This window comes from Marinobacter pelagius, from assembly GCF_900114925.1.
GTDB lineage: Bacteria > Pseudomonadota > Gammaproteobacteria > Pseudomonadales > Oleiphilaceae > Marinobacter > Marinobacter pelagius.
Genome location: NZ_FOUR01000004.1, coordinates 1 through 115343 on the forward strand (window position 1 = coordinate 1; position 115343 = coordinate 115343).

At 59.5% G+C, this 115343-nt stretch carries 102 protein-coding genes, 4 tRNA genes and 1 riboswitch (1 of these 107 running past the window's edge); of the genes, 32 read left to right on the top strand and 74 right to left on the bottom strand.

Translation table 11 applies throughout. The features are described 5' to 3' along the window. The 6 genes from BM254_RS09435 to BM254_RS09460 all read right to left on the bottom strand — a co-directional run. Positions 1–425, bottom strand: a 425-nt coding sequence (locus tag BM254_RS09435; protein ID WP_139227055.1) for a cytochrome d ubiquinol oxidase subunit II, incomplete at its 3' end; no start/stop codon positions are given. A gap of 2 nt (positions 426–427) precedes the next feature. Beyond that, positions 428–1858, bottom strand: coding sequence for a cytochrome ubiquinol oxidase subunit I (locus BM254_RS09440; protein ID WP_092002271.1), 1431 nt, complete (start codon positions 1856–1858; stop codon positions 428–430). A 20-nt stretch (positions 1859–1878) separates the two neighbouring features. Then, positions 1879–3618, bottom strand: a complete 1740-nt coding sequence (locus tag BM254_RS09445; RefSeq protein ID WP_092002274.1) for a SulP family inorganic anion transporter — start codon at positions 3616–3618, stop codon at positions 1879–1881. Between the two features lie 5 nt (positions 3619–3623). Further along, positions 3624–4898, bottom strand: coding sequence for an NAD(P)/FAD-dependent oxidoreductase (locus tag BM254_RS09450; protein ID WP_092002277.1), 1275 nt, complete (start codon positions 4896–4898; stop codon positions 3624–3626). A gap of 61 nt (positions 4899–4959) precedes the next feature. Continuing rightward, positions 4960–5376 carry a protein tyrosine phosphatase family protein gene (locus BM254_RS09455; protein ID WP_092002278.1) on the bottom strand — a complete coding sequence of 139 codons (417 nt, stop codon included), beginning with the start codon at positions 5374–5376 and terminating at the stop codon, positions 4960–4962. 13 nt (positions 5377–5389) lie between these two features. Beyond that, positions 5390–6256, bottom strand: a complete 867-nt coding sequence (locus BM254_RS09460; protein ID WP_092002281.1) for an MBL fold metallo-hydrolase — start codon at positions 6254–6256, stop codon at positions 5390–5392. 153 nt (positions 6257–6409) lie between these two features. Beyond that, positions 6410–6514, top strand: a riboswitch (TPP riboswitch). Between the two features lie 49 nt (positions 6515–6563). Between BM254_RS09460 and thiB the strand changes: the two genes are divergently transcribed. Genes thiB through BM254_RS09495 form a run of 7 tightly spaced genes read left to right on the top strand, consistent with a single transcriptional unit; the run spans position 6564 to position 13451 of the window. Then, entirely contained in the window at positions 6564–7562 is a 999-nt protein-coding gene (gene thiB, locus BM254_RS09465) for a thiamine ABC transporter substrate binding subunit (protein ID WP_092002284.1), read from the top strand. Further along, on the top strand, positions 7562–9244 hold the full coding sequence (gene thiP, locus BM254_RS09470) for a thiamine/thiamine pyrophosphate ABC transporter permease (protein ID WP_092002287.1): 1683 nt from the start codon (positions 7562–7564) through the stop codon (positions 9242–9244). The genes thiB and thiP overlap by 1 nt, the downstream gene beginning before the upstream one ends. After that, positions 9237–9851, top strand: coding sequence for a thiamine ABC transporter ATP-binding protein (locus BM254_RS09475; protein WP_092002290.1), 615 nt, complete (start codon positions 9237–9239; stop codon positions 9849–9851). The genes thiP and BM254_RS09475 overlap by 8 nt, the downstream gene beginning before the upstream one ends. Before the next feature lie 53 nt (positions 9852–9904). Further along, entirely contained in the window at positions 9905–11068 is a 1164-nt protein-coding gene (locus BM254_RS09480) for an ABC transporter permease (RefSeq protein ID WP_092002293.1), read from the top strand. Positions 11069–11071: 3 nt separating this feature from the next. Continuing rightward, positions 11072–11908, top strand: a complete 837-nt coding sequence (locus BM254_RS09485) for an ABC transporter ATP-binding protein (protein WP_092002296.1) — start codon at positions 11072–11074, stop codon at positions 11906–11908. After that, positions 11908–12846, top strand: a complete 939-nt coding sequence (locus tag BM254_RS09490; RefSeq protein WP_092002299.1) for an MlaD family protein — start codon at positions 11908–11910, stop codon at positions 12844–12846. Before BM254_RS09485 ends, BM254_RS09490 begins: the two co-directional genes overlap by 1 nt. Beyond that, complete coding sequence (locus BM254_RS09495) at positions 12843–13451, top strand: ABC-type transport auxiliary lipoprotein family protein (RefSeq protein WP_092002302.1); 609 nt, start codon at positions 12843–12845, stop codon at positions 13449–13451. Before BM254_RS09490 ends, BM254_RS09495 begins: the two co-directional genes overlap by 4 nt. A 22-nt stretch (positions 13452–13473) precedes the next feature. Here the strand turns inward: BM254_RS09495 and pgsA are convergent, their stop codons facing one another. The 4 genes from pgsA to BM254_RS09515 are packed head-to-tail and all read right to left on the bottom strand — an operon-like array spanning position 13474 to position 16836. Continuing rightward, positions 13474–14025 (bottom strand): CDP-diacylglycerol--glycerol-3-phosphate 3-phosphatidyltransferase, encoded by a 552-nt coding sequence (gene pgsA, locus BM254_RS09500; protein ID WP_092002305.1) that lies wholly within the window; start codon positions 14023–14025, stop codon positions 13474–13476. A gap of 7 nt (positions 14026–14032) precedes the next feature. Then, complete coding sequence (uvrC, locus tag BM254_RS09505) at positions 14033–15895, bottom strand: excinuclease ABC subunit UvrC (protein WP_092002308.1); 1863 nt, start codon at positions 15893–15895, stop codon at positions 14033–14035. Then, positions 15879–16538: a UvrY/SirA/GacA family response regulator transcription factor gene (gene uvrY, locus BM254_RS09510; RefSeq protein WP_092002311.1), complete on the bottom strand. Its 660-nt coding sequence runs from the start codon at positions 16536–16538 to the stop codon at positions 15879–15881. The genes uvrC and uvrY overlap by 17 nt, the downstream gene beginning before the upstream one ends. A 46-nt stretch (positions 16539–16584) precedes the next feature. Continuing rightward, positions 16585–16836, bottom strand: a complete 252-nt coding sequence (locus BM254_RS09515; protein ID WP_092002314.1) for a hypothetical protein — start codon at positions 16834–16836, stop codon at positions 16585–16587. Between the two features lie 128 nt (positions 16837–16964). Here BM254_RS09515 and BM254_RS09520 point away from each other — a divergent pair, with 128 nt between their 5' ends. The 4 genes from BM254_RS09520 (at position 16965) to BM254_RS09535 (ending at position 20866) form a co-directional block, all read left to right on the top strand. Then, positions 16965–17669 carry an AzlC family ABC transporter permease gene (locus BM254_RS09520; RefSeq protein WP_092002317.1) on the top strand — a complete coding sequence of 235 codons (705 nt, stop codon included), beginning with the start codon at positions 16965–16967 and terminating at the stop codon, positions 17667–17669. Then, a complete protein-coding gene (locus BM254_RS09525) occupies positions 17662–18003 on the top strand; it encodes a branched-chain amino acid transporter permease (RefSeq protein ID WP_092002320.1) in 342 nt (113 codons plus the stop codon). The genes BM254_RS09520 and BM254_RS09525 overlap by 8 nt, the downstream gene beginning before the upstream one ends. A 71-nt stretch (positions 18004–18074) precedes the next feature. After that, positions 18075–18536, top strand: a complete 462-nt coding sequence (locus BM254_RS09530; protein ID WP_092002322.1) for a (2Fe-2S)-binding protein — start codon at positions 18075–18077, stop codon at positions 18534–18536. After that, on the top strand, positions 18533–20866 hold the full coding sequence (locus BM254_RS09535) for a xanthine dehydrogenase family protein molybdopterin-binding subunit (protein ID WP_092002325.1): 2334 nt from the start codon (positions 18533–18535) through the stop codon (positions 20864–20866). The genes BM254_RS09530 and BM254_RS09535 overlap by 4 nt, the downstream gene beginning before the upstream one ends. An 18-nt stretch (positions 20867–20884) precedes the next feature. Here the strand turns inward: BM254_RS09535 and BM254_RS09540 are convergent, their stop codons facing one another. After that, positions 20885–22942, bottom strand: a complete 2058-nt coding sequence (locus BM254_RS09540) for a sensor domain-containing diguanylate cyclase (RefSeq protein WP_092002327.1) — start codon at positions 22940–22942, stop codon at positions 20885–20887. Between the two features lie 88 nt (positions 22943–23030). Between BM254_RS09540 and BM254_RS09545 the strand changes: the two genes are divergently transcribed. Beyond that, positions 23031–23978, top strand: coding sequence for an AEC family transporter (locus tag BM254_RS09545; protein ID WP_092002330.1), 948 nt, complete (start codon positions 23031–23033; stop codon positions 23976–23978). Here BM254_RS09545 and BM254_RS09550 read toward each other — a convergent pair. Next, the gene (locus tag BM254_RS09550; RefSeq protein ID WP_092002333.1) at positions 23963–24730 is read right to left on the bottom strand and encodes a fructosamine kinase family protein; all 768 of its coding nucleotides are present in this window, start codon (positions 24728–24730) and stop codon (positions 23963–23965) included. The two genes, BM254_RS09545 and BM254_RS09550, sit on opposite strands and share 16 nt — an antisense overlap. An 82-nt stretch (positions 24731–24812) precedes the next feature. Here BM254_RS09550 and BM254_RS09555 point away from each other — a divergent pair, with 82 nt between their 5' ends. Beyond that, entirely contained in the window at positions 24813–25091 is a 279-nt protein-coding gene (locus BM254_RS09555; protein ID WP_092002336.1) for an acylphosphatase, read from the top strand. 74 nt (positions 25092–25165) lie between these two features. Here the strand turns inward: BM254_RS09555 and BM254_RS09560 are convergent, their stop codons facing one another. Next, positions 25166–27877: a cytochrome c peroxidase gene (locus BM254_RS09560; protein WP_092002339.1), complete on the bottom strand. Its 2712-nt coding sequence runs from the start codon at positions 27875–27877 to the stop codon at positions 25166–25168. A 251-nt stretch (positions 27878–28128) separates the two neighbouring features. Between BM254_RS09560 and BM254_RS09565 the strand changes: the two genes are divergently transcribed. After that, positions 28129–28812 carry a response regulator transcription factor gene (locus BM254_RS09565; protein WP_175497245.1) on the top strand — a complete coding sequence of 228 codons (684 nt, stop codon included), beginning with the start codon at positions 28129–28131 and terminating at the stop codon, positions 28810–28812. On the opposite strand, the gene BM254_RS09570 is transcribed toward BM254_RS09565, so the two are convergent. The 6 genes from BM254_RS09570 to BM254_RS09590 all read right to left on the bottom strand — a co-directional run bounded on the left by BM254_RS09570 (position 28809) and on the right by BM254_RS09590 (position 31744). Then, the gene (locus BM254_RS09570) at positions 28809–29486 is read right to left on the bottom strand and encodes a DUF6969 family protein (RefSeq protein WP_092002346.1); all 678 of its coding nucleotides are present in this window, start codon (positions 29484–29486) and stop codon (positions 28809–28811) included. The two genes, BM254_RS09565 and BM254_RS09570, sit on opposite strands and share 4 nt — an antisense overlap. Next, positions 29486–29914 (bottom strand): protein tyrosine phosphatase family protein, encoded by a 429-nt coding sequence (locus BM254_RS09575; protein ID WP_175497246.1) that lies wholly within the window; start codon positions 29912–29914, stop codon positions 29486–29488. The genes BM254_RS09570 and BM254_RS09575 overlap by 1 nt, the downstream gene beginning before the upstream one ends. A 58-nt stretch (positions 29915–29972) precedes the next feature. Beyond that, positions 29973–30221, bottom strand: coding sequence for a hypothetical protein (locus tag BM254_RS17775; RefSeq protein ID WP_175497247.1), 249 nt, complete (start codon positions 30219–30221; stop codon positions 29973–29975). A gap of 86 nt (positions 30222–30307) precedes the next feature. Then, on the bottom strand, positions 30308–30919 hold the full coding sequence (locus tag BM254_RS09580; RefSeq protein WP_092002353.1) for a DUF6691 family protein: 612 nt from the start codon (positions 30917–30919) through the stop codon (positions 30308–30310). Then, the gene (locus tag BM254_RS09585) at positions 30916–31422 is read right to left on the bottom strand and encodes a YeeE/YedE thiosulfate transporter family protein (RefSeq protein WP_092002356.1); all 507 of its coding nucleotides are present in this window, start codon (positions 31420–31422) and stop codon (positions 30916–30918) included. The genes BM254_RS09580 and BM254_RS09585 overlap by 4 nt, the downstream gene beginning before the upstream one ends. 231 nt (positions 31423–31653) lie before the next feature. Further along, a tRNA-Ser gene (locus BM254_RS09590) sits at positions 31654–31744 on the bottom strand. Positions 31745–31951: 207 nt separating this feature from the next. Between BM254_RS09590 and BM254_RS09595 the strand changes: the two genes are divergently transcribed. Beyond that, positions 31952–32482: an isochorismatase family protein gene (locus tag BM254_RS09595; protein WP_092002359.1), complete on the top strand. Its 531-nt coding sequence runs from the start codon at positions 31952–31954 to the stop codon at positions 32480–32482. A gap of 71 nt (positions 32483–32553) precedes the next feature. Further along, the gene (locus tag BM254_RS09600) at positions 32554–33213 is read left to right on the top strand and encodes a cupin domain-containing protein (protein ID WP_092002362.1); all 660 of its coding nucleotides are present in this window, start codon (positions 32554–32556) and stop codon (positions 33211–33213) included. 37 nt (positions 33214–33250) lie between these two features. Here the strand turns inward: BM254_RS09600 and BM254_RS09605 are convergent, their stop codons facing one another. From BM254_RS09605 to BM254_RS09625, 5 genes are all read right to left on the bottom strand, one after another. Continuing rightward, entirely contained in the window at positions 33251–33622 is a 372-nt protein-coding gene (locus BM254_RS09605) for a DUF7352 domain-containing protein (protein ID WP_092002365.1), read from the bottom strand. Between the two features lie 104 nt (positions 33623–33726). Then, positions 33727–34644, bottom strand: coding sequence for a LysR family transcriptional regulator (locus BM254_RS09610; RefSeq protein ID WP_092002368.1), 918 nt, complete (start codon positions 34642–34644; stop codon positions 33727–33729). A 22-nt stretch (positions 34645–34666) separates the two neighbouring features. Next, on the bottom strand, positions 34667–35284 hold the full coding sequence (locus BM254_RS09615; RefSeq protein ID WP_092002371.1) for a flavin reductase family protein: 618 nt from the start codon (positions 35282–35284) through the stop codon (positions 34667–34669). Further along, positions 35274–36479: an MFS transporter gene (locus BM254_RS09620; RefSeq protein WP_092002374.1), complete on the bottom strand. Its 1206-nt coding sequence runs from the start codon at positions 36477–36479 to the stop codon at positions 35274–35276. Before BM254_RS09620 ends, BM254_RS09615 begins: the two co-directional genes overlap by 11 nt. Before the next feature lie 3 nt (positions 36480–36482). Further along, positions 36483–37307, bottom strand: coding sequence for a CheR family methyltransferase (locus BM254_RS09625; RefSeq protein ID WP_092002377.1), 825 nt, complete (start codon positions 37305–37307; stop codon positions 36483–36485). Between the two features lie 156 nt (positions 37308–37463). Here BM254_RS09625 and BM254_RS09630 point away from each other — a divergent pair, with 156 nt between their 5' ends. Further along, positions 37464–38081, top strand: coding sequence for a peptidylprolyl isomerase (locus BM254_RS09630; RefSeq protein WP_245777418.1), 618 nt, complete (start codon positions 37464–37466; stop codon positions 38079–38081). A gap of 3 nt (positions 38082–38084) precedes the next feature. After that, positions 38085–39962, top strand: coding sequence for a bifunctional tRNA (5-methylaminomethyl-2-thiouridine)(34)-methyltransferase MnmC2/FAD-dependent 5-carboxymethylaminomethyl-2-thiouridine(34) oxidoreductase MnmC1 (gene mnmC, locus BM254_RS09635; RefSeq protein ID WP_092002380.1), 1878 nt, complete (start codon positions 38085–38087; stop codon positions 39960–39962). 4 nt (positions 39963–39966) lie between these two features. On the opposite strand, the gene BM254_RS09640 is transcribed toward mnmC, so the two are convergent. The 18 genes from BM254_RS09640 to sdhC all read right to left on the bottom strand — a co-directional run bounded on the left by BM254_RS09640 (position 39967) and on the right by sdhC (position 65627). After that, positions 39967–42750: a hypothetical protein gene (locus BM254_RS09640; protein WP_092002383.1), complete on the bottom strand. Its 2784-nt coding sequence runs from the start codon at positions 42748–42750 to the stop codon at positions 39967–39969. Positions 42751–42935: 185 nt separating this feature from the next. Next, entirely contained in the window at positions 42936–44969 is a 2034-nt protein-coding gene (gene ligA / locus BM254_RS09645; protein WP_092002386.1) for an NAD-dependent DNA ligase LigA, read from the bottom strand. Positions 44970–45041: 72 nt separating this feature from the next. Beyond that, positions 45042–46109 (bottom strand): cell division protein ZipA, encoded by a 1068-nt coding sequence (gene zipA / locus BM254_RS09650; RefSeq protein WP_092002389.1) that lies wholly within the window; start codon positions 46107–46109, stop codon positions 45042–45044. A gap of 128 nt (positions 46110–46237) precedes the next feature. After that, on the bottom strand, positions 46238–49732 hold the full coding sequence (smc, locus tag BM254_RS09655) for a chromosome segregation protein SMC (RefSeq protein ID WP_092002392.1): 3495 nt from the start codon (positions 49730–49732) through the stop codon (positions 46238–46240). A gap of 1 nt (position 49733) precedes the next feature. Next, positions 49734–50393, bottom strand: a complete 660-nt coding sequence (locus tag BM254_RS09660) for a GntR family transcriptional regulator (RefSeq protein WP_245777419.1) — start codon at positions 50391–50393, stop codon at positions 49734–49736. 158 nt (positions 50394–50551) lie between these two features. Beyond that, on the bottom strand, positions 50552–51514 hold the full coding sequence (gene rluB / locus BM254_RS09665) for a 23S rRNA pseudouridine(2605) synthase RluB (protein ID WP_092002399.1): 963 nt from the start codon (positions 51512–51514) through the stop codon (positions 50552–50554). Positions 51515–51549: 35 nt separating this feature from the next. Next, complete coding sequence (scpB, locus tag BM254_RS09670) at positions 51550–52170, bottom strand: SMC-Scp complex subunit ScpB (RefSeq protein WP_092002402.1); 621 nt, start codon at positions 52168–52170, stop codon at positions 51550–51552. Between the two features lie 42 nt (positions 52171–52212). Further along, a complete protein-coding gene (locus tag BM254_RS09675) occupies positions 52213–53043 on the bottom strand; it encodes a segregation and condensation protein A (RefSeq protein ID WP_092002405.1) in 831 nt (276 codons plus the stop codon). A gap of 48 nt (positions 53044–53091) precedes the next feature. Next, a complete protein-coding gene (locus BM254_RS09680; protein ID WP_092002407.1) occupies positions 53092–54306 on the bottom strand; it encodes a tryptophan--tRNA ligase in 1215 nt (404 codons plus the stop codon). Positions 54307–54464: 158 nt separating this feature from the next. Beyond that, positions 54465–55337: a succinate--CoA ligase subunit alpha gene (sucD, locus tag BM254_RS09685; RefSeq protein ID WP_092002410.1), complete on the bottom strand. Its 873-nt coding sequence runs from the start codon at positions 55335–55337 to the stop codon at positions 54465–54467. Next, a complete protein-coding gene (gene sucC, locus BM254_RS09690; protein ID WP_092002413.1) occupies positions 55337–56503 on the bottom strand; it encodes an ADP-forming succinate--CoA ligase subunit beta in 1167 nt (388 codons plus the stop codon). Before sucC ends, sucD begins: the two co-directional genes overlap by 1 nt. 36 nt (positions 56504–56539) lie before the next feature. Further along, the gene (gene lpdA / locus BM254_RS09695) at positions 56540–57982 is read right to left on the bottom strand and encodes a dihydrolipoyl dehydrogenase (RefSeq protein ID WP_092002416.1); all 1443 of its coding nucleotides are present in this window, start codon (positions 57980–57982) and stop codon (positions 56540–56542) included. 35 nt (positions 57983–58017) lie between these two features. Then, a complete protein-coding gene (odhB, locus tag BM254_RS09700; protein WP_092002419.1) occupies positions 58018–59244 on the bottom strand; it encodes a 2-oxoglutarate dehydrogenase complex dihydrolipoyllysine-residue succinyltransferase in 1227 nt (408 codons plus the stop codon). Between the two features lie 25 nt (positions 59245–59269). Beyond that, a complete protein-coding gene (locus BM254_RS09705; RefSeq protein WP_092002422.1) occupies positions 59270–62107 on the bottom strand; it encodes a 2-oxoglutarate dehydrogenase E1 component in 2838 nt (945 codons plus the stop codon). Between the two features lie 307 nt (positions 62108–62414). Then, positions 62415–63119, bottom strand: a complete 705-nt coding sequence (locus tag BM254_RS09710; RefSeq protein WP_092002425.1) for a succinate dehydrogenase iron-sulfur subunit — start codon at positions 63117–63119, stop codon at positions 62415–62417. A gap of 16 nt (positions 63120–63135) precedes the next feature. Next, complete coding sequence (gene sdhA / locus BM254_RS09715; protein ID WP_092002429.1) at positions 63136–64908, bottom strand: succinate dehydrogenase flavoprotein subunit; 1773 nt, start codon at positions 64906–64908, stop codon at positions 63136–63138. 3 nt (positions 64909–64911) lie between these two features. Beyond that, complete coding sequence (gene sdhD / locus BM254_RS09720) at positions 64912–65253, bottom strand: succinate dehydrogenase, hydrophobic membrane anchor protein (protein WP_092003117.1); 342 nt, start codon at positions 65251–65253, stop codon at positions 64912–64914. Then, positions 65250–65627, bottom strand: a complete 378-nt coding sequence (gene sdhC / locus BM254_RS09725) for a succinate dehydrogenase, cytochrome b556 subunit (protein ID WP_092002432.1) — start codon at positions 65625–65627, stop codon at positions 65250–65252. Before sdhC ends, sdhD begins: the two co-directional genes overlap by 4 nt. A gap of 477 nt (positions 65628–66104) precedes the next feature. Between sdhC and gltA the strand changes: the two genes are divergently transcribed. After that, entirely contained in the window at positions 66105–67379 is a 1275-nt protein-coding gene (gene gltA, locus BM254_RS09730; protein ID WP_092002435.1) for a citrate synthase, read from the top strand. 79 nt (positions 67380–67458) lie between these two features. Here the strand turns inward: gltA and BM254_RS09735 are convergent, their stop codons facing one another. Continuing rightward, positions 67459–68805, bottom strand: a complete 1347-nt coding sequence (locus BM254_RS09735; RefSeq protein WP_092002439.1) for an erythromycin esterase family protein — start codon at positions 68803–68805, stop codon at positions 67459–67461. A 139-nt stretch (positions 68806–68944) separates the two neighbouring features. Continuing rightward, on the bottom strand, positions 68945–70156 hold the full coding sequence (locus BM254_RS09740; RefSeq protein ID WP_092002442.1) for a pilin: 1212 nt from the start codon (positions 70154–70156) through the stop codon (positions 68945–68947). 336 nt (positions 70157–70492) lie between these two features. Between BM254_RS09740 and BM254_RS09745 the strand changes: the two genes are divergently transcribed. Continuing rightward, positions 70493–70735, top strand: a complete 243-nt coding sequence (locus tag BM254_RS09745; protein ID WP_092002445.1) for a hypothetical protein — start codon at positions 70493–70495, stop codon at positions 70733–70735. A gap of 200 nt (positions 70736–70935) precedes the next feature. Further along, entirely contained in the window at positions 70936–71811 is an 876-nt protein-coding gene (locus BM254_RS09750) for an NAD(P)-dependent oxidoreductase (RefSeq protein WP_092002447.1), read from the top strand. Positions 71812–72023: 212 nt separating this feature from the next. Here the strand turns inward: BM254_RS09750 and topA are convergent, their stop codons facing one another. From topA to fadB, 3 genes are all read right to left on the bottom strand, one after another. Beyond that, on the bottom strand, positions 72024–74663 hold the full coding sequence (gene topA / locus BM254_RS09755; protein ID WP_092002450.1) for a type I DNA topoisomerase: 2640 nt from the start codon (positions 74661–74663) through the stop codon (positions 72024–72026). Positions 74664–74912: 249 nt separating this feature from the next. Continuing rightward, on the bottom strand, positions 74913–76088 hold the full coding sequence (gene fadA, locus BM254_RS09760; protein ID WP_092002453.1) for an acetyl-CoA C-acyltransferase FadA: 1176 nt from the start codon (positions 76086–76088) through the stop codon (positions 74913–74915). Positions 76089–76120: 32 nt separating this feature from the next. Continuing rightward, a complete protein-coding gene (gene fadB, locus BM254_RS09765) occupies positions 76121–78268 on the bottom strand; it encodes a fatty acid oxidation complex subunit alpha FadB (RefSeq protein ID WP_092002456.1) in 2148 nt (715 codons plus the stop codon). A gap of 430 nt (positions 78269–78698) precedes the next feature. On the opposite strand from fadB, the gene BM254_RS09770 reads away from it, so the two are divergent. Together BM254_RS09770 and BM254_RS09775 are read left to right on the top strand one after the other, a co-directional pair. Beyond that, a complete protein-coding gene (locus BM254_RS09770; protein WP_092002459.1) occupies positions 78699–79520 on the top strand; it encodes a hypothetical protein in 822 nt (273 codons plus the stop codon). Positions 79521–79670: 150 nt separating this feature from the next. After that, the gene (locus tag BM254_RS09775; protein WP_092002462.1) at positions 79671–80102 is read left to right on the top strand and encodes a universal stress protein; all 432 of its coding nucleotides are present in this window, start codon (positions 79671–79673) and stop codon (positions 80100–80102) included. A gap of 54 nt (positions 80103–80156) precedes the next feature. On the opposite strand, the gene BM254_RS09780 is transcribed toward BM254_RS09775, so the two are convergent. From BM254_RS09780 to BM254_RS09800, 5 genes are all read right to left on the bottom strand, one after another. Then, positions 80157–82085 carry an ATP-binding cassette domain-containing protein gene (locus tag BM254_RS09780; protein ID WP_092002465.1) on the bottom strand — a complete coding sequence of 643 codons (1929 nt, stop codon included), beginning with the start codon at positions 82083–82085 and terminating at the stop codon, positions 80157–80159. A 2-nt stretch (positions 82086–82087) separates the two neighbouring features. Then, positions 82088–82888: an MOSC domain-containing protein gene (locus BM254_RS09785; protein WP_092002467.1), complete on the bottom strand. Its 801-nt coding sequence runs from the start codon at positions 82886–82888 to the stop codon at positions 82088–82090. 133 nt (positions 82889–83021) lie between these two features. Then, a tRNA-Gly gene (locus BM254_RS09790) sits at positions 83022–83097 on the bottom strand. Positions 83098–83238: 141 nt separating this feature from the next. After that, positions 83239–83961, bottom strand: a complete 723-nt coding sequence (locus BM254_RS09795) for a murein L,D-transpeptidase catalytic domain family protein (protein WP_092003120.1) — start codon at positions 83959–83961, stop codon at positions 83239–83241. 161 nt (positions 83962–84122) lie between these two features. Next, positions 84123–84725, bottom strand: coding sequence for a DUF924 family protein (locus BM254_RS09800; protein WP_092002470.1), 603 nt, complete (start codon positions 84723–84725; stop codon positions 84123–84125). A gap of 91 nt (positions 84726–84816) precedes the next feature. Here BM254_RS09800 and BM254_RS09805 point away from each other — a divergent pair, with 91 nt between their 5' ends. The 3 genes from BM254_RS09805 (at position 84817) to BM254_RS09815 (ending at position 86339) form a co-directional block, all read left to right on the top strand. After that, the gene (locus tag BM254_RS09805) at positions 84817–85203 is read left to right on the top strand and encodes a sirohydrochlorin chelatase (protein WP_092002473.1); all 387 of its coding nucleotides are present in this window, start codon (positions 84817–84819) and stop codon (positions 85201–85203) included. 29 nt (positions 85204–85232) lie between these two features. Continuing rightward, a complete protein-coding gene (locus BM254_RS09810) occupies positions 85233–86141 on the top strand; it encodes a TIGR01777 family oxidoreductase (RefSeq protein WP_092002476.1) in 909 nt (302 codons plus the stop codon). A 122-nt stretch (positions 86142–86263) separates the two neighbouring features. Beyond that, positions 86264–86339 (top strand) — tRNA-Glu (locus tag BM254_RS09815). A gap of 54 nt (positions 86340–86393) precedes the next feature. Here the strand turns inward: BM254_RS09815 and ccoM are convergent. Next, complete coding sequence (gene ccoM / locus BM254_RS18020; protein ID WP_175497248.1) at positions 86394–86549, bottom strand: cytochrome c oxidase subunit CcoM; 156 nt, start codon at positions 86547–86549, stop codon at positions 86394–86396. Between the two features lie 238 nt (positions 86550–86787). Between ccoM and BM254_RS09820 the strand changes: the two genes are divergently transcribed. From BM254_RS09820 to pta, 3 genes are read left to right on the top strand one after another with little or no spacing between them, the layout of a single operon-like run. Then, a complete protein-coding gene (locus BM254_RS09820; RefSeq protein ID WP_092002479.1) occupies positions 86788–89205 on the top strand; it encodes a bifunctional diguanylate cyclase/phosphodiesterase in 2418 nt (805 codons plus the stop codon). A gap of 18 nt (positions 89206–89223) precedes the next feature. Continuing rightward, positions 89224–90435 (top strand): acetate/propionate family kinase, encoded by a 1212-nt coding sequence (locus BM254_RS09825; protein ID WP_092002483.1) that lies wholly within the window; start codon positions 89224–89226, stop codon positions 90433–90435. 5 nt (positions 90436–90440) lie between these two features. After that, a complete protein-coding gene (pta, locus tag BM254_RS09830) occupies positions 90441–92591 on the top strand; it encodes a phosphate acetyltransferase (RefSeq protein WP_092002485.1) in 2151 nt (716 codons plus the stop codon). A 10-nt stretch (positions 92592–92601) separates the two neighbouring features. On the opposite strand, the gene der is transcribed toward pta, so the two are convergent. The 13 genes from der to trmJ form a co-directional block, all read right to left on the bottom strand. Further along, positions 92602–94023 (bottom strand): ribosome biogenesis GTPase Der, encoded by a 1422-nt coding sequence (gene der, locus BM254_RS09835; protein ID WP_092002488.1) that lies wholly within the window; start codon positions 94021–94023, stop codon positions 92602–92604. A gap of 9 nt (positions 94024–94032) precedes the next feature. Next, positions 94033–95205 (bottom strand): outer membrane protein assembly factor BamB, encoded by a 1173-nt coding sequence (gene bamB, locus BM254_RS09840; RefSeq protein ID WP_092002490.1) that lies wholly within the window; start codon positions 95203–95205, stop codon positions 94033–94035. Then, the gene (locus tag BM254_RS09845) at positions 95205–95861 is read right to left on the bottom strand and encodes a YfgM family protein (protein ID WP_092002492.1); all 657 of its coding nucleotides are present in this window, start codon (positions 95859–95861) and stop codon (positions 95205–95207) included. Before BM254_RS09845 ends, bamB begins: the two co-directional genes overlap by 1 nt. A gap of 41 nt (positions 95862–95902) precedes the next feature. Further along, positions 95903–97183: a histidine--tRNA ligase gene (gene hisS, locus BM254_RS09850; protein WP_092002494.1), complete on the bottom strand. Its 1281-nt coding sequence runs from the start codon at positions 97181–97183 to the stop codon at positions 95903–95905. Positions 97184–97232: 49 nt separating this feature from the next. Continuing rightward, entirely contained in the window at positions 97233–98351 is a 1119-nt protein-coding gene (ispG, locus tag BM254_RS09855; RefSeq protein WP_092002497.1) for a flavodoxin-dependent (E)-4-hydroxy-3-methylbut-2-enyl-diphosphate synthase, read from the bottom strand. Positions 98352–98385: 34 nt separating this feature from the next. Next, positions 98386–99381: a RodZ domain-containing protein gene (locus BM254_RS09860; protein ID WP_092002500.1), complete on the bottom strand. Its 996-nt coding sequence runs from the start codon at positions 99379–99381 to the stop codon at positions 98386–98388. Continuing rightward, positions 99371–100132 (bottom strand): type IV pilus biogenesis/stability protein PilW, encoded by a 762-nt coding sequence (gene pilW / locus BM254_RS09865; RefSeq protein WP_175497249.1) that lies wholly within the window; start codon positions 100130–100132, stop codon positions 99371–99373. The genes BM254_RS09860 and pilW overlap by 11 nt, the downstream gene beginning before the upstream one ends. 76 nt (positions 100133–100208) lie before the next feature. Then, positions 100209–101321, bottom strand: a complete 1113-nt coding sequence (rlmN, locus tag BM254_RS09870) for a dual-specificity RNA methyltransferase RlmN (RefSeq protein WP_092002503.1) — start codon at positions 101319–101321, stop codon at positions 100209–100211. 60 nt (positions 101322–101381) lie between these two features. Further along, positions 101382–101810 carry a nucleoside-diphosphate kinase gene (ndk, locus tag BM254_RS09875; RefSeq protein WP_092002506.1) on the bottom strand — a complete coding sequence of 143 codons (429 nt, stop codon included), beginning with the start codon at positions 101808–101810 and terminating at the stop codon, positions 101382–101384. A 69-nt stretch (positions 101811–101879) separates the two neighbouring features. After that, a complete protein-coding gene (locus BM254_RS09880; RefSeq protein WP_092002514.1) occupies positions 101880–103028 on the bottom strand; it encodes an IscS subfamily cysteine desulfurase in 1149 nt (382 codons plus the stop codon). 21 nt (positions 103029–103049) lie between these two features. Beyond that, positions 103050–103547, bottom strand: a complete 498-nt coding sequence (gene iscR / locus BM254_RS09885) for a Fe-S cluster assembly transcriptional regulator IscR (RefSeq protein ID WP_092002540.1) — start codon at positions 103545–103547, stop codon at positions 103050–103052. 77 nt (positions 103548–103624) lie between these two features. After that, positions 103625–104398: a serine O-acetyltransferase gene (gene cysE, locus BM254_RS09890; RefSeq protein ID WP_092002543.1), complete on the bottom strand. Its 774-nt coding sequence runs from the start codon at positions 104396–104398 to the stop codon at positions 103625–103627. Further along, complete coding sequence (gene trmJ / locus BM254_RS09895; RefSeq protein ID WP_092002546.1) at positions 104391–105257, bottom strand: tRNA (cytosine(32)/uridine(32)-2'-O)-methyltransferase TrmJ; 867 nt, start codon at positions 105255–105257, stop codon at positions 104391–104393. The genes cysE and trmJ overlap by 8 nt, the downstream gene beginning before the upstream one ends. A 190-nt stretch (positions 105258–105447) precedes the next feature. Between trmJ and BM254_RS09900 the strand changes: the two genes are divergently transcribed. Beyond that, positions 105448–106248 carry an inositol monophosphatase family protein gene (locus BM254_RS09900; protein WP_092002549.1) on the top strand — a complete coding sequence of 267 codons (801 nt, stop codon included), beginning with the start codon at positions 105448–105450 and terminating at the stop codon, positions 106246–106248. 72 nt (positions 106249–106320) lie between these two features. On the opposite strand, the gene secF is transcribed toward BM254_RS09900, so the two are convergent. The 7 genes from secF to BM254_RS09935 form a co-directional block, all read right to left on the bottom strand. Then, positions 106321–107274: a protein translocase subunit SecF gene (gene secF, locus BM254_RS09905; RefSeq protein ID WP_092002552.1), complete on the bottom strand. Its 954-nt coding sequence runs from the start codon at positions 107272–107274 to the stop codon at positions 106321–106323. After that, on the bottom strand, positions 107267–109144 hold the full coding sequence (secD, locus tag BM254_RS09910; RefSeq protein WP_092002555.1) for a protein translocase subunit SecD: 1878 nt from the start codon (positions 109142–109144) through the stop codon (positions 107267–107269). The genes secF and secD overlap by 8 nt, the downstream gene beginning before the upstream one ends. A 97-nt stretch (positions 109145–109241) precedes the next feature. Beyond that, complete coding sequence (yajC, locus tag BM254_RS09915; protein WP_092002558.1) at positions 109242–109604, bottom strand: preprotein translocase subunit YajC; 363 nt, start codon at positions 109602–109604, stop codon at positions 109242–109244. Positions 109605–109633: 29 nt separating this feature from the next. Continuing rightward, entirely contained in the window at positions 109634–110755 is a 1122-nt protein-coding gene (tgt, locus tag BM254_RS09920; RefSeq protein WP_092003127.1) for a tRNA guanosine(34) transglycosylase Tgt, read from the bottom strand. A gap of 14 nt (positions 110756–110769) precedes the next feature. Continuing rightward, positions 110770–111873, bottom strand: a complete 1104-nt coding sequence (gene queA, locus BM254_RS09925) for a tRNA preQ1(34) S-adenosylmethionine ribosyltransferase-isomerase QueA (RefSeq protein WP_092002561.1) — start codon at positions 111871–111873, stop codon at positions 110770–110772. 35 nt (positions 111874–111908) lie between these two features. Further along, positions 111909–111995 (bottom strand) — tRNA-Leu (locus BM254_RS09930). Positions 111996–112045: 50 nt separating this feature from the next. Beyond that, the gene (locus BM254_RS09935) at positions 112046–112609 is read right to left on the bottom strand and encodes a nitroreductase family protein (RefSeq protein WP_092002563.1); all 564 of its coding nucleotides are present in this window, start codon (positions 112607–112609) and stop codon (positions 112046–112048) included. A 138-nt stretch (positions 112610–112747) separates the two neighbouring features. Between BM254_RS09935 and BM254_RS09940 the strand changes: the two genes are divergently transcribed. Both BM254_RS09940 and BM254_RS09945 read left to right on the top strand, forming a co-directional pair. Continuing rightward, the gene (locus tag BM254_RS09940) at positions 112748–113059 is read left to right on the top strand and encodes an Mpo1-like protein (protein ID WP_092002566.1); all 312 of its coding nucleotides are present in this window, start codon (positions 112748–112750) and stop codon (positions 113057–113059) included. 1 nt (position 113060) lies between these two features. After that, positions 113061–114518, top strand: coding sequence for an adenylate/guanylate cyclase domain-containing protein (locus BM254_RS09945; protein ID WP_092002569.1), 1458 nt, complete (start codon positions 113061–113063; stop codon positions 114516–114518). 15 nt (positions 114519–114533) lie between these two features. On the opposite strand, the gene queF is transcribed toward BM254_RS09945, so the two are convergent. Then, positions 114534–115343, bottom strand: the 3' portion of a protein-coding gene (gene queF, locus BM254_RS09950; protein WP_092002572.1) for an NADPH-dependent 7-cyano-7-deazaguanine reductase QueF. 15 nt of this gene lie beyond the right edge of the window; 810 of the gene's 825 nt are visible here — the last part of the coding sequence; its start codon lies off the right edge, out of view; its stop codon occupies positions 114534–114536.

A 115343-nucleotide genomic window follows, 5' to 3' on the forward strand; every position in this document is an offset into this window, starting at 1 on the left:
TTGAAGCCCTGGATGTAGGCACCGACCACCGCGCCCTGGGCGAAGGAGGCGATGGTGGAGCCACCGGCAAAGGCCCAGTTCCACAGGTAGCGGGAAGTACGGGCCTTGAACCGGAACTCAAAGGCCACGCCCCGGAAGATCAGGCCGGCCAGCAGCAGGAACACGCCGATGTACAACGCCGGCAGGAAGATGGTGTAGACCATCGGGAAGGCGGCCAGCAGGCCGGCACCGCCCAGCACCAGCCAGGTCTCGTTGCCGTCCCACACCGGGGCCACGGAGTTCATCATGGTGTCCCGGTCACCCTCGCTGGGGGCGAACGGAAACAGGATGCCGACCCCCAGGTCGAAGCCGTCCATCAGCACATACATGATGATGCCGAAGCCGATAATAAATGCCCAGATCAGGGGCAGATCGAACAGTTCCATAATCAGTGACCTCCCTGCTTGGCCGGGTTGCGGTGTTTGTCGTCGCCGTATTCGAACGGTACATGAGCCGCGGAGAGCGGCCGGGCCGGACGGTCGGCTTCGTGCTCTTCCTCGTCATGCTGGTCTTCCAGACCCACGTACAGCACCCGCATCAGGTAGTAGACCCCGGCGGAGAACACCGCCGCGTAGACCACGATGTAGCCGATCAGGGTGAACAGCGCCATGCCACCGGTGAGTGACGGGGTCACCGCCGAGGCCTGGTCCATGAGGCCGTACACCAGCCACGGGGCCCGGCCCACTTCGGTGACGAACCAGCCGGTCAACACGGCAATGAACGGGGCAATGCTCATCACCCGCAATACCTGCAGGAACCAGGTGGACTGGAAGTAGCGGCCACCGCGACGCAGCGCCAGGCCGGTCAGGCCCACCAGGATCATCAGGGTACCGATCCCGACCATGATCCGGAACGACCAGAACACGATGGCCACCGGCGGCTGTTCCGCCCGGGGCACGTCCTTCAGACCCGGCACCACCCCGTCCCACTCGTGGGTCAGGATCAGGCTGGCCAGGCTGGGAATGCCGATCTCGAAATGGTTGGTCTGGGCTTCCTGGTCCGGAATGGCGAACAGCAGCAGCGGCACGTTGGGGGAGGTCTCCCAGTTGCCTTCCATCGCCGCCACCTTGGTGGGCTGATGCTCCAGGGTGTTCAGGCCGTGGAAGTCACCCACGATCAGCTGTGCCGGGGCGATGAACAGGATCAGCCACAGACACATGGACAGCGCCTTGCGGTTGGCTTCCACTTCCCGCCCACGGAGGATGTACCAGGCACTGACGCCGGCCACCACGAAGCTGCCGGTCAGGAACGAGGCGAGACCCATGTGCATGAAGCGGTACTGGAAGGAGGGATTGAAGATCGCCTCACTCCAGGAGGTGACGTGGAACACACCGTCAATCAGCTCGAAGCCGGCCGGGGTCTGCATCCAGCTGTTGGCGGAGAGAATCCAGAACGACGAGATGAAGGTGCCGGTGGCCACCATGATGGCGGCGAACAGGTGCACGCCGGCCGGAACCTTGTTGCGGCCGAACAGCAGCACGCCCAGGAACGCGGCCTCCAGGAAGAACGCCGTGATCACCTCATAGCTGAGCACCGGCCCGAGGAAATTGGCGGTGGCCTGGGAGAAGTTGCTCCAGTTGGTCCCGAACTGGAACGACATCACGATGCCCGAGACCACACCCATGCCGAACACCACGGCAAAGACCTTGGTCCAGAAGCCCGAGAGCTTCAGCCACACCGGATTGCCGGTCTTGAAGCCCAGGGCCTCCAGCACCGCAATATAGGAGGCCAAACCGATGGTAAACACCGGAAAGATGGCGTGAAATGACACCACAAACGCGAACTGGATTCGCGATAGCAACAGAGGATCAAGTTCCATGGGAACCTCCAGCAGGAACGTCAGTTAGTTTTAAAAAGGATAGTTGGCTTTTTTGCCAGTGCCTTCCATGCATCGTAAGTACTGAGAAAAATCTGACCCGTCAGCTCCTCACAGAAATGCGTCCGTTGCAGGCGATCCATAACCGGCCCCTTCACTTCGGCCAGGTGCAGACGTATACCCGCATCCTCCAGACGGCTGTTGATCGCTTCCAGGCTTTCAAGGGCAGAGGCATCAATTTCATTGACCGCCTGGCAGGCTAGCACCAGATTCTTCATTTCCGGGTTGTCGGACACCAGCTCAAGAACCGTTTCCTCGAGATAGCGGGCGTTAGCGAAATACAGGCTCTCGTCAACTCGCAGCACAACGGTACTGTCGTCGATTTCCACCTTGTGGCGCTGAACGTTCCGGAAATGTTCCGTCCCTGGAATCCGTCCCACCACGGCGCTGTGAGGCCGGCTGGTACGATACAGGTACAGCCCGATCGACAGGGCAACTCCCACAATAATGCCGGCCTCGACCCCCTGAACCAGGGTCAGGATGATCGTGGCCAACATGGCCGCTCCGTCGGCCTTCGAGTAAGCCAGAGTCCGTTTGATAGCCGGCAGGTCAATCAGCGTGCTCACGGCGATAATGATGGTTGCTGCCAGGGTCGCCTTGGGCAGGAATGCGAGCAGTCCGGTCAGGGTAAGCGTCGCAACGGCGATACCGACCGCAGTCAGAGCACCGGCAATCGGTGTCTGGGCACCGGCCTCGAAGTTGACAACAGATCTTGAGAATCCGCCGGATACCGGCGAACCACCGCTGACGCCTGCGGCCACGTTGGCCAGGCCCAGGGCGATCAGCTCGGAATCAGGATCAATCCGCTGACGCCTCTTGGCCGCAAGGGTCTGCGCAACCGACACAGACTCCACAAACCCGACAAGACTGATCAGGATGGCAGCGGGTATCAGGGTTGTCCAGATATCCGGATCCATGGACGGCAGGCTGATATCCGGAAGACCACTGGGCACTTCTCCCACCAGGTTTACCCCCGCAGTGCCAAGATCGAAATACCAGGCAGCGGCTGTGGTGACGATGACCGCAGTAACCGGTGCGGCCTTGGTGGTCAGGTCCGCCAGCCGCTCGGAAAATCCAATCCCGGTCAGGCCCCGCTTGAGGAATTTGCGAGACAGATAGAGGAAAACCAGGGCTCCACCACCGATCAGCAGGGTCACCGGATTGATCCCGCCCAGCTGCTGCCACAGCCCCTCAACCATTTCCAGCAGGTTGTGGCCGCCGCCCTGGATACCAAGGATATGACCAAGCTGGCTGCCGGCGATCAGGATGCCCGAAGCAGTCACAAACCCGGAAATCACCGGATGACTGAGAAAATTGGCCAGAAAGCCAAGTCGCAACAACCCCATGGCAAACAGCATCAGGCCGGAGAGCGAGGCCAGCACCAGCGCGGCACCGACGTACTCGGGGGTGCCCGCTTCAGCGATACCACCGAGTGCAGACGCCGTCATCAGGGAAGCAACGGCTACAGGCCCGACCGCAAGTGTCGCACTGGTTCCAAGCAGTGCATACGCCACCAGCGGGATCATACTGGCATACAGGCCAACCTCGGGAGGGAGGCCTGCCAGCAAGGCATAAGCAAGCGCCTGGGGCACCAGCATCAGGGTAACAATCACTGCCGCCAGCGCATCGCTGACAAACGTGTCGCCCCTGTAGTCCTTAAGCCAGTTCAGAATGGGCAGGAACCGGGCTAACCGATCCGACATGTTTCTCACTCCCTGATATCAGACTTTCGTGCGGCCGGTGCCGCCATCCATTCCCGACCCTTGAGCATCCCGTTCCAGTAAAGCCAGGGCAACTGCTTCGCCTTCAGAAACCAGGCCATTCGGGTTGCCTTGGTGCCATCATTGATCCAGCTCGGGAAGCTTGGCTGGAGCTTGCCACCATAGCCGAACTCGGCAAGCACGATTCTGCCATGCTCAACTGTCAGCGGGCAGGAACCATAGCCGAGATAGGCGGCAGGCAACTCTTTATCCTGCAGCGACGCAAGGAGATTTGCCGCCACGACCGGTGCCTGCTTTCGTACCGCCGCCATGGTCTTGGCGTTGGGTGTTCCGCTGGCATCGCCTAGCCCGAATATAGTCGGGTATCGGACATGCTGCAGGGTTTCAGGATCAAGATCGATCCAGCCATCCTGATTTGCCAGTCCGGACTTACCAACGAACTCCGGGGCACGTTGGGCGGGAACAACGTGAAGCATGTCGAAAGGCCGGTCGACTATTTCCTGCTGATCTCCGGTACGCCTGACAAAATGAGCTGTCTTACTCGTGCCATCGACTGCAATGAGCCGCTCTTCAAAACACAGCTCGATATCGTAGCGATCGATATATCTCTGTAGCTCGGGTACGTAATCCTCAACACCGAAAAGCACTTGTCCGGCGGAATGGTAAGAAACATCAATGTTCTTCAGTCTGCCCTTACGGAGCCATTCGTCCGCTGACAGGTACATGGCCTTCTGAGGCGCGCCGGCACATTTGATCGGCATCGGAGGCTGCACAAAAAGCGCCTTGCCTTTTTCCAGCTGCTCCACAAGGGACCAGGTATAGGGTGCGAGATCGTAGCGATAGTTTGACGTGACACCGTTCTGGCCCAGGGTTTCTTCAAGTCCTGCCACTGCGCCCCAGTCCAGCACCAATCCAGGAGCCAGAACCAGACGCTGGTAGCCGATACGCCGACGGTCGGTCAGGGTAACCACCTGGGCGTCAGGATCCACCTGTTCTGCTGCCACCCGATACCACTGGCAACCGCGGGGGATAACGGTTTCGGTCTTGCGGCGTGTGCTTTCAGCGGAAAATACGCCGCCACCAACCATGGTCCAGCCCGGCTGGTAGTAATGAATTTCACAGGAATCAATGATTGCGATGTCCAGGTCCTTCTGGCGTTTCAACAGGCTTGCAGCGGTCGCAATTCCGCCAGCCCCGGCCCCGATGATGACCACATCATGGTATTTCAGGGAGGATTGATCGACGTCTTGGTTAGGTTTCATCTGGTCTTCAACTCCGCGATAGCAAGGGACCTCCCTGTCCGTCGAGCTCAATATTCAAACGTTACTTTTCCAGCAGTTCCCGGATGGGCTGAGGATCATGGCCAGCCTCATGGGCCGCCTTGAGGAGCATTGGGATACTGCACTGGGGTTCCCGGGCACGGGCCTGGGCCCACATGTGAACGGCACGACGGCCGGTCCGGCAAAACCCGAGGATGGGCGAAGGCACGCGTTCCAGAGCTTGGCCGAACGCTTCCACGTCGGCGTCGGAATACTCGCCGGATGCCACCGGGACACATACCCACTCGAGGCCCGCGTTGGCGGCAGCCTCTGCGTAGGCCTCCTCACCGGCATAACCCTCTTCCCCCGGGCGCCGGTTACAGATCAGCGTCCGGAAGCCCTTTTCCCGGATTTCCGGGAGATCCTCGATAGCCACGGTATCCGCAACCGCGAACTCCGGTTCAAGATAATGAATCTTCATGGCGTACCCTCTGTCAGAAGCGGTTGATCGGCACTTTCAGGTAAACCTGTCCGTTGTCCTCGGCGGGAGGCATTTCACCTGCCCGCATGTTCACCTGCACTGACGGCAGGATCAGGCGGGGCATGCTGAGCGTGGCATCCCGCTCAGTCCGCAGCCGGACGAAATCGTCCTCGGTCATGCCTTCGCGAACGTGGATATTGTTGGCCCGTTGCTCGGCAACCGTGGTTTCATGCTGGAACTCGTCCCGCCCCGGCGCCTTGTAGTCGTGGCACAGGAAGATCCGGGTCTCACCGGGCAGTGCCAGAACCTTCTGGACCGAGCGATAAAGGGTGTGAGCGTCACCGCCGGGAAAATCACAGCGGGCAGTGCCGGAATCCGGCGCAAACAGGGTGTCGCCGACAAACGCTGCGTCACCAATGACGTAGGTCAGGCACGCAGGCGTGTGGCCGGGAGTATGCAACACCCGCCCTTCGAGGTTGCCAATCTGGAAGGTATCCCCTTCCTCGAACAGCCGATCAAACTGGCTGCCGTCACGGGCAAACTCGGTTCCGGCGTTAAAGGCCTTGCCGAAAATTTCCTGGACATCGACGATCTTCTGGCCGATGCCGGTCTTGCCGCCCAGTTTTTCCTGCAGGTAAGGCGCTGCAGAAAGATGGTCGGCGTGAACGTGGGTTTCGAGTATCCACTCGACCTTCAGGCCGCCATCCTTTACGAAACGGATGATCTCGTCGGCAGAACGGACATCGGTCCGGCCGGCGGCGTAGTCGAAATCCAGCACGGAATCCACGATGGCGCAGGCGTTGCTCTCGGGATCCTTTACTACGTAGCTGAAAGTATTGGTCGGTTCATCAAAGAAATGTGTGACTACAGGCATTTGCATAGTCATTCCTCCGTCGGGAGTGTCTGTCGTTACGTCACACACTTAATCACACTTTTGGTTCTAAGCATAGATCCCATGGCTATATGCGACACAATGACGCTGATAGGCAAACTCGATGACTGCCGGTCGCAAAGGCTAACGTGCTATACTGTCCGCCACTCAACGGGGTGCCCTCCGCACGAAAAACAGAGGGCTGAGACCATACCCGCGGAACCTGATCCGGCTCGTACCGGCGAAGGGATTGAGTATTCACCGTTCCGGTGAAACCGCGGCATGGTTCCCCAGATCGAATCCGAGGACACCAACCATGCTGAGACGCTCCCTGACCCTTTTTGCAGGCCTTGCCCTGGCCGCTGCGGCCCACGGGAACGAGACCCTGACTGTCTACACCCACCCGTCATTCGCCGCCGAATGGGGACCGGGACCGGGCGTAAAGGAAGCATTCGAGCAACAGTGTGACTGCACCCTGGAATATGTTGTGCTCGATAGCGGAGGCGACATACTCCAGCGATTGCGCCTCGAGGGAAATTCCACTGACGCGGACGTGGTTCTCGGACTGGACACCGGCACCATGGAAACCGCCCGGCAGACGGGCCTGCTAGCCCCGCACAGCATCTCTCTCGACTCCCTTGATCTGCCCGTCGACTGGCAGGATTCCCTGTTTGTGCCCTACGACTGGGGTTATTTCGCCTTCGTCTACGACACCGAACAGTTACCCAACCCTCCGAAAAGCCTGGAGGAACTGGTCAACGCACCCGAGGAACTCCAGATCATTATCCAGGACCCCCGGACCAGCACACCGGGTCTTGGCCTGCTGCTCTGGATGAAGGCCGTATACGGCGACCAGGCCGGCGAAAAGTGGCAGGCCCTGAGTGACAACATTCTGACGACTACCAAGAGCTGGAGTGACGGCTACTTCTCGCTGTTCATGAACGGTGAGGCACCGATGATTCTCTCCTACTCCACGTCTCCGGCCTACCACATGGCCATCGACAAGACCGATCGTTACCAGGCAGCCGAGTTCGAGGAGGGTCATTACCTGCAGGTGGAAGTGGCGGCTCTGGTCGAACCCTCGGAACAGAAAGCACTGGCCCGGGACTTCCTGCAGTTCATCCTGACCGCAGATTTCCAGCGCCATATTCCCCTGAAGAACGTGATGTACCCGGCCATCGATCTGGGGGATGAATTACCGGTGGTGTTTGATCGACTGATCCAGCCGGACAACACCCTGTTTATCGACCCGGCCACCGTGGCCGAAAAACGCAAATCCTGGCTGGATGAATGGCTCAACGCCATGATCCCGTAATGCGTCAATCCCCGTTCGGTGCCACCCAGGCGCCATTCAGCCACCCGGGCTGGCAGATCGGCCCGGGCCTGCTCATCGCCGCCAGCCTGCTGGCATTGACCATTGCCGGTGTGGCCGCGCTGCTCTGGCAGGCCCATCTGCCAGAGGTGTCCGAGCTCTGGCAAAACCGCTATCTCAGCAATGTCATTCAGTTCACCGTCTGGCAGGCCACCCTGTCCACTTTGCTCAGCCTGGCTCTGGGGCTGGTCATTGCACTTGCCCTGGTCAGACAGCCCCGGTTCCCGGGCAGGAACCTGCTGTTACGGATGATGGAACTGAGCCTGGTTCTGCCAACAATCGTGGCGGTGTCGGGCCTCGTCGGGGTCTTTGGCCGGCACGGCTGGCTGACCTCGGTGATCGAACACTGGACCACGGTCCGCTGGAATCTCTACGGGCTGAACGGCATCGTGCTGGCCCACGTGTTTTTCAATGCACCGTTGGCCGGCCGTATCCTGCTCCAGGCACTGGAATCGGTCCCCGCGCCCCGTCGACGGGTCGCCAGCCAGCTCGGCCTGACCGGCTGGTGGCTCTGGCGCACCCTTGACTGGCCGGCGGTGCGCCGGGTGTTGCCAGGCATCGCGGCCCTGGTGTTCACTCTCTGCTTTACCAGTTTTGCCATCGTGATGACTCTCGGTGGAGGTCCTGCCTCCACAACCCTTGAAGTAGCCATCTACCAGTCTCTGCGCTTTGAATTCGACTTCGGCCGCGCTGCCCTGCTGGCGATTGTGCAACTGGCGATCTGTGGTGCCATCTGGCTCTTGATGGTTCGTCGAGGTTTGTCTGCTAACCTTTCGGCACAACGCAGCTTTTCGGAATCCATACTCAGGCCAGACAGCCAGGGCATCACGCGGTTTCGGGATATCGTGCTGCTACTGTGCTTTACCCTCTTTCTCCTTCTGCCACTGGCCGCAATCCTGTTCCGGGGCCTGCCGGGGCTTGTCACAGTGGCCGTTGACGGTGGTAACCCGCTCGCGGATCTGGGGCACGCAACGCTGCGAAGCTTCGCCATTGCCCTGCCCGCCGGCGCGTTTTCGGTGCTGTCGGCGCTCCTTGTGCTGGCCCTCGCCGGTCGGGGTGGTTCGCATCTGGCCAGGTTGTCCTCGGTGGCAACCGCGGTGCCCCTGATGGTCCCTCCGATTGTCCTTGGAACGGGCCTGTTTCTGCTCCTCCGGCCGAGCCTGGGGCACTCCTCGCAGGGGCTGGTGCTGGTTGCGCTGATCAATGGTCTGATGGCCCTGCCATTTGTCACCCAGCTCCTCAAGGGGCCGCTCACCGGCCTGGATCAGGCAACGGCACAGCAGGCGGACCAGCTTGGATTATTGGGCTGGTATCGCTGGCGCTGGCTGCACTGGCCCCGGCTCAAGCGTCCCCTCGCCCTGGCCATGGCTTACGGCACCGGGTTGTCACTAGGGGATTTCGGGGTGATCGCGCTGTTCGGCACGCCGGGACAACCCACGGTACCGGTGCTGCTTTACCAGCAACTCGGCAGTTACCGCTTGGAACTCGCCGCCGGCACGGCCCTGTGGCTGGTGACCTTGCTGCTGCTGGTCTTTGCGGCCTTCAACTTGCCCGGCTACAGACGCAAACAGCGCAGACATCAGCCGGATGCATTAAAGACCCTTGCGGAGGCCCGTCATGCTTGAGGTGAAAGACCTGACATTCCGCTACCCGGACACGGAAACCACTTGGCGATTCACGTTTCAGGTCGACCATGGACAGTGTATTGCCTTAAACGGCCCCAGCGGTTCCGGGAAATCCACCCTCCTGAACCTGCTCGCCGGTTTCCTGACGCCGGAATCCGGCAGCATTCACTGGGAAGGGAGATTACTGAATGAGCTTCCACCCTGGGATCGACCGGTAACCAGCCTGTTTCAGGAGCACAACCTGTTCGAACACCTGGACGTACAGACCAACATTGGCCTGGGCATGCATCCCGGGCTCAAGCTGAGTGCGGAGCAGAAACAGGCTATCTCCAGGGGGCTTGCCAGCGTTGGTATAGCCGGCTTTGAAAGTCGCATGCCCGGGGACCTGTCCGGGGGGCAACGTCAGCGTGTAGCCTTGCTGCGGGCGCTACTAAGGGACCAGCCGATCCTGCTGCTGGATGAGCCTCTCACGGGCCTCGATGCGGAGGCACGCACCCAGTTGCGGTCCTTGCTGCTCCGGCACAAGGCCGCCGGCAAGGTTCTGGTCCTTGCCAGTCACGATGCGGAAGATCGAAAGATACTGGCGGATAAGCAGTTGAATCTCTAAGCTGTCATTAGCTTGATATTCAATAACTTCCCGAGGCCCGGACGTATCCAAAGATGGACCCAAGCCCTTCCCAGTCCCAGGCATCTGCCCCGACCGGCTCCCGCCCCGGCAATGCCCGGTTCGAGTCCGGCGGGCTGACCATTACCGGCGACTGGACCCTCTCGGGCTACCACTCGCTGTTGCAGCAACTGGCTGCACTCCCCGCCGGGGCCAAAACTCCCGAGAGACTGGACCTTTCGGCCCTGGAGCACATCGACACAGCTGGCGCCTCGGTACTGGCATCCTTTCTCGGACCGGAAACCCTGGAGCAGCATGTTGCCACACAAGAATCCCTGCCAGAGGAAAAGGCAGCCCTGCTGCAGGCCGTAGCACGGTCGCTGGAAGACTGGCAGGAGCCGGCCCCCCCAAAGGTTTCACCGGTTCGCCTGTTCCTGGGCCACACTGGCCAGCAGGTGGAAGCTCTGGGGCATCTGATCTGGGTGTTACTCGGATTCATCGGCCAGACCCTTGCCACCCTGGCCTGGGTGCTGCCGCGGCCAAAGCGCTGGCGGGTAACGCCGTTCGTCGCCTCGATCCAGGACACCGGCTTGAACGCCCTGCCCATCGTTGCCCTGCTGACCTTTCTGGTCGGTGCCGTTGTCGCCTTTCTCGGTGCCACGGTACTGGAGGACTTCGGTGCCACCATTTATACCGTCAACCTGGTGGCTTTCTCGTTCCTGCGGGAATTCGGAGTGCTGCTCGCCGCCATTCTGCTGGCAGGCCGGACCGCCAGTTCGTTCACAGCCCATATTGGCGCCATGAAGGTCAACGAAGAGCTGGATGCCATTCGCACCCTGGGGCTGAGTCCCATTGAACTGCTGGTTCTGCCCCGGGTTCTGGCCATGATGATCAGCCTTCCCATCCTGACCTTTGTCGGCATGATGGCAGGTATGGTGGGCGGCGCCCTGGTGTGCGTGCTGTCACTGGACATCACCCTCACCCAGTTCCTGGCCATTGTCGAGCGGGATATCGCCCTCCGCCATTTCCTGGTGGGCATCTCCAAGGCGCCTGTCTTTGCCTTCCTGATCGCTGTCATCGGCTGCCTGGAAGGTTTCAAGGTGGGCGGCAGTGCCCAGTCAGTGGGCGAACACACCACGTCCAGTGTGGTCCAGTCCATCTTCATCGTAATACTGCTGGACGCCATCGCTGCGCTATTCTTTATGGAAATGGGGTGGTAACCGATGGCGGCAGTAGCAGGTACCAGGCAGTCACAACATCAGGCAGAACCGGTTATCGAGGTCAGCAACCTCTGTAACCGTTTCGGGGAACACGTTGTCCACGAGGATCTGGACCTGAACCTGTACCGGGGAGAAATCCTCGGCGTGGTGGGCGGCTCAGGCACCGGGAAATCGGTGCTGCTGCGTAGCATCATCGGTCTGCGCAAACCCACCTCCGGCAATATACGGGTCTTTGGCGAAACTCTGGACGCCCTGTCTCCGCGGGCCCGTTCCCGAATGGAGCAGAGGTTTGGTGTCCTGTTCCAGGGCGGTGCGCTGTTTACCTCGCTGAACCTGCAGGAAAACATTGCCGTTCCCCTGATCGAGCATGCCAGGCTCAAGCGCCCGGACGCCGAGCGAGTGGCACGCATGAAGCTTGCCCTGACCGGCCTGCCACCGGATGCCGCCCTCAAGTATCCCGCGGAACTGTCCGGTGGTATGGTCAAGCGTGCGAGCCTGGCGCGGGCCCTGGCCCTGGACCCGGAAATCCTGTTTCTGGATGAGCCCACGGCGGGTCTGGATCCGATTGGCGCGGCGGCTTTCGATGAGCTGATCGTGACCCTCCGCAACGCCCTGGGCCTGACGGTTTTCCTGGTCACCCATGACCTGGACACCCTGTACTCCACCTGTGACCGGGTTGCCGTGTTATCACAAAAACGGGTACTGGTGGCAGACACCCTGGAAACGGTTGCCGCCAACCCGGATGAATGGATACAGGATTACTTCAATGGCCCACGAGGCCGGGCCGCGAGCTATGCGGCGGCGAACCGAACACCGAGGCAACAAGGAGAAAACGTCTGATGGAGCCGCGGGCCCACCACGTCATTATTGGCCTGTTCACTGTCCTGGCGGTCAGCGCTGCGCTTGTGTTCGCGCTGTGGCTGGGCAAATCCTCAGCGGATCGGGAGTGGGCCTATTACCAGATCGGCTTCGATCACCCGATTTCGGGCCTGTCCGAGGGCAATCCGGTGCTTTACAGCGGTGTCCCGGTGGGCGAGGTACTCGAGTTGACACTCGACCCGGCCAATCCGAGCCACGTGCGTGTGCTGGTCCGGGTCGACAAGGAAGTTCCCATTCGCAAGGACACCCACGCGGGCCTGATCCTCGCCAATATCACCGGCAGTATGAGCGTGCAGTTCCGCGGTGGCACCAGTGAAAGCCCTGTGCTTGAAGGCAACCGCAACAACCCGCCCCTGATCACCGCAGATCCTTCGGCCTTCAGCAGCCTGCTCACCAATGGCGAGGCACTGATCGAGAAAACCGAAATTCTGCTGACCAACGCCAATAACCTGTTCTCAGAGAAGAACCTGGAAAACATGGCCAGCATCCTGGAAAACACCCGGAGCGCAACCGATTCATTGCTGGCCCAGCGGGCAGAGCTGCTGGCTCTGATGGAGCAGTTCGACGCCGCCGGTGTGCGGGCGGAAGAAGCGGCAATCAAGGTCTCCAGTGTATCCGACAATGCCAATGCCATCCTGCTGGAAAAGGTCACGCCGGTGCTCAGCTCCATGGACCGGGCACTCTCAACGCTCCAGCCGGCCCTGGCCCGATTGGATAATCTGACCCGGAACAATGAGGGTGCGCTGGATGCCGGTCTGCAGGGACTTGGCGAGCTGACGCCGGCCATCCGGGAACTGCGCAGCGCCCTGCGCAACCTGAACCAGTTTGCCACGCGCCTGGAGGCAAATCCCGCGGGTACCCTCCTGGGAGGTTCAAACATCAAGGAAGTTGAGCAATGAGAAGCTGTTTGCGAGCAATCGCCCCGGTAATCGCGGCCTTTGCCATGACCGCCTGTACGATCTTCCCCACCCCGGAGGCGCCGCGAGTCATGGACCTGGGCTCGGCGGAATCGGCCCAACGCCTGGAACTCCGCCATGCCAGGACCCTGAGGGTGGATACACCCCTGGCGTCCGAGCCGGTGAACGGAACCCGCATCCTGACCAAGCCCACCCCCCATGAATTCCAGATGTACGGCAACGCCCGCTGGCGTGACAGCGCACCGGTACTGGTTCGCGATTACCTGATCGACACCCTGCGCCAGAGTCAGGGGTTTGCCAATGTTGTGACCGACACCAGTGCGGCCAGCACCGACCTGACGCTGATCAGTGAGCTCTCTGCCTTCCAGGCAGAAAAAATCGAAGGGAAAATCCGGGTTGTGATTGAGCTGCACGCGGAAGTGCTGGATAACCGGACACGCAAGAGCCTGTGTGTGCGCAACAGCCGGTTAGCCGAGCCCGCTGCGAGTAGTGAGCTGGACGAAGTGGTCGGAGCTTTCGGCAACACCGCCAGACGGCTGGCGGAGGAAACCTTGCTGTGGGTGCACCGATGCCTGCAGGAAAACTGAAGCCGGAGCCCGGAAAATCCGGCTATTCCGCTTCTGGAAAAAGGTCCTTCCAGGCAGCTTTGAGATAAAGGATCATGGACCAAAGGGTCAGTACCGCCGCCACATACAGCAGGGCGATGGCCACATAGGCCAGGGTCTGGCCCGGGGGAAATGCCAGCAAACCGACGATGGCCGCCATCTGGGCAGTTGTCTTGATTTTGCCGATGTAGGAAACCGCCACGCTTGCCCGACTGCCCATTTCCGCCATCCACTCCCGTAGCGCGGAAATCACGATTTCCCGGCCGATGATCACGGTGGCCGGAATGGTCAGCAGCGCGGCCGAGTGCTCCTCGATCAACACCGCCAGGGCCACTGCCACCATCAGCTTGTCCGCAACCGGATCCAGAAAGGCGCCGAACGGCGTGCTCTGGTTGAGTTTGCGGGCCAGATAGCCATCCAGCCAGTCGGTCATCCCTGCCAGGGCAAAGATCGATGCGCTGACGATATAGCTCCACTCCACGGGCAGGTAGAAGATCACCACGAACACGGGGATCATCACGATGCGGGATAGTGTGAGCAGGTTTGGCAGGTTCATGGGCTTCCTATTCGTCATGCAATGCTGCGTAAATCGTTTCCGCCAGGGCCTTGCTGATGCCCTGCACCTTGGCCATCTCGTCGACGCTGGCCTTCCTGATCTCCTGGATTCCGCCGAAATAGCGGATCAGATCACGACGCCGTTTAGGACCAACCCCTTCGATTCCCTCAAGGGTGGACTGGCGCCTTTTCTTGTCCCGCCGCGCCCGGTGACCGGTAATGGCGAAGCGATGGGACTCGTCCCGGATGTGCTGAATCAGATGCAACGCGGGCGAATCCGCCGGTACCCGGAACACGTCCCCGGTCATGGCATCTATGAGCTGCTCCATGCCGGCCCGGCGGGTAACCCCCTTTGCCACACCGATCAGCGGAATATCGGATATTCCGAGCTCGTCGAAAACCTCCCGGGCGACATTCAACTGGCCCTTACCGCCGTCGATAAACACCAGATCGGGACGCTTGCCCTCACCTGCGACCATCCGCTTGTACCGCCTGGTCAGCACCTGGCGCATTGCGCCGTAATCGTCGCCGGCCTTGACGTTTTCAATGTTATATAGCCGGTAGTCGCTCTTCAGCGGGCCATTCTCGTCGAAAACGACACAGGATGCGACCGTGTTTTCCCCATGGCTGTGGCTGATGTCGAAACATTCCATGCGCGACGGGGTTTCCGGCAGCTCCAGCAGGTCTCGAAGCGCCAGCAAACGGCGATAAACGGTCTCCTTGCTGGCCAGGTGTGTCAGCAGGGTCTGCCGGGCATTGGTCATGGCCAGTTCCAGCCACCGGCGTCGTTCTCCGCGCACATTACCACGGATACGGGTTTCGCGGTTAGCCGCCTCGGAGAGCGCCTCGGCCAGCAATTCCTGGCCCTCAACCTCGACCGGGACCAGAATGTCCCGGGGAATCTCGCGGCGGGTATTGCCCCCGAAATAATACTGACCCAGGAAAGCGCTGAGCAATTCCCCTTCGGTCTGTTCGATCGAATACCGGGGGAAATAATCCTTGGTGCCCAGCACCCGGCCACCGCGCACGATGATCACCACAATGCAGACGATTCCGGCGTCCTGGGCAATGGCGATGACATCCGCATCGCCCCCGGCACTGTCCACGGATTGCTGCTCCTGGACATGGCGAAGATGGTTGATCTGATCCCGATAGGCTGCTGCCTTCTCGAACTCGAGATTCTTCGAGGCCGTTTCCATGGCGTTCATCAGGTCATGGATGATGGCCGGGTTCTTGCCCTCGAGGAACATGGTCGCGTGGCGGATGTCTTCCTGGTATTCCTCGGGGCTGATGTAGCCCACGCAAGGGGCGCTGCATCGGTTGATCTGGTACTGCAGACAAGGCCTCGTCCGGTTCCTGAAATAGTTTTCACTACAGGATCTTATACGGAAAACCTTCTGCAGAATATTAAGACTTTCCTTGACCGCTCCGGAGCTCGGGAAAGGTCCGAACCAAGTCCCGCCGCCTTTCTTGGTCCGCCCCCGTCGAAAGGTCAGGGACGGGTAGTCCGTGTGGGAGGAAAGATAGATATAGGGGTAGGACTTGTCGTCCCGCAGCAGGATGTTATAGGGCGGCCGCAGGGACTTGATCAGGTTCTGTTCCAGCAGCAGGGCTTCGGTCTCGCTGCCGGTAATGGTGACCTCGATGGAGTCGATCTTGGCGACCAGGGCTTCAGTCTTGGGTGCCAGGCCGGTTTTGCGGAAATAGCTGCTGACCCGCCTTTTCAGGTTGCGGGCCTTGCCGACATACAGCACCTCCCCCGCCGCGTCATACATCCGGTAGACGCCGGGTCTTTCGGTCAACTGCTTCAGGAAGTTTTTGCTGTCGAACTCCCCGTTCTGGTCGGGCTTGGGGTCAGACCTTGTCGGCATCCAGCAATCCAAGCCGCACGGCCATCAGGGCCAGTTCCACGTCGCTGGAGATTTCCAGCTTTTCAAAAATCCGGTAGCGGTAGCTGTTGACGGTCTTGGGGCTCAGGCACAGCTTGTCAGAAATGTCCTGCACCTTCTGGCAATCCACCACCATCATCGCAATCTGCATTTCCCGCTCGGAAAGCCGCTCGAACAGCGACAGCTCGCCATTCTCGTCCTTGTCTCCGGAGATCTGCTTGAGCGCCATCTTCTGGGCGATTTCGGGGCTGATATAACGCTGTCCGGAATGGGCCTGACGGATGGCACGTACCATCTCCTGGATGTCCGCGCCCTTGGTGATATAGGCACTGGCGCCGCTCTGCATTACCCGGGTCGGATAGGGGTCATCGGCGCAGGCGGTCACCACAATCACGCGGATGGAATCATCAATACGGAGGATCTTGCGGGTGGCCTCCAGGCCACCGATACCCGGCATACGGATATCCATAAGGACAATGTCGGGCCGTTTCTTGCGCACAAACTCGATGGCGTCCTCTCCGGACGATGCCTGACCCACCACGTCAATGTCGGGGTTGTCCGCCAGCATCCGGGTAATTCCGGAACGCACCAGTTCGTGGTCGTCGACAACCAATACGCTGATCAAGATTCCACCTCGCACACGGCTTCAGGAAATACAGCGGGATTCTACCCTACTCGGGCACGCCCAGTCCGGCAGTATTTTCTACCGGATCGAACCAGACCACCAGATCGCCCCGCCGGACGGCTGCCATGACACGCTCCCTCTCGGCAAAAGGGTTCTCTGTATCATTGAGGCCATGGTAGCGGGTGCAGTACTCCTCAACCAGTCCCTGAAGCTGGTCTACGGTGAGTAGCTCCGTATCCACCACGAACTTCTCTTCGCGCGGGTCCGGCTCTGGTTGCAGGGCTGCTTCGTCGGTCATTATCCCTCCTGTGAGTAAGGGTATGTTAAGGATTTAACGCGCCGGGTAGAAGCCCCGTAACAACAGCTCAGCTTCAAAATGCTGACATGATTCACTATCATGCGTCGCTTTCAACGGTTTGGATGCTAATGAACCAGTCTGTCTTTCGCCTGACCCTTCCCATCCTGTTCGGGTACATTCCGCTTGGAATGGCCTTCGGCGTGCTGTTCGCGACCCAGCTGGACTATCCCTGGTGGGCGGCGCCACTGATGGGCGTGCTCATCTATGCCGGGGCCGGCCAGATTCTGGCGGTCAGCCTGCTGGCCGCCGGCGCCGGCATGGTCGAGGTCTTTGTGGCCATGTTCGTCCTGAACGCCCGGCACCTGTTCTACGGGCTGTCGCTGCTGGGCCAGTTCCGGGGTGCAGGCTGGCGCAAGGCCTACCTGATTTTCGGGCTGACAGACGAAACCTATTCCCTGCTTACCACTCGTCCCCGGGGCCCCGACCGCCACCATGAGCAGGAGGTGGACTTCCGCATTACCGGATTCAACCAGTGTTACTGGGTCATCGGCTGTGCCATCGGTGCCCTTTTGGGCGATAACGTGGCCTTCGACAGCACGGGCATCGAATTCGCCCTTGTCGCCCTGTTTATCGTGCTCACCATCGAACAATACAAGGCCCTGAAAGATGGCTTCCCGCTCTGGACCGGAGCGGCCGCGGCCGGTATCGCCATGTTGCTGCTGTCCCCCTCGCACCAGCTGATCGGGGCTATTGTCATCGTGACCGCCGTTCTGCTGGTCCACTACCGCCGCCTGAAGGACACCGGTGCAACCGAGGGCGCAAACCATGGCTGACATGACCTACCTGCTTTCCTTCATTGCCGTCGCGGCCATCGCCACCTTTGCCACCCGGGTGATCCCCTTCGTGTTCTTCGAACGGCACACCGAACACCCGCTGATCAAGCATCTTGGTCGCTACCTGCCGGCTGCGGTCATGGCCCTGCTTGCAACTGTGTTCCTCACCCGCTCGGGTAACTGGAATGCCGCCCTCCCGGGCCTGGATGCAGTTCTTCCCGGATTGCTGGTGGTGGCCATTCACCTCTGGCGGCGTAATGCCCTGCTTTCCATTGCCGCCGGCACGGCCGCTTACATGACCATCCAGCAAACCGGTTTTCTCGCGGGATTCTGAGCTTTTTGCCTTTCACTGGCGTACAGCTACAGTGAAGGAAAGCCAGAAATCCATCTGACAGAGAGGGCTCCATGGTTACGCTCAACATCAACGGCGAGCAACACGAACTCGACGTCCCGGATAACATGCCGCTGCTCTGGGCTATCAGGGATGTGGTCGGCATGAAAGGCACCAAGTTCGGCTGCGGTGTTTCCCAGTGTGGCGCATGTACCGTACACCTGGATGGCGCGGCCATCCGTTCCTGCGTGACACCGGTATCTGCTGCCAAAGGCGAGATCACAACCATCGAAGCCATGGCCGATGACCCTGTGGGCAGCAAGGTCCAGCAGGCCTGGCTTGACCTCGGTGTCGCCCAGTGTGGCTACTGCCAGGGCGGCCAGATCATGAACGCCACCGCCCTCCTGAAAAAGACGCCCAACCCGGATACCAGCGAGATCGTCGATGCCATGGCCGGCAACCTGTGCCGCTGCGGTACCTACAACCGGATCCTCGCCGCCATTGAGCGCGTCGCGGGCAAGGAGGATCAGGCATGAGCAGATCCGACGACAGACTCTTGCTGGCGAACGTCAGCCGCCGCCGGTTCCTCATGGGCCTCGCCGGTGGCTCGGCGCTGGTACTGGCCGCTCGCTGGGATATGCCCCTGGCCAATGAAAAGGCGCAGTTCGGTGCCGGCGCCATGCCCGGTGGCTGGGTGGACGATCCGAACGTATTCATCCATATCGATTCCGACGGTACCGTCACGGTGGTCAATAACCGCGCCGAGATGGGCCAGGGTATCCGTACCAGCCTGGTGTTGCTGGCCGCCGACGAACTGGGTGCGGACTGGGACCGGGTGAAAGTACGCCAGGCGGAAGCCAACCAGGAAAAGTATGGCAACCAGAATACCGACGGTTCCCGCAGCATGCGCCACTGGTATGACCCCATGCGCCGGGCCGCAGCCGCCGCCCGTCTGATGCTTGAACAGGCCGCCGCCAACCAGTGGTCGGTGCCCTTGCACGAAGTCCGAACGGACATTCACAAGGTCATTCATACGCCATCCGGTCGGGAACTGGGCTTTGGCGAACTTGCGGAAGCCGCCCGTGAGCTGGAGGTACCCGGCCGCAACGACCTGGTGCTGAAAACCGATGACGAGTTGCGTTTTATCGGCCGTGAATCCGGCTACATCAACGGCAAGCTGGAGTCCGCCCACCCCAAGGCCATTGACGGCGAAGACATTGTTACCGGCAAGGCAATCTTCGGGGCCGATGTCGAGGTGGAAAACCCACTGTATGCCGTGATCGCCCGCCCTCCGGTCTATGGCGGCAAGGTCAAAAACTACGATGACTCGGAAACCCTGAAAGTGCCGGGCGTGGAGAAAACGCTGGAAATCGAGGGTACCGGGCAACCGGCCGGCTTCAGTCCGCTCGGCGGTGTGGCGGTGGTCGCCACCAATACGTGGGCAGCCATCGAGGGCCGCAGGAAACTGAAAATCGAGTGGGACAACGGCCCCGCCGGGGACAATGCCAGCTACACCTCCGAGGCCTATCGCGAGGCGCTGGAGAAACGTGCCCAATCGCCTGGCCGGGTTATCCGAGACGGGGGCGATGTGGAAAATGCCCTGAAGCAGGCAAGCAAGACCGTCTCTGCCACCTACTACATGCCCCACATGGCGCAATCCCCCATGGAGCCGATGGTGGCAACCGTGGTGGTGGCCAACGGCGAGGTGGAAGTCTGGGCACCGGTGCAGAATCCCCGTGCTACCCGCGACACCGTTGCCGGCCGGCTGGGTCTGGACCGGGAGAAGGTGCGAGTCAACGTGACCCTGCTCGGCGGTGGTTTCGGCCGGAAATCCAAGCCGGATTACGCCGCAGAAGCTGCGACCGTGGCCCAGGCCTTCGAAGGTCGCCCAGTCCGCCTTCAGTGGACCCGCGAGGATGATATTCATCACGCCTACTTCCACGCGGTGTCGGTTGATCACCTCGAGGCAGGGCTGGATGATGAGGGCAAGGCCGTGGCATGGCGCCACCGCACCCTGTCACCCAGCATTGGCTCCCTGTTCGCTCCCGACCCGGAACACAAGGGCGAATTCGAGCTTGGTATGGGCTTCAACACCATGCCGTTCAGTATTCCCGCCATCCGGCTTGAAAACCCGCCGGCACCGGCCCACGTGAGAATCGGCTGGTTCCGCTCGGTATACAACCTCCCCCATGCCTGGGCCATTCAGAGCTTTGCCCATGAGGTCTCGGTAGCGGCAGGCAGGGACCACCGGGATTATGTGCTCGAGTTGCTGGGCCCGGGGCGGGAGATCCATAACCTGACGGTAGGTGATGGCTGGAACTACGGTGAAGACCCGGAGATGTATCCCATTGATACGGGGCGCATGCGTGCCGTGGTCGAAAAAGCCACAGAGGCTGCTGGCTGGGGCAAGAAGCTACCGGAAGGACGAGGCATGGGACTGGCCTTCCATCACAGCTTTGTATCCTACACTGCCATCGTGTTCGACGTGGAAGTCGATGACAGCGGCAACGTGATCATCCACCGGGCCGATATTGCCTTTGACTGCGGCCGGCAGGCCAATCCGGAGCGGATCCGCTCCCAGCTCGAAGGTGCCTGCGTGATGGGCATCGGCGTCGCCCTGATGAGCGAAGTCACCTTCAAGGATGGCGTTGCGCAACAGGACAACTTCGATACCTATCTGCTGCCCCGGATGCCGGATGCGCCGAAGGAAATCCATATCCACCTGATGGACCGCCAGGACGAACCCATGGGTGGCGTGGGTGAGCCCGGCCTGCCGCCGGTGGCCCCGGCACTGTGCAATGCCATCTACGCCGCCACCGGCAAGCGCATTCGCCGACTGCCCGTGGGTGACCAGCTAAAGGCCTGAACCAATGACGAGGGTCTGTTACAGGCCCTCGTCGGTCTCCACCCGGTTCCGACCGCCCTTCTTGGCGGCATACATGGCCCGGTCTGCCCGCTGGATAATGGACTTGCGCTTATCCTCGGGGCGCCAGGTGGCCACACCGATACTGGCGGTAATGACGGTTTCCACTCCGGGCACCGCCACCTCGGCCACGGCTTGTCGAACCCGTTCCGCCAAGGCCACCCCGTCCCCGCGCCCGGCACCGGTCGCAAGGATGACAAACTCCTCACCACCCCAACGCCCGAGATGATCCTCCTGACGCAACACATCAGCGGCCTTCCGGGCAACTTCCCGCAGCACCTCATCACCGGCCGCGTGGCCCCAGGAGTCATTGATATTCTTGAAATGATCGACATCCAGCAGCAGCACTGAAAACGGCAAACCATGGCGCCTTGCTTTCGCCAGCTCCCGGTCCAGCTCATATTCAGTGCGGTAACGGTTCCAGAGACCGGTCAGGGAGTCATGGCTCGCAGCATGACTGAGTTGCTCGTTGGCCTGCGCCAGGGCCGCGCGCTCTGTCTTGAGCAGCTCGTTCAGGCGGGTGATCTCACTGATTGATGCCAGCAGCGCCATGTCCTCTGCCAGGTCCACCGCAGCAAGGCGCTCTACCCGTTTCCAGGATTCACTGCTGCCTTCCGTGGCTTCCAGCCAGGAACCAAAGGCCTTGCGGAAGGTTTCCTCCTCCCCCGGCGCACTGGTCAGGATATCCACTTCCGGACGGCCCTCCCAGTATATGCCTCGACCATGTTCTCCCCGGAACACCATAAACCAGCTGGTCACCCGCTCGCCCGGTAGCGGAACGGCGAGCAGTCCGCAGGCTGCGCCAAGCTCCAGCCCTCGGGCCAGCGGCTCCTCTTTCAGACTCGCCGACACCCAGGGTGACCGACCCTGCTGTTCGGCGTTCAGCCTGGAGACCAGTTGGTCGAGCGAAGCGGCGGGAGGGACCTCTCCGAGCGCTGCAATATCCCCGCTGTTGGCATAGGCCATGCCACTGGCGCGGAACAATCCCAGCCAGTCGGGGGCGTATTTCTCCAGCATTCTGGCCGGAGACAGCCCGACTGTGATATCGGCAGCCAGAAAATCCCTGGACTTGTGAACGCGCTGTAAGAACTGGGCTTCCATACGGGATTTCAGCAGGAACAGGCGCTGGGTGGCCATCAGCACCAGAGTGCGCGCCGCATCTCTCAGGGTTGGAGCAAGGGGAACCGGCTTTTGCGAGGTGCAGGTAACCAGGCCCCAGAGGCCTGAGGGACCGACAATAGCGATCGAGAGCAGTGCCTGAGCCTGGAAATAATTCAGATACGCGGTCTGTCGCCGGGACGGGGCCCGGAGTACCGTCCCGCTGGCATCGACGGCGGCCAGCTGCTCTTTCGTCATCCCACCAGAAACAAGCACCGGCACCAGGCCAGCCTCGAGGTCAGGAATGCTCCGCACCTGGTGCCGGGTCATCTTAGAGCGTTTTGCCAGAGGATAAGCGGAGGCGGAAAAACGCTGACCCCGCAACGGAGAAACGCCCTTGCGCTTACTCTCGGCCAGAAAGACGCCATGGCCCTGCTCGTCAAAGTGCGCCACCACCACCCGGTCAAACCTGACCAGGTCGCGAACGCCGTCCACCAGGATATTCATCAGATCATCGGGATTACGGGCATTGGCCAGTTTGCCGAGCCAGCGGTTGACCGTTCCGGTCATCCGCCTGGTTCCCAGTCCCGTCAGGGGTTCAATTTCGACGACCACCCAGGCCCCCGAACGAAAGGCATTCACCTGGAGGCGAATCTGCCGGCCCTTGTTCTCCTTGCGGATGGACACAGGCCCGCTAAGCACATCATCCTCAGCCAGTTCACGGCGAATGCGCGCCAGCACCCGTGCACCGAAAACTCCCTCCGGAGACTGGTCAAGCAGGGTTTCGGCAGGAACCTGCAGGAAATACTCGGCATTGGCACTGCACTGGACAATACGATCCAGCGATCTCGTTAATACCAACAGGCAGCCACAGGGCTGGATCCTGAGAGAACTCCGCTGAAAACCGTTCGGTCCGGGCATCTGGTTGGTGAAATCCTTGGGAAAACCTCAAGGAAATTATACACTGCCGCCACGATTTGCCCCTGCACTATTTGCCCATGGCCCCGCGATGAACCTGATCGACATCTTTCTCCAGACTCTGGAAACCACCTTACCGGTATTTGCCATGGTCTTTATCGGACTCGGGCTGCGACGGATTGGCTGGATCGACGGCCCCTTCATCAACACCGCCTCTGCCCTGGTCTTCAAGGCAACACTGCCAACGCTGGTATTCCTGAGCATCATCCGTGCCGACCTGAGCACCGCACTGAATCCGGAGCTGCTGCTGTTTTACCTGCTGGCCACCCTTGGCGGCTTCGGGCTGACCTGGCTCTGGGCAACCTGGCGCGTGCGCAGAGAGGATCGCGGGGTTTATGTGCAAGGGGCTTTCCGGGGCAACTGCGGGATTGTCGGACTGGCGCTGGCGGCCAATCTGTATGGCGATTTCGGGTTATCTGCAGGCGGTATCCTGCTCGGCCTGGTGATCATTTCCTACAACGCACTCTCGGTGGTGGTGCTGATCGCCTACCAGCCCGGTCAGTCCGCCAGCTGGCGCAAGATCATCCATGACATTGTCCGCAATCCCCTGATTATCGCCGTGGTGGTGGCCATTCCCTTTGCCTGGCTCAATATTGGCCTGCCCACCTGGGTGATGACCAGCGCTGACTATTTCGCGTCCCTGACCCTTCCGTTGGCGCTGCTGTGCATTGGCGCCACCGTATCCCTGAGCTCCATTCGCAGCGACAGCAAGACCGCGTTCGGTTCAAGCACCATGAAGATGATCGTATTGCCGGCCCTGTGCACCGCCGCCGGGTGGTTGGCCGGTTTCCGGGGGGCGGAACTCGGGCTGATGTTCCTGTTCTTCGCCAGCCCGACCGCCGCTGCCAGTTTCGTGATGGTCAAGGCACTCGGTGGCAATGATCGCCTGGCGGCCAATATCATTGCCCTGACCACCCTGATGGCCAGCATTACGGTCACTGCCGGCGTGTTCCTGTTGCGAAGCTACGGCATCATCTGAGAAACGACCGTACGAACCGTTTCGAAACCGCGCTGACAACCACCCAGGTAACCGCCGCCAAACAGGTTGTAGTGGTTCAGATAGTGGTACAGATTGTAGATGTCCCGTTTGAGGGGATACTCCGAAGAGCGTGCGTACATCCGGTCGTAGGCCTCGTAGAACGCCTCGCCGAAGCCACCGAACATCTCCGTCATAGCGAGATCCGCCTCCCGGTCACCGCAATAGACCGCCGGGTCGATCAGCCAGGGGTTATTCCTGTCAAACAGGGCATTGCCGCTCCAGAGGTCTCCGTGAAGCAGGCTCGGATGCTCACAAGTGCCATCCAACCACCTTGCCAAAGCCTCGCCGTGACGCTCGATCAGCGCCTCGAATTCACCACGGATCTCCGCATTCCGGATCCGGCCCACCTGATAGCCCAGGCGGTCTGAAACGAAGAACTCGCCCCAGGACTCCGACCAGCGATTCGGTTGCGGCGACAGCCCGATGTAGTTATCCCGCCCCCAACCATAGCGATCCTGCCTCAGCCGGTGCATCAGGGCCAGGCCCTCTCCAAGCATGGCAAGGGTTTCGGCAGTAGCAGGCTCGGATTCGATACCGGTGATCTCCAGCACATTGTTATCCACCCGGGCCACTTCCGGAATCCGCACATCGGTGACCCCCGCCTGCGCCAGCGCAGAACGAAGGCTCTCCAGTCCCTCCGCCTCGCAGATCAGCGCATCGGTAAATCCGCTGGTATTATGTTTGGTGAACATGACTCTACCTTTCCTTGAATCGTTTCCCGCCGGGGCGTTAGATTGAACTCAGGCTAACATGTAACGGAGTCGCACGACTGCTATGGACAAGAAGCGCTGGAAAATGCTGATCTCGGGCAAGGTGCAGGGAGTCTACTACCGGGCCTCCACCGAGAAGGAAGCCAATCGGCTGGGGCTGTCAGGCTATGCCAGGAACCTGCCGGACGGGCGCGTTGAGGTGATTGCCGAAGGAAGCCCGGAGGAACTCCAGCAACTGCACCAGTGGTGCCAGGAAGGGCCACCTGCGGCCAAAGTGACTGATATCGAGGTTGAGGAGCAGCGGGCGAATGGGGAGTTCTCGAATTTCGGGGTGCGGTACTGAGACAGGGAAAAGCGGGCCGACCCACAGGGGCCGGTCCGCTCTGAACATGATAATCTGCCTTGGTACGAACCCTCCTATTGTGGCGCCACTGGCTGCAATGGTACGTCGATAAGCGAGCCACCATTCAGATCGGCAATGGCCGGCATGGTGCACAGTTCATCGAGACTGTGGGCACCGGGCACACCGTCAAGCTGCTCTTCGAACGTCTGCAGCAGTTCCCCATGGCCTTCTGCCCCAACGGCCGGAATAGCCACAAGCAGCGTTTGCCCTGTCTCCGGGTCATGACCGTGTGGCACGCACAGCTCCGGATGGTCGAACTTTCCGGAATCTGTGGCCAGCCGCCAATCGGTCAAACCAGTTTCCATCATTTCAACCACCGACGCCTCGTCGACAGGCCCCAGATCGAAGATCCGCATGCCCGCATCCAGGTTATTGAAGTTGATGGTCGAGAAATGACCAGCGGTCTTGTAGGTTTCCAAGACCTGGCGCAGGTTCTTTTTGGCGCCATTATGGAAGTACGGACCGGTAAACTTCACGTTCCGTAAACCGGGAGCCTTGAAGGCACCGTTCATCAGAATTTTTTCTCCGGGAATGATGTCCGGAATGCACTGGTTGGTATTGGGATTGTTATTGGGATCCCCGTTCCGGCGCCCCCGGGCATTGTCATTACCCACCAGCCCGGGACCACAAGCGAGCGCCAGATCGAACACCTTCGGGGTCAGATCGGTTGGCGAAGTCGGAATCAACAATTCACCGCCGGCAATGACATCAGCAATCATGCCAATCGCAGTTTCATCGAGAGGTTCCGGCAAGTCCTGGCCACTCTGCAGGAGCAGAATGGCCTCCCGCAATTTGGCAAACGATAAGGGTACCCCGTTGATAGCATCACCCAGGGAGAGGTCTTCCACCGTGGGTCGAACACCGATGTTATAGAATCCGGCGTCGTAGACCTGAGCCTGACCGTTGAAGGCAATCATCCGCTCCATCGGCACTTCAAGTGCTTCCTTACGCAACTGCCCAGGAGGCAACGGCGGAGCCGGCGCTGCACCGAATCCGGTGAGCGCTGAGACGGTAGCACCCGTGAACTCGGGATTGAAATGGCAGACGCCACAGGCCGTTGCACCCGCGAAGAACCTCCCGACGCCCCGTTCAATGCTCAACAGGGCATTAATTGCGGCTACTTCATTCGGCGAAGCCCCGCAAGTTAAGGCATCCATGCAGCCACCGATCGGCGTACCCGGATCAACGGGGAACAACGCATTGCCCGATTCCGCACCGGTGACGGCCGCCGGACTGATGAACTTGGCATAGTGCGCCGCACAGATCTGCTCGGCATCGGCAACCCCGGCGGCGTTGTTGTTCAGGGCGATAGTGTCAATGCAAGTTTCCAGCGGCATTCCGGTAACATCGATCGTGATCGCCCGTCTTCCGGCGCCGTTGGTCACAATGCCGGTGGCAATCCCTCCGGCCAGGAGGTCAACTATGGTGTTATCGGTGAACAGTGTTGCCTCATAGGCCTGAACGGCCAGCCCGAAGAACAGGGCGAAGTTGTACTCCAGCAGTGTGAAATCGTCGATCCTGGGTTCAGTGCAGGTGACCTGAGATAGCGCAGGGGGGCTTTGGCTATCATCAACCGTCAGGCAGACATCCCCGCCGTTGCCATCACCCCAGAACCGTTCATCAAAGACATCCCGAATCATACTGGCGTAGGACTCGGTCAGCCCCCGGCCATTACCGCTTTCACCGCAGTTTGCCAGAGAAAAAAGCAGGGAGTCATCGCATGCAACCGTTTGATCGGCCAGCGGTGTAGCGTTAGCCAGTTTGCGGCCAATATGCGCAAATGCCCGACCGGCAAACTGCATCTCGAAATCACTGAGCGGTGGTCCGACAGCCTGGGATGCCAGAGCCGAGAATGGAATCAGCAGCTTCTCATCGGCAATCTGCCCGGCAACATAGGTTTTTACCCGGGCGGTGGGATCACGGAATCCCAACGGGTTGACCCCGTTAAAGAAGGTGTCGGCTCGGCCGTCCCAGAAGTTGCGCAAATTAAAGACCGCGTTGATCACCGTCGGCGCGTTGCGGGGCTCCACTCTGCGTGCAGTAGCAGGTATTCCATTTCCGGGAGTAGTGAAGATGGCATCGAAGCCGTTGTCTGTTTCTGTGAGCAAGGCATAATCCACGCGGTCCCCTGACAATCCCGTAAAGGTCCCCGCGCGGACTCCCTGCGATGAGGCCACATCATTGATATCCAGGTCAGGATTCCCTTTCGGACCAGTACCAGGTGTGCCATCAAGGGTGTCGGGGGTCCAGCCCAGGGCCAACAAATGCGGCTCGTTGACCGGGAATCCCACTTCAGTACCTGCTTCATTGGCGCCCTGGTAATGAGGCGACCCCAGGGCCTGATTTACCGCCAGCAAATCAAGCGCAAAATCCCCACCCTTGAATCCCGGACTCAACTGATTATTACGCCGGTGGTCGGCACCGGCATGATAATGACAACTGGCACAGGCTGTGATGCCATCCCCTCCCACTTGCATGTCCCAGAACAGGGCCTTACCCAGCGCCTGTAATGCCTCCTTTCGCTCCGGTTCGGTAATGTCCAGCCAGGCTCCATTACCCGTTCCGTCCAGCAGTCCCAGCATATTCACATCCGGAACCGTAACCTGGTTCAGGGGCGCAACCTCCTGGGCCTTCAGGCCCGGCGCTCCCAGTACCAGCAGTGACGCCAGCAATCCCCCCAGCATTCGGGAAGGGCGCCAACATTTTGCTCCAAAAATACCTTCCATATTGGTTCTCCCTGAGCACTCTCAATGCTCTAGCAGCGCTTCAATAGCCCCCGGGATGGTCTGAACGCGTCATTATTGTCGTTGTAAAAAATGCGCAGACCCGCCCCGAAAGGGCCTCAGGAGATGATAAGAAATGCTTGAGGCGCGCGCCTGAGGCACATCTCCCTTTCTATGTGGGTGAGATGCGCTAATATACATATAGGAAAATGGGATATACCTCCCGGGACTACCCATTTCCGGAGGCAGGTGACGTGGCACAGCAAGGGATTGAATCAGCTCCACGAGTACTGGCAGTCTCGGATTACTCGGCCCTCACTCTCGGGCTGGAAGCATTTGTTTGTTCAAACAGACCCCAGCTCGAATGGGCGGGCGTCCTGTCCGATAAGGACAGCCTGGCGAGAGCATCAGAGGTCGGCGCAAACATCATTGTCACCGATCTTGATTCCCCCCTCGGGCGGGACTGTGTAGCCCTGCTCGGTCCCAGCAATGACATTTCCATCGTTGCCCTCGCAGGATCCGCCACCGAAGTCCAGATCGATGCGGCAGTCATCAAGGGGCTCAAGGGTGTAGTGCAGAAACGGGCCCCGAACCAGGTACTCCTGAAAGCAATTCTGGCGGTTCACCGTGGAGAGTTGTGGCTGGACCGCCTGGTCACCAGCCGGATACTGCGGGGATTGACGACCGGTGAAACCCACCCGGCCAACCTCCCTGACAGGCTCACAAAAAAAGAGCAGGTCATCTACAACGCGGTTATCAACCGGCCCGGAACGCCCTCTCGCCTGATCGCCAATGATCTCCACATAAGCGAACACACTCTTCGGAACCATCTGACGGCCATTTACTCGAAGTTGGGCGTTTCCGGTCGGCTGGAGCTGATGGCTTTGGCGCACGACGAAACACCGCCAACGAATCCGGACACCGGACCCTCCGATTAGCTGGACCGCGCTTCCCTGTCCGCAAGTTCCCGTTTTACGGTCGCCTCCCAGGTCTCAAGATTCAGTTCGCAGCTGCTGAGCACCTCGAGGCTCCGGTCTTCCAGCAGATCATCAAGTGGCCTACCCGTGCGTTCCAGCACCTGGTCCCTCTCCCTGATAAGCCGGGCAATGTGAAACCGGTAGAGCCGGACAAAATGGGTTATCCAGATGTTGACCGGCCAGCTCGGTGACGCATGGTCAATTTCAAACTCGCCAAGCCGGGGAATCACCTGCCCGGCGGAATGCCACTTCTCGTCGGTCACCCAGCCGTTGGTGGTGAACAGACCGATCGGATAGCCCCAGGCGTCCATGGAGATGGCAATGAGGTGCATGGTGCGATCGTCGCCCTGCTCCCCCTCCGGCAGCCTCAGGAAAGTATGGAAATGCCCGTGTTCGGGGTTGTCGGGCCTATGGGCATGGTAATAGTACTGGCTGAGGGTGTCCCGGTCGAATACATCGCCCTTGGGGTAATGCTCCATTTCGTAGAAGGTTCCCTGCCCCTTCAGAACCTCACCGACCACGTTCAGGCCGCCTTTCTCGAGCACCCGATAGCACTCCCGGACCCGTTGGGCGGAGTCCTGGAGGCTTTCGAGCTCGTCGTCAGTCAGGGTCGAGAGGTCAGGCTGAAAGTCCATCAAAGGCCCATGAGTTCCCGGACAGCACCCTCCCGACTCGTTTTCAGACCGGCTGCCCGTCCTTCCTCAATGGCAATGTCTGCAGGCACACCCATGTGGAACCGGTACAGAGCCCACATCGCGCCTACCCTATTGCTGCTGGCGCAATGAAGCAGAATGGGGTAATTCGCCGGCGACGATGCGATCTTCGAGAACGCCTCTACCTGAGCCTGGGTCGGAGCGCTGGTGGAAACGCCAAGGGCATAGAAATTCAGGCCAGCGGCATGTGCCTCGGCCTGTTCCTCCTCGACACCCTCCTCTTCGGTAAGAAGGCTGACCACGGTGTTGAATCCCTGGGCCTTCAGCTCTGCCATTGCGCCTTTCTCGACGTGACCGCCGGCCGCAATAAACGGCGATGGCCGGTTGTAGTTTTTGACAACCTGAGGCATTTCACTACCGAAGGGCGCCTCGGTCCGGTCACTTTCAATTGCGTAAGGAAGGCTCCGGTCAGGATTCTGCGCGGTCGACCGGGGAACGGCCGCGGGCATTGGCTGGGATGTGCCACCCGAGTCGGAGCCTGCCGCACAGGGGTTTGCTGACGGATTGGCCGCGGCGCAGGGGTTGGCCGCCGCGCAAGGGTTCGCCCCACTCTGGCTCGATGCTGCGCACGGATTCGCGGCCGCACAGGGATTGGCGCTCGATGACTGACTGCTTGTCTGAGCCTGCGTTGCAGTCGGGTTCTGCGAATCCGAGCACCCGGTCACCCCCATACCCAATGCGATAGTGATAGCCACAGGCAAGGCGGCACGCTTGAAGCGGTAACTGGTCATGACTGTACTCCTTCAGTTCTGTTTGTTATCGGCCGGATAAAGGTCAGAAGCCTGGTAGGGTCCGCCCAGCTTCTGTTCAAGCTTGCTGCCCAGCTTGAAACCACCCCAGGCCATCGCCGCCAGAACGAGAATAATCAGCCATTCGGGAATGCCGGTAAGATCCATCAGAGTCTGCCCCTGTGGACCGGGCGTCGCGAGGTAAAGCTCCTCGAGCGGGCCGAACCAGGCGGCAAATAGCGCAGTACCCAGCACCATTCCGATCATGAATACAACGGCGTCAATTCGTCCCCCGGCAAGCCCGGTCACCGAGGTGCCCGGGCAATAGCCACCGATGGCGAAGCCGGCGCCGATCAATAATCCGCCGACCGCCATCGCGACATAGAACGGCGTGGGTACGTAATAGCTGCCGGTCCCCATCAAACCGAACTGTTTCGACAACCAGAGCAACAGAGCCGCCACAATAACGGCGGTAAACATCACCTTGAACACGGACCAGTCTTCCAGGCGAAACTGCCCGGTGAGTTTCCTGGGGCTGCCAAAGCCTGCATTTTCCAGCACAAAGCCGAACAGGAAGCCGGCCAGCAAACCGGACGCAACGCCGGAATCATAGAGAGGCCAGATCATTGCCAGTACCTCCTTACAATGAAGCTGAACAGGAAACCTGCCGCGAAGAAGCAGATCAGGAACACAAAGCCCCCAACCGCCAACGCGGCACCACCGGAAAGACCGAGGCCACTGGTACAGCCCCGCGCCAGACGGGCACCGAGCCCTGTCAGGATTCCACCGATCAGGGCCAGCACGAGCCGGCTACCCACCCCGGATGAAGGTCCCCGTTCCACCTGAGGCCTGAACCTTCGGCCGGAGAGCGCGCCGACAAGTGCCCCAATGAACGCTCCGAGCACCTCCCAGGTGATCCAGGCCTGCAGCGGCTCACCGCGGACATAATCGCCCAGGTAGCGGTTGGCCGCCGTCAGCTCAGGTGCCAGCCATTGCCCGACCTCGGCTGTAAATCGCGTGAAGAACCCGCTGGAACCGAGGCCATGCCCGGTCAGGACAAAAGTGAGAAATAATGCCAACCCGAGGGCAATGCCTGCCCATAGGGGTGGCCAGAAGGGCCGTGGAGACATTTCCGACTCCTTTTCGTTCAGTAGGTTATACCTGTTTTATATATGGTTATTCCCTGCTGTCAAACCCACGAGGCTGGGTACCGCTCAAGAAGTGATACTCATCAAGTTTAGACCTGGAATACGCCCAATAAAAAACCCCGCCATTTCTGACGGGGTTTTGTATTGGCGGAGGGTTCTTCTTACCCTGCCAATCGGCCAATAAAAAACCCCAGCGATGCTGGGGTTTTGTATTGGCGGAGAGGGAGGGATTCGAACCCTCGATACGCTATTAACGTATACACACTTTCCAGGCGTGCGCCTTCAGCCACTCGGCCACCTCTCCTATAAACTGTTTCAAATCAGCGATGTTGCCGCTCATTTGAGGGCGCAAACTTTAATGGTTTTTCAGGTTCTTGGCAACACCCTATCGGGAAATCACCGAAAAAATTTCACGTTGGCCCGATTTCCGGTTAACGGTTGAACAGGTTGAGTAGTATCGTTAAAGAAACTCGTTTTAGAAAGCTGCCCTCTCAGAACAAGGAGAATAACAATGCTGATGAAAGCAGACCAATCTGTCCTGATCCTGATTGATCTTCAGGAAAAGCTGATGCCCGCGATCAGCTTCGGTGAGGAAGTGGCTGACCGCTGCACGACACTGGCGACGATTGCGGGTCTTCTCGGGGTACCGGTACTCGGTACCGAACAGTTGCCGGACAAACTCGGCCCCAATATCGAATCGGTGCGGGAACTGTGCGATTCGATTCTCGACAAGACCCATTTCGACGCCTGCCCGGATGGCCTGATCGATCAGCTGCCGGAAGGTCGGCAGCATATTGTGATTGGTGGCTGTGAGACCCATGTCTGTATGATGCAGACTGCCCTGAGCCTTCTCGATGCGGGGTACAAGGTGTGGGTGGTGGCGGATGCCACCGGCTCGAGAAACGATTTTGACCGGGATGTCGCCCTGGACCGGCTGAACGAAAGCGGAGCCCGGATTGTTACGCTGGAAATGGTTGCTTTCGAGTGGATGCGCAATTGCCGGCACCCGCGATTCCGCGATATCCAGGCGCTGATCAAGTAATCGGCCCTGCGCGGTCATCCAGCGCACCTCCACTGGCGTATTCCCGGCATTCCAGCAATGAGAGGTTTGTCATGCTCAATATGGATTTCAGTGAAAAGGTGGTTATCCGTACCGCAGAGATGGACTGGGTACCCAGCCCTGCCGGTGGCGTGATGCGGAAGCCACTGGCCCGGGAAGAAGCCGAACGGGGTCACGCAACCAGTTTGGTGCGCTACGAGCCAGGTGCTTCCTTCAAGCGCCATGAGCATCCGCTGGGCGAGGAAATTCTGGTACTCGAAGGCGTGTTCTCCGACGAGACCGGCGACTACCCCGCCGGCACCTACCTGCGCAACCCGCCCGGCAGCGGCCACGCACCCTTCAGCAAGGAAGGATGTACCCTGCTGGTGAAACTGCACCAGTTCGACGAGAGAGACACGGAGACCGTCCGGGTGGACACCCGCACGGCCGAGTGGCTACCGGGGATTGGCGGGCTTCAGGTAATGCCCCTGCACGATTTCGAGCACGAGCATGTGGCACTGGTGAAGTGGCCGGCCAACGAGGTATTCCAGCCCCACCGACACTTCGGTGGCGAGGAGATCTTCGTGCTTGCCGGCGAGTTCTGCGACGAACATGGCCGCTATCCTGCCGGCACCTGGATTCGCAGCCCGCACATGAGCCAGCATCACCCGTTCGTGGAGCAGGAAACTATTATCTGGGTCAAGACCGGCCACCTTCCCCTGGCAGCGCGGTAGAAAGAAAAAAGGCCCCGAAGGGCCAAGAGAGTGCGCATCAGGATGACATTGCTGAGGACTGCCAACCGACGCTGCTGAAAAGGTCGTTGCTTGCGCCATCGCCTGCGGGCGTATAGCGAAAATCGTTTTCTCCGACCGGCAGGGCGAACACGTGGTAAGCCTCCGGTCCGAACGGGTCCAGTGCGGTACCGAGATAGTCGAAGCGATCCGGTACCGGCTCACCGGAAAGGGCCACCCGGAACTGACGCTCGACTGTCGGGGTGCCAACATTCAGCGGCTGTTCCACCCAGAGGTACACTGCCTTGTGCGGGACGATGTATTCGCAGCGCACTACCCGGTAGCCCTCTTTCAGGTTCAGGGTTGTCGGCTCTTTACCGGCCTCAACGCGGAATTTGTGAATCGTTTTCATGGCTGTTTCCTCCGAGTTGCCACTTCACGATTCCTATGTTGCTCCGAACACTACTTCGAGAAAATAAGCTTTTTTGATCTTTTAACATCGAAATACTCGATGCATTACCTGTCCAGATCCGTACTCAGCGCGTTGAAATTAACCGGGTCCATGCAGATTGCCCTTACACCCTCGTGGGCGAGTTTACGGCCGCGGGTGATGGCAAACAGTTCGTCTTGCACTTCATCAATACGGGCGATGTGCTCCACCTCGTACTGCCGGCAGACTTCCCGCCGTATCACCGTGGGCGCGGCAAAGACCCCATAACCCTGGCGTCCGAAAACCTTGATCAGGGCGCTGTCATCAACCCGGGCCATCAGCCTCATGCGCACGCCCTGCAGTGACAGCCAGTTCATCAGGCGCTCGAAATACGGCGCATCGGTGGCATTGGCCAGCAAGGGCTGGCCATTCAGGGAATCGGGGAAGCCCTCTTTCAGGTTGGCAGCCAGTGCCGGCGCAGCAAACAGGCTGATACTGGAGCCGGCAACCGGGTGAACCGTGAAAGGACCATGCTCATCCAGCCCCGGCATCCGGTCCGCCAACACGACATCCAGTTCCTTTCGCTTGAGGCTCAGCACGAGATCCTCGGTTCTGCCAGTCCGGCATTCCAGCTGCACCGGTCGTTTGAGCACCATGGCCGGCTGCAACAGGTAATAGGCGATGAGCTTGTGGATCGAGGCGGATATACCAGCCGCCAGGGTCAGCGGTCTGTCAGCGGGAGCAAGTTGCAGGGTATCGGTCAGCTCCCCGGTCAGGGCAAATATGTCGTCTGCGTAGCCGAGGATCATCCGGCCGAGATCGGTCAGCGCCAGCTTTCGCCGTTCCCGGAGGAAAAGCCTGCCGCCGACAGCCGATTCGAAGGTAGCCAGCTGGCCGCTCAGGGTTTGCGGTGCCAGATCAAGTAACTCGCTGGCCCGGGCGATCGAGCCTTCCCGGCTGATCACCCAGAAATAATACAGATGCCGGAGGTTGAGCTGTTCCATGGTTTCTGACCTCCTGCGGGAGTCACGCCGGCCGGGGTACCTTCAGGATCTCACCGAAGGTGACGTATTCGCTGCCTCCGAGTCGCCCCAGGGGATCAATGGCAGAACCGTCGAAACGCAGTCGCTCCTTGTCATCCCGGGTAATGGCCTCGTCCGCCACATGGATGGCGTTGATCCTGCCAAAAATCAGGGACTGGGGCGCTGTACCGATCTCCTTGATGTCGTAGAGCTCACAGGCCAGTGCCACCCGACAGTCTTTCAGACGCGGCAGAGGAGAGCCATCAAACTCCGTCAGTTCAAGGTCCACATTCTTCAGCTCGGATTCACCATGCGGCAATGTCCGTGAGGTTTCGGTCATGGCTTCCGCCAGCTCCCGATGGGCAATATGAACCACAAAATGCCGGTTGGTTTCGATGTTCACCCGGGTGTCCTTGAAAGAACCGTCCGTGGGTTTCTTGCCTACGGAGAACATCAGCAATGGCGGATTGCTGGTGATCGGTGTGAAGAACGAGAACGGTGCCAGGTTGTAATCGCCGTCCGGATTCTCGCTGAGCACCCAGGCGACCGGCCGGGGAATGATGGTCTGGGTGAGGATGTGATAGACCTCTTTCGGGTCCATGCCATCAAAATCAATCTGCATCTGCGCCTCCTGTCTGCAGCTTCCGGGTTGCTCTGGAACGAGCCAGCCATAGCATAACGAGAATGCCCTGAAGTACCAGGAAAGGTACGGAGACCATAACCAGACCGGACCACCCGACCCAGGCAAAAACCGCCCCGGCGGACAGCGACGCGGTGGCCTGGGAGCCAAACACAAGGATGTCATTCAGCCCCTGCACCCGGAAACGCTCGGAATCCTGGTAGCCCTGAGGCAGCAAAGCGGTTCCACCCACAAACAGAAAGTTCCAGCCAACACCCAGCAACAGGAGCGCCCACAGGTAGTGGTGGAAGCTGATGCCGGCTGCCGCAAGCAGCACGCACGCGAGATAGGCCAGCAGCCCGCCGACCATCATCAGGGGAATGCCCACTACCCGGGTCAGCCAGCCGCTGATCAGGGATGGCAGGTACATGGCCATGATGTGGAGCTGGATAACCGTCTTGGCATCGTCGAGGCTGTGACCGGCCATTTCGGTCATGCTGAGCGGGGTCGCGGTCATGATGAAGGCCATCACCGCGTAGCCGATGGCGGCGGCACCGATCGCGGCCAGTACCAGGGGATTGACCAGGATGTCCCGCAGTGGCCGGCCGCCGCCAACATGGTCCTCCCGGACCAGCTCGCCTTTCGACCGATAGCCGGCGAAAAGTGTCACCAGGGCCACGGCCTGCACCGCCAACAGTCCAAGCCAGCTATCCATATACGGATAGGCCTCATCGGGCCCCGCACCAAGCGTGGCAATCTCGGGCCCCAACCAGGCTGCACCGAGTCCGCCCAGAAGCACTCTGGCTGCGGCCGAGGCTGCAAGTTCCGGTCCGACCGATTCCATCGCGGCAAACCGGTACTGGTGCACCACCGCAAGACCACTACCGCCCACGATGGCAGCCACACAAAGCAGCGGGAAGGAGCCCTGCCAGGAGGCCAGTGCACCCAAACCGCCAGCCAGGATTCCCATGGTGGCACCCAGCAGCATGACCGGTTTGCGCCCTATCCGCTCCATCAGCCAGGTAGCCGGCTTGACCGAAAGCACGGTCCCGACCACCACGAGCCCTACGGGAAGCGTGGCCCACTCCGCAGACGGTGCCAGGGCCCTGCCCTGGATGCTGCCGATGACGATGATGAACGGCGCGGTACACATGGCCAGCGCTTGCGCAGCCACCAGCACCCAGACATTCAGAGGCATGGATTATTTTTTCCTGTAGGCAGTGCCGTTGTGGCACTCAATGGGTTCGTAAAGGTCGGGCACATCGCCAGCCAGCTCGGAGGATCCGGCGATCAGGTACCCGCCCGGATTGAGGGCGGCATGGAACCGGGCCAATATGGCCTTTCTCTTTTCTGCCGAGTAATAAACCAGGGCATTCTGGCAGACCACCACGTCGAACTTGCCCGGCAAAGTGCGTTGAAGCAGGTTCAGCTCACGGAACTCGACCAGGGCACGGATGTCGGGGCTGACTTGCCAGCCACCCTTCTCGACGGACCGGAAAAAGCGCTGCTTGCGCCCGGAAGTAACGCTTGTTTCGTCGGGACCGAGTTCGTAGTGAGCCCGCCGGGCCACTTCCAGGGCGCTCCGGGACGTATCCGTCGCCAACACCCGGGCCTCGCCCAGGCTACCTGGGTTCTGCTCCCGGAACTCGCTTGTGGCCATGGCCAGAGAATATGGCTCCTGCCCCGTGGAACAGGCCGCTGACCAGATAGCCACCCGTTTGCCGGAGTTGCGCCCGGCAAGGTCGGGTAACACGTGATCGCACAGCATTGTAAATACCGACGCGTCGCCGAACCACCGGCTTTCGCTCATGGTGATAGCATCAATGACAGCTTCCTTCAGGCCGGACCGTCCCGGTCTGTCCAGCCCTTCCAGTAGATCCTCGATGGAGGTCAACTGATGATTATCCAGTACCGGCCGCAGGCGCCGCCGGGCCAGCTCCTGAGCGCTGTCCCTCAGCAGGATCCCGCAGGCGTCCCGAAGATAGGCCTGCAAGGCCTGATAGTCGCTTGTCTTTATCGTTTCCATTGACTCATTATTATATTCGCGTAATTAACGTGGCATTTTACCACCTTCGGCTGGCCGTTGTGTGGGATCAATCTGCTAACATCCTGCTTCGCCCGGCTGGTCCCGCTGATTTACCCTGGTCGGAACTTTGCCTACAACATCGAGAGTGTCCCGGATATGACCCAATACATGCCTTTTTCCCGCCAACTGGTTTCCCCGCTGCTGGCCGCGCTGGCTGCTTTTTGCCTGGTCTCCGCACCGGCACAGGCCCAATCGGGAGACGAGGATGCGACAATGCCGGAAGTCCGGTTTGAAACAAGCCAGGGTGACTTCGTGCTCGAACTTCGCCCCGATGTGGCTCCCGAAACCGTAGAGAACTTCCTTCAATACACCCGGGACGGATTCTATGAGGGTACGGTGTTTCACCGTGTTATTGCCGGCTTCATGATCCAGGGCGGCGGATTCACGGCTGAGCTGTCCCGGAAGCCCACCCGGGATCCGATCGTCAACGAAGCCAGCAAGGACCTTCCCAACCAGCGGGGCACCATCGCCATGGCCCGCACCAACAATCCGGATTCGGCAACTTCCCAGTTTTTCATCAACGTGGTCGACAATGACGCTCTCAATGCCGGCGTCCGTGGCGCAGGCTACGCCGTGTTTGGCGAGGTTACCGAAGGCATGGATGTGGTTGATACCATCGCCGGTGTCGAAACCGGCTACGCCCGCGGCATGAGGGACGTGCCGGTGGAGCCGGTCATCATCGAGAAGGTTTCGGTGGTCAGCAACGACGAGTAGAACATGACTGACAGCACTATACGCTCGCCTGCCATCGAACCCGCCGACATTGTCTGGCGGGAGGGAATGCCGGAATCGGCCCGGTTCGGGGATGTCTATTTCTCCCGCGACAATGGGCTGGAAGAAACCCGATACGTCTTCCTGAACCACAACCACCTGCCCGACCGCTTCCGGAACTTGTCTGATCGGGATTCCTTCGTGATCGCGGAGACCGGCTTTGGCACCGGTCTCAATTTTCTTGCTTCGTGGCAGGCCTGGCAGCAACACCGGCCGGGTAACGGTTCCGTACTGCATTTCATCTCCGCCGAGCGCTACCCGCTCACACGGGACGATCTCAAGCGCGCCCTGGATCTCTGGCCGGAACTGGCTCCGCTCGCGGAGGAACTTCTCGCCCATTACCCGCCCCTGGTCCGGGGTACACACCGCCTGGTACTGGATGAAGGCCGGGTACGCCTGACCCTGTACTTTGGCGATGTACTGGAGGCCTGGGGGGCCCTGTCATTCTCTGCCGATGCCTGGTTCCTCGACGGTTTCGCCCCGGCCCTGAATCCCGACATGTGGCTGGACCAGGCCATGGCCCTGATCCGCGAGCACAGCAAACCGGGCACCACCCTGGCCACCTTCACCGCCGTGGGCAGAATACGCCGGGCGCTCGAGGACGAAGGGTTCGAGATGCGCAAAACCCCGGGCTACGGACGCAAGCGGGACATGATTGCCGGGGTGCTGACCGGCAGCACTTCCACTAACTCGTCAACGCCTTCCGGCACCGTGGCCATCATTGGTGCGGGCATCGCTGGCACCCTGCTGGCCCGGAACCTGGCCAGTCGTGGGGTGGCCGTCACTCTGATTGATGCAGAAGAGAACGCCGGTGCAGCGGCCTCCGGGAATCTTCAGGGCGCGATGTATGTAAAACTCGGGGTCGAATTCAACATCCAGACAGAACTCGCCCTCTCCGCCCTGACCTTCAGCCAGCGCGCCTATGAACCATACCGGGGTGCTTTCTGGCACCCGACCGGCCTGCTACAGCTGGCCTGGAATCCCCAGGAACAGGACCGGCAGGCCCGTTTCCTGGAGCGCAACCAGTATCCCGAAGAGCTTCTGTACCCTGTGGATGCGGCCACCGCCTCCGAACTTACCGGCACGCCCGTCGCCAACGGTGGGCTCTGGTTCCCCAATAATGGCTGGCTGTCACCCGGCAGCCTGTGCCGGGAGTTGGCCCGTCACGCGCTTATCGATTGCCGGTTCGGCACACGAGTGGATCGGCTGATGCCCTGTAACGGCAAATGGCACCTTTCCAGCCGTGATGGGTCGGACATTATCGCGGACAGTGTGGTGATTGCGGCAGGCCACAAAACGGCGGAACTGATTCCGCTCAAGGGTGAATATCGGTTCAAGGCGATCCGGGGCCAGGTAACCCACCTCCCCGAGGAGGCCATCCGGGCACCGAAGGCGGTTATCTGTGGCCAGAAATACCTTAATCCATGCCAGGACGGCTTGGCCGTGACCGGGGCCACCTTTGACCTGCACAGCGCCGATCCCTTGGTCACCCGCGAGGCAAACAACGAGAATCTCGAGCAGCTCGGTGCCATGTTGCCCGGGTTATTTCCAGAGGAAGAAATCAGCGGGGACGTCGAGGGCCGGGTCGGGTTCCGCTGCACCACCCACGATTATCAGCCGGTGGCCGGAGTGATGGCAGACTGCAACGGGCAATCCCTTGAAGGCGTCTATCTTCTCACCGGCCTGGGGAGCAAGGGCCTCACCTACGCGCCGTTACTGGCGGAATACGTGGCGGACCAGCTTACCGGGCAACCGGCCTGCCTGCCCGCGACGCTCGCGCACAGCGTCCGGCCGGACCGGATGTGCCGGCGCCGGGCCGGCTGAGGCCTCATTCCAGGGGCGTCAGCAGCTGCCCCTCGGGACTGAACAGGATAATCATCCGGTCCTCCCCCGAGTGCACCAGGGCTGTGATTTCGTCATCCCGGTAGTTGGCAAGTCTCCGGACGGACGTCTCTCCGGTTGTCAGCTGGTAGACCCACTCGTTGCGGAATGCCGGCTCGCTGTCATCCGTTGCGGCAGGCTCGACCAGCGAAATGCGGCTGACGATGCCCTGGGTCTGGCCGGATGAAGTGATGGCCTCTCCGGTGAAATTCCCATCGGTTTCGCCGCCGGCCACCATATCGCCACCAAACCCGGTCAGGCCGTGGAAAGACTCGCTGGATGCATCCTCCGTGTCATTCAGGGTAAACGCCCTGCTAATCCCTCCGGTCGCGGCATAGGACAGCAGGAACCCTGCCTGACTGGACAACGACTCACGCACCAGGGTTTGAACATCGTCCTCGCCGGTGGCGACGGAATACTCCCCGTCACTCTCGCCCAACAGCCACAGGTTATTTCCACTGAACAGGCCCCCCGTAACCTTCTCGTCACCGGCTGTTCCCACCTGATAGACCGTCGGCGTGGTTGACGCCCCGCTGTAGGAATAGAAATAGGCATCTTCTCCGCCAATTACCTCGGCACCACCCACGGAGCCTGCAGCTGAACCGAACAGCATGGGCGACACAGACAGCACCGAACTGCCCGCCACGGCATCGTCGCCGGCAGATCCCACCTGTCGGGTCCAGGCGACTTCGGGCACCGGCGTCTCGCCGTCCAGCACGGTATCAATCCGTTGCAGGAAGCTGTCTACGCCGCCGTCCGAACTTTGCCCTGGCCAGGTTCCGCTGGTCTCACCGGCCAGGATCACATAGCCGGAATCCGGATTGATCCCGGCATCCCGGATCCGCTCGTTACCAGAGGTGCCGCTGCGCAGTGTCCAGTAGGGAACGTACTCGCCACCGTTCAAATCACCGTCGAACCCGAACACGGACGCCAGCACGTCTTCACCCCCCGCCGCCGTTGTTCCCGCAATCTCAACATCACTGCTGTAGGCAACCACGAACTCATACCGGTCCACCTTGGTGTTGTTCTCGGTCACCTTCCTGTTCACCACACCAATGACCGGGGAAGACGGTGCAAGACTGACGCCCTCCGGCGTAACGCCGGCCTCCTGTAGCAGGTTGCCTTTCTGGTCAAAAACCCTGACCTTGACCCGGTTACCGTCCGCACTGTCATAACCGGCCAGGAAAAGCCGGCCGTTGTGTCCAAGGGCCATGTCCGTGGGCACGAAACCTCCGCTGGCCGGCAGAACGATCGGTGTGGTCAGTTCGTTCAGGCTGATACGCAGCAAATCCTCTGAGGCCGGCCGGGCAAATCCCTCGCGCCCTGCCTGATAGGCCTCGTTCAGAGCCATCTCGATAAAACGGTCGGCCAGATCCGGATTGGTATAGCTATCCACGGGTACGCGCACCCGGAAGGTAACCGCATCCTGATCCGCAGCGAAACTCAGGGTCGGATTCTCCACCCAGAGTCCGTTCTCCTGCTGCTCGATCACAAACTCGCTGTCGAGCCGGGCGGTGGAGCTCTCGGAATGGATCAAACGGGCCTGAACGATGCCATCCCGTTCGCCGGTCAACCTGGCCCGGTATTCCCGGAAATCCCCCACGTTCAGGGTGTCGCGGGGCCCGCCTTGCAGGGTTTCCAGGGACACCACCGGCTCGTTGTCATCAATGGTGACGGTGGTCTGTACCCCACCGTTATTGGGCCCCAGCCCGGCAAGGCCGGAGCGGACCTCGGTCAGGGTCAGTTGTGCCGACTCGGAAAGCTCGGCAAAGCTGTCTTCCACCACCTCCAGGCGGATATAGCATTCAGTTATTCCCGGCTCAAGGGTAACCACACCCCGGGTCAGATAGCCGTTGTCATCCGCTTCATAAGAAAGGTATTTCAGGGGAACTCCATCCTTATCGATCGGTCGTAGTTTTCCCTCTTCATCAATAAGTTGCGGAGTATCGCTACCAAGACCAACGATGTCTTTTCCTACAATAGCGTCGCTGGCATTGGCAGCACTGAAATCGCAACGCTGGTGGGGTGCGGTGCCGGTAAACGAAGGATCACACCTGGAGGGGTCATACCGGGAGCTCAACTCAAAGGCGACGCCAACGCGGGTCACCGAAGGCTTGTCGAGGCTCGCTTTAACGGCAACCTGACGGGTGGGCAGGGTCACTTCCTTTTCACCATCAACCGCACCTGACTCGTCATAGGTATTGATCGTGAAGGTATGTTCACCCGGCTCGGACAGGTCCGGCACCGCACAATGGTCCCCTCTCGGAGCCGCAATCTCTGGCACTTCACCCTCGATGAAGCTGCCGGCCTCCAGAGCCAGTGGGTTGTAACGCACTTCGATATCGAACGGCGCGGTACCTGCCAGGCTTCCGTCCGTGGTTACCAGGTTAATGTCTTCCGTCTTCCCGAGATCCGCCTCACCCCGGCTGCCCCCGGTCAGGCCGGGCACGCCGTACATGATCACACCCTGGCGGGCCTTGTTGCTGATGTCCTCCAGCGCCAGCCAGGACGGTGCGTTGGTCAGGCTGTAATCAAGAATGCCTTCTCCCCCGTACGCGCCCCAGTTGTAGTAGTACTCGACGCCCAGGTAGGCGTTGGACGGCGGCGCCCCAAGGATGGTCGGCTGATCCGGATCTTTCTCGGTTTTACAGCCAACGAGAGCAGTCAGGAGAAGTATCAGGCCGGCAAAGCGGAGACCGGAAGCGATGCGGGAACAACTATCGGCGCGCATGAAAAAGTCCGTTTCGGAGCGTTGTTATTGTGGGTGTGCACCGGCCACTAAGGCTGACTTACACACCGTTACAGAACAAATCCATGGTAGCCAATTTGTTGAAGACGGGATCTGCGCGAGTTCTCAGATTCGCTGCCCGCAAACCGTCCTGGTCTGCGGGCAGCCGCGTGTTTGTGATGCAGGGCTCAGCCTCCGAGGCCGTGCTCTTTCAACAGCTTCAGCAAGCCTTCTTCATCAAGAACCGGCACACCCAACTGCTCGGCCTTGGCCAGCTTTGAACCGGCCGCCTCGCCCGCCACAACACAGGCAGTTTTCTTGGAGACACTCCCGGCGACTTTCGCGCCCAGGGCTTCCAGCTTCTCCCTGGCCTCGTCACGGGTCATCCCGGACAGAGTGCCGGTAAGGACCCAGGTTTCGCCCTGAAGCGGTTTCTCGCCCTGCTCCACCTGCTCTTCCTGCCAACGGACACCGGCGTCTTTCAGAGCCTGGAGGGTCTCCTGGTTATGGGGCTGATCGAAAAAGCTGCGGATATGTCCGGCGACAATGGGGCCAACGTCCGGCACCTCCTTAAGGGCCTCCTCGTCCGCATCGGCAATGGCCTCCAGGGTTCCGAAATGACTGGCCAGAGCCTTGGCCGTCGCCTCACCCACTTCCCGGATACCAAGAGCATAGAGGAAACGCCAGAGCACCGGTTCCCGGGAGCCCTCGATGGCCTTGACCAGGTTGGTGGCGGACTTCTCTCCCATTCGTTCCAGACTGGTCAGGTCCTTGACCTTGAGGTGATACAGGTCGGCCACCGTCTTGACCATGCCACGGTCCACCAGGATATCGATCCACTTGTCCCCCAGCCCCTCGATGTCCATGGCCTTTCTGGAAGCGTAATGCCGGATGGCCTCTTTCCGCTGGGCCGGGCAGTACAGGCCACCGGAGCAGCGGGCTACCGCCTCGCCTTCGATCTGGATAACGTCGGAGCCACACACCGGACAGGTCTTCGGCAGTTCCACCGGTTTGGCGTTTTTCGGGCGTTTGTCGGCAACCACCTTGACCACCTGGGGAATCACATCCCCGGCCCTACGGATGAACACGGTGTCGCCGATGTGAACATCCAGCCGGCGGATCTCGTCCATGTTGTGGAGCGTCGCGTTGCTGACGGTGACGCCGCCAACGAACACCGGCTTCAGGCGCGCCACCGGAGTCACGGCACCGGTACGGCCAACCTGGAATTCCACGTCCTCGATGACAGTCAGCTCTTCCTGGGCCGGGAACTTGTGGGCAATGGCCCACCGGGGCGCCCTGGACACAAATCCCAGCTGCTGTTGGAGATCCAGCCGGTTGACCTTGAATACGATGCCGTCAATCTCGTACGGCAGGGAGTCCCGCTTTTCCATCAGCTCGTTATAGGCTTCGAGACACTCCTCCACACCTTTGGCCTTGCGCATTTCCGGATTGATCCGGAAGCCCCATCGCTTGACCTGCTGCAGGCTGTCCCACTGGGTATCCGGCAGCAGGCTTTCGTCGGGGACGGCCACACTGTAGGCACACATTTCCAGCGGGCGTTTGGCGGTAACCGTGGACTTCTTCTGGCGCAGGCTTCCGGCGGCGGCATTCCGGGGATTCACGAAGGTTTTCTCACCCTGGTCCGCCAGCCTTTGATTAAGCTTTTCGAAACCGGCTTTGGGCATGTAGACCTCGCCCCGGACTTCCACCATCTCCGGCACATCGTCACCACGAAGCTTGAGCGGCACCGAAGGGATCGTACGGATATTCGCGGTGATGTCTTCACCGCTGTAGCCGTCCCCCCGGGTCGCAGCGACGGTCAACGAACCGTTCTCGTAGTGAAGGCTGACCGCCAGGCCATCGAGCTTGGGCTCGCATACGTACTCGATTTCACCGTCAGAGCCGAGACGCTCCCGGACCCGTCGGTCAAAATCCCGGAGTTCTTCTTCGCTGAAGGCATTGTCCAGGGAAAGCATCGGCAGCCGGTGAACCACTTCCTCGAAACTGGTCTCGGCGCTGCTGCCCACCCTTCGGGTCGGAGAATCGTCGGAGGCGAGTTCGGGGTAGTCTGCCTCAAGCTGTTGCAGCTCCCGGAACAGTCGGTCGTATTCCGCATCCGGAATACGGGGATCATCCAGGACGTAATAATGGTAGTTGTGGTCCTCGATCTGGGACCGTAGTTCTTCAACACGCTTGATAATGTCGGGCGTGGCTTTGCTCATCGATGTGCACTCTCGGCTGTCACAAAAATGCCCGGACCAGTGCCGGGCATTACGCTTTCGGTGTTACGACCCTCAAACCCGCTGGGAGCGCTGCTTACGCTCGAACTCGCGGATGCGCTGGCGACAATGCTCGATGGTCTGGGGCGTCATCACACTTCGCCGTTCGTCCTTGAGTTCACCTCCCAGGTTACGAACCACCGCCTGGGCGGTCTCCAGCATGAAATCGAAGGCCTGAAGTGGCTTGGACGGACCGGGCAGGCTCATGAAGAAGCTGATCCCGGGCGTCTTCATGCCCGGAATATCGGAGGGCTTGAAGGTGCCGGGTTCCACAGCACTGGCCACACTGAACTGCACCGGGCTCGTGGTATCCGCTTCCTCGTGGCGGTGATAGATATCCATATCGCCATGTTCAAGCCCACATGCCTCGAACAGTTTCTTGAGGGCCGGGCCAGAGAACTCCTCGCCACTCCGGGCGAGTATATTGATCACAATCACTTCCCGGGCCTCGGGACGGTTGGCACCGGCCAGTGGCTGGTCAGAACGACGCGCGGTGGGAGTTCTCCGGGCGGTGTCCTCCTCTACCTCGCTGGTGACAATCGGGGGCGCATTCTCTGTCTCCGCTTTTCTGGCAGCCCGGGGCTCTTCAGTGGCCTCAGGCTCTGCAGGCCGGGGCGCTGGTTCTGGCGCCACAGTGCGGGGCTCGCCGACGATACCGTCATCAACCGTTTCGTCGTCACGGGCGCCCCAGCCGGCGTCCTGGATGTAGTCATCCTGATCAGCAGAAGACAAATGCTCGTCCTCCGCCATTTCGGGTTCAGGCTCCGCGGGCTGTTCGGGTTTACGGGTTTCCTTCGCCGGGCGGGTCGGTTTGGGCGGCGGATTGCCGAAGCGGCTGGATTTTTCGGGTTTGACGTAACCCCGCTCTTCCAGGACGTCACGGGAGATCGTTCGGGCGCCGCCATTGGGCAATTCGGGGTTGTACTCCTCTTCGAGAGGAGATTCGTCGAGGTCATCCGCACCCATCCCCGACGAGATGGCCATGGACTCTTTCCGAGCCCGACGCATCCGACGAATACCATCGATCACGATGCCGAGAATAACCAGGGTACCTATGGCGATTAACCATTCCCTAAGAGACATAGTGCTGTCGTCCTGTCTGCAGGTTCAATAATGTTGCTACTCTAAGAAAAGCCTGTAATGAATACAACGCGCAGCCGGGCCAGATGGCATTTTTGTCATCCTTGATGGCAATTCAACCAGTTCCGGCATCAGGCCTCGGCCAGGGCTGCGGCTTCCTCCACATCCACGGACACCAGCCGCGAACAACCCGGTTCGTGCATGGTCACCCCCATCAACTGGTCTGCCATCTCCATGGCGATCTTGTTGTGGGTAATGTAGATGAACTGCACCTGTTTCGACATCTCCTTGACCATATTGGCGTAGCGGCCGACGTTGGCATCGTCCAGCGGCGCATCCACCTCATCCAGCATACAGAACGGGGCCGGGTTGAGCTGGAAAATGGAGAACACCAGCGCGATCGCCGTCAGGGCTTTCTCACCACCGGAGAGCAGATGGATGGTGCTGTTCTTCTTGCCCGGGGGCCGCGCCATGATGGCGACACCGGTTTCCAGCAGATCCTCACCGGTCAGTTCCAGATAGGCATTACCGCCCCCGAACACTTTCGGGAACAGTGCCTGCAGGCCACCGTTGACCTGGTCGAAGGTTTCCTTGAAGCGTTGACGGGTTTCCCGGTCGATCTTCCGGATCGCGTTATCCAGTGTTTCCAGGGCTTCCATCAGGTCTTCGTGCTGGCTGTCCAGATAGGTCTTGCGCTCACTCTGGACCTGGTACTCCTCGATGGCGGCCAGGTTAATGGCACCCAATCGCTGGATCCGGTTGCCGATCTTCTCAAGCTCGTCGGCCCAGTCTTTCTCGTTGGCGCCTTCCGGCAACTGCTCCAGTACTTCCTGAAGCTTCACATCCAGCTCGGTGAGTTGCTCAATGTGGTTGCCTGACCGGATCTCCAGTGCCTGGGACTCCATCTTGAGTTTTTCCAGCCGGGCGCGGACATCCTGGATCTCATGGTCAATCCGGCTCCGGGCCTGTTCCTTCTCGCGAACCTCCCGGTCAATCTCCTCGAGGGAATCCCGTGCTGCACCGAGCTTTTCCTCTTCCGCCAGCCTACGATCCAGCAAGCCTTCGAGCTGCATCTGCAGGTCTTCCATGGGCTCCTCGGCACTCTCCCGCGCTTCCCGCAGGATTTCCAGGCGCTCCTGGATCCGTTCCTTCTGCAGTTGCATCCGGTCGATGGTCTGTTTCAGGCCCTCACGCTGGCTGTTCAGGGTCTGGAGCTGAAGCTGCAGCTGGTGTGCATGGTCCCGGTCATGACGGGCCTCCTGGCGCAGGCGATCCAGGTTCTCCCGGAGCGTATCCCGTTGCTCCAGCAGCCTTTCCTTTTCCTCGTCACTGTCTTCCGTGGAAGCCAGTGCCTGCTGCCATTCCTCCCGGGCCATCTGCAGGCTTTCCTGCTGGTCCTCAAGACTGACCGCCACGTCGTCGCGATCCTCGGTAATCCGTTGCAGCCGGGCATCGATCTGTTCGGCCCGTGCCTTGAGCCCGGAAATCCGGGACCCCAGACTGCTGAGCTCGCGCTCGGCGTCGGACAGCTTCGCCTGGGCATCCTCGCGGGTTGCTTCCGCCCGCTCGGCACGCTCCTGGAGCTGCTCCAGGCGGTCGCTAGCCGTTTCCATGGCTGCCTCGGCGCTGGTCAACTGCTCCGTCAGCCCGGCTACTTTTTTCTGGCGTTCGATGACGCCCACCTGACCGGCATCCGAATCCGGCATCAGGATCCAGTCACGGGCGACCCAGATACCTTCCCGGGTGATCATACTCCGCCCCGCGCCAAGGCTCGCGCGCGTGGCCAAAGCCTCATCCAGGTTCTCAGCGGTGTCGATGCCGTCGAGCATCGCGGTGACTGCCGGCACACCCGAGACCCGTGCGGCCAGCCCGCTACCAGTGCCGGCATCCCCGGAACCGTCATCCACCACCGCCAATCCCCGGGGGGCATCCGCCATGGCATCGGAGAGTTCGGAGATACCCGGCAGCGCCAGACCCTGGGTGAACCGGCCAATGACCTGTTCCACGGCAAATTCCCAGCCGTCGTCAATCCGCAGGCGTGAGGCCACACGCGGTGCGTCCAGCAGGTCATGGTCGGAGAGCCAGGACTGGAGCTGATCGTCCTGACTACCCAGTTGTTCGTCCAGCAACGCCTGCTGGGATTCAAGGGACGCCCGGAGACTCTGGACCCGCTGGCGCTCCTCAGACAGGGCAGTTTCGGCCTCGCGCTGCTGCTGTCGGGCTTCGTAGAGTTCGTCCTGGATATCCGCGATGCGCTCGGAGGCTTCTTCCCGCTGGAGCTCCAGGGTCTCCTGTTGCTCCAGCAGGCCTTCCAGTTCAGCCCGGTCCATCTGGCCTTCGAGCAGTTCACGCTCGTCCTCCAGTTTCCGGCTCCGGTTCCGCAGCTGTTCGATGGCGTCTTCCAGCGAGCGGATCCTGGACTGGGCCAGCTCCGCCTGACGGCGCGCATCGGAAGAACGGGTACTGAAGTCTTCCCACTTGTGCTGCCAGTCGCTCATGGCGTCTTCGGCCTGCTGCAGCTTCTCGCCGGACTCCTCGGAGCGGATGGCCAGGGCTTCCTGCTCCGGCTCCATCATGTCCAGCTCCTCCTGGATGGCAGCAAGCTTTTCTTCGTCCTGCTCCAGCTCCCGCGCCAGCTCACGCTCGTTGGCCATGGCCTGGTCCAGTTCCGTGGCCGTCTGGCGGCTGCGCTCACGCTGGTGTTCCAGGCTCTGCTCGATGCGGGCGATATCGGCACCGGCCTCGTAGTAGCGGGCCTGGGCGCGGTTGAAATGTTCGGTGCGGTCCTGATGGCTGTCCCGGAGGGATTCGAGGGAGGTTTCCAGGCTCACCCGTTCGGTCAGCTGTTTTTCCAGTTCAAGCTCGGTGTCCCGGATCTTGCTCCGCCAGGTCTGCAGGTCGTTGTCCAGGGACTGCCAGCGCAGCACGGTCAGTTCCGCCTTCTTCTGGCGTTCTTCCTGCTTGTAGGCCTTGTACTTCTCGGCGGCCGCGGCCTGGCGTTCCAGGTGCTGCAACTGGCGGGACAGTTCGTCACGCAGGTCGGTGAGACGCTCAAGGTTTTCCTGGGTGCGGCGGATCCGGTTCTCGGTTTCCCGGCGCCGTTCCTTGTACTTGGAGATTCCCGCGGCTTCCTCAATATAAACCCGGAGCTCTTCCGGTTTGGCTTCGATGAGCCGGGAAATCATGCCCTGCTCGATAATGGCATAGCTGCGAGGGCCCAGCCCGGTACCCAGGAACAGATCGGTGATGTCACGGCGACGGCATTTCGCGCCATTCATGAAGTACTCGGACTGGCCTTCCCGGGACACCCGACGGCGCACGGAGATCTCATTGAAGCGGGCAAACTCGCCAGGCGCGGAGCCATCGCTGTTGTCGAACACCAGTTCGATGGAGGCCTGGCCCACGGGCTTGCGGGCACTGGAGCCATTGAAGATGACGTCGGTCATGGATTCGCCACGCAGGTACTTGGCGGAGCTTTCCCCCATGACCCAGCGCACCGCGTCTATGATGTTCGACTTGCCACAGCCGTTGGGCCCCACCACCGCGGTCATGTTGGAGGGGAAAGGAACCGTGGTCGGATCGACGAAGGACTTGAAACCGGACAGCTTGATGGACTTCAGGCGCATATCAGGCGCTCTCCTCGTCCCTGAGAATACTCAGCACCTGCTGGCGCTGGTGCTCGCCGAAGGCCTGGATAGCCGCCTGGAGACGGTCAGCGTCGCCGGCGGTGGCGGCATCCGCCAGTTGGCGGAAGAAAGTTGCCGTCTCATCGATCTCTTCCCGGAAATGTTCCAGTGCCACAAAGTAGGTGCGGCTGATGGCCGGCCGGAAGTTTTCCAGGGTCTCCTCCAGGAACGGATTCTCCACCAGGCGGTAGGCATAGCGCATGACGCCGAAGCCGGCGTCGATCACCTGTTCCGCCGCATCGGCACTGTTGGAGTTGAGGGCGTCGATCACCGCCTGCAGCTCCCGGACCTGGCCCATGACGCCACCCAGTTCCTCGCCGGACCAGCGCTCGAGCACTTTTCGCCCCAGCATGCACAGGAGATCAATGTAGATATCGTAGAGGTTGTTGACGCTTTCGGCCGTCAGGCCCGAAACCACGGCGCCCCGGCGGGGAAAGATTTCCACCAGGTGCCGCCGTTGCATGATCAGCAGGGCCTCACGGACGGAACCGCGGCTGACGTTCAGTTCACCGGCGACCTTGAGTTCCTGGATTCGCTCGCCTGGCTTGAGATCACGGGTGATGATCCTTTGCCCCAGGTGCTGGGCAATCTGTTCGGACAAACTTTCAGGAGCCTGAAACCTCATAAATTCTGGCGCTCACTTCCCGGATGAATACAGTCACAAGCGCTGGAGTTTAGCACAGGCTTGCACTGGCCCCACCCCCTTGTCCGACATTTTGATTGCCCCACTCCGGATTTTTCCGGACCGCTCCCCCGGCCTTACTTGCGGGATTGGGGTCGACGGCGTGCTTTAGGCTTTTCTGGAGCGGAATCAGTAACCTGCCATTTATTCGCGCCAGGCTTTTTGCCGGGGCGGGACGGCGCCTTACGGCGACGGCGGTCATGGGCGGCCTGCTCGCCCGGGGTCTTGGCAGGAATCTCCACCGGATCCAGCCCGACGGTACGGCTCAGCAGATCCACCGCCTTCTGATCCAGTTCTTCCCATTTGCCCACGGTCAGGCGGCTGGGCAGGAAGATCGGCCCGTAACGCACCCGCTTGAGTCGGCTCACCTTCACGCCCTGGGATTCCCAGAGTCGACGAACCTCGCGCTTGCGACCCTCCATGAGGGTGACATGGAACCACTGGTTCACGCCCCTGCCACCGGCCGGCGTAACGTCCGTGAACTTTGCCATACCGTCTTCAAGCAGCACGCCTTCCAGCAGGCGCTCGATCATGGCCTCGTCCACCTCACCGAAAATCCGCACGGCGTATTCCCGGTCGATCTCGCCGGACGGGTGCATCAGCCGGTTGGCCAGCTCGCCGTCGGTGGTGAACAGCATCAGGCCGGTGGTGTTGATGTCCAGGCGGCCGATGGACAGCCAACGGTGGTCCTTCAGCCTCGGCAGCCGGTCAAACACCGTCGGACGGCCTTCCGGATCCTTGCGGGTGGTCACCTCGCCTTCGGGCTTGTTGTAGATCAGTACCCGGCGCAGCACCTCGGCGGCACCGGATACGTCCAGCCGCTTGCCATCCAGGTCGAAACGGTCTTGCGCGGTGGCTTTCTGGCCGGGACTGACCGGTTGGCCGTTGACGGTGAGCCGGCCGGCTTCCATCCAGCCCTCAATTTCCCGGCGGGAGCCGACACCGGCCCTGGCCAGGAGTTTCTGCACCCGCTCCGGAGCATCCGGGCTAACAGTTTCCTGACGTTTTGCTGAGCCTTGGCCTGGTCGATCTGACGCCATGGTTAAATCCTTGATAATGACTGACGTGTATATGGTCAGTGAATGGTCTGCTGACTGGATTCGGGGGACTCGAACTCGATCTCCCCCTGCATGTTCTTCTCGATTTCCCGGCCGATTTCTTCGAGATCCCGCACTTCCGATAGTGGCGGCAACTGATCCAGGCCGGTCAGATTGAAATAATCCAGAAACTGTTTGGTCGTGGCGTACATGGCCGGGCGACCGGGTACGTCCCGGTGGCCGACAACGCGCACCCACTCTCGCTCAAGCAGGGTGCGAATGATATTGCTGCTTACCGTAACACCACGGATATCCTCGATTTCCCCCCGGGTAATCGGCTGCCGGTAGGCGATCAGGGCCAGGGTCTCCAGCAATGCCCGGGAATAGCGCTGGGGTTTCTCCTCGAACAGGCGTCCGACCCAGTGTGCGTACTCTTCGCGCACCTGAAGCCGGTAACCGCTGGCCACTTTTTTCAGCTCAAAGCCCCTACCCTCGCACGCCGCCTCCAACTGAACCATGACATGCTCCATCACCTGCCGGGCCGGCCGCTCATCCTCGGTGAACAGTTCCCGGAGCTGTTCCAGTGAAAGCGGCTTGCCCGCTGCCAGCAGGGCGGCCTCGGCAATGGCCTGAATCCTTAGCAGGTGTTCTTCATTCATGATCAGAATCCGGTGTCTTGGGGTTTCTGGACTTGGTGGCTTTCAGCTGGCCGCACGGGCCCGGACGTGAATCGGCCCCAGCGTTTCGCCCTGAACCACCTCGATCAGCTGCTCCTTGACCAGCTCCAGTGTGGCGAGGAAGGTCACCACCACGCCAAGCCGACCCTCTTCAGGGGTAAACAGGCTTTCGAAGGATACGAACCGGTCGTCCTGCAGCACAGAAAGGATGTGTGACATCCGCTCACGGGTAGACAGGATTTCCTTCTCCACGTGGTGACTGGTAAACAGATCCGCACGCTTCAGCACCCCCTGCATCGCCAGCAGCAGCTCCCGGAGATCCACATCGGGATGGGGCTGGCTGGACGGCAGCTTCGGCAATGCCGCCGATGCGCCGAAGGTATCACGCTCCATCCGGGGCAGTTCGTCGATATCCTCGGCAGCCTGCTTGAAGCGCTCGTACTGCTGGAGCCGGCGTATCAGTTCCGCCCGGGGATCGATTTCTTCCTCATCCTCGGACTCCTGGCGCGGCAGCAACATGCGGGACTTGATCTCGGCCAGGGTGGCGGCCATCACCAGGTACTCCGCGGCCAGTTCGAAGCGCATCGCCTCCACGGCCCCGATGTAGTCCATGTACTGCCGGGTGATCTCGCTGACATCAATATCCAGGATATTCATGTTCTGGCGACGGATCAGATACAACAGCAGGTCCAGGGGGCCTTCAAAGGCCTCCAGGAACACCGCCAGGGCATCGGGTGGAATGTACAGGTCCTTGGGAAGGTCAACGACGGGCTTGCCGGAAACCAGTGCCAGCGGCGTCTGTTCATCAGGCGTCTGTTCTGCTTCCGCTACCGTGGTGCTGGTATCGTCCGTCATAACCTTCCCTCGGATGACACTGACCGGGATCCGGTCAGCGGCTGATCGTTAGCGGTAATGCAGCCCCATGGCTGCCCGCACTTCCTCCAGCGTATCACGGGCCGCATCCCGGGCATGCTCGCGGCCTTCCTGCAGGATGGAATGCACCAGGTCCGGGTTGTTCTCATATTCCCGGGCCCGTTCGTGCAGCGGGCGCTGCTCCTCGACAATGGCGTCGATCAGCGGCTTCTTGCAGTCGAGGCAGCCGATACCGGCACTGCGGCATCCGGTCTGCACCCACTCCTGGGTGTCGGCATCGGAGTAGATCTTGTGCAGTGCCCAGACCGGACACTTTTCCGGCTCACCTGGATCGGTGCGGCGTACCCGCTGGGGATCGGTCTGCATGGTGCGGATCTTGTCAGCGACCGCATCCGGCGCCTCACGCAGGCCGATGTAGTTGTTATAGGACTTGGACATCTTCTGGCCGTCCAGTCCGGGCATCTTGGATTCGGGGGTCAGCAACGGCTGGGGCTCCGGCAGGATGACCTTGCCGCCACCCTCGATATAACCGTACAGACGCTCCCGGTCACCCAGGGAGATATTCTGTTGCTCTTTCAGCAGTGCCCGGGCGGTTTCCAAAGCTTCGAGATCGCCCTCTTCCTGGTACCGCTTCTTCAGATTCCGGTACAGCTTGGCGTTCTTCTTGCCCATCTTGACGATGGCGCCTTCCGCCTGCTCCTCGAAGCCCGGCTCCCGGCCATAGATATGGTTGAAACGACGGGCGATCTCGCGGGTGATCTCCACGTGAGAGACCTGGTCGGCGCCCACCGGCACCTTGCCGGCCCGGTAAATCAGGATATCGGCGCTTTGCAGCAGCGGGTAACCGAGGAAGCCATAGGTGGCCAGGTCCTTCTCCCGAAGTTTCTCCTGCTGGTCCTTGAAGGTGGGAATACGCTCGAGCCAGCCCAGGGGCGTGATCATGGACAGCAGCAGATGCAGTTCCGCGTGCTCGGGCACCTGGGACTGGATGAACATGGTGGAAGACCCCGGGTTCACACCGGCGGCCAGCCAGTCGATCACCATGTCCCAGACACTCTGCTCGATGCCGGAAGGATCATCGTACTGGGTGGTCATAGCATGCCAGTCGGCGATGAAGAAGAAGCACTCATACTCGTGCTGGAGTTTGACCCAGTTTTTCAGCACACCGTGGTAGTGACCAAGGTGAAGCTTTCCGGTCGGACGCATGCCCGACAAAACCCGCTGCTGGGAATCTACAGAACTCAAAGCACGAACTCCTTATGTTGCGAATAGTGCGCCCCGGCAAAAGAGGCTGACCGGGCATTATAGTCTGATAGCCCCTCGCCGTTAAGGATACAGGCCAAAAAACAAAAAACCCCCGGTCACCATCAGGTGCCGGGGGTTTTTCCTTCAGGAGGAAAGGCTTACCAGCCAGTCACTTCCTTCAGGGCCTTGCCGATTTCGGCCAGGCTGCGTACGGTTTTTACACCGGCGTCATTCAGGGCGGCAAACTTCTCGTCTGCAGTACCCTTACCACCGGAGATGATCGCACCGGCGTGACCCATACGCTTGCCCGGAGGCGCAGTCACACCCGCGATGTAGGAAACAACCGGCTTGGTTACGTTCTCTTTGATGAACGCAGCGGCTTCTTCCTCGGCAGTACCGCCGATCTCACCGATCATGACGATAGCCTCGGTTTCCGGATCTTCCTGCAGCAGCTTCAGGATATCGATGAAGTTGGAACCCGGAATCGGGTCACCACCGATGCCCACACAGGTGGACTGGCCGTAGCCGAAGTCAGTGGTCTGCTTGACCGCTTCGTAAGTCAGGGTACCGGAGCGGGATACGATGCCGACCTTACCCTTCTTGTGGATGTGGCCCGGCATGATGCCGATCTTGCACTCGTCCGGAGTGATCACGCCCGGGCAGTTCGGACCGATCATGCGAACGCCTTTACGATCAACGTATTCTTTGGCGTACAGCATGTCGATGGTCGGGATGCCTTCGGTGATGCAGACGATCAGCTGGATGCCGGCGTCTGCCGCTTCGATGATCGCGTCCTTACAGAACGGAGCCGGCACGTAGATCACGGTGGCTTCCGCGCCGGTCGCTTCAACGGCGTCACGAACGGTGTTGAATACCGGCAGGCCCAGGTGCTCGGTGCCGCCCTTACCGGGGCTTACACCGCCAACCATCTTGGTGCCATAGGCGATGGCCTGCTCGGAGTGGAAGGTACCCTGGGAGCCGGTAAAGCCCTGGCAGATTACCTTGGTGTCTTTATTGATCAGGATGCTCATTACTTACCCCCTGCGGCTTTAACGACTTGCTCTGCAGCATCCGCCAGGCTGGTGGCGGCAATGATGTTCAGGCCACTTTCGGCCAGTACCTTGGTGCCCAGCTCGGCGTTATTACCTTCAAGGCGAACAACCACAGGAACTTTTACACCGACTTCCTTAACAGCGCCGATGATGCCCTCTGCGATCATGTCGCAGCGAACGATACCACCGAAGATGTTAACCAGAACGGCTTGAACCGCGTCGTCAGACAGGATGATCTTGAACGCTTCGGAAACGCGCTCTTTGGTCGCGCCGCCACCTACGTCCAGGAAGTTGGCAGGCTGGCCGCCGGACAGCTTGATGATGTCCATGGTGCCCATGGCCAGACCGGCACCGTTAACCATGCAGCCGATGTTGCCTTCCAGCGCCACGTAGTTCAGTTCCCACTTGGCCGCTTCCGCTTCACGGGAATCTTCCTGGGAAGGATCGTGCATCTCGTGGATCTTCTTCTGGCGGTACAGCGCGTTGCCGTCCACACCAACCTTGGCGTCCAGGCAGTGCAGGTCACCGGCCGGAGTGATAACCAGCGGGTTGATCTCGACCAGTGCCAGGTCAGCTTCTTCGAACAGCTTGGCCAGACCCAGGAAGATCTTGGTGAACTGACCGATCTGCTTGCCTTCCAGGCCCAGTTTGAACGCCAGCTCACGGCCCTGGTACGGCTGAGCGCCGACCAGCGGGTCGATTTCGGCCTTCAGGATCTTTTCCGGAGTCTCTTCGGCAACCTTCTCGATCTCGACACCACCTTCGGTGGATGCCATGAAGACGATACGACGGGTGCCACGGTCAACCACGGCGCCCAGGTACAGCTCTTCCTCGATGTCGGTCAGGGATTCAACCAGGATCTTGCTGACCGGCTGACCGTTCTCGTCGGTCTGGTAGGTAACCAGGTTCTTGCCCAGCCACTTCTCGGCAAACTCACGGATTTCTTCTTTGCTCTTGACCAGCTTTACACCGCCGGCCTTACCACGGCCACCCGCGTGAACCTGGGCCTTGACTACCCAGCCGTCACCGCCGATTTCGTCTGCCGCTGCTACGGCTTCCTTGGGAGTATCGCAGGCAATACCCTTGGATACGGGCAGGCCGTACTCAGCAAACAGCTGCTTGCCCTGATATTCATGCAAATTCATAGTAAATGTCCCGAATTAAAGAATTCCTGGTTTGCGTTACTTCTTCTTGCGACGGTTCGCGATATGGATCGCGCCGCCGGCAACAGCCAGAGCCGCCTCGTGCACAGACTCGGACAGAGTCGGGTGCGCGAAACAGGTCAGGGCCAGATCTTCCGCGCTGGAACCAAACTCCATCGCAATCACACCCTGGGCCACGATCTCGGAGGCCTGGGGGCCTACCACGTGGAAACCGAGGATGCGGTCAGTCTTGGCATCAGCAATGATCTTGACCAGACCACTGGCTGCATTGGCTGCCATGGCGCGACCGTTGGCAGCGAACGGGAAGGTACCGACGTTGTACTCTTCACCCTCAGCCTTCAGCTGCTCTTCGGTCTTGCCTACCCAGGCCACTTCCGGCGCGGTGTAAATCACGTTCGGAATGCAGTCGTAATTGACCTGCGGCTTGTGCCCGGCAATGCGCTCGGCAACCATCACGCCCTCTTCAGACGCCTTGTGGGCCAGCATCGGACCGCGAACCACGTCACCGATTGCCCATACACCCGGTGCTTCGGTCTTGCAGTTGTCATCCACGAAGATGAAACCGCGCTCGTCCATCTGGACACCGGCGTCTTCGGCCAGCAGGTTGTCGGTGTAAGGACGACGGCCAACCGCAACGATCAGCTTGTCGAACTTGGCTTCCTGCTTGCCCTTGGAGTCTTCATAGGTGACGTTGATCAGCTTGCGCTTGACTTCCGCGCCGGTCATCCGCGCACCCATGACAATGTTCAGGCCCTGCTTCTTGAACTGCTTCAGGGCGTCTTTCGCTACCTGCTGGTCAACCGCCGGCAGGAAGGTGTCCTGGGCTTCCAGAACAGTGACTTCGGAACCCAGGCGGGCCCAGACACTGCCCAGCTCGAGGCCGATGACACCGGCACCGATGACACCCAGGCGCTTGGGCACTTCGCTGAACTCCAGCGCGCCCTCGGAATCGACGATGTACTCGCCGTCGAACGGAGCCGGCGGAATCTCGATCGGCTTGGAACCGGTAGCGATGATTACGTTGTCGGCTTCGTAAGTCTTGGTCTTGCCGTCCTTGTCGGTCACTTCCACCTTACGACCGGCCAGCAGCTTGCCGTGGCCATGGATGGAGGTTACACCGTTGGACTTGAACAGGCCGGCAATACCGCCGGTCAGCTGCTGCACGATGCCGGACTTGCGCTCCATCATCTTGGCGATGTCCATGGAGACTTCTTTCGCCATGATGCCCTGCATCTCGTAGTCGTGGCTGGCTTCCTCGTACTTGTGGGAAATCTCCAGCAGCGCCTTGGACGGAATACAGCCCACGTTCAGACAGGTACCACCCAGTACCTGGCTCTTGCCGTCTTTGGACGTCCAGGACTCGACACAAGCGGTTTTCAGGCCGAGCTGAGCGGCTTTGATGGCTGCCACATAACCGCCGGGGCCGGCACCGATGACAATGACGTCGTACTTATCAGACATAATTTATCCCGTTCTCTGATTCGTTAAGTGTCAGTTCACACGTCCAGCAGAATACGTGCCGGGTCTTCAAGCATTTCCTTGATGGCGACGAGGAACTGCACTGCTTCCTTACCATCGATCATACGATGATCGTATGACAGCGCCAGGTACATCATCGGCAGGATTTCAACCTGGCCGTTGACCGCCATCGGGCGCTCCTGAATCTTGTGCATGCCCAGGATCGCGGTCTGCGGCGGGTTCAGGATCGGCGTGGAGATCAGCGAGCCGAAGATACCGCCGTTGGTGATGGTGAAGGTACCACCGGTCATTTCCTCGATGCCCAGCTTGCCTTCTTTGGCCTTGGTGCCGTACTCGACAATCTTCTTCTCGATGTCGGCCAGACCCATGGCGTCGGAATCGCGCAGAACCGGAACCACCAGACCACGATCGGTGGAAACGGCTACACCGATGTCCTGGTAGCCATGATAAACCATATCGTTGCCGTCGATGGATGCGTTAACCGCCGGGAAACGCTTCAGGGCTTCGGTTGCCGCCTTGGTGAAGAAGGACATGAAGCCCAGCTTGATACCGTGACGCTTCACGAAGCTGTCCTGGTACTGCTTGCGCAGCTCCATGATCGGCTTCATGTTCACTTCGTTGAAGGTGGTCAGCATGGCCGCAGTCTGCTGTGCTTCGACCAGACGCTTGGCGATGCTGGCGCGCAGACGGGTCATCGGAACCCGCTTCTCGGGGCGCTCGCCCTGAGCCACATTGACTTCCGGCATACCAGCCGCAGCGGCCGGCTTGGCGGCGCCACCGGAGGCCTTGCTGCTGTCGATGTGAGCCTGAACGTCTTCCTTGGTGACACGGCCATCTTTGCCGGTGCCCTTGACGGCGTTCGGATCGACATCGTTTTCCTCGGCCAGCTTGCGAGCGGCCGGGCTCAGGATAGCTTCTCCGGAAGCGGCTTCTGACTTGGCTTCTTCCTTCGGAGCTTCCTCTTTGGCTTCCGGCTTGCTTTCGGCAGGCTTGGACTCACCCGCTGCGCCTTCCTTGAACTTGCCGATCACTTCACCGCTTTCTACGGTGTCGCCTTCACCCTTGACGATTTCCTCGATCACACCGTCAGCCGGTGCAACCACTTCGAGGACAACCTTGTCGGTTTCGATATCGACGATCAGCTCGTCGCGGGAACAGGCTTCGCCCGGCTGCTTGTGCCAGGTCGCGACGGTACCCTCTGCGACCGACTCCGGGAAAACGGGGGCTTTAATCTCAGTTGACATTACAAATCCTTAGTTCGGTAGCTCGTCAGATTTCAAACGCGTCGTTGACCAGTTTCTTCTGCTCTTCGATGTGAACAGACATATGTCCACAGGCAGGAGCAGCCGAGGCATCACGACCGGCATACTGAAGGTACAGCTTGGGGTTCAGGCGCTGCAGTGCATTACGCATGTGATGCTGGCTGCAGTACCAGGCTCCCTGGTTCATCGGCTCTTCCTGACACCAGACCACGTGCTTGAGTTTGGGGTACTGGCTCAGCAACTCGTCCAGGTCATCCCCCGGGAACGGGTACAGCTGCTCGATCCGGACGATCGCGACGTCGTCGCGCTCGTCAGCCTTTTTCTTTTCCAGAAGATCAAAGTAGACCTTGCCGCTGCACATGATCAGACGGGTAACCTTCTTCGGATCGGAAGGCTCCTTCTCGGGCAGCACTGTCTGGAAGGTACCGGAAGTCAGGTCGTCCAGTCCGGAGGTCGCTTCCTTGTGGCGGAGCAGACTCTTCGGAGTGATCGCCACCAGCGGCTTGCGCAGCGGGCGCTTCACCTGACGACGCAGCATGTGGAAGACCTGGGACGGCGTGGTCGGCACGCACACCTGGATGTTGTGCTCCGCACACAGCTGCAGGAAGCGCTCCAGGCGAGCGGAACTGTGCTCCGGGCCCTGCCCTTCGTAACCGTGCGGCAGCAGCAGCGTCAGACCACACAGGCGGCCCCACTTGTGCTCACCGCTGGTCAGGAACTGGTCGATCACCACCTGGGCACCGTTGGCGAAGTCACCAAACTGGGCTTCCCAGACAATAAGTGCGTTCGGGGTGGTGGTGGAGTAACCGTACTCGAACGCCATGACGGCTTCTTCGGACAGCAGCGAGTCGTAGATCTCGAACTGCGGCTGGTCGTCGGACAGATCCTGCAGAGAGATGTGGGTCGAGCCGTCTTTCTGGTTATGCAGTACCGCATGACGGTGGGAGAAAGTACCCCGGCCCACATCCTGACCGGTCAGACGGATCGGGTGGCCTTCGTTCAGCAGCGTGGCGTAGGCCATCATCTCGCCGTAACCCCAGTTCAGGGCCAGCGCACCCGCCGTCATCTTCTCGCGATCGTTGACGATCTTGGAGACCTGACGCTGAACACTGAAACCTTCCGGAAGCGCAGTCAGCTTCTTGCCCAGCTTCTGGATCGTCTTCAGATTGACGCTGGTCTTGCACTTGGCGGTCCACTCGTGGCCCAGGTAAGGCGTCCAGTCAACGTACAGCTCGGTGTTGGGCTCCTTGACCAGCGACTTCACCACGTGCTCGCCATTGTCCAGGGCGTCACGGTATTCGGTCTCCATCTGCTTGGCTTCGTCTTCGGAGATAACACCAGCTTCCACCAGCTGATCCGCATACAGCGCACGGGTGGTCTTCAGTTTGCGAATCTTTTCGTACATCAGCGGCTGGGTCGCAGCCGGCTCGTCGGCCTCGTTGTGACCCCGACGACGGTAACAAACCAGATCGATGACCACGTCGCCCTTGAATTCGTTGCGGTAATCCATGGCCATCTGGGTAGCGAACATGACCGCTTCAGGGTCATCAGCGTTCACGTGCAGAATCGGCGCCTGAACCATCTTGGCAACGTCGGTACAGTACTCGGTGGAACGGGCGTCTTCCTGCTTGCTGGTAGTAAAACCAACCTGGTTGTTGATGACGATGTGGATGGTACCGCCAACGCCATAGCCCCGGGTCTGGGACATCTGGAAGGTTTCCATCACCACACCCTGGCCGGCAAAGGCGGCATCACCGTGCATGACGATGGGCACGACCTGGCTGCCATCGGTATCGCCACGGCGGGTCTGGCGTGCACGCACCGAACCTTCAACCACCGGAGAGACGATTTCAAGGTGAGACGGGTTGAACGCCATGGCAAGGTGAACTTCGCCACCGGAAGTCATGACGTTGGAAGAGAAGCCCTGGTGATACTTGACGTCCCCGGAGCCGGAGTCCGCCAGTTTCTTGCCCTCGAACTCGTCGAAGAGTTCTTTCGGGTTTTTGCCGAGTGTGTTCACCAGAACGTTCAAACGGCCACGGTGGGCCATGCCGAGAACAATTTCTTTTGCACCATAGGAGCCTGCACGCTGGATCAGTTCATCCAGGCAGGGAATCAGGCTCTCACCGCCTTCCAGGCCGAAACGCTTGACGCCGGGGTAGCGGGAACCCAGATACTTCTCGAGTCCTTCTGCGGCGGTCAGGCGCTCGAGAATGTGCTTACGAGTGGTTGCTTCGTATTCCGGACGTGAGCGGACCGGCTCCATACGCTGCTGGAACCAACGCTTCACACGGGTATCGACGACGTGCATGTATTCCGCGCCGATACTCTCACAATAGGTCTTGCGCAGGCCGTCAACGATATCCGAGAGCTTCATGGTCTCGGAGCCGAAGTTGAGGGAACCGGTCTGGAATTCGAGATCGAGGTCGGACTCGCCAAGTTCATGGAACCCGGGATCCAGGTCTTCTACCTGAGGACGCTGCCAAACGCCGAGGGGATCGAGTTTCGCTTCCTGGTGACCACGGAAACGGAAAGCGTTAATCATCTGGAGTACACGGATCTGCTTTTTGTCCGCGTCAGATGTGGCGCTGGCGGGAACGCCGCCGGTGGCCAGAAAACGCTGGTTGCGGGAGATGTGCTCGAACTGTTCGCGGATGGAAGAGTGGACGATATCGCGGCCGTGGTAGCCGTCAACGCTGGGAAGCTTGTCAAAGTAGCTTCGCCACTCTTCGGGAACGGCATTGGGGTCTGTCAGGTAGGTTTCGAAAAGCTGTTCAACGTAGGCAAGATTTCCACCCTGCAGGTGGGAAGTCTGCCACAACTGCTCCATTATGCTTTCGTGCATCTTGAATAGCTCACCTTGGGCTGGTGCGGGGAGCCGGTATGGTCGGTCAGGGGTAAAACTCAGTCAATACGGGTATCTACGGCATGACTTTGACCACCACACGCGACACGGATGTTTTCCATTCCCCAGTGGTTTTTATACTCGGCAAGCCGCGAAAAACCTTTTAAGTTATCGTCACGGCATGCGTAGTGTGCACCCGACTAAGACTTTTGACCATAAGCCTTTGGTTGAAGGCCCCGCGTATAGCGAGGCCTTCGGGGTGCTAACCTGGTCAGAACAGTATAGCGTCTGTGTCGGAACCTGCTGATCAGGTCGCCCGCTGCAGCAGGAGGTTCCGGATGTGGCCGATAGCCCTTGTGGGGTTCAGACCTTTCGGACAGACACTGACACAGTTCATGATGCCCCGGCAGCGGAATACACTGAACGGATCGTCCAGGTCCGCCAGGCGCTCGGCCTGGGCGGTATCACGGCTGTCCGCCAGGAACCGGTAGGCCTGCAGCAGGCCGGCCGGGCCAATGAACTTGTCCGGGTTCCACCAGAAGGACGGACAGGAAGTGGAACAGCAGGCACAGAGAATACACTCGTACAGGCCGTCCAGCTTCTCCCGGTCTTCCGGGGACTGCAGGCGCTCGATCGCCGGCGCCGGCTTGTCGTTGATGAGGTACGGCATGACCTTTTCGTACTGCTTGTAGAACAGGCTCATGTCAACCACCAGGTCACGGATGACCGGCAGGCCCGGCAGCGGGCGCAGCACCAGCTTGTTGTTCTTCACCACCTGGGAAACAGGCGTGATACAGGCCAGGCCGTTCTTGCCGTTCATGTTCATGCCGTCGGAGCCGCACACACCCTCGCGACAGGAGCGACGGTAGGACATGGTCGGATCTTTTTCCTTCACCAGATTCAGCACGTCAAGAACCATCAGGTCCTTACCGGCGGGAATCTCTACCTCAACGTCCTGCATGTAGGGGGCGTTGTCAGTCTCGGGATTGTAACGGTACAGGCTTACCAACATTCTCTACATCCTCCCCTTAGTAAGTCCGGATCTTCGGCTCGAACATCGGCACGGTCTTCGGCGCAAAGTTCACGTCACGCTTGCCAACCCGCTTGTCCAGAGGGAAGTACATGGAGTGCTTCAGCCAGTTCTCGTCGTCACGCTCGGTGAAATCGTTCCTGGCGTGGGCGCCACGACTTTCCTTACGCTCGAACGCGGAAATGGCTGTCGCCAGAGCAACCTCATAAAGATTGTCCAACTCGAGCGCCTCAATGCGAGCGGTATTGAAGGCATCACTGGTATCAGCAAGCCTGGTGTTACGAACACGCTCGCCAATAGCCTCCAGCTTCTTCAAGCCCTCTTCCATGCTCTTGCCATCACGGAATACACCGAAATACAGCTGCATGCAGTTCTGAAGATCCTTGCGAACCTCTGCAACGCTCTCACCCTCGGAAGCGCTGTTCAGACGATCCAGACGAGCCATGGCTCGCTTGATATCTTCTTCGCTGGCGCCGTCAACTTCGAAGCCGCCGCGCAGTTGCTCTTCAATGTGCAGACCAGCCGCACGACCGAACACCACCAGATCCAGCAGAGAGTTGCCACCCAGACGGTTGGCACCGTGTACGGACACACAGGCAGCCTCGCCACAGGCAAACAGACCCGGGATCGGCTTGTCGTTGCCGTTTTCGTCCTGGGTCAGAGCCTGGCCACCAACGTTGGTCGGAATACCACCCATCATGTAGTGACAAGTCGGCACAACCGGAATCGGCTCTTTCACCGGGTCCACGTGCGCAAAGGTGCGGGACAGCTCACAGATACCCGGCAGGCGCAGGTTCAGGGTTTCTTCACCCAGGTGATCCAGCTTCAGCAGCACGTGATCCTTGTCGGGGCCGCAGCCGCGACCTTCCAGGATTTCCAGAACCATGGAGCGGGCCACAACGTCACGGCCGGCCAGGTCCTTCGCGTTCGGAGCATAGCGCTCCATGAAACGCTCACCTTCGGAGTTGATCAGGTAACCACCCTCACCGCGGCAACCTTCGGTCACCAGCGTACCGGCACCGTGGATACCGGTCGGGTGGAACTGCCACATCTCCATATCCTGCATCGGGAAGCCGGCACGCAGGGCCATACCGATACCGTCACCGGTGTTGATCATGGCGTTGGTGGTGGAGGCGTAGATACGGCCGGCACCACCGGTGGCCAGAACCGTGGCCTTGGATTTGATGTAGCAGACTTCACCCGTCTCGATCTCGATGGCAACAACACCAACCACTTCGTCTTTGGCGTTCTTGACCAGATCGACGGCGTACCACTCATTAAGGAAGGTAGTACCGCCTTTCAGGTTGGCCTGGTAAAGAGTGTGCAGCAGCGCATGACCGGTACGGTCAGCAGCGGCACAGGTACGGGCGGCCTGGGTGGGGTTGTCCGGACCCTTGGACTGACCGCCAAACGGACGCTGATAGATACGGCCCTGCTCGGTACGGGAGAACGGAAGGCCCATGTGCTCCAGCTCGAAAACAGCCTGCGGGCCTACGGAACACATGTACTCGATGGCGTCCTGGTCACCGATGTAGTCGGAGCCCTTGACGGTGTCGTACATGTGCCAGCGCCAGTCATCGTTGGGATCGGCGCTTGCGATCGCACAAGTGATACCGCCCTGGGCGGACACGGTGTGAGACCGGGTCGGAAATACTTTCGTGATACACGCGGTGTTGACGCCGGATTCAGTCAACTGAAGGGCGGCTCGCATACCGGCACCGCCACCACCGATAACAATCGCGTCAAAAGACATGGTCTTGATGTTAGCCATCGATTAAAGCCCCCAAAGAATCTGAATGCCCCACACCACATACACGAAAATCACGAGTACGCAGACAGTCTGGAACAGGAAACGCTGCATCGCGGATTTGATGTAGTCGGTGGAAACTGTCCACAAACCAACCCACGCATGCCCGGCAATGGACAGCAGAGCGAGCAGTGTAAAGATCTTGAACCACCCCTGACCGAACAGAGCGGACCAGGACTGATAATCGACATCAGTGGTCACAAAAAAGCCAAGGAGGAACAGTGTATACAGGGCTAATACGTAAGCGGTGACCCGCTGGATGATCCAGTCCTGGATCCCGTTACGACCAATATTCGTTGCGCTGTTCATGCCCATACCCAGACTCCTGCCAGAACGATGAGAATGACGGAAACCACGATCGTAGCTTTCGCAGCGAGGCGACCGCTCTCAAGATCTTCACCGATGCCCATATCCATGAACAGGTGCTTGATACCTGCAACCAGGTGGTAAAGCAGAGCAGACAAAATGCCCCAGGTAATCAGCTTGGCAAGGAAGCTGTCCAGCAGTTCACTTACCCGACTGAACCCCTCTTCCCCGGACAGGGAAAGCTGAAGCCCATAAAGCAGGAACGCAACACCAACAAAAATGATGATGCCGCTGATACGGTGCAATATGGACGTAATGGCTGGCAGTGGAAAATGAAACTTGCCGAGATCGAGATTTACTGGTCGTTTGCTATTCACAGCGCTCTCACACTCTCTCTTGGTTCCGCGAAGCCGGCGAGCCGACGTACGGATGGTTGGTATGTAAGGTTCGGCCGATCGATACGCTACCGATAACCGATTGGTTCAGGAGGGCGGATGCCATCCAGATAGCTTGCTATGCTGCAGCTTGCGTGAAAGTGCATCCCCGATTCCGGGCTACGGATTATAAGGAGTGACCCTTACAATTACAAACGCGTAGCTTCCTCCCCAGCCTGTATTTACGGGGCTTAAGCAATCTATAAGGATTATTGACAAATCCATTTCTGCATTGCATCAGGCTCTGTTCGGGATTTCCCTGATTTACATCAATGGGGAATTCGACCTTTTTACGGCACCCTCCATTGACAAAAAAAGCTGACGCCCTATATTTTGCCGCCAGTTTTGCGATAATACGCGCCTTCTAGCGCATCGACACATGCAGATAAAGCTTCCAAAGCTGATAAATAGGAGAGCACCATGACCGACAGGAAAGCCACGCTCTCGGTGGGGGACAAGTCCATTGAGCTACCGATTTATTCCGGCACCGTCGGCCCTGACGTTATCGACGTACGAGGCCTGGTCCAGGAAGGCGTTTTCACCTACGACCCGGGATTTGTTTCCACAGCGGCCTGCGAATCAGCCATCACCTACATTGACGGTGCCAACGGGGTTCTCCTGCACCGCGGCTACCCTATTGACCAGCTTGCCGAGCACTCGGACTACCTGGAAGTCTGCTACCTGCTGCTGAACGGCGAACTGCCGTCCGAGGAAGAGAACAAGCGCTTCCACGACACTATCAAGAACCACACCATGCTGCACGACCAGATGCGCAACTTCTTCAACGGCTTCCGCCGTGACGCGCATCCGATGGCCATCATGTGTGGCGTAGTGGGCGCGCTGTCCGCGTTCTACCACGACCAGATGGACGTGACCGACGAGACCCAGCGCCAGATCACTGCGCACCGCCTTATCGCCAAGATGCCGACCATCGCCGCCTGGTGTTACAAATACAGCCTGGGCCAGCCGTTCATGTACCCGCGGAACGACCTTTCCTACTCCGAGAACTTCCTGCAGATGATGTTTGGCGTTCCCTGTGAGGAATACAAGCCAAACCCGGTTCTGGCCAAGGCCATGGACAAGATCTTCATCCTGCACGCGGACCACGAGCAGAACGCCTCTACCTCTACTGTACGCCTGGCCGGCTCCACCGGCGCCAACCCGTACGCCTGTATCGCTTCCGGCATCGCCGCCCTTTGGGGTCCGGCTCACGGTGGCGCCAACGAGGCAGTACTGGACATGCTGGCCGAGATCGGCGACGAAGCCAACATCGAGAAATTCATCGAGAAGGCCAAGGACAAGGACGACCCGTTCCGCCTGATGGGCTTCGGTCACCGCGTGTACAAGAACTTCGACCCGCGCGCCAAGGTGATGGCGCAGACTGCCCACGAAGTTCTGACCGAGCTTGGTCTGGAAAACGATCCTCTGCTGAAGATTGCCCAGCGTCTGGAAAAGATTGCCCTGGAAGACGAGTACTTCGTCGAGCGCAAGCTGTACCCGAACGTCGACTTCTACTCCGGCATCATCCTGAAGGCGATCGGTATCCCGACCTCCATGTTTACCGTGATCTTCGCGATGGCGCGCACCATCGGCTGGTTCTCCCACTGGAACGAAATGGTCAGCGGCAACTACCGCATCGGCCGTCCGCGCCAGCTGTACACCGGCTCCGAAAAGCGGGATTATCCGAAGAAGTAAGTCTTCCAGAGACTTGCCAGCCGGAACGAGAGAGGCCGCTGATTTCAGCGGCCTCTTTTTTTATCTTCACGCTCACCACCTACAACCCGAACGGGTAGGTATCCGGAACTCCCGGCAACACACCGGTCGCGAACGGCGTGATCGCCCGGGTCTCATCCAGCCAGATATACTCATCGAACTGCTCCGGCAGGCAGGCCCGGAAATAATGGCTCTGGCGCTCGGTTTCCGGCCGATAGATTACACCGATGGCCCGCTCCAGAAAGCGCTCCGACAGCGCCTCAAGCACCCTGCCCTGCGCCTTCTGAAACGGCAGCAGAAAACCGGGGATACCGGTCTCGTGGCATACCCGCTCGAAACTGCCCTCCAGAGACGGCCGCACCCGCTTGATTTCCATCGGTGCGTCCCAGTTTGAGGCCGCCGCCACAGTACCGTGATCGGTGCCGAAGCCGATAGTATAAAGCTGCTTGCCGAACCGGGCCCGGCACAACCTGCCGATATTGAACTCGCCCCGCCGGCTCATGTCCGTTGCATCGGAATCGCCCACATGACTGTTATGGGCCCAGACCACTGCCTTGCTGCCATCTCCGTAGTGTTTCAGCAGAGACTCCAGGGTCTCGAACATGTGGGTATCCCGCAGGTTCCACGCGCTGTGGGAGCCGTAATACATGGTGCGGTAATACTCCTCGGCATCCGCCACCAGCCGGGCGTTCTGGATCGCATCCAGAAACCGGTCGGAATCATGCTCGGCATAGCGCCGATGCCGGCCGAGCAGTTCGTTGAGCATGTCCAGAACCGGCTTTTCGCAGGTCTGATAATCCGGATTGAGGGCTGCCTTGGCGTAAGTTGCCGGCTCACCCTCGAACGGCGCCAGGCATTCATATCGCTGCCGGGCATGGATCGCGAGATCCGGATCCACTTCTTCCAGGTACTCCAGCACCGCGCGAATCGAACTGTAGAGGCTGTAAAGATCAAGACCATGAAACGCCACCCGCTCATGGGCCGGGCGCGCGCTGTTGTAGTCATGCAGCCAGTCGACAAAACCCCGCACTTCCTCGTTGCGCCACATCCAGGTAGGAAAACGGGAAAACGCAGTCCATTCCGAGGGCGGGTATTCGGCGTGGCGGACGTAGTGATCCACCCGAGCCGCGTCGGGCCAGTCCCCTTCAATAGCGACAAAGGAAAAGCCTTTCTTCTCGATAAGAGCGCGGGTGATACGTTGGCGGGCGAGATAGAATTCTGCGGTACCGTGGGACGCCTCTCCCAGAAGCACCACTCGCGCATCACCGATGCGAGCAAGCAGGTTATCCAGAGGCAGAGCAGTTACGGAACTGAAGGGCTCGGCAAGACCGGCCGTTGTCTTTGAAAGATCTGCTCCGCCCGTACCCGCAGAACCTCCAAAACCGAATGGATCATAACCAGTGGCCATGGCAAGCCCTCCCCTCTGTCGGTGTCCTGATTACAGTCTAGTACACGAGGGGAAGCTCAGGTCAATTCTATGAAGTACAGCTAACACAATGAAATAAAAAGAAAGGGGCCCGAAAGCCCCTTTTGGTTATAGCGTGGGGCTACTGACAATCAGCGGGCAAATACTGCTCGTTCACGTTCTGGCCATAGCAGACCCAGCTGATCTCGCCGCTATCAACAGAGGGCTCAAGCACAATGTATTCCGACTCGCCGGAATCATCGACGCCCATTTCGACGCCGATCAGGCCTTCATCATAAACGTCGATAGAGTAGCTCTGCTCTTCATTTGCCAGGACCAGTTCGGGGTATCCCAACTCCTGCATCGTCACTGGCCAGGCCTGATTATCGTAGGCGTAGGACGTCACCCTGTCCTTAACACCCTGAGCCTCCGAGTAGGCCGCAGAGTAGCGGGCTTTTTCCGTATATTGCTGGTACGCGGGGATGGCCACCGCAGCCAGAACACCAATAATGGCCACCGTTACCAGGAGCGACGCCGCCCCACCAGCACCGCCACCCACCCGGGGCACGAACATCGACAGCGTCCAGGCCCACAAACTACGCCGGGGATGCTTCACCTCCCTGCCCTGCGCAAGTGCCACCGCAGTCGCCATCCGTTTGGTCAGCCACGGATAGTCACCGGTCAGCTCATTGAACGACATCCAGAAACCATTGGTGGCCTGCACCTGACTGACGTACGCATCCACATTGATGGTCTTCCAGCGAGTATCCCCGGCGGCAATGGCTGCAATCGCCGCCTTGATGTCCTCCTCGGACTGGCAACAGGCAACGCCGTAACGATCGCAGGTATATTCCTCCGCGCGACGCAGAGCCGGGCCAACTATCGGCAACAACGAACCCGGCATTACAAACGCGCGCCAGGAAAGGTGCTTGCGGTGGATGTGGCCAAGTTCATGGCCAATGTAGAAGTCGATCGCACCAGGCTGATCTTCCAGGGCATCGATTACATCGGTAAACAGCACCACAAAATGCCGGCCCAGGAATTTGGTGGCCAGTGCGTTAAAGAAATCCGTACGCAGCAGGTAAGCCTCAGGTACTTCCTTGACACCGACTTTCTGGCAACAACGGACCAGCCGCTCATACAAATCCGGATACTGCTCCTGGCTGATCCGCACCCCCGAACCTTTCAGGTGGGAGATAAAAGCAGAATGCGCGAACAGAAAGAACACATACCCCAGAAGCAGGTACAACAAGACAATTCCAAAGGTACCGACAAACAACGCCAGCCAGATAATCGCTGAAAATACGACCGCTATCCTGAGCAACGGTTTCTCGTTTTTGTAAACCAATTCCATGCTAATCCCTCAAATTAATGACTACAGGGTGACGGGCCACATCCGGGGCCCGGTTAATACAACCGGGCGAAAGCACAGGACAACGCACGAGGTGGTTCAGGGAGGAGGCGTCATTACGGTGCGTCCGCACAGTAGACGAAGGAGTATAGAAACAGCATCAAATCACTGCCACGGCTGCCTGCCGATTTCACGGACCAAGGGGCCAGAGTGTGACCAGGTTCAATAATGCGATGCCTATTTTCTCGATAACGCGGGGGAACCGACAAGAAAATGCCCCATCAAACTACGACCGGGAAAACTATATTCCCCAGGGCGTGCACAAAAGGAGGCAATATTATGCGCTACTTAGCTGCACTCTTATTTACAGTGTTCTTCGCCGCTTCGGCACTAGCCAGCCAGTGCCCTTCTCTGATGAGCCAGATCGACCGACAGCTTCAGTCAGTTCAACTCGACAGTGAGACCGAAGCCAGCATCAGGGCTCTGAGGGAAGAGGGAGAATCATTGCACAACCAGGGCAAACATTCAGAATCAGTGAAAGTGCTCAGGGAAGCAATGGATAAACTTGACGCGATGTCCTGACAACCAACAGCCAGGTAGCGGCAAGGAAGTTCGCTGCCTGGCACCCGCCTACCCCTCGACAATTCTCGATAGCCTTGGGACATATCCATGAACGGGTCCCAACGGAGTGGGATCTGCGCTATGCTCCCTGTCGATTCGCAATAAAATGTTCCTCTCGACAATTTCATATAATCAACAAGTTAGAGAACCCGGAGACAACTATGACAACCACTGCAACCTTCATCGGACTTGGTGTAATGGGCTACCCGATGGCCGGGCACCTGGCCAGAGCGGGCCTGAATGTAAGGGTCTGGAACCGGACGGCCGCCAAGGCCGAGCAATGGGCCAGCGAATACCAGGGAACCGCCTGCAAGACGATTGCGGAGGCCGTTGAAGGCGCAGATTTTGTGATGACCTGCGTGGGTGCGGACAAGGATCTCGTTGAGGTGTTCGAAGGTGAAGGCGGGATCATTGCCAATGCGCCCGTGGGCGCGATCCTGATCGACCATACCACCGCGTCCGCCGGGGTTGCGGAGCGTCTGGCTGCAGCTGCATCGAAACGCAACCAGGCCTTTATCGATGCCCCGGTCTCCGGCGGCCAGCAGGGGGCGGAGAACGGCAAGTTGACCGTTATGTGTGGCGGGCCGGAGGAGGCTTTCGCCAGGGCGAAGCCGGTGATGGATCACTACGGCCGGGCGGTGAACCTGATGGGCCCTGCCGGTAGCGGGCAGAAGACCAAGATGGTCAACCAGATCGCCATTGCGGGCCTGGTTCAGGGGCTTTCCGAAGCGCTGCATTTTGCCGAGCAGGCAAACCTGGATGTGGCCAAGGTGGTGGATGTGATCTCCAAGGGCGCAGCGCAGTCCTGGCAGATGGAGAATCGCTCAGGGACGATGATCGAAGGGGAGTTCAACCACGGCTTTGCCGTGGACTGGATGCGCAAGGATCTGGGGATTTGCCTGGAGGAAGCGAACAAGATCAACGCGACGCTGCCGGTGACGGCGCTGGTGGATCAGTTTTATGCGGATGTTCAGGCGATGGGGGGGAGTCGGTGGGATACTTCCTCGTTGATTCAGAGGTTAAGGAAGTTTCGGTGAGGGGCTGAGTTGAAGATGGGGTCAGATGAATAAATTCATCAGACCCCGGAGTGTGGCTTGGCACTGGGGGCTGAGAGACACTGGGGTCTGATGAAAGCCTTCATCTGACCCCTTTTTGGATCGAAAGCTGGAAACTTGAACTTGGGGTCAGATGAACGGAGTTCATCAGACCCCTGAGCATGAGACCCCGGCTTGGCAGTTTCCCCGGCGGTTTACTTCCCCTTCTCCCGCGGCTGCCATTTGCCGTTGACATACCACGCGGACCAGCCAGTCGCCTTGCCATCCTTCTCGGACATGACGTACTGCTCTTTCGATTTCCGGCTGTAGCGGATCACCGTGGGGTTGCCTTCGGGATCGGTTTCCGGCGCGTCCATGAGGTAATCGTACTTGGGATCGATTTCCTTGCGGTGCGGTTTGATTTCCTTCACCAGTGGCGGGCGGGTTTCCCGGTTCTTGGGGAACTTGCTGGCCGCCAGGAACAGGCCGGAGGCGCCGTCGCGAAGCACGTAGGTGTCGTCCACTTTCTGGCACTGGAGCTCGGGCATCGGCACCGGGTCCATCTTGGGGGGTGCCGGTTCGCCGTTCTTCAGCAGTTTCCGGGTGTTCTTGCAGTCCGGGTTGGTGCAGCCGAAGTATTTGCCGAAGCGGCCGGTCTTGAGCTGCATCTCGGAGCCGCACTTGTCGCACTCCAGGGTCGGGCCGTCGTAGCCCTTGATGCGGAAGGTGCCCTCCTCGACCTCATAACCTGAGCAGTCGGGGTTGTTACCACACACGTGCAGCTTGCGCTTCTCGTCGATCAGGTAGCTGTCCATGGCGGTGCCACACTTGGGGCAGCGGCGCTTCTTGCGCAACAGGCGGGTTTCGCCCTCGCCTTCTACATCCTCGTCGGCGCTGACCACCTCGTCACCCGGAATCAGGTTGATGGTGGTCTTGCAGCGTTCCTTGGGCGGCAGTGAGTAGCCGGAGCAACCCAGGAACACGCCGGTGCTGGCCACCCGGATCTGCATGTTGCGGCCACAGGTCGGGCACGGAATATCTGTTTCCGTGGGCGTATTCGCGCGCATGCCGCCTTCGGTCTTCTCGGCGGATTCCAGCTGTTGCCGGAACCGGGCATAGAAATCATTGAGAACCTGCTTCCAGTCCTCATCGCCCTCGGCGATCTCGTCCAGCTCGTCTTCCATACGGGCGGTGAAATCAAAGTCCATGAGGTTCGGGAAGGACTCGGATAACCGTTCGGTGACAATCTCACCCATTTTTTCCGCGTAGAACCGGCGGTTCTGCAGGCGTACGTAACCGCGATCCTGGATGGTGGAGATGATCGAAGCATAGGTGGACGGCCGGCCAATGCCCTGCTTTTCCAGCTCCTTGACCAGGCTCGCTTCGGTGTAACGCGGTGCCGGCTTGGTAAAGTGCTGGCTCGGGTCGAGCTTTTTCAGGTCCAGGGTTTCGTTGACCTGGATATCCGGCAGCGCCACATCCTCGTCTTTCTTGCTGGACTGGGGTGCGGCCTTGAGGAAGCCGTCGAACTTGACGATGCGGCCACGAGTGCGGAGCTCATAGCCATCGTTCGCCACCACGATGGAGGTGCTCAGGAACTCGGCATCGGCCATCTGGCAGGCAATGAACTGGCGCCAGATCAGGTCGTAGAGCTTCTCTGCGTCCTTTTCCAGACCGGTAATATCGGATGGACGACGGCTCACCTCGGTAGGTCGAATCGCTTCGTGCGCTTCCTGGGCGCCTTCCTTGCTGCCATAGACCCGAGGCTTCTCGGGAAGGTACTTGTCCCCGAACTGCTTCTTGACGAACTCCCGGCAACTGGCGACTGCGTCCTGACTCAGGTTGGTGGAGTCGGTACGCATGTAGGTGATGAAACCCGCCTCGTACAGGCGCTGGGCCAGCATCATGGTTTTCTTGACGCTGAAGCCCATGCGGTTGCTCGCGGCCTGCTGCAGCGTCGAGGTAATAAAGGGAGCAGACGGACGTGACCGGGTTGGCTTGTCTTCCCGCTTGGCAACCTTGAAGCTGCCCGCCTTCAGGCGTGCAACGTGCTCGTTGCTCTGGGTTTCATTAACCGGGCGGTAGGGTTGGTCGTCATACCGGGTTACTTCGAAGCGCACCGGATCCTTCGCGCCTTCAGGCGCCAGATCGGCATGCAACTGCCAGAACTCTTCCGGGATAAACTTGCGGATTTCCCGCTCACGCTCGACGATCAGGCGCACAGCCACCGACTGGACCCGGCCGGCGGACAGACCGCGGGCAATCTTGGCCCACAGCAGCGGCGACACCATGTAACCCACGACCCGGTCCAGGAAGCGGCGGGCCTGCTGTGCATTGACCCGGTTCCGGTCCAGATGCCCGGGATCCTTGAACGCCTCCTGGATGGCGCGCTTGGTGATCTCGTTGAACACCACCCGCCGGTATTTATCGGACTCGCCGCCAATGGTTTCCTGCAGGTGCCAGGCAATGGCCTCCCCTTCGCGGTCCAAATCCGTTGCCAGGTAGATGTGGTCGGCGGACTTGGCCAGGCGCTTGAGCTCACTGACCACCTTTTCCTTGCCGGGAAGGATCTCGTAGCGGGCCTGCCAGTCCTGGTCCGGATCCACACCCATGCGGGCCACCAGCTGCTCACGGGCCTTGCGCTTTTTGTGCTCGGCCTTCTCGTCAGGACTCATCTTGCGGGTCAGCGCCGCCTGGCGCGCCCGCTCCTTGGGGTCGGTCTGGGAGCCACTGCCGCTTACCGGCAGGTCCCGGATGTGCCCCACGCTGGACTTCACGATGTAGTCGGAGCCCAGGTACTTGTTGATGGTCTTCGCTTTCGCTGGCGACTCGACAATTACGAGACTTTTACCCATATCGGAGATCTGTTTCCTTGGCGACAAATCGGTCAATTATTCAGCAAACCGTAAACTCGCTGTAAAATCAGGCGGCTAGAAAACACGCAGGAGCCGCCATTCTGTATAGGCTCACTGTTTTACAGGGTCAAGATTGGCAAGACAACCCATTCTTTATTTTCTTGGGGGCTTTTTTCACAAGTCACAAACAGCGAGGCCCGGCAGTTGCCGGGCCTCCTGTTCACAGAGCGATCAGTTCCGCAAGCGGAATCAGACGCGCTCCCACACCGTGGCAATGCCCTGACCCAGGCCGATACACATGGTGGAAACACCAAGCTTACCGCCTTTGGCCTGCATGACATTCAGCAGTGTGGTGGAGATACGGGCACCGGAGCAGCCCAGCGGATGGCCCAGGGCAATCGCGCCGCCGTTCAGGTTCACCTTCTCTTCCATAACACCCAGCAGTTTCAGGTCTTTCAGAACCGGCAGGGACTGGCCAGCGAAGGCCTCGTTCAGCTCCCAGAAGTCGATATCTTCGACTTTCAGGCCTGCACGCTTCAGTGCCTTCTTGGTGGCCGGAACCGGGCCATAGCCCATGATTGCGGGATCGCAGCCAGCCACCGCCATGCTGCGGATCTTGGCAATCGGGGTCAGACCCAGAGCTTCTGCCCGCTCGGCGGACATCAGCACCATGGCAGAAGCGCCATCGGTCAGCTGGGAAGAAGTACCGGCAGTGACGGTACCGTTCTTCGGATCAAACGCCGGGCGCAGCTGAGACAGAGACTCAACGGTCGTTTCCGGACGAATGGTCTCGTCTTCCTCGATCAGCTTCACAAAGCCGTTCTCGTCATGACCTTCGATGGGCACGATTTCATTCTTGAAGCGGCCTTCAACGGTCGCTTCATGGGCCAGTCGATGGGACCGGGCACCGAACTCATCCTGCTGCTCACGGGTGATACCGTGCATCTTGGCCAGCATTTCCGCGGTCAGCCCCATCATGTTGGAAGCCTTGGCGGAGTACTTGGACGCAGCCGGGTTGTGATCGAAGCCTTCGGTCATGGGCACGTGACCCATGTGCTCGACACCACCAACCATGAACACATCACCGTTGCCGGTCTGGATCGCCTGGGCGGCTGTGTGGATGGCGCTCATGGCGGAACCACACAGGCGGTTCACGGTCTGGGCCGCAGACTCGTGCGGGATACGGGTCAGCAGGGAAATCTGCCGCGCCACGTTAAAGCCCTGCTCCTTGGTCTGGTTCACACAGCCCCAGATCACATCTTCTATTTCTTTCGGGTCGAGCTTCGGGTTGCGCTCAAACAGTGCTTCGATCAGCGCTGCCGACAAAGTCTCGGCACGTACGTTGCGGAAACAGCCGTTTTTGGCACGACCCATCGGAGTCCGCACGCAATCGACGACGACAACGTCTCTCGGATTAAGGCTCATAGATCTTTCTCCGTTCGGAAATCTCGTTAGGGTTAGCCAAAGAACTTCTTGCCAGTCTTGGCCATTTCACGCAGCTTCTCGGTCGGCGCGTACAGCGGGCCGAGATCTGCATACTTGTCTGCCAGTTCGACGAACTTGTCGACGCCCATGTCGTCGATGTAGCGCAGAGCACCACCACGGAACGGAGGGAAACCGATACCGTAGATCAGGCCCATGTCTGCATCGGCCGGGTCTTCAACAATGTTGTCCTCCAGGCAGCGAACGGTTTCCAGGCACAGAGGAATCATCATACGGGCGATGATTTCTTCTTCGTCGAAGTCCTTGCTGCCGTTCACCACAGGCTCGATCAGCTTGTAGGTTTCTTCGTCGACAACCTTCTTCGGCTTACCCTTCTTGTCTTCTTCGTAGCGGTAGAAGCCCTTGTCGTTCTTCTGGCCGTAACGGTCGTTCTCGAACATCACGTCGATGGCGGACTTGAAGTCGGCCTTCATGCGATCCGGGAAGCCGTCTGCCATTACTTCATTGGCGTGCCTGGCTGTGTCCATGCCGACTACGTCGAGCAGGTAGGCCGGGCCCATGGGCCAGCCGAATTTCTCCATGACCTTGTCGATCTTCTGGAAGTCGGCACCGTCACGAACCAGCGCGGCAAAACCGCCGAAGTACGGGAACAGAACACGGTTAACCAGGAAGCCCGGGCAGTCGTTGACCACGATCGGGGTCTTGCCCATGGCCTTGGCGTAGGCAACGGTGGTCGCAATGGCGCGATCACTGGTCTTCTCGCCACGGATTACCTCAACCAGCGGCATCATGTGCACCGGGTTGAAGAAGTGCATGCCACAGAAATTTTCCGGACGCTTCAGGTTCTTGGCCAGAAGGTTGATGGAGATGGTGGAGGTGTTGGAGGTCAGGATGGTGTCCTCGCGAACCGCATCTTCGGTCTCGCGCAGAACCGCATCTTTCACCTTCGGATTCTCAACAACTGCTTCAACAACCAGATCTACGTTCTTGAAATCACCGTAGTTCAGGGTCGGCGTGATGTTGTTCAGGACATCGCCCATCTTGTCGGCGTTCATCTTGCCCTTGGCAACACGCTTGGACAGCAGCTTCTTGGCTTCATTCAGACCCAGCTTGATGCCGTCCTGATTGATGTCCTTCATAATGATCGGGGTGCCTTTCAGTGCGGACTGGAATGCCACACCGCCACCCATGATGCCGGCGCCCAGTACGGCGGCCAGGTTCACATCAGAGGCTTCCTTCTCCCAGGCACTGGCTTTCTTCTTCAGGGCCTGGTCGTTCAGGAACAGGCCAACCAGACAAGCGGCGACGTTGGTCTTGGCCATCTTGGCGAAGCCCTTGGCTTCCACTTCGATTGCCTTGTCGCGGGTCAGACTGGCATGCTTCTGCATGGTCTTGATAGCTTCCACCGGCGCCGGGTAGTTCTTGCCAGCCTTGCCGGCCACGAACGCCTTGGAGATCTCGAACGCCATCATGCTTTCCATGGCGTTGAGCTTGATCTTGCCCTTCTTCTCTTCCCGGCGACCCATGTGGTCCAGCTTGCCTTCGTTGCACTGGTTGATGATTGCAACAGCAGCGTCCACCAGCTTGTCCGCCTCAACGACCGCATCCACAGCACCGGTCTTCAGGGCAGCATCGGCACGGTTCTCGGTACCACCGGCAATCCACTCAACGGCGTTGTCCACGCCAACCAGACGGGACAGACGTACGGTGCCGCCAAAGCCCGGGAAGATGCCCAGCTTAACTTCCGGCAGACCTACCTTGGCCTTCGGGGCCATAACCCGGTAGTCGGTTGCCAGACACATTTCAAAACCACCACCCAGCGCGATACCGTTGATGGCGGTAACGGTCGGAACCGGCAGGTCCTCAATAGCGTTGAACACCTCGTTGGCCTTGAGGTTATTGGCCACGAGATCTTCCTCGGAACCTGCAAACAGCTCGGTGAACTCGGTGATATCCGCACCGACAATGAAGCTGTCCTTGGAGCTGGTTACCACCAGACCCTTCAGGTTCTTCTGGGACTTGAGTGCTTCGGCTGCGGCACCAAGCTCTTCAATGGTGAGACGGTTGAACTTGTTGACTGACTCGCCCTGCAAGTCGAAGTTCAACTGAGCGATCCCGCCTTCGATCTCTTTAACCGTGATGGCTTTACCTTCGTAAATCATCAACTGATCTCCAGTCTGTGTTTGGAACTGCTGACAGCCGCCGGACCTGATCCGTCTCAGCGGCCGCCCGTGCAGCGAGATTTCGGTCACTGCCCGATCTTCCGATCCAAAAATTCATACAGTCGTTTGAATCGTGAGGGCACACGATGAAAAAAAACCGAGCGTTTGTCAATTTGTTTCTTGCTGAAGGCGTGCAAAAGTCTCCGTCAGAACGGAGGCAGCCCAAGGACAGAACATCTGATTTGCTGAATATCAAGGAGATAACTGCAACCGACTTGTAAAAGTGATCCCCGTCACACTGATTTCATAGTAATTAACAATTGCCGCCTCCGTTGCCGGCAAAAGCGCTTGCTTGGTCGGTACAGTTAATTTACCTTCGAAGTGCGACTTTGGTCGATAATAACAACACAGTTTTACGGAGAGTCATCCGATGAAAGACGCCCGCCTGCGATTTGTATCCCTTGCTATTGGCCTGATCGCGTTAGCGATTGCGTCCCTGGGAGCGAAAGCCCAGGAGGCCTCCGACAGCTTCCTGTCTGACCTGCACAACTTCCGTATCAGCAACTACATGGCACTGGATGCCTACTACCGTTTCAGCGGGACCGGAGACACCGACACCCTGAATGAAATTGTGGTGGGGATCAACACCGCCAACGATGCCATGAACAGTGTCAGTCAGAGCACCGCCGACGTGCTTTCCGGAGAGCAGATCGAAGCGCTCAATCAGGAATTTGACAGGTTCAAGTCGCTGATGCGGGACAACATCAATGATGTGCGTAATCGCGGCTATCCGGACCTGCGACTTGTCTCGGACATGGCAAACCAGGCTTTGACCATGAACAACATGGCCACCGAGCTCTACACTGCCGCCCGGGAAAGCAGCGAAACCGATACCAGCCCGAGGGTGGAGGCGGCACGGATGGCCGCGGTGAAGATGGCCCAGATGATGGCCAAGTACTCGGTGCGGAGCAACTCAGCGGTCACCCAGACCTTCCAGGGCTCGGATACCGAGACCTCCCTTGATGAACAGGCCCGCGAGTTCGATGAACTGCTTGCGACCGTGCAGCAGGGCCCGGCCCAGGGAGAATTGAAGAGCCTTCTGGAGGACATCGGATCCAAATGGCAGTTCATCCGTGGCTCCTACATCAACTACAACGAAAAGAATGTCGGCTTCGTGATTGATCGCTACTCCAAGGGCATCCTCAACAGCCTGGCCACCACCATCGACCTTTTGCAGAATCCCGCTTCCTGATTGGCAACCGACCTCTGACGGGGTGTAATTCCCCGTCAGACTTCATTTTTTCCCGCCCCTGTATTGATACCTGTCAGTTTCCCGCTACACTCTTTCGATTAGATTTGGACTACTATTTCCTATGTAAGCCCGATGCGAAGGAGTGATGCGATGTCCGCCTACAAGAAAATGCTCGTTGCCATTGACCTGACGGAAGAAGCTCCGCAGGTACTGAACAAGGCAAAAGCAATCAGCAGCGCCCACGGCGCCGAACTGATGCTCGTACACGTTGTTGAACCGGTGGGCTATGCCTATGGCGGCGACATTCCCATGGACCTGACCGAGCTCCAGGATCAGCTCGACAAGGCTGCCAAGGAGCAGCTGGCCAAGTATGGGGATGAGTACGGCGTGGCGAAGGACGACCAGGTTGTTACCGTGGGTCGCCCGGAATCCGAGATCCACCGCCTGGCAAAAGAACAGGACGTGGACCTGGTCATTGTCGGCAGCCATGGCCGCAAAGGCTTCCAGCTACTGCTCGGCTCCACCGCCAATGGTGTTCTCCACGGCACGGAATGTGATGTTCTGGCGGTGCGTATTCACTGACCCGGCAGACGTTTGCTACTGAAGGGCGGCCGATACGGCCGCCCTCGCTCCAGTTTACTGACCGGCCTGCTCTTCCAGCTCCATCCAGCGCTCGATGGTCTGCTCCAGTTTTTGCTCCGCCTCTGTCAGTTTCTGCAGGGTGGCAGAGACTTCCCCGGCTGGCCCGGAATAGAAATCCGATCCTGAAATGGTTTCCTGCAGCTCCGCCACTTCCTGTTCAAGCGCTTCAATTTTGGCGGGAAGCTGCTCCAGCTCCAGTTTGAGCTTGTAACTGAGCTTGACGGGCTTGGCTTTCGCAGCCGGCTTCGACGCAGCGGCATCGCCCTTCGCGGGCTCTCCCGATTTCGATTGCTTATCCTGCTTGTCCGGCCGGTTGCCGCCCTGTTCAGAGGGGAAACGACCTCCCTGGTACCGCCAGTCAGAATAACCGCCCACGTATTCCCGAACCTTGCCGGTACCGTCCAGGAAGATGGTCTCGGTCACCACGTTATCCAGGAACTCGCGGTCGTGACTGATCACGATGACGGTGCCCTTGAACTCGGCCAACTGTTCTTCCAGCAGCTCGAGGGTTTCCACATCCAGGTCGTTCGTGGGCTCATCCAGCACCAGGATGTTGGCCGGCTTGCTGAACAGCTTGGCGAGTAGCAGACGGGCCCGCTCACCGCCCGAGAATACCCGAACAGGGGACCTTGCCCGCTCCGGGGTAAACAGGAATTCCTGCAGGTAACCCAGTACGTGCTTGCTCTGGCCATTGATGTCGATGAATTCCCGCCCCTCGGAGAGGTTATCCAGGGCGTTACGCTCAAGATCAAGCTCGCCGCGCAACTGATCGAAATAGGCCACTTCCAGGTTCGTCCCGAGACGAATAGTCCCCTCGGTGGGCTTGAGATCCCCCAGCAGCAGACGTACCAGTGTCGTCTTGCCGGTACCGTTTTCACCCACCAGACCGATCTTGTCGCCACGGAGAATGGTCAGATTCATATCCCGAATCACCTTGGTACCATCGGGATAGGCGAACCCTGCGTCACTGGTTTCCACCACAAGCTTGCCGGAACGGTCCGCCTCCTCCACGGCAAAGCTTGCGGTTCCGCCCCGGACCCGGCGCTGACGATGTTCCTCGCGCATGGCCTTCAACGCCCTTACCCGGCCCATATTGCGGGTTCGCCGTGCCTTGATGCCCTGGCGAATCCACGCTTCCTCCTGTTTGAGCCGCTTGTCGAACAGCGCGTTCTGGCGCTCTTCTTCCTCCAGCGCCTTTTCCTTGAGTTCCAGGTAGCGATCGTAGGTAGCCGCGAAGCTGACCAGCTTGCCGCGATCCAGCTCAACGATCCGGGTTGCCATGCGGCGGATGAACGCACGGTCGTGACTGACAAACAGCATGGCCCCACGGAACTGCGACAACGCCTCTTCAAGCCACGCGATGGCGGGCACATCCAGATGGTTCGTCGGCTCGTCCAGCAGCAGGATGTCCGGCTCGGCCACCAGGGCCCGCGCCAGCAAAACCCTGCGCTGCCAGCCCCCGGAGAGAGTGTTCAGGCGCCGGTCAGGATCGATGCCATATTGGCCGAGAATGGTGGTGACCTTCTGGTCCAGTCGCCAACCGTCCAGGGCCTCGAGACGCTCCTGTACCTTTGTCATCTTTTCCAGGCTGGCCTCGTCCGCCTGCTGTGAAAGCCGGTGAAACTCCGCCAGCAACTCGCCGGTCTCCGGGAACGCCCCGGACACCACATCATAGGCGGTGCGGGTATCGTCGGATGGCAGGTTCTGCGGCAGTACCGCCAGTACCGCACCGTCGTCCAGGCGAACGTTGCCACCGTCCGGCGTCACTTCGCCACTGACGATCTTCAGCAGGGTGGACTTGCCTTCACCGTTACGACCCAGAAGGCACACACGCTCACCGGCTTCGATCACCAGAGAGGCGTGATCAAGCAGCGGGTGCATACCATAGGCAAGGGAAACCGAATCCAGAGTTAACAAAGGCACGTTCAGGAATTCTCCGTTTTGATAATGCTTACAGGGTCACCGACACGGATGCTGCCGGGCTGGTCGTGAATGGCATTCATGCCGAAGATGACGCCTTCCCCGGTACGGCGGTACCCTGATAGTGTGCGAAGCGGCTGCGCTGAAGGGTCTTTCAGGCCCCGGTCCGGATCAACGGTGGTCATGATACAGCGGGAACAGGGCTTTACCAGCCGGAATTGCCGCTCGCCGATCTGTAATTCGCGCCAGTCATCCTCAGCCCAGGGCTCAGCGCCTTCAACCACAATATTGGGGCGGAATCGGCGCATTGTGACCGGCTGCTCCAACCGACCGTTCAGCTCTTCCAGCGATGCCAGATTCGTGATCAGGAACGGAAAACCGTCTGCAAACCCAACCCGGCGATATTCACCGACCCGATCCGCGTCTACCCGGCGGAAAGTCTCATCCGCCATGTAGACAAACCGGAACGCCTGGCCGCAGAAGCGGGAAAGTGCATCGTTGGCGTCCGATTCACCCAACCGGGCCTTCACCCAGTCACGCCAGACCAGTACGGGAAATGTCTCCTCGGTCGATTGAAGCCGGAAGACGCCCTCCCCCGGAATATCCACCTCGACATGGCCCTCCGAAAACCGGGCCTGGATCCGTGCCAACTGGGGATAACTGCGCTGGGTAACGAAACGACGCTCCTCATCCACAATCATCCATCGCCGATCCCCTGCCGGCCCGAAATCATCCATGTCAAAGGAATCAACCTGGATGCCGGCCAGCGACTTCACCGGATAGATATAAAGCGAGTGGATATGCATGCTGCGCGCCTCCCGTCCTGAGAAGAATTGGGTATGGCTGCCGAGTATAACCGAGAGGAGGTTCGGGCGCTGCGCCTGAGCGGAGCCCTGAAAGGAAGAAACCCGGCTTTTTTCAAAGCCGGGTTTCGGAATCTGGAGCGGGAAACGAGATTCGAACTCGCGACCCCAACCTTGGCAAGGTTGTGCTCTACCAACTGAGCTATTCCCGCATTGCTGAACGGTTATTGCCGTCAACGGAGGCGTATTCTACGGATCAGACTCCGGCCGTCAACCTCTTTTTTCAACTTTTTTACAGGACCGGGAAAATTGCTGAGATCCCATGCAATTCGTTGAATTTTCAGGCAGGGAGATCAACTCTGCCCTGCTTCATTACCGGCAGCCGCAGCCATCTGGGTGTCGTCGCAGTGCAGGAAGCTGGAACTCTGCAACCACTCCTGATCCGGATAATACTTGAAGACCAGCTGACCGCCCTTGAGATTGTCGACCACCTCTTCAATGACCTGATTATCCACTGCCGGACAACCCAGACTGCGGCCAATACGACCGTACTGATCCACCCAGCTGTCACTCACATAGTCCGCGCCATGAATGACGATGGCACGCTGACGGGCCAGATCATTCACACCCGGCTCCAGGCCGTCGAGGCGCAGGGAGTAGCCGTGCTTTCCATAGTAGGACTCGCTGGCGCGGAACAGGCCGATGCTGGACATGTTACTGCCCTCGACATTGGAGAATGCCGTAGAACGGAAGTTCCCGGATTTCCGGCCATGGGCAACGAGATCCCGGAGCACAAGGTCGCCGGTGCGAACGTCGAAAATCCACATACGCTCTTCACTCGACGGCAGGGAAAAGTCGATGACGGCCAGGCGCTCGGGCGTCGCCACGCCGCTTCCAATTGCGCACCGGGACGCGTTGAACGCCATGGAAAGTACCTGGGGATCGAGCCTGGGCGCGGACTCGGCCATCCGCTCCAGGAGATGGTCATCAAGGGTTTCTGATTGGGCCTGCAGGCTGGTCATGGCCAACAGGGGCAAACACAGGGACAAAGCAATACGCCGACTGCGTTTCAGCATCTTCATTCACCGTTACAAAATAAGGGGCGATTCCGGACCATGCATAGCCGGATTGCCTGAATTTTGGCTCATTCTATCAGGACCAAATGAGAAACCGGTCTAATCGTACGCTTTTTATACAAAACGGTAACAATTGCTGTAAGAACGCAATCGGAATTATTTTACTGACCGAAAGACTTTCCTCCTTCGAGATAGTCTTTCTCTTCGGGAGTAGACGTTCTCCCCAGCGCCCGATTCCTGTGGGGAAACCGCCGGAACTTCCGGATGATGGCCCGGTGCTCTTCCGCCGACTCCAGGAAACTTGCCATGAAATCGCCCAGAATACCGCTGGTTGTGGCCACAAGCTGCCCGTAGCACTCGACCGAGAGGTCCTGGTCCTCCAGTCGCTCGGAGTGCTGCAACGGCATATAGAGGAAAGCGCGCTGGACCGGAACGAGCGCCATATCCAGCCCTTTATGCATGGCCTGGCGGCAAAGCTTGCGCGCCAGGGTATCCTGTTCGAAGGCGAGCGCCCCGCCCCGGAAGATGTTCCGGGAGAACTGGTCGAGCAGGATAATTTCTGCCAGGGCACCGCCCGGCTCGCTGCGCCAGTGGTCGAGACCCTGTTCGGATGCGAAAAGCACCATGGAGAGAAACCGGCGCCGCACCTCCTGATCAAACTTCCGGTCAGACCGGAACCAGCGGTTGCGGTGAAAATGATCCGGAAGCCCCTGTTCGTCGAGCTCTCCGAACCAGAAATCCAGAATCTCTTTCCAATCGAACATTAACCCACACCCTGTTATCTTGGAATTTAGGCAGCGCACAATTGTGCAAGATTACGACGGGTTTCCCCTAACTGATTACCCAGGAGTATGAATGACCAGCAACCACCGCATTGTTCTTTTGGCCCATGGAAGCAGCGACAAACGCTGGTGCGAAACCTTTGAACAGCTGGCCGCACCGACCCTTCAGGCGGTATCGGGATCCAGAATTGCCTATATGGAGCTGGCCTCGCCATCCCTTGAGGAAACCATTGCCGAAGGCCTTACCGAGAATATCAGCGAGTATACCGTCGTTCCGCTGTTTCTGGCTGCTGGCCGACACCTGAGAAAAGATGTCCCCGCGATGATCGCGGATCTCGAGAAAGGCCACGGCGTAAAAATCCATCTTGCGCCACCCATTGGTGAAAACCCGCTACTTGGCCAGGCCATCAAGGACGTTGTTACCCTGCAACTGGAACAGACCGGAAGCGCCGAATCCTGAACAGGGAGTACCGAGGGAGGCACAAGGTTATGGCAAAACGAATTCTCATTACCGGCGGTACCGGTTTTATCGGTAAAGAACTCTGCCCCCGCCTGCTGGAACGCGGGGACCGGCTCTGGGTATACAGCCGACAGCCTCCGGAAAACGTCAAGGCGATCTGCGGTCGGGTGGAGGCTGTCAACGATCTTGACTCGCTTCGCTCCGGTCCCGGTTTTGATGCGGTGATCAATCTGGCCGGCGAAGGCATTGCCGACAAGCGCTGGTCCGCCAGCCGCAAACAGGCCCTGAGGGATAGCCGGATCCGGCTGACGGAACAGCTTGTAGATTTGGCCAGAACCTGGGAGAAGCTACCGGAAGTCATGGTTTCCGGCTCTGCAGTGGGCTTCTATGGGGACCAGAGGGCGGCACCAGTCACCGAAGACACCACTCCCCACGATGAATTCACCCACCGGTTTTGTAACGACTGGGAAAAGGCCGCGATGGCACTCGCTGGCAACAATACCCGTGTTTGCCTGTCCCGGACTGGTGTAGTTGCGGGCCCGGGTGGCGGGTTCCTGCAAAGAATGCTTCTGCCCTTCAAGCTTGGACTCGGCGGCCGATTGGGGAGTGGCGAGCAATACATGCCCTGGGTGCACAGGACGGATGTCGTGAACGCGCTGATCTGGATGCTCGACACTGAAACCGCCCAAGGACCTTATAACGTCGTCAGCCCCAATCCGGTCACCAATGCCGAATTCACCAGGACCCTGGGCAGGGTTTTGCATCGACCCACCCTGTTTCCCGCACCCGGGGCAGTTCTGAAGGTCGCGCTGGGGGAAATGTCGCGGTTGTTACTGACCGGGCAGAATGCCAGGCCGGCAAGACTTCTGGACGAAGGTTTCGAATTTCGCTTTAAGGAGCTGGAATCGGCGCTGAAGAATTCGGTCGGGAAGCACTAGCACCAATGAAAGTCGGGCGACCAACTGACGCCCGATTTTTTTTGATAAAAATCGTTGACACTGCCCCGAGGCTTACTTAATATACGCGCCACCTCGACGAGGCAAGTTTTTGAAAACGTTGCGTCCCCTTCGTCTAGTGGCCTAGGACTCCGCCCTTTCACGGCGGCAACAGGGGTTCGAACCCCCTAGGGGACGCCAATTTTTCCTTGCCCGAGATGATTCAGCTTCCCTGCTGACCATGATCTCGAATCGTCAGACCGGCTTTCCGCCATGCTTGCCTTGATGCTTTTTACCCTGGTGGCCGTGTTGCTTCTGGTCTTTCATCACGAAGACGCCAACACCCACGAAAAAGCCCACCATCAGAAGTACCGTTACAATTCCTGCGATTACCACGGCGTCCATATACATAGCTGCTCTCCTTCACTTAGCAAACTTGATTAAGCTCAGGTTACGCCGGCCCTGAATGCAGGGTATTGACCCAGGTCAAACCAGCCTTTCGCGTACAGATACGCAAAAACACCAATCCGTCACACAATTCTCTACAGTTTTCCTGCATTTGCAGGGAATTTGACAAAGACAACTGCTATATTCGGGATGTGATCAAGGCTCCGGTTTCCTCTCCCTCCAGGGTGGCTGTACTTACGACATGCCGAATTTGTCGAAGCATTTCCAACGATTGCACACAGGCTCTCCCCTGTCCTTCAGGCTGCTGGCCTGGATTCTTCTGTTCAGCTCGGCGTTCACCCTGATCGCCTCGGGTATCCAGCTGTATTCGGACTATCGCAAAGACGTAGGCCTGATTGACCAGCGCCTGAAGGTAATTGAATCGGGGTATGCATCCAGCCTGGCCAGGAGCCTCTGGGCCCTGGACCAGAAACTGCTGCAAACCCAGATGGAAGGCATCCTCAGCCTGCCGGACATTGCCCACCTCAGGCTGCGGATCGAGCCGGACTCCGAACTGGTTATGGGCAGCATCCCGCGGGATGCCGAGACCAAAACCCACAGCTTTATCCTGATGCACGAAGGTGACCAGAGCTTCAGGCTCGGCGAACTGACCGTCACTGCCAACCTGGATCGGGTCTACCGGGAGATGAAACAGAAGATCGGGGTCATCCTGGCCACCCAGTTCCTGAAAACCTTATTCGTCTCCATCCTCATCCTCTTGATAATCCGCCACCTGGTCACCCGCCACCTTTCGGACATGGCCGCCTATGCCCGTGATTTTTCCCTGGAAAACCTGTCCGAGCCTCTCACCCTGGACCGCCCGGATTCATCGGCCAATCGCAGGGATGAACTCGGGCAGGTGGTGGATGCCATCAACCAGATGCGGGAACGCCTCAACACCGACATAGCACGACAGAAACGGGACGCCGCCGAGATCCGGAAATTCTCCAAGGCCATCGAACAAAGCCCCTCCTCGGTGCTGATCTGTGACCGCCAATGGCACATTGAATACGTAAACCAGAAGTTCACCCAGCTCACCGGATTCGATCACAAATCCATTCTCGGGAAACATCCCGCCGAGCTGGGGGATGAGGGAGGACAGAACCGGGAACGCCAGAATCTGTGGCAGTCCATTCGCCTACAGGTACAGCGCGTCGGTGTCTGGCAGGGTGAGGTCAACAGTATCCGCAAGAGCGGTGAGCGCTTCTGGGAGCAGCTGGTGGTGACTCCCATCAAGGACAACGACGGCGAGATTACCGGCTACCTGATCCTCGGCGAGGACGTCAGCATCCGGAAACGGTACGAGCAGCAGCTGCTCCGGCAGGCCAATTACGACATCCTTACGGGTCTGCCCAACCGGATGCTGGCACTGGACCGCCTCAAGCTTGCCCTGGCCCAGGCCCGCCGCGAGAACACCCTGGTTGGCGTCATGTTCCTGGACCTGGACAACTTCAAGCACATCAACGATACCCTCGGCCATGATGCCGGTGACAATCTCCTGATAGAGGCGGCCCGGCGCATTTCCAGTTGCCTGCGCGGCACCAGCACCGTCGCCCGCCTCGGGGGTGATGAATTCCTGGTGGTTCTGCCGGGATTACCGGGGCCGGACGCCTGTTCCCAGGTCGCCGAGCGGATACTGAAGACCTTTTCACCGCCCTTTACCCTGAATGCCCAGGAAGTCTTCGTAACCACCAGCATCGGCATCGCCATATTCCCGACCGATTCGGACAACAGCGGCACCCTGCTCCAGCACGCGGATGCCGCCATGTACGAAGCCAAGCACAACGGCAAGAGCTCCTACGCACACTTCTCGCCGGAAATGAGCGAAGTGTCCCATGAACGGCTCCAGATGGAATCGTTGATGCGCCGGGCCCTGGAACTCAATGAATTCGAACTGCACTACCAGCCGATCGTACACACCGAAACCGGCAAGTTGCAGGCAGCGGAAGCCCTGCTGCGCTGGAACAACCCCACTCTCGGGCTCGTCATGCCGGACCGGTTCATCCCACTGGCCGAGGAAACCGGGCTGATCACGCCGGTTGGCGAATGGGTAATGCAGGAGGCCTGCCGCACCGCCGTCGGTTGGGGGAAGACCACGGGCCGGAGTATCGGCATTTCCGTCAATGTATCCCCGCGCCAGTTCCGTGACCCGGGATTCTTCGACGGGGTGATGAGCGCGCTGCGCAGCAGCGGCCTCAAACCGGAACTGCTCGAACTGGAGATTACCGAACGGCTGTTGCTGGACAACTCCATTGAAACAGCGACCATACTCTATCAACTGGATAAGGCCGGAGTTAGGCTGTCCGTCGATGACTTCGGAACCGGCTACTCCGCCCTGAGCTATCTGAAGAGCTATCCCTTCGACGTCCTGAAAATCGACAAGTCCTTCGTCAATGACGTTAACAAGGAGCCGGAGGATGCTTCTCTTGTCCGTGCCATTATCAACATGGCCCACAGCCTTGGCCTCAAGGTCATTGCCGAAGGCGTGGAGGAAGAAAGCCAGGCCGATTTCCTGCGGCGGGAACATTGTGACTATTCCCAGGGTTACTATTACAGTCGGCCGCAAACCGGCAAAGATTTTGAAGGCTGGCTCAAAAGCACTCACCGGATACCGGTCTGAACAAACGGGAAACGGGTTATGGATAACAAGATACTGGTGATCAATTGCGGCAGCTCCACTCTCAAGCTTGCCGTCTTTGACGAACAGAGCCTCGACTGCACCGCTACCGGGTTGGCAGAGCGTCTGAACCATGACGATGCCGTAGCCCGGATCGGGCAGATCGACGGCGACATTCCATTACCGGCGGGAGCCACTCACCGCCAGGCTCTGGAGGCCATGACAACGGCCCTGGCAGACTCCGGACTACTTGAAGGCGCGCCCACCGCCATTGGTCACCGGGTTGTTCATGGGGGTGAAAACTTCCGGGAGGCGGCCCTGATAGACGATGAGGTTCTGGGCGCCATAGATGCCTGTGCCAGCCTGGCGCCACTGCACAATCCGGTCAATCTTTCCGGAATCGAGAGCACCCGAAGCCTCTTTCCCGACGTTCCCAACGTCGCCGTTTTCGATACCGCGTATCACCAGACGTTACCGCCCAAGGCCTACCTGTACGCCGTTCCCCATTCCTATTACCGGGACTGGGGAGTGCGCCGCTACGGCTTCCACGGCATCAGCCACAGTTACATGCTGACAGAGGCAGCCAGGCGCCTGGGTAAAACCCCGGCCACAACGTCCATCATCTCCGCCCATCTGGGCAACGGATGCAGCATCGCGGCCATACGCGATGGCCTTAGCGCCGACACCAGCATGGGGCTCACGCCCCTGGAAGGCCTGGTCATGGGCAGTCGCAGTGGCGATATCGACCCCGGACTGTTCGATTACCTGAAATCCAAAGGCATTGCCCAGGATGAACTGCACCATGTGCTAAACCATGAAAGCGGCCTGCTCGGACTGTCCGGCCAGACCAATGACATGCGTACACTGTGTGAGCTGGCCGAACACGGCCATGAGCCATCAGGGGTTGCGATCGAAGTCTTCTGCTTCCGGCTTGCCCGGTATATCGGGGCGATGATGGCCTCTCTCCGCCATCTGGATGCACTTGTGTTCACCGGTGGCATTGGCGAGAACAGCACTCGGGTGCGGCAGCAGACCCTGGACAACCTGAAATTGCTCGGCTTCGAACTAGATGACGAATTGAACCGTTATGGCGGTGAATTCAGTGACGGCCATATCGAGGGCCCGGGATCGAGATTCCCGGTACTGGTAATTCCCACCAACGAAGAACTGGTGATTGCCCGGGAAGCCGCTCGCCTCGCCAACGCCTCAAACGGACCCCAAGCGCCAGGATAACCACTATGGCCAAAAGTCTATTTATCGCACCTACCTCCATGGATGCCGGCCTCACCTCGGTCTGTCTCGGACTGCTCCGGGCACTGGAGCGCGTGGGCGTCAGTGTTGGCTTCTACAAGCCGTTCAGTCAGTCAGTGCATGAGGCCGAGTCACTCCATAACGCCGGGCAGGACTCCTCCGTCGCGTTCGTCCGCGATCGCAGCCACCTGGATACACCGGAGCCGATCCCACTGAAGAAAGCCCAGCAACTGCTCAACCGGCACCAGTCCGATCTGCTGATGGAAAATGTGGTCGGCGAATTCCACAAGGTCGCCAGCAAGGTCGATGTGGTGGTCATCGAGGGCCTGGTGCCCGACCGCAGCGAAGCCTACATTGCCCGTCTCAATGTCGAGGTGGCGCGGAACCTTGGCTCCGAAGTCATCCTGGTCAGTACTCCGAAGAATTGCAGTGCCGAAGAGCTGGACGAAGAGCTGGAGTTCTCGAGCCGGCTGTATGCCGACCCCAGCGATCCGGACGTCATTGCTGCCATCCTGAACAAGGTCGGAGAACCGGAACAGTCAGGCCTGACCCTACATCGGGACAGAGAGCCAACAGCGAAGATCGACTACCAGAAAGAGTGCCCGATATTCAGCAAAGGCCGGCTCCGTTTGCTGGCAGAGGTCCCCTGGCAGCCGGAACTGCTGGCACCGAGGGTATCCGACATCGTGCGCGAGCTTGGTGTACCGGTGCTCAATGCAGGTCAGATGGAGCAACGGCGGGTCAAAACCGTTTCGGTGTGCGCCCGCACCATCAGCAATATGACCGACACGCTGAAACCCGGGACCCTCATGGTTACCCCCGGTGACCGGGAGGACATCATTGTCACCACCGCTCTGGCAGCACTCAACGGGGTGCCGCTGGCCGGCCTGATGCTGACCGGCGGCCTGATGCCGGCGCAGTCCGTGATCGATCTGTGCAGGCGGGCCCTGGATACCGGCTTGCCGGTACTTGGCTCCGACACCAACACCTATGAAAGCGCCCACATGCTCGCCAACCTGTCCTCTGCGATCCCTCTGGATGACCCGGAGCGGATCGAGCAGGCCATGGATACAGTTGCCCCCAGAATCGACGCCGAATGGCTGCGGGAGCACCTGCGGGTGGAGCGCCAGCCCCGTCTATCTCCACCGGCTTTCCGTTACCAACTGTCGGAAAGGGCCCGCGCCGCCAACAGGCGCATTGTCCTGCCCGAGGGTAATGAACCAAGAACGATCCAGGCTGCGATCACCTGCCACGAGCGCAAGCTGGCCCGCTGCGTTCTGATCGGAGACAGGAACGAAATCTCCAGCGTTGCCGAGACCCTGGGTCTGACCCTGCCGGATGAGATCGAGGTGATTGAGCCGGCAGCCGTGCGCAGCCGGTACGTGGAGCCGATGGTCAAACTCCGCAAGCACAAGGGACTGACCCCGCAGATGGCCGAGGCGATGCTGGAGGACAACGTGGTGCTGGGCACCATAATGGTTGCCCTTGATGAGGCTGACGGCCTGGTTTCCGGTGCCGTGCATACTACCGCCAACACCGTGCGCCCTGCCCTGCAGCTGATCAAGACCCACGATCAGGCCCGCGTGGTTTCCTCGGTGTTCTTCATGCTGCTGCCAGAGCAGGTGGTGGTCTACGGAGACTGCGCCATCAATCCCGACCCGAATGCCGAGGAACTGGCGGATATCGCCATCCAGAGCGCGCAATCGGCAGAAGCCTTCGGCATCGAGCCGGTGGTGGCGATGATCAGTTACAGCACCGGTGAATCCGGTAGCGGCCAGGATGTTGACAAGGTCCGGGAAGCCACCCGGATCGCCCGTGAGCGAAGGCCGGACCTGCTTATCGACGGCCCCCTGCAATACGATGCCGCCGCCATCGAAAGCGTGGGTCGCAGCAAGGCCCCGGACAGCAAAGTGGCTGGCCGTGCCACGGTTTTTGTGTTTCCGGATCTGAACACCGGCAATACCACCTACAAGGCGGTCCAGCGCAGTGCCAACGTGGTCAGTATCGGCCCGATGTTGCAGGGCCTGCGCAAACCGGTGAATGACCTTTCCCGCGGAGCGCTTGTGGAAGACATTGTCTTCACCATCGCCCTCACGGCGGTGCAGGCAAAACAGGTGGAGGATGCCGGGCTGGCGTGAGCCTGCCCGGTTAACGCTTGAGGCTTTTCTGGCGGGTCTTGCGGATCCGGCGCCCCTTCTTCAGGTCGTTATCCTTCTTGACCTTCTGGCGCGGCGTCAGGCGGTCCACCTTGCCGGCAAACGGGTTCTCGCTGGAGCGGAACTCGAAGCGGATCGGGGACCCTGTCACATCCAGCACCTTCCGGAAGGTGTTCTCCAGGTACCGCTTGTAGGCACCGGGCAAGGCCTCGGTCTGGTTACCATGAACCACGATCACCGGCGGATTCGATCCGCCCTGGTGTGCGTACCGGAGCTTGATACGGCGACCATGAACCATGGGCGGCTGATGCTGGGCTACCGCATCCTGCAGGATCGCCGTCAGGCGGTTGGTCGGCCACTTGGCCATCGCCGACTCGTAGCAGGCTTCCACGGATTCGTACATCACCCCAACACCGGAACCGTGCAGTGCGGAGATGTAATGCTTGTCCGCGTAATCCAGGAAGTCCAGGCGGCGCATCACCTGTTCCTTGACCCGGGCGCGATCGTCAGGATCCATGCCATCCCACTTGTTGACGGCAATCACCAGTGAACGGCCGGCGTCGAGGACGAAACCGATCAGATGCAGATCCTGATCCACCAGTCCTTCCCGGGCGTCGATCACCAGGATCACCACATGGGCGTCATCAATGGCCTGCAGGGTCTTGATGATGGAGAACTTCTCCACCACCTCACGAACATTCTTTCGGCGGCGCACACCGGCCGTGTCGATCAGGGTGTATTGCTTGCCCTGGCGCTCATAGGGAATGTAGACGCTGTCCCGGGTGGTGCCGGGCATGTCGTACACCACCACCCGGTCCTCGCCGAGCATCCGGTTCACCAGGGTGGATTTACCCACGTTCGGGCGACCCACCACACCGATCCGGATTCCGGGGTACTTGTCAGCCCGGTCTTCCTCTTCGGCGTCCTCCGGGCTCGGCAGCAACTCGTCCAGCATGGACCGGATGCCCCGGTTATGGGACGCGGCAATCAGGTAAACGGACTCAAAACCGAGACTGTAGAAATCCGACGCCGCAACATCCGGGTCCTGGCCGTCAGTCTTGTTCACTACCAGGTGCGCCTGCTTGCCACTCCGGCGCAGGTGGTCGGCAATCATCTCGTCCCCGGCTGTCAGGCCGGCGCGGCCATCCACCAGGAACAGCACGATGTCCGCTTCCTCGACGGCCTGCATGGACTGGCGTGCCATTTCGGCATCGAGGCCAACCTCATCGCCGGTCAGGCCACCGGTATCGATCACGATAAACCGCTGGCCTTCGTAGTTGCCCTCGCCGTATTTCCGGTCACGGGTAAGCCCGGGGAAATCCGCCACGAGGGCGTCCCGGGAACGGGTCATCTGATTGAACAGAGTGGACTTGCCGACGTTCGGGCGTCCGACAAGGGCAATTACTGGGGTCATAATGATGCGTTACTCTACTGGCCTGAGTTCGAAAGTCACCAGGCGGCCGCTGTTTCCAAAAACGAGCAGATTACCATTGCTCAGGCGTTGTGCCGGTAAGCGGATACCCTCATCATCGAATTCAAGCTGACCCTGGAGACTGCCGTCTTCCTGGGATATGGCGTGGAGGTAGCCTTCAAAATCGCCGACTACCAGATAATCTTCGAACACCATTGGCTGAGTCAGCTGGCGCCAGGACAGCCGGTCCTGGACCCAAAGCTCCCGGCGATCGGAACCCCTCAGGGCAACAATGTCGCCGTTGGCCGAGGCAAGGTAGATGGATCCGTTACCAATCATCGGCGAATAAAGGCTGGATGCCTTCTTGCTCCAGATCTCCTGGCCGGTACGGATATCCAGCAGCGCCAGTTTGCCCTGGTATCCCACCACCATCAGTGCGGACTCCAGAACCAGGGGTTGCCCGCCAATATCGACCAGGCGCTCCAGTTCGGTACGTCCCTGGGGCTGGCCGAGCTCGTACTGCCAGATGGGCTGGCCGGAATCGGCAGACAGCGCAATCAGCTTGCCGTTGGCGAAAGAGGCAATAACAATGTCTCCACCCACCAGCGGAGCCGCAGCCGCCCGCATAGTGAGTACCGGCACCTGGCCGTCGTATTGCCAGAGCTTTTCACCATCGGCGGCGTTGAACGCCAGCACACGCCCATCGGTGGTCTGGATGACGACCATGGATCCGTTCGATTGCGGCGCTGCCAGGACTTCCGTCGGCAGTGACGCGCGCCATTGTTCCTCGCCACTGTCACGGGAGAGTGCGAGCAAGTCGGCTTCCCGGGTGACCAGGTAAAGCTGATTGGCATCGCCGCCAATACCGGCGAAGATCCGGTCCTCAAGTTCCCGCTCCCAGAATACTTTGCCATTTTCCGGATCCACTGCCACCAGCTCACCATCTGCCGACGCCGCGTAGACGGTATCGCCGGCATTCAGCGGTGCCAGGTACAGGAATTCACCGTCATGGCCATCACCGACGGACATGCTCCAGACCTGCTTGAACTCCACCGTGGGATCAATCTCCGGAACCGGTGCCGGTTGCTCAAACGTGTCCGTGGTACTGCACCCGGTAATCCCGGCCAACGTCAGCAGTCCTGCCAGCAGGAACGGTTTCGGGATGCTCAAACGAAGCCCCGGCATCAGGCGCCCTCCCTGACGCCCAGGTCAGACAGTTTCAGTTCAAGGATACCGCTACGGCCCTGGGAACTCTGTTCACGGGCGGCAAGGTAGGCCTCTTTGGCAGCTTCCCGATCGCCCTGGGCAAGCAGGATGTCACCCTTCAGTTCCGAAAGGATGGGTGCAAACGTTCCTGCATTGCTGACGCTGTCGATTGTCGCCAGTGCCTCGTCATGCTGGCCGGCCGCGAACTGGGCGCGGGCCAGACGATTCTGCACCACCAGCGTCAGGGCGGCGTGGTCTTTGGCCTTTTCCAGTGCCCACTTGAGTGACTCCACAGCACCCTCGGCATCGCCCTGCTCCATCATCTGTTGACGGGCAAGGATCAGGTTGCCATAGACTGCGTAAGCACTGTCTGTGTAGTCTTCCCGCAGCTTCTCAGCGACAAAGGCTACCGTCTCGCCCGAGGTTTCATCTGCCTGGTCGCTGAATGCGTTCAGCAGGTTGGCAAACTGGTTCGCCGCTTCGGTCCGCTGTTGTGCCTGATGGTTCTGCCAGGCCTGCCAGCCGAACACGATGGCGAGCGCGGCACCGATACCAATCAGCAGAGAGCTGCCGTTCCTCTTCCACCAATCCTTGATCGCCTGGACCTGTTCTTCTTCGGTGCGCAGTTCAGCCATGATGACTCCTGTTGGAAATTATTGCTTTTGTAACGTTGAATTCAGTTTGAAAGTACGTCGGCCAGAGCTTGTGCCAGTTCCGCCTGTGGTACTTCCTTCTGCGGCTCGTCAGAGCGCAGCGGTTTCAGGCCGGCGGTGCCACCGGCCACTTCGTTCTCGCCAAGAATCACGGCATAACGGGCACCGCTCTTGTCCGCCTTCTTCATCTGGCTCTTGAAGCTACCGCCACCACAATGAGTGACCACCACGTAGTCGGGAAGCTCGTTGCGAAGCTGCTCCGCCAGTGCCAGAGCCGGCGCCACAGAAGCGTCGCCCATGGCGGTCACGTAGACGTCGGCGTTACTGTTCACGTGTTCGGGAATCAGATCCAGCGTCTCCAGCAACAGAATCAGGCGCTCGATTCCCATGGCAAAGCCCACCGCGAAGGTCGGCTTGCCACCCAGCTGCTCCACCAGTCCGTCATAGCGACCACCGGCACAGACGGTACCCTGGGCCCCCAGGCTGTCGGTAATCCACTCGAAAACGGTCTTGCCGTAATAATCCAGACCGCGTACCAGCGCCGGGTTGACCGTGTACTCGATGCCTGCGGCATCCAGCAACTCACGCAGACGCTCGAAATGGGACCGTGATTCCTCGTCCAGGTAATCATCCAGGCTCGGTGCGTTCTCGAGAATCTTGCGGGTACCGGCATCCTTGCTGTCCAGGATGCGCAGCGGATTGGTTTCCAGGCGACGCTGGCTGTCTGCATCCAGATCCGACTTGTACTGGCTCAGATAATCCACGAGCGCAGACCGGTAGGTTTTCCGGGATTCGGAGGTACCGATAGAGTTGATTTCAAGCCGGGTATGGCCGGACAGTTCCAGCGCCTGCCACAGGCGGGCAGTGAGGATCAGCAACTCGGCATCGATATCCGGTCCGCTCATGCCGAAGCATTCAACACCGATCTGGTGGAACTGACGGTAACGGCCTTTCTGGGGCCGCTCATGCCGGAACATCGGGCCGGTGTACCACAGGCGCCGGGTCTGGTTGAACAACAGACCGTGCTCCTCCGCCGCGCGCACACAGCCCGCAGTACCTTCGGGACGCAGGGTCAGGCTGTCGCCATTCCGGTCCTCGAAGGTGTACATCTCTTTCTCGACAATGTCAGTGACTTCACCGATGGAGCGCTTGAAAAGGTCCGTCTGCTCGACGATCGGCATCCGGATTTCCTGGTAGCCGTACTGTCGCAGAACCTGCCGCACGGTCGCTTCCACAAACTGCCATACCGGCGTCTGTTCCGGCAGGATATCGTTCATCCCGCGAATTGCCTGAATCTTAGCCAAGTGAAACCCTTAACTGTTTCTGATGGTTAACTGGTGAACTGGTGCCCGATCAGTCCTCTGACCGGGCAATGATGGCATCTTCCTGCTCTTTCCGACGGGCCACTTCTTCTCGGATCAGGCGTTCCAGATCATCGGTGAGGGTGGCGTTATCCAGCTTCTGGTTCGGTTTGCCGCCCATGTAGAACAGGTTCTTGGGACTGCCACCGGTCAGGCCGATATCGGCTTCCTTGGCTTCCCCCGGACCGTTGACGATGCAGCCGATAATGGCCACGTCCAGGGATGTGTTCACGTCCTCCAGCCGGGCCTCCAGATCATTCATGGTCTGAATCACGTCAAAGTTCTGACGGGAGCAGCTCGGGCAGGCAATGAAATTGATACCGCGGCTGCGCAGGCGAAGGCTCTTGAGAATATCGAAACCAACCTTGATCTCCTGGACGGGATCTGCCGCCAGGGACACCCGGATGGTGTCGCCGATACCGTCCATCAACAGCATGCCCAGGCCGATGGAAGACTTCACGGTGCCGGAGCGGAAACCACCGGCCTCGGTGATGCCAAGGTGCAACGGCTGTTCGATCTGGCTGGCGATCTTCCGGTAGGCATCAACGGTCATGAACACCTCGGAGGCTTTCAGGCTGACCTTGAAGTCCTGGAAATCATGACGATCGAGGATATCGATATGACGCATGGCGGATTCCACCAGCGCATCGGCGGTCGGCTCGCCATACTTGCGCTGCAGGCTCTTTTCCAGCGAGCCGGCATTGACGCCGATCCGGATCGGAATGTTCCGGTCCCTGGCAGCACTGATTACCGCGTTCACGCGATCCTCGCGGCCGATGTTGCCGGGGTTGATACGCAGGCAGTCCACACCCAGCTCTGCGACACGCAGGGCGATCTTGTAATCGAAATGGATGTCGGACACCAGCGGAACCGATACCCGATCTCGGATCTTGCCAAACGCCTCGGCGGCATCCATGGAAGGAACCGAGACCCGGACAATATCGGCGCCCGCCTCTTCCAGGGCCCGGATCTGGGCCACGGTGGCGTCCACATCACACGTGTTTGTGTTGGTCATGCTCTGCACCGCGATCGGCGCATCACCGCCTACCGGTACATTGCCAACCATAATCTGACGGGATTTACGTCTTTTGATCGGGGATTCGTGCTTCATGTCTGACTGACCAATAAAATATCGACTGTACCTGTCAAAGGGACAGGGTAAATTCGGTGCGATTGTTGGCAACCCGGAAATCGCCAAGGTCGACTGTTTCGCCCTGGAAACGCACGGACCCTACCGCATCTACCGCTCCGATAACCACCCGGAGTGGCGCGTCCCCTGACACATTAATTCTGTCACCCTGGCGTTGCAGGGATGCGACCAGGCGGTTACCGTCTGCATCACTCACCTGCACCCAGCAATCCGCTGTAAATGTCATTTCGAGACTGGCCGTATCCGCAACCACCACCGGCTCTTCAGGATTTTCCACCAGCGGTTCCGGCTCCTCAACAACAGGAACCGGCTGTTCGACAGCCGGTTCCTGAGCCGGTTCCTCTACCGTAATTTCTTCTGCCATCGGTTCGGGAGGCGCTTCCGCGACGGTGTCGCCTGAAACGCTCTCGGTTTCCGGCGCCGAAAGCTCCTCTTCAACCGGCTCCGGTTCGACAGCATCTTCTGTCACCGGGGCCTCTGACCCGGATGGAGAGTCACCCCCTGTCTGGTCGCCCTCGGACTGAACCCCGGAGGTCTGCTCCGGCGCCTCTTCGGTAACCGGCGCGGAGTCATCCTGCAAGACAAAGCGATAGCCAAGATAGCCCGCCAGAGCAACGGCCAGAATCCACACCAGAATTTTTGCCATCCGGCGTTTCTGGCGCCGGCGCCGCTCGATGTCCACCAGCGGATTGGCTTCCTGCTGCTGCTCACGCTCAATACGGAGCGGTTCCAGTTCCCGGTCAAGATCAGTAATTATGCTGTCCGGATCCAGTCCGACCTGGCTTGCGTAGGTCCGCACATAACCTTTGAGGAACAGTTCGCTGTCGACCCGGGTATGCTCACTGTTCTCGATCGCCTGAATGATTGCGGGCCTCAGGTGTTGCGCCCGGGCAATATCTTCGACACCAAGCCCCAGCTTTTCCCGGGCGCGCTTGAGCTGAACGCCGACGGGATCGCTTACCACTGATTGGGGATTTTCATCACTGGTCATTAGAAATCAGTACCTTATATTGTTGGTATTCCACTGACTCCGGGTGTTCATTCTTCAGCAACATCGCCAGGCTCGCCTCCTGGTCCCTGTCATTGAAATAGCGGGCAATACGAATGCCCGTGTACAGGCTTTCCGCGGAATGCGTCATGCGCGGATTCCGGGCGATGGCTGTGGAAAGTCGACTGTAATAACGTGACGCCGCCTCATACTCGCCCTGCTCCACCAGTACCCGCGACAAGGCCAGCAGCGGCCGGGCATCGCCCCGGGACAACTCGACAGCCCGACGGTAGGAGGTGACGGCATTATCGGTTTCTTCCAGGCGCTCCTGGGCCATGCCGAGGTTGAAGAACACCGAACCCCGGTCTTCGTATTCGGTGTCCCGTGAGGCTGCCCGGAACTGGTCGCGGGCATCCGCGAAGCGGCCCTGGCTGTACAGGAAGGCGCCATAGTACACCCTGGCCCGGGTATAACCTCCATCGGCACTGATTGCCTTGCGGAAGCTGGATTCGGCAAGCTCTGGCTCGCCCTCGGTATTGTAGATCAGCCCCATGGCCGCCAGGGCTTTGGGAGAATCCGGTTCCAGCTTGAGAGCCCGGTCCAGATGATGCCGGGCACGGTCAATATTTCCCTGACCAATGTAGGCGGTAGCCAGCTTCACATAGTTATCAACGGCTTCCTGGCGATCAGCTTCCCGGGAGAAGCGGCTGTCAGTGGTGGTAACACATCCGGCGAGCCCTGTGGCCAATGACATCAAAGCTACCAGGAATAAACGTCTGATCACCGGTTTAGTCGCCACTGTTCTGCAGTCCTCGCATCTGGTTTGTGAATCAGGGGTTCACCTGCTGTACCTCAATGTACCGCTGGCTGCGCCGGGTACGATCCTCGACCCGACCAACGAGCTGCCCACAGGCTGCATCGATATCATCACCCCGGGTAGTCCGGATGGTGGCGATATACCCTGCCTCGTTGAGGACGGTCTGGAACCGACGGGTGGCGTTCATGCTCGGGCGCCGGAAATCGCTCTCCGGGAACGGATTGAAAGGAATCAGATTGATCTTGCAGGGCAGCCCCTTCAGCAGGACTGCCAGTTGCCGGGCGTGTTCCGGCTGGTCATTCATCCCCTCGATCACGGTGTACTCAATGGTTGCCTTGCGCTTGTCCGGCAGCCGGCTGAGATACCGCCGCGTTGCCGCGAGCAATTCCGCTATCGGGTACTTTTTATTCAACGGTACCAACTGGTTACGCAACTCATCATTGGGCGCATGAAGCGAAATGGCCAGTGAAACATCGGTAACCTCGCCCAGACGGTCCAGTGCCGGCACCACACCGGAGGTGCTCAAAGTCACCCGGCGCTTGGAGATACCGTAAGCCAGATCCTCCATCATCAGGTTCATGGCATCAACGACGTTGTCGAAGTTGAGCAGCGGCTCACCCATGCCCATCATCACCACGTTGGTGATCGGCCGGTCGGCGTTGGGGTCGAACGGCATGAAGGCCTTTCGGGCCACCCACACCTGGCCGATGATCTCCGCCGCGGTCAGGTTCCGGTTGAACCCGCGCTTGCCGGTGGAACAGAAGGTACAGTCCAGACTGCAACCGATCTGGGAAGACACGCACAGGGTGCCCCGTTCGCCATCGGGAATCAGCACGGTCTCGACACTGTTGCCGTTATCCATGCGCATAACCCACTTGCGGGTGCCATCTTTCGACGTTTCGTCATAGACCACTTCGGGCCCGCGAACCTCGGCCACTTTCTTGAGCTTTTCCCGGAGCGCCTTGCTCATATTGGTCATTTGGTCGAAGTCATCCACGCCGCGCTGGTGGATCCACTGCAGCACCTGCTGCGCACGGAAGCGCTTCTCGCCGAGGGTCTCGAAGAAAGCCTCGAGCTTGGCCTTCGGCATCCCCAGCAGATTGGTTTTCTCAGCAGCAGCTGTCATTTCATAACCTCGATCAAATAACCAATTCGGGGCAGCCACTGGCTGCCCCTTACAACTCGATCAGCCGCGCGGGCAGATCTCGTTGTCATTGAAGAAATAGGCGATTTCGCGCTCGGCAGAAGCCGCGGAATCAGAGCCGTGAACGGCGTTGGCATCGATGGAAGATGCGAAATCGGCGCGGATGGTGCCAGCTTCGGCTTCCTTCGGGTTGGTGGCACCCATCAGGTCACGGTTCTTCAGGATGGCGCCTTCGCCTTCCAGAACCTGAACCACAACCGGACCGGAAGTCATGAACGCAACCAGGTCGTTGAAGAACGGACGCTCTTTGTGCTCAGCGTAGAAGCCTTCAGCCTGCTCCTGGGTCAGGTGCATCATCTTGGCGGCAACAATCTGCAGGCCAGCCTTCTCGAAACGGCTGTAGATTTCGCCGATAACGTTCTTGGCGACTGCGTCGGGTTTGATGATAGAGAGCGTGCGCTCGTTTGCCATGGTAAATCTCCAGTATGGTTCGGGTTAAAAATTCTGGCCTGCGATTATACGCAGTCCGGGGGCTACTGCCTACCGCACTGAGCGCAGCCGGCTAACGACATCAACGATTTGCGAACTGGCAAAGGCCACTTCGTCCTCGGTGGTGAAACGCCCCATGGAAAAACGCAGCGCCCGGTGCGCCTCTTCGTCGCTCAGACCGATGCCTCGCAACACAAAAGAGGGCTCGATGGTTGCCGAAGAACACGCGGAACCGGAGGAAACCGCAAGGTCCCGCAGGCCAAGCATCAGCGACTCCGCCTCCACGCCGTCAAACGAAAGATTGATCAGGCCCGGCACACGATGGGATTCGCTGCCATTCACCGTTACCCCTTCCAGACCCTCCAGGCCTTTCAGAAAGGCGGTACGCAGGGATTCGAGCCGTGCCATTTCCGCTTCAAGCCCTTCCGCGGCCATCGCAAAGGCTTTGCCCATGCCCACAATCTGGTGGGTCGGAAGCGTTCCGGAACGCATTCCCCGTTCGTGGCCTCCGCCGTGAATCTGGGCCTCGATCCGCACATCCGGGGACCGGCGCACATACAGCGCTCCAATGCCCTTGGGGCCGTATACCTTGTGCCCGGACAAAGACAACAGGTCCACCGGGGTCTGGTTCAGATCAATGGGCATCTTGCCGGCAGCCTGGGCGGCGTCCACATGGAACAGCACTCCCCGTTCACGCAGTTCTGCGCCAATCGCAGCGACATCGGTGATGCAGCCCAGTTCGTTATTCACCATCATCAGGCTGACCAGAACCGTGTTGTCCCGGAGCGCCTCGATGACCCGCTCCGGCGGAATCCGGCCGTCCGGATCAGGATCCAGCCAGGTCACTTCCACGCCCCGGCCTTCGAGCCATTTGCAGGTGTCGATAACGGCTTTGTGCTCGATCTTCGAGGTGATGACATGGACATCCCTGCGATTGCCTACCGCACCCTTGATCGCCAGGTTGTCGGATTCGGTGGCACCGGAGGTCCAGACAATCTCCCTGGGGTCGGCGGAAATCAGGTCGGCGACCTGCCGGCGGGCAGCTTCAACAGCCGCCTCGGCCTGCCAGCCATAGGCGTGGGAGCGGGAAGCCGGGTTCCCGAACACACCGTCGAGCGTGAGATATTTGACCATTTCGTCGGCAACGACGGGATCAACGGGCGTCGTGGCCGCGTAATCCAGATATACGGGCTTTTTCATGATATGTAAGAACGTTCTGTATCAGGCCGGCGCCTGGTCGGTCAGACGGTCGGTGTTGATGGTTTCAGAATCCTTGCCGTCCTGGCGACGGTTCTGACGATCCGCAACCTGACGGATTTCATGTTTCTTCATCAGATCCCCGAGACTGATTTCGCTGAGGAACTGATGAATCTGATCGCTCAGATCAGACCAGAGATGGTGGGTAAGGCACTTCTCCCCATTCTGGCAGTCGCCCTTGTTGCCACAACGCGTGGTATCAAGGGACTCACTGACCGCATCCACCACCTCGGCGATGTAGACGCGATCGGCATCACGGCTCAGGCGGTAACCACCGCCGGGGCCTCGGATGCTGACAACCAGTTTCTGCCGGCGCAGACGGGAGAACAGTTGTTCCAGGTAGGATAGCGAGATTTCCTGCCGGGACGATATATCCGCCAGACTGACCGGCCCCTGATCCCCGTGAAGGGCCAGGTCCAACATTGCCGTAACAGCATAGCGGCCTTTGGTGGTCAGTTTCATGGCATCAGCCCCGCGACGGGAATGAATCTCGATTAACAGATGCGAGTATGAATTGACCAAGTAATTCAGTCAAGTATTCAACCCCGCGTATCCGTGTCATCCCGGACGCAGTCAAAGTCCTCTTCATCCAGCGGCGGCAGTTCGCCATTCTGGTATTCACTGTTAACCTTCCGGATGGCCTTGCACATGTTCTCGATACGGTCATCGACCGCGTGCATGTGATCAAGCAGAGCACGCATGGCTCGCGCCACCGGGTCCGGCATTTCCTCGGTGACCCCGTAGGCATCGAAGCCCATACGCTCTTCCATCTCCTTGCGGCGAACATCGTCTTCGGACTTGCGCTTGACGATCACCCGCCCCGGTATGCCAACCACCGTGGCACCTTCAGGCACTGCCTTGGTCACGACCGAGTTGGAACCAATTTTGGCCCCCGCACCCACTTCGAATGGCCCGAGAATCTTGGCACCCGCGCCGACGACGACACCATCTCCGATAGTCGGATGGCGCTTGCCCTTGTTCCAGCTGGTGCCTCCGAGGGTCACACCCTGGTAAAGGGTGACGTCATCGCCAATAACCGTGGTCTCACCGATGACCACGCCCATGCCGTGGTCGATAAAGAACCGGCGGCCGATGGTCGCCCCGGGATGGATCTCGATACCGGTGAACCAGCGGGCCAGGGTTGATACCGTGCGGGCAAGCCACTTCAGCCCCAGCTTCCAGAGCCAGTGGGCAAATCGGTGAAACAGCAAAGCATGGAGGCCCGGGTAATTGGTGAGAACCTCGAACGTGTTACGCGCCGCCGGATCCCGGTGAAAAACACTGTTAATGTCTTCCCTCAGTTGTTCAAACATGGCCTTCTTCCTGTCCCGTCGCCGATGACTCACCATCGGTGGATTGGCGTTGATTTGGTGCCTTGCCGGCAGCTTTCTGGGCCGCCGTCAGGATGCCACGGAGAATGTTGACTTCCATCTGATCAAGTCTGGCCCGCTGGAACAGCCTCCGCAAGCGGGTCATCAGCTGGCGCGGATTCTCGCGGCGGTGAAACTCCACGTCCACCAGCATCTGCTCGAGATGGCCGAAGAATCCTTCCACATCCCTGACCGAAGCCGGAGACACATCCCAACCGGCATCGCCCGGTGCCGACATGGGCTTGAGGTATGGGCTACCCTCGCCTCCTTCAAGGTTACGAAGGTAAAGCATCCGCAATTCGTAACACATCACCTGTACCGCCATGGCCAGATTCAGGGAGCTGTATTCCGGGTTCGACGGGATATGAATGTGATGGTGACAATGCTGGAGTTCGTCATTGCTCAGACCATTGCTCTCACGCCCGAATACCAGCGCAACACTGCCACCGGCAGACGCCTGCGATGCGGTTTCGGCCGCTTCGGGCGGCGGCATCACCGGCCAGGGCACCTTGCGGCCACGGGCGCTGGTGCCCATCACCAGTACGCAATCGTCAATGGCCTCCTCCAGACTGCCAACTACCTGTGCACGGTCGAGCACATCCGAGGCACCGGCAGCGCGGGCGTAGGAGGCTTCATCAGGAAAGGATTTCGGATTGACCAGCCACAGATTCCCCAGCCCCATGTTCTTCATGGCCCGGGCCACCGCGCCAATGTTTCCCGAGTGGGAAGTTTCCACCAGAACAATGCGGATCCGGTCGTTATAGGTGTCCGTGCCTTCCAGGGGGAGCGCGGGATTGTGCATGGTCAAAAGCCTGTTTCTGTCTGCAGAGTGAACCAAGCGCGACATGATAGCAGAACCACCCCTCTTCCACCTCTCCGGAAATTCCGTAACTAGCTGCCATCCGTGGTATTCCGGAGTCAAAAAACATACAAGGGGGGTGATCTTTTGCTATCATACCCGGCCTCCACACACCTGGATAATGAACACTCAGATGCAACCAGCAATCAAAATGGCCCTGCGCGTAGCGCGTCAGGGGTCCGACTACCTGAAAGCCCATTTCGAGCGCCAGGAACCCAACGGCAAGGACGAGAGCGAACGTCGCCGCCAGCTGGATCGGGTTGAGCAGTCCATTTATGACAATTTCAAGGAGCAGCTCGAGAAGTCCTACAAGGACCACACGATTGCTCCGCTGAACGAAGCCAGCGCCGGCACCAGCGAGAAGAGCTGGCACATCTTCCCGGTGTTGGGTCGTGAAAACTTCCTCCGTGGCATCCCGGACTTCGTCCTGGCCCTGTCCCAGAAGCGGAACAACCGCACCGAGAACCTGCTGATCGTGAACCCGATCACCGGCGAGGAATATTCCGCGTCCCGGGGTCATGGTGCCGCCCTGAACAGCCGTCGGGTACGTACATCGGAAATCAGGCACTTCGACAAGGCCGCGGTTGCCACCAACCTGCTGGACCAGGCGCGCAAGAGCGAGAACTCCCAGCTTTGGGGTGAGATGGCCGCTGTCGTCGCCCACGATTCAGCCATGTTCCGCAGCTCCGGCTGCGTGGTGCTGGACATTGCGCGGGTTGCCTCCGGCAGCCTGGATGCGGCCATCATCTTCCGCCCGGAAGCCGCCGATATGGACCTGGGCGTGACCCTGGCCATGGAATCCGGCGCTCTGACCGGCGATTTCTCCGGCAACCCCGCTACCGGCAACGCCCGGCAACTGGTTGTGGCCAACCCGAAACTGTTCCGGGAAGTACTGAAAACCCTGCACCCCTTCCGGGGCCGCCTGCCGCGCTGACCAACGCTTCGGCAAGGCACAAAAAAACCGCCAACTCCTCAGAGTGGCGGTTTTTTTTGTGCCCGGAGATATTTACATCCGGTTAAGCCATTCGGGCGGCTCTTCGTCTTCTTCCTGCCCGGCGGCACCTTCCTTGACCGGCAGCGCCATATCCTCGCGGGACACGCCGAGGGCGATCAGCAGGTTGGCGGAGACATAGATGGAGGAATAGGTACCCACCAGCACACCAATAATCAACGCCAGCGCAAAGTTGTTGATCGCCTCACCCCCGAACAGGTACAGCGCGAACAGCACCACCAGGGTGGTACCGGACGTGTTGATAGTCCGGCTGATGGTCTGGTGAATCGAGGTATTGATGATGTCCCAAGCATCCCCGACGCGCATCTTGCGGAAATTCTCCCGGATGCGATCCGCCACAACGATTGTGTCGTTCAGGGAGTAACCGATCACGGCCAGCAGGGCCGCCAGCACGGTCAGGTCGAAGGTCCACTGGAACAGCGCGAATATACCCAGAACGATGATCACGTCGTGGGCCAACGGAATAACCGAGGCAATACCGAACTTGAACTGGAAGCGCATGCCAACGTAGATGAGCACAACCGCCAGAGCCAGCAACAGGCCCAGACCGCTGTCTTCTTTAAGCTGCTCACCCACCTGGGAGCCGATGAACTCGGAGCTGATCAGCTCGAACTCCGCACCACCCTTCTGAAGGGCATCAGCGACTTCAACGGCCAGTTCGTCGTTACCCGCTTCCGCCAGGCGGATCAGGATCGTGGTGTCAGAACCGAAATTCTGGACCACGAAATTGTCGAAGCCGGCCTCATCCAGCTGGCCACGGATGTTGTCCAGGGACGGCGCTTCGGTATATTCGAACTCGACAGACGTGCCCCCGGTAAAGTCCATGCCCAGGTTCAGACCACGAACCGCCAGCAAGGCAATCGAGGCAATGACCAAGGCGATGGAGAGGACGGAAGCAGCCTTCCGGAACCCCATAAAATCAAACGGCTTCTTCTCCAGCTCAGACATTTGCCAGCTTCCCTCCAATCGACAGCTTTTCGATCTTCCGACCGCCATACACAAGATTCACGATGCTGCGACTGACCATCAGCCCGGAGAACATCGAGGTGAGGATACCGATGCACAGGGTGACGGCGAAGCCCTTGACCGGGCCGGAGCCCATGGCGAACAGGATGACCGCCACCAGCAGTGTGGTGATGTTGGCATCAAAGATCGAGACGAAAGCCCGCGAATAACCGGCATTGATGGCCAGTTGCGGCGCCACCCCGGCCTTCAGCTCTTCACGTATTCGCTCGAAGATCAGCACATTCGCATCCACCGCCATACCTACGGTCAAAACGATACCGGCAATACCCGGCAGCGTCAGTGTCGCCGAAAGGATGGACATGCAGGCAATCAGCAACATCAGGTTGAGGGTCAGCGAGACGTTGGCAATCAGACCAAACCCGCGGTAATAGACAACCATGTACAGCAACACCAGACCGAAGCCGAGTGCCACCGACATCACGCCGGCATCGATGTTCTTTTGACCAAGGCTCGGCCCGATGGTCCGTTCCTGCACAAAGTACATCGGAGCTGCCAGGGCACCGGCACGCAACAGCAGTGCAAGCTCGGCTGCTTCCGGAATCGAATCCAGGCCGGTAATCCGGAAGCTGCTGCCAAGGGCGGACTGGACGGTTGCCAGGCTGATGATGCCCTTCTCCACAACCCGCTTCTCGACCATGGTGGGCTCACCGTCCACCATCTGGCTTTCAGTCTCGGTCCGGTATTCGATAAACAGCACGGCCATACGGCGGCCAATGGCGTTACGGGTTGCCCGGTTCATCAGGTCACCGCCCACGGAGTCCATGGTGATGTTGACCTGGGGCTGGCCGTTCTCGTCGAACGCCTGCTGGGCATTGGCTACATTATTACCGGTGGCGATGACATCGCGCTCAAGCCGGGCCGTACGCTGGGGATTATCCCGGAAACTGTACTGCTCGGTTTCGCTGGCCGGCGCATCCTGCCTGGCTTCCATGCGGAACTCCAGGTTCGCTGTGGCACCGAGAACCCGCTTGGCCTGGGCAGTATCCTGCACACCGGGCAATTCGACGATAATGCGATCAGTGCCCTGACGCTGGACCAGCGGCTCCGCGACACCCAGCTCGTTCACCCGGTTACGGATCGTGGTCAGGTTCTGCTCGAGGGCATACTCCTGGATGTTCCTGACTTCCTCTTCGGACAGGGACAGCACCAGAAGGAACTCGTCGCCCTCGGTCTGTTCGTCCATCAGAAACTCGTTGTACTGGTCCCGGACCATGTCAAAGGCTTCTGTACGGGAACCCTCATCCCGGAAACTCAGCACGATCTGCCGGTCACCCGCATCAACATCGCCACCGCGGTAGCGAACCCGCTCTTCGCGCAATTCCCGCTTGATCTGGCTGGACATCGCCTCCAGCCGCTGCTGCAGCGCCGTATCCATGTCCACTTCAAGCAGGAAGTGCACACCACCTCGCAAGTCCAGACCCAGCTTCATGGGTCCGGCACCGACGGCTTTCAGCCAGTCCGGGGTGGACGCGGCCATGTTCAGTGCCACCAGGTATTCGTTGCCCAGCGCCTGCTGGACGGTCGGGCGGGCCTTTAGCTGGTCATCGGAGCTGGTCAGGCGGATCAGGGCATCACGCTCTTGCAGGGAGCTGCTCTTCACCGTGATGCCTTCGGCTTCCAGAGACTGGACCGCACGTTCCAGCACACGTTCATTGACTTCGGTGCTGCTGCGGGCGCCGGTGATCTGGATGGCGTAATCATCGGGGAAAAGGTTGGGCAGAGCGTAGATAAACCCGATCACGAGCGCGACCAGGATAACCAGGTTTTTCCAGAGCGGGTACTTGTTCAGCATGGGTTCCCTTAATAGCCGGCCCGGGGGCCGGCCTTGGTTGTCAGCCAGAAAGAATCAGACAGGCAGGTTCCTGGGAAGGCAGATCGCCTCACCTGGATCAGATATCCTTCAGGGTACCTTTCGGCAGGGCTGCAGCAACGGCAACCTTCTGAACCTTGATTTCGACGTTATCGGCTACTTCAATCACGATGAAGTCGTCAGTCACCTTGGTGATCTTGCCGGCAACACCACCGGAAGTCACAACTTCATCACCCTTGTTCAGGCCGGACATCAGCGCCTTGTGCTCCTTGGCACGCTTGGACTGGGGGCGCCAGATCAGGAAGTAGAAAATCAGGATAAAGCCGGCGAAGAAGATCACCTGCCCCATCACGCCCATGCCCTGGGCTGCGGGATCCTGGGCCATAGCCAGTGCCGGCATCAGGGCCATCAGTCCAGCAACAAGAAACTTCATTGATTTCATTTATTCTCTCCGTTGGTTTGGCAATTCGTTCAGGCACCGGCCAGCGGCGGTACCGATTCGCCGCGAAGGGCGTAGAAGTCGCTAACAAAGTCCGACAATGTACCTGCTTCAATGGCCCCACGCAATCCGGCCATCAGGTTCTGGTAGAACCGCAGGTTGTGGATCGTATTGAGCTGGGAGCCCAGCATTTCTCCACACTTATCCAGATGATGCAGATAACTTCTCGAAAAATTCTGACAGGTGTAACAGTCACAGCGCTCATCCAGCGGACTGGTGTCGTGGCGATGACGGGCGTTGCGGATCTTGACGATACCGGTGGATGTGAACAGGTAGCCATTTCGGGCGTTTCGGGTCGGCATCACGCAGTCGAACATGTCCACTCCCCGGCGCACTGCCTCAACGATATCCTCCGGACGGCCGACGCCCATCAGGTAGCGCGGCTTGTCTTCAGGCATTTTCGGTGGCAGGTGATCCAGGATGCGGATCATGTCTTCCTTGGGCTCCCCGACCGACAGGCCGCCAATGGCGTAGCCGTCAAAGCCGATTTCGGTAAGTCCTTCCAGGGACTTGTCCCGAAGGCCTTCGTACATGCCACCCTGGACAATTCCGAACAACGCAGCCGGATTGCCTTCGTGAGCCTGCTTGCTGCGTTCGGCCCAGCGCAGGGACAGCTCCATGGATTCCCGGGCCTGCTTCTCGGTGGCCGGGTAAGGCGTGCATTCGTCGAAGATCATGACGATATCCGAACCCAGGTCACGTTGTACCCGGATCGCGATTTCCGGTGACAGCTCCACCTTCGAACCATCCACAGGCGACCGGAAAGTCACGCCCTCTTCGGTGATCTTGCGCATCTCGCCCAGGCTGAACACCTGGAAACCGCCGGAGTCAGTCAGGATCGGGCCCTGCCACTGGGTAAAGTCATGCAGATCCCCGTGAGCCTTCACCACTTCGGTACCGGGTCGAAGCATCAGGTGAAAGGTGTTACCAAGGATGATCTGGGCGCCGATTTCGTGGATGTCCCGGGGCAGCATGCCCTTGACGGTGCCATAGGTACCGACGGGCATGAATGCCGGCGTCTCGACCGCACCCCGGGGAAACGTCAGCCGGCCGCGCCGCGCACGACCGTCCTCGGTGATTTTCTCGAAGGACATGAAGCAGGAATTGGTCACGATGATTCTCCGGACTCGTCGGATTCGGTAGTGGCTGCGCTGGCCGATGCGCCCAGGAGCATGCCACGGCTCGGCTCCTGGCTGGTGATGAACATGGCATCACCATAACTGAAGAAACGGTAGCGCTCGGCCACGGCTTCCCGGTATGCCGCCATCACATTGTCGTAACCGGCAAAGGCACTGACCAGCATGATCAGGGTCGATTCCGGCAAATGGAAATTGGTAATCAGGGCGTCCACGGTCTGGAAGCGGTAACCCGGATGGATAAAGATGTCGGTCTCTCCCCGGAACGGTCGCACACGGCCTCCCCGGCTCGCAGACTCCAGGGAACGTACCGATGTGGTACCAACGGCAATGACACGCCCGCCGCGGGCACGGGTCCGCTCGATCGCTTCGACGGTTTCCTCCGGCACGTGCGCAACCTCGCTGTGCATCACGTGGTCCTCGATTCGCTCCACGCGCACCGGCTGGAAGGTACCGGCACCCACGTGCAGTGTCACAAAGGTGGTTTCGATACCTTTCGCCCGAAGCTGCTCCAGCATCGCCTCGTCAAAGTGCAACCCCGCCGTCGGGGCTGCCACCGCACCGGCCTCCCGGGCATAAACCGTCTGGTAACGTTCCCGGTCAGAGGATTCGTCGGGGCGGTCTACATAGGGCGGCAGCGGCATGTGGCCAATACGCTCGAGCAACTCGAGAATGGGCTCGGCGGTTTCGGCCATCAGCCGGAACAGCGCATCCTCACGCTCGACCATGCGCAGCACACTGCCATCTTCCAGGATCACCTTCTGATCGGCTTTAAGGGCTTTGGAGGCACGGACATGGGCGAGGATTTCGTGCTCACCGGTTACCCGCTCCACCAGCACTTCCACCTGGCCGCCGGTTTCTTTCCGGCCAAACAACCGCGCGGGGATCACCCGGGTGTCATTGAACACCAGCAGGTCGCCTTCCTGGACCAGGTTCTGCAGGTCGGTGAACCGGAGATGGTCGACCTTGCCGGTCAGACCTTCCAGGTACAGCAAACGGGAGGCGCTGCGCTCCTCGAGAGGATACCGGGCAATCAACTCGTCCGGGAGATCAAAATAAAAGTCGGAGACGTTCATGGGATGGACTGGTTACGACACTGCAGGAAAGATGATGGTAGCGGCGGGCGGACTCGAACCGCCACGGGTTTTACCCCAACGGATTTTGAATCCGTCGTGTCTACCAATTTCACCACGCCGCCATCGGAGAGTGTGGGGGATTATACTGACGTTATTTTCGAAAGCAATAACATTACCGGCGTTCCGGCGGCCAGTCCAAGACGAACTCCGCAACCTCCGGCCGGGGCACCTTTGGCTTCTCGGTGGCGACGCTTCCGGTATAAAGGAAGCCGATGATGGATTCCTGCTCTGACAGCCCCAGCCCTTCCCGGACTGCCGGGTGGTAGGCGATCGACCCGGTACGCCACATCACTCCGAACCCGGCCTCCTGCAGCGCCAGTTCCAGAAAGCTCATGCCTGCGCCCGCAGATAACAACTGCTCGATCTCCGGAACCTTGGGGTGTTCGCTCGGGGAGGCAATGCCGACAATGATCATCGGCGCCCGCAACGGAGCACGGCGGAGCTTTTCGATCTCCTGCTCGTCGGCATTGTTGGGGCAGGTGGAGGCAAACAGGTCCCCCAACTGCTCCAGCCCCTGCCCTTCGATCACCAGGTAACGCCAGGGCCGCAACAAGGCATGATCCGGCGCCCGTGCGGCGCAGGCAAAGGCACGCTCCAGGGTTTTCCGGTCCGGGGCGGGCGCGGTGAGGCGCGGTTCGGAACTGCGATTGAGAAGGAACTCGGTAACTGACGTCATATCGACTCGCTGTCAGGAAAAATGTGTTCAAAAAGCCGTGCTTGGAAGCCCACACGCGAATTGTGGCTTATACGTAATACTGGTAACCTTCAACTCTGGTTGGCCCATGTTAACAACTATAAATGAAGTGGCAGCACCATGAATGACCAGAACGAATTTCGCAACTTTTCAGAATTCTATCCTTACTATCTGGAAGAGCACAGTGATGTAACCTGCCGGCGCCTGCATTTTGTCGGCAGCCTGCTAGTGCTGATCGTGGCAATCTGGGCGATCACCTCCGGCAAACTGCTGTGGTTACTGGCACTTCCGGTTATCGGATATGGCTTTGCCTGGGTGGGCCACTTCAAGTTCGAGAAGAATCGCCCGGCTACCTTCAAATACCCACTTTACAGTCTGATGGGAGACTGGGTGATGTTTCGAGACATGCTGATTGGCAGGATCCGTTTCTGAGATGATGAGCGCCCCTGTGGACTTGCGAAACGCAAGCAACAGCGCCGGAAACGCGCTGTCCCACGAGCAGGGCAGCAGTTCAACGGCCGTCCCGCCGATGCCGGATTACAGCGGGCGCATCCTTGCCTACACGGTCACGGCCGTCATCATCGTCATCGGTGTCCTTCAGAGTGCGTTTGAACAATGGCTGCTGTGGCTGGTTGCCGGCGCCCTGCTCTGGCCTCACATTGCCCACATCCTTACCCGCCGGACCTTCCTGAACCGCTCTCCACGCATCCGCCAGAAGATGCTGCTGGTGGATTGCGTGTTCGGTGGCACCTTCATCGGCTTCACCGGGCTGGTCGCCGTTCCTGCGGTTTCGGTGGCCCTGATGATGATGTTCAGCTGCCTGATCGTCGGCGGCATCCGCCAATGGCTGATGGGCACTACGCTCATGGCATCCGCGATTGCCGCCGGCGTTGCCTTCGCCGGACCAGCCGAGTCTTTCCAGTCACCACTGCTGACCAGTATCAGCGCCGTGCTGGCCACCGGCATCTACATTTGCGTTACCGCCTTCTATTCGCACCAGCAGGCGCGCGCGCTGATGCTGGCCAAGACGCAGATCCAGAACCAGCGGGAACAATCCATCGCGCTCTCCCACAAACTGTCCAAGTACCTGTCGCCCCAGGTCTGGCAGTCGATCTTTACCGGAGAGCGGGACGTCCGGCTGGAAACCCAGCGCAAGAAACTTGCAGTCTTCTTCTCGGACATCAAGGGCTTCACGGAGCTTTCCGAGGAAATGGAACCAGAGGCCCTCACCGAACTGCTGAACCACTACTTCAACGGCATGTCCGAGGTGGCCCTGAGATACGGCGGCACCATCGACAAGTTCGTGGGTGATTCGATCATGGTGTTCTTCGGTGACCCCACCAGCCGGGGCCAGAAGGAGGATGCCTTTGCCTGCGTCTCCATGGCCATCGAAATGCGCAAACACATGAAGATCATGCGCCAGAAGTGGCGCAGCCAGGGCATCAAGACCCCCCTGCAGATCCGCATGGGCATCAGCACCGGCTACACCACGGTGGGTAACTTCGGCGCCGAGAACCGGATGGACTACACCATCATCGGCAAGGAAGTGAACCTGGCCAGCCGGCTCGAATCCCTGGCCGAGCCCGGCGAGATCCTGGTTTCCTACGAAACCTTCTCACTGATCAAGGACCGGATCATGTGCCGCGACAAGGGCGAGATCACGGTCAAGGGCTTTACCAAGCCGGTGCCGATATACGAGGTGGTGGACTTCCGCCGGGACATGGGCCCGAACCGCAGCTTCCTGGAGCACGAACACAGCGGCTTCGCCATGTACCTGGACTCCGACAAGATCACCGAAAAGGAGCGCAAGGCGATCCTGGAAGCCCTTGAAGATGCCGCCGACCGCCTGCGCTCTGAAGAAGAACTGCCCGACTCCGGCAAGCTTGGCTGAACCGGGCCGCTCCGCTTACTGCCGGATCAGCCTCGGCCCGGCACTCCCCTCTGCCTGCGTGCTTCGCCAGGGATTGATGTCCAACCCGCCACGGCGGGTGTAGCGCGCGCACACCGCCAGTTCCGTTGGCTGGCACTGCTTCATTAAATCGGTGAACACCGTTTCCACGCAATGCTCGTGGAAATCCTGCTTGTTCCGGAAACTGACGATGTACCGCAGCAACGCCGAACGGTCGATCTTCGGCCCGGTGTAACGGATCAGGAGCGTGCCCCAGTCCGGCTGGCCGGTCACCGGGCAGTTACTCTTGAGCAGGTGTGAACACAATTGCTCGGTCACCACCTCTGCACTCTGTTCAACAGCCAGCGATTCCGGCGCGTACTGGTACACCACGTCGCCCACCGGCTCATCATCGATCAGCTGGTAACCCTCGGGGCGACCGATCGCTTGCCCGCTCTCATCGACACTGTGCAGGTTCACCCGGACCGCGGCGCCACAGGCGCTGGAGAGATCGCTGACGACCGTCTCCACCAGTTGCTCCGGCGTGGAGAAAACATGCTGGTTCAGCGAATTGAGATACAGCTTCAGGGACTTGGATTCGATGATGGACGGCGATGCCGCCGGCACGAAGATCTCCGCCCAGGCGACGGCAGGCACACCACCAGGCCGGAGCCAGGACACTTCCCAGGCCTGCCAGAGATCCTCGCCGAACCAGGGCCAACGGCCGTCCTCCAGCCCGATCCGGCGGCGATTTTCATCCCGCGCCACCGGGAACAGCAGGTTCGGGTCGTAAGAATCCGGGTATTCGCTGGATTTACCCAGCGGCGC

Coding starts and splice junctions, on each gene's coding strand:
- BM254_RS09495 (WP_092002302.1), top strand. CDS start 12,843: ATGAGAAGCTGTTTGCGAGCAATCGCCCCGGTAATCGCGGCCTTTGCC.
- BM254_RS09640 (WP_092002383.1), bottom strand. CDS start 42,750: ATGCGCGCCGATAGTTGTTCCCGCATCGCTTCCGGTCTCCGCTTTGCC.
- BM254_RS09560 (WP_092002339.1), bottom strand. CDS start 27,877: ATGGAAGGTATTTTTGGAGCAAAATGTTGGCGCCCTTCCCGAATGCTG.
- gltA (WP_092002435.1), top strand. CDS start 66,105: ATGACCGACAGGAAAGCCACGCTCTCGGTGGGGGACAAGTCCATTGAG.
- BM254_RS09490 (WP_092002299.1), top strand. CDS start 11,908: ATGGAGCCGCGGGCCCACCACGTCATTATTGGCCTGTTCACTGTCCTG.
- queA (WP_092002561.1), bottom strand. CDS start 111,873: ATGAACGTCTCCGACTTTTATTTTGATCTCCCGGACGAGTTGATTGCC.
- BM254_RS09610 (WP_092002368.1), bottom strand. CDS start 34,644: ATGGAACAGCTCAACCTCCGGCATCTGTATTATTTCTGGGTGATCAGC.
- BM254_RS09600 (WP_092002362.1), top strand. CDS start 32,554: ATGCTCAATATGGATTTCAGTGAAAAGGTGGTTATCCGTACCGCAGAG.
- BM254_RS09515 (WP_092002314.1), bottom strand. CDS start 16,836: ATGACCGACGAAGCAGCCCTGCAACCAGAGCCGGACCCGCGCGAAGAG.
- BM254_RS09535 (WP_092002325.1), top strand. CDS start 18,533: ATGAGCAGATCCGACGACAGACTCTTGCTGGCGAACGTCAGCCGCCGC.
- BM254_RS09575 (WP_175497246.1), bottom strand. CDS start 29,914: ATGCCTCAGGTTGTCAAAAACTACAACCGGCCATCGCCGTTTATTGCG.
- BM254_RS09485 (WP_092002296.1), top strand. CDS start 11,072: ATGGCGGCAGTAGCAGGTACCAGGCAGTCACAACATCAGGCAGAACCG.
- BM254_RS09620 (WP_092002374.1), bottom strand. CDS start 36,479: ATGCCTCTGAATGTCTGGGTGCTGGTGGCTGCGCAAGCGCTGGCCATG.
- BM254_RS09595 (WP_092002359.1), top strand. CDS start 31,952: ATGCTGATGAAAGCAGACCAATCTGTCCTGATCCTGATTGATCTTCAG.
- BM254_RS09550 (WP_092002333.1), bottom strand. CDS start 24,730: ATGTTCACCAAACATAATACCAGCGGATTTACCGATGCGCTGATCTGC.
- odhB (WP_092002419.1), bottom strand. CDS start 59,244: ATGTCAACTGAGATTAAAGCCCCCGTTTTCCCGGAGTCGGTCGCAGAG.
- BM254_RS09675 (WP_092002405.1), bottom strand. CDS start 53,043: ATGACGGACGATACCAGCACCACGGTAGCGGAAGCAGAACAGACGCCT.
- bamB (WP_092002490.1), bottom strand. CDS start 95,205: ATGCCGGGGCTTCGTTTGAGCATCCCGAAACCGTTCCTGCTGGCAGGA.
- BM254_RS09480 (WP_092002293.1), top strand. CDS start 9,905: ATGGACCCAAGCCCTTCCCAGTCCCAGGCATCTGCCCCGACCGGCTCC.
- der (WP_092002488.1), bottom strand. CDS start 94,023: ATGACCCCAGTAATTGCCCTTGTCGGACGCCCGAACGTCGGCAAGTCC.
- BM254_RS09580 (WP_092002353.1), bottom strand. CDS start 30,919: ATGATCTGGCCTCTCTATGATTCCGGCGTTGCGTCCGGTTTGCTGGCC.
- thiB (WP_092002284.1), top strand. CDS start 6,564: ATGCTGAGACGCTCCCTGACCCTTTTTGCAGGCCTTGCCCTGGCCGCT.
- BM254_RS09530 (WP_092002322.1), top strand. CDS start 18,075: ATGGTTACGCTCAACATCAACGGCGAGCAACACGAACTCGACGTCCCG.
- ispG (WP_092002497.1), bottom strand. CDS start 98,351: ATGAAGCACGAATCCCCGATCAAAAGACGTAAATCCCGTCAGATTATG.
- BM254_RS09770 (WP_092002459.1), top strand. CDS start 78,699: ATGAAAGACGCCCGCCTGCGATTTGTATCCCTTGCTATTGGCCTGATC.
- BM254_RS09570 (WP_092002346.1), bottom strand. CDS start 29,486: ATGGACTTTCAGCCTGACCTCTCGACCCTGACTGACGACGAGCTCGAA.
- BM254_RS09710 (WP_092002425.1), bottom strand. CDS start 63,119: ATGTTGGTAAGCCTGTACCGTTACAATCCCGAGACTGACAACGCCCCC.
- rluB (WP_092002399.1), bottom strand. CDS start 51,514: ATGGCGTCAGATCGACCAGGCCAAGGCTCAGCAAAACGTCAGGAAACT.
- BM254_RS09880 (WP_092002514.1), bottom strand. CDS start 103,028: ATGAAAAAGCCCGTATATCTGGATTACGCGGCCACGACGCCCGTTGAT.
- BM254_RS09810 (WP_092002476.1), top strand. CDS start 85,233: ATGGCAAAACGAATTCTCATTACCGGCGGTACCGGTTTTATCGGTAAA.
- BM254_RS09555 (WP_092002336.1), top strand. CDS start 24,813: ATGGACAAGAAGCGCTGGAAAATGCTGATCTCGGGCAAGGTGCAGGGA.
- BM254_RS09585 (WP_092002356.1), bottom strand. CDS start 31,422: ATGTCTCCACGGCCCTTCTGGCCACCCCTATGGGCAGGCATTGCCCTC.
- ndk (WP_092002506.1), bottom strand. CDS start 101,810: ATGGCAAACGAGCGCACGCTCTCTATCATCAAACCCGACGCAGTCGCC.
- BM254_RS09795 (WP_092003120.1), bottom strand. CDS start 83,961: ATGCTGAAACGCAGTCGGCGTATTGCTTTGTCCCTGTGTTTGCCCCTG.
- BM254_RS09745 (WP_092002445.1), top strand. CDS start 70,493: ATGCGCTACTTAGCTGCACTCTTATTTACAGTGTTCTTCGCCGCTTCG.
- BM254_RS09900 (WP_092002549.1), top strand. CDS start 105,448: ATGCAACCAGCAATCAAAATGGCCCTGCGCGTAGCGCGTCAGGGGTCC.
- lpdA (WP_092002416.1), bottom strand. CDS start 57,982: ATGTCTGATAAGTACGACGTCATTGTCATCGGTGCCGGCCCCGGCGGT.
- BM254_RS09705 (WP_092002422.1), bottom strand. CDS start 62,107: ATGCACGAAAGCATAATGGAGCAGTTGTGGCAGACTTCCCACCTGCAG.
- BM254_RS09775 (WP_092002462.1), top strand. CDS start 79,671: ATGTCCGCCTACAAGAAAATGCTCGTTGCCATTGACCTGACGGAAGAA.
- BM254_RS09805 (WP_092002473.1), top strand. CDS start 84,817: ATGACCAGCAACCACCGCATTGTTCTTTTGGCCCATGGAAGCAGCGAC.
- BM254_RS09445 (WP_092002274.1), bottom strand. CDS start 3,618: ATGTCGGATCGGTTAGCCCGGTTCCTGCCCATTCTGAACTGGCTTAAG.
- sdhA (WP_092002429.1), bottom strand. CDS start 64,908: ATGGCTAACATCAAGACCATGTCTTTTGACGCGATTGTTATCGGTGGT.
- BM254_RS09545 (WP_092002330.1), top strand. CDS start 23,031: ATGAACCTGATCGACATCTTTCTCCAGACTCTGGAAACCACCTTACCG.
- BM254_RS09820 (WP_092002479.1), top strand. CDS start 86,788: ATGCCGAATTTGTCGAAGCATTTCCAACGATTGCACACAGGCTCTCCC.
- sdhD (WP_092003117.1), bottom strand. CDS start 65,253: ATGAACAGCGCAACGAATATTGGTCGTAACGGGATCCAGGACTGGATC.
- BM254_RS09525 (WP_092002320.1), top strand. CDS start 17,662: ATGGCTGACATGACCTACCTGCTTTCCTTCATTGCCGTCGCGGCCATC.
- BM254_RS09785 (WP_092002467.1), bottom strand. CDS start 82,888: ATGCATATCCACTCGCTTTATATCTATCCGGTGAAGTCGCTGGCCGGC.
- BM254_RS09540 (WP_092002327.1), bottom strand. CDS start 22,942: ATGCCCGGACCGAACGGTTTTCAGCGGAGTTCTCTCAGGATCCAGCCC.
- uvrC (WP_092002308.1), bottom strand. CDS start 15,895: ATGCCGACAAGGTCTGACCCCAAGCCCGACCAGAACGGGGAGTTCGAC.
- cysE (WP_092002543.1), bottom strand. CDS start 104,398: ATGTTTGAACAACTGAGGGAAGACATTAACAGTGTTTTTCACCGGGAT.
- BM254_RS09940 (WP_092002566.1), top strand. CDS start 112,748: ATGAATGACCAGAACGAATTTCGCAACTTTTCAGAATTCTATCCTTAC.
- smc (WP_092002392.1), bottom strand. CDS start 49,732: ATGCGCCTGAAGTCCATCAAGCTGTCCGGTTTCAAGTCCTTCGTCGAT.
- trmJ (WP_092002546.1), bottom strand. CDS start 105,257: ATGCACAATCCCGCGCTCCCCCTGGAAGGCACGGACACCTATAACGAC.
- BM254_RS09450 (WP_092002277.1), bottom strand. CDS start 4,898: ATGAAACCTAACCAAGACGTCGATCAATCCTCCCTGAAATACCATGAT.
- ccoM (WP_175497248.1), bottom strand. CDS start 86,549: ATGTATATGGACGCCGTGGTAATCGCAGGAATTGTAACGGTACTTCTG.
- BM254_RS09475 (WP_092002290.1), top strand. CDS start 9,237: ATGCTTGAGGTGAAAGACCTGACATTCCGCTACCCGGACACGGAAACC.
- BM254_RS09460 (WP_092002281.1), bottom strand. CDS start 6,256: ATGCAAATGCCTGTAGTCACACATTTCTTTGATGAACCGACCAATACT.
- BM254_RS09630 (WP_245777418.1), top strand. CDS start 37,464: ATGACCCAATACATGCCTTTTTCCCGCCAACTGGTTTCCCCGCTGCTG.
- secD (WP_092002555.1), bottom strand. CDS start 109,144: ATGCTGAACAAGTACCCGCTCTGGAAAAACCTGGTTATCCTGGTCGCG.
- BM254_RS09740 (WP_092002442.1), bottom strand. CDS start 70,156: ATGGAATTGGTTTACAAAAACGAGAAACCGTTGCTCAGGATAGCGGTC.
- tgt (WP_092003127.1), bottom strand. CDS start 110,755: ATGTCCTTCGAGAAAATCACCGAGGACGGTCGTGCGCGGCGCGGCCGG.
- fadB (WP_092002456.1), bottom strand. CDS start 78,268: ATGATTTACGAAGGTAAAGCCATCACGGTTAAAGAGATCGAAGGCGGG.
- zipA (WP_092002389.1), bottom strand. CDS start 46,109: ATGTCTCTTAGGGAATGGTTAATCGCCATAGGTACCCTGGTTATTCTC.
- BM254_RS09605 (WP_092002365.1), bottom strand. CDS start 33,622: ATGAAAACGATTCACAAATTCCGCGTTGAGGCCGGTAAAGAGCCGACA.
- BM254_RS09520 (WP_092002317.1), top strand. CDS start 16,965: ATGAACCAGTCTGTCTTTCGCCTGACCCTTCCCATCCTGTTCGGGTAC.
- mnmC (WP_092002380.1), top strand. CDS start 38,085: ATGACTGACAGCACTATACGCTCGCCTGCCATCGAACCCGCCGACATT.
- sucC (WP_092002413.1), bottom strand. CDS start 56,503: ATGAATTTGCATGAATATCAGGGCAAGCAGCTGTTTGCTGAGTACGGC.
- BM254_RS09800 (WP_092002470.1), bottom strand. CDS start 84,725: ATGTTCGATTGGAAAGAGATTCTGGATTTCTGGTTCGGAGAGCTCGAC.
- BM254_RS09845 (WP_092002492.1), bottom strand. CDS start 95,861: ATGGCTGAACTGCGCACCGAAGAAGAACAGGTCCAGGCGATCAAGGAT.
- ligA (WP_092002386.1), bottom strand. CDS start 44,969: ATGAGCAAAGCCACGCCCGACATTATCAAGCGTGTTGAAGAACTACGG.
- BM254_RS09935 (WP_092002563.1), bottom strand. CDS start 112,609: ATGACGTCAGTTACCGAGTTCCTTCTCAATCGCAGTTCCGAACCGCGC.
- BM254_RS09625 (WP_092002377.1), bottom strand. CDS start 37,307: ATGGAAACGATAAAGACAAGCGACTATCAGGCCTTGCAGGCCTATCTT.
- pilW (WP_175497249.1), bottom strand. CDS start 100,132: ATGTCATTGGCCACAGGGCTCGCCGGATGTGTTACCACCACTGACAGC.
- iscR (WP_092002540.1), bottom strand. CDS start 103,547: ATGAAACTGACCACCAAAGGCCGCTATGCTGTTACGGCAATGTTGGAC.
- thiP (WP_092002287.1), top strand. CDS start 7,562: ATGCGTCAATCCCCGTTCGGTGCCACCCAGGCGCCATTCAGCCACCCG.
- rlmN (WP_092002503.1), bottom strand. CDS start 101,321: ATGACAGCTGCTGCTGAGAAAACCAATCTGCTGGGGATGCCGAAGGCC.
- scpB (WP_092002402.1), bottom strand. CDS start 52,170: ATGAATGAAGAACACCTGCTAAGGATTCAGGCCATTGCCGAGGCCGCC.
- secF (WP_092002552.1), bottom strand. CDS start 107,274: ATGTCTGAGCTGGAGAAGAAGCCGTTTGATTTTATGGGGTTCCGGAAG.
- pgsA (WP_092002305.1), bottom strand. CDS start 14,025: ATGAACCTGCCAAACCTGCTCACACTATCCCGCATCGTGATGATCCCC.
- pta (WP_092002485.1), top strand. CDS start 90,441: ATGGCCAAAAGTCTATTTATCGCACCTACCTCCATGGATGCCGGCCTC.
- BM254_RS09615 (WP_092002371.1), bottom strand. CDS start 35,284: ATGCAGATTGATTTTGATGGCATGGACCCGAAAGAGGTCTATCACATC.
- BM254_RS09455 (WP_092002278.1), bottom strand. CDS start 5,376: ATGAAGATTCATTATCTTGAACCGGAGTTCGCGGTTGCGGATACCGTG.
- BM254_RS09750 (WP_092002447.1), top strand. CDS start 70,936: ATGACAACCACTGCAACCTTCATCGGACTTGGTGTAATGGGCTACCCG.
- BM254_RS09735 (WP_092002439.1), bottom strand. CDS start 68,805: ATGGCCACTGGTTATGATCCATTCGGTTTTGGAGGTTCTGCGGGTACG.
- topA (WP_092002450.1), bottom strand. CDS start 74,663: ATGGGTAAAAGTCTCGTAATTGTCGAGTCGCCAGCGAAAGCGAAGACC.
- sucD (WP_092002410.1), bottom strand. CDS start 55,337: ATGAGCATCCTGATCAATAAAGACACCAAGGTAATCTGCCAGGGCTTT.
- fadA (WP_092002453.1), bottom strand. CDS start 76,088: ATGAGCCTTAATCCGAGAGACGTTGTCGTCGTCGATTGCGTGCGGACT.
- BM254_RS09860 (WP_092002500.1), bottom strand. CDS start 99,381: ATGACCAGTGATGAAAATCCCCAATCAGTGGTAAGCGATCCCGTCGGC.
- BM254_RS09440 (WP_092002271.1), bottom strand. CDS start 1,858: ATGGAACTTGATCCTCTGTTGCTATCGCGAATCCAGTTCGCGTTTGTG.
- BM254_RS09825 (WP_092002483.1), top strand. CDS start 89,224: ATGGATAACAAGATACTGGTGATCAATTGCGGCAGCTCCACTCTCAAG.
- yajC (WP_092002558.1), bottom strand. CDS start 109,604: ATGAAATCAATGAAGTTTCTTGTTGCTGGACTGATGGCCCTGATGCCG.
- BM254_RS09945 (WP_092002569.1), top strand. CDS start 113,061: ATGATGAGCGCCCCTGTGGACTTGCGAAACGCAAGCAACAGCGCCGGA.